Origin of the sequence: Arthrobacter globiformis NBRC 12137, from assembly GCF_000238915.1 — a bacterium.
Taxonomy (GTDB): Bacteria; Actinomycetota; Actinomycetes; order Actinomycetales; family Micrococcaceae; genus Arthrobacter; species Arthrobacter globiformis.
In genome coordinates this window covers 1-114333 of the sequence record NZ_BAEG01000047.1, presented here as the reverse complement: position 1 = coordinate 114333, position 114333 = coordinate 1, and the positions used below count along the sequence as shown (strand labels likewise).

The following is a 114333-nucleotide window of genomic DNA, read 5'->3' as shown; positions in this document are numbered from 1 at the left end:
GAGGGCTCCGGCGGCGGCGGCAAGGACGGAGTGGTCTTCCGTGAAAACCAGCAGCGTCTTGCCGCCGCGTTCGACGTACAGCACCAGCGCGCCGTCGACCAGCACCACCAGCGCACCGGCCTTCCGCCCCGGGCGGTGCCCGCTGCCGGCTTCGACATTGCCGGCGGGCCACGGCAGGGCTGCGCCGTAGGGGTTGGCCGGATCTGTTGCCGCCAGGGCCAGCGCCACGGGTTCCGGCTTGGCCAGCTGGGCGTCCTCGGTGTACGTGCGCAGCCGGTCGACGGTAGCGGGCACGGCGAACTGCGCAGCACCGAGATGCTCGATGAAGTACCCCCGCCGGCACCGTCCGGCTTCCTCCAGACGGGCCAGGACCTTGTACATGAGCCCGAAGCCGCCCAGGATGTTCTCTGCCATGACGGATCCGCGGGTGACCACCCCGTATCTGTCGAGCAGAAGCTCCGCCGTGGCGCGGGCATGGATGGTGGGATCGAGCTCGGGCGTGGGCAGCGCGGACCAGCGCCCGGCCGCGAGGGGCGGGGTGGGGACAGCGCCGCTGACGGACCCGTAACGTCCGCCGGACAGTCCCGGCGAGCCGAGCAGGCCCGTGCCGTGCGAGCGTCCCAGCCGGCTGAGGCGCGGCGCCCTGGCGCGCGGCGCGCGAGCGACCTGCCGGTGGGCCGTGTGCCCGCCGGCGATCAGGGACCGGACCGGGGCGAACGTGTCACCGGTGACCCGGCCTGCCCAGGCCAGATCCCAGATGGCGGACACGACGTCCTGGTCGCCCAGCACCGCGTCCATGCCGCCGGCAATGTCCGTCAGCTGCCGGAAAAAGTAACCCCCGCCGTTGGCCTGCAGGTGGTCCAGCAGCCGACGCTGGGCGTCACCCGGTTCAAAGTCAGGGGCCGGGTTCAGCGTCAGTTCCACCGAATCTGCCAGGTGCAGGCTGATCCAGCCGTCGTTGCCCGGAAGCGCACCGGCACCTGACCAAAGAACCTCCCCGGCGGCCATCAGTTCATCCAGCATGGCGGGCTGGTAATTGGACACCCGGCTGGCGAGCACCAGCGGTTCCCAGGCCGACGCCGGTATGGGCACGCCGGAGAGCTGGTCCACGGCGGTGATGATGCCGTCGAGTCCGCGCAGCGCCGGCTGTCCCCGTCCCGCGCCCGGCGTGCGGACATGTTGCCAGGCCGGCAGGAACCGGCCGTAGGCGGTAATGTCCACGGGTTCCACCTCTGCCCGCAGCGCGGCGAGCGAGCGACGGCGGAGCTTGCGGAGGACTTCGGCGTCGCACCATTCGCTGCCGGCCAGGGCCACGGCGGCCGAGGCGGCGGCCGACGCAGCCGCCGCTTCGGCGACGGGGTCAAGTCCGGAACCGGGGTCAGACAGCGCGGCTGCCGGGCTTTCGCCGGCAGCGGAGCCGGCGTCAGCGGGCTCGGCGTGGGGCCGGAATTCGCCTTCCACCACGCGGCCGTCCGCCGCGAGCCGCTTCAGGGCAGTTCCGACGACGGCCGCACCCAGTCCCAGCCTGGCTGCGGCTTCGGTGGCGGTGAACGGGCCATGGGTGCGGGCATAGCGCGAGACGAGGTCGCCCAGCGGGTCCGCCACCGGCTCGATGAAGGCGAGGGGAACGCCCATGGGCAGCGGGACGCCGATGGCGTCGCGCAGCCTGGCGGCGTCTTCCACCGCGGCGAAGCGTTCGACGCCGGAGAGTGTCACCTTGATGGCCCGGTTCGCCCGCTGCAGGGCGGCGAGGTGGGCGGCAGCTTCGGCCGTCGTTGCCTGGGACGGCGGGGTCTCGACGGGCTCAACCGGCGGGGTATCCGCTGGCGGGGCAAGCCTGGCGGCGACTTCCCCGGGGTCCAGTGGCCCGAGCAGCCGGAGGAGATCGGCCACACCCTCCATGCCCCGGACTTTCCGGTCGGGGGCAAGGCGCTGAAGCTCGCGTTCGGTGGCGTCGATGACCCTGGCGTCCAGAAGCTCGCGCAGTTCCACGCGGCCCAGGAGTTCGTTGAGCAGCGTGGAGTCCAGGGCCAGCGCGGCCGCCCGGCGTTCGGCGAGCGGGGAATCGCCCTCATAGAGGAACTGCGCCACATAGCCGAAAAGCAGGGACTTGGCGAACGGGGACGGCTGCTGGGTGGTGGTCTGGACAATCCGGAGTTCGCGCCGCTCAACCGAGGCGGCGATATCCTTCAGGGCCGGCAGATCGTACACATCCTGGAGGCACTCGCGGACGGTTTCCAGCACGATCGGAAATGCCGGGTACTTCCGCGCGACGTCCAGCAGCTGGGCGGACCGCTGCCGCTGCTGCCACAGCGGCTGCCGCTTGCCGGGGGTCTGCCGGGGCAGCAGCAGGGCACGCGCCGCGCACTCGCGGAAGCGGGAGGCGAACAGGGCACTGCCACCCACCTCGGCGGTGACAATCTGTTCCAGTTCCTCGGGGTCGAACAGGAAGAGCTCGGCTCCGGGAGGTTCGTCCTCCATCATCGGCACGCGGAGCACGATGCCGTCGTCGGCGGCCATGGCCGATCCGTCCAGGCCGTAGCGCTGGTTCAGCCGCTGGCCCACGGCGAGGGCCCACGGCGCATGGACCGGCATGCCGAACGGGCTGTGCAGGATGACCCGCCAGTCGCCGAGTTCGTCGTGGAAGCGTTCCACTACGAGCGTCGTGTCGCTGGGGACCACCTCTGTGGCCAGCTTCTGTTCGGACAGGTACTGCAGCAGATTGTTTGCGGCGAAGTCGTCAAGGCCGCTGGCCTTGCAGCGCTCGGTGGCAGGGCCGACGTCGGACGCCGACAGTTCACGGACGAACGCGCCGAGGGCGCGGCCCAGGTCAACGGGGCGTCCCAGCGAATCGCCCTTCCAGAACGGCAGCTTGCCGGGCTGGCCGAAGGCGGGGGACACCAGGACGCGGTCATGGGTGATGTCTTCGATCTTCCAGCTGGTGGCGCCCAGCGCGAAGATGTCTCCGACGCGGGATTCGTAGACCATCTCCTCGTCCAGCTCGCCGACCCGCCGGCCTCCCTTGGCCGGGGCCGTGCCGGACCCCTTGCCGTCACCCGCTGCGGCCGGGGAAGCCGATCCCTCGGTCTCCGTGCCGATGATGTAGACGCCGAACAGCCCGCGGTCCGGGATGGTGCCGCCGGACGTGACGGCCAGCCGCTGGGAGCCGGGCCTGCCCTCGATGGTCCCGGCGTTGCGGTCCCAGACGATCCGGGGCCGGAGTTCGGCGAATTCATCCGAGGGGTAGCGCCCGGCCAACAGGTCCAGTGTGGCCTCGTAGGCGGACCGGGGAAGTGTGGCGAACGGGGCTGAGCGGCGGACGGTGGAGAACCATTCCTCCACGTCGATGCTGCCGAGCGCGGTGGCCGCGACGGTCTGCTGGGCCAGGATGTCCAGTGGGTTGGCCGGGACGCTGAGCCGTTCGATCTTGCCCTCCAGCATGCGCTCAACGGTGATGGCGGTGTGCACCAGGTCGGCCCGGTGCTTGGGGAACAGGTAGCCCTGGGAAATCTCGCCCACCTGGTGCCCGGCGCGGCCCACCCGCTGCAGGCCGCTGGCAACGGAGGGCGGGGACTCGACCTGCACCACGAGGTCCACGGCACCCATGTCGATGCCGAGTTCCAGCGAGGACGTGGCCACCACGCAGCGCAGCCGGCCGGACTTGAGGTCGTCCTCGATGAGGGCCCGCTGGTCCTTGGATACTGAGCCGTGGTGGGCCCGTGCCAGCAACGGTTCAGCCCCTGCGGTGCTTCCGGCCTGCGCCATCATGTGCGCAGGTGTGCCGGTGGACGTGGGCACGCCTCCGGGCGCCGGCGGAGCAGGGTCATCCCAGCCTCCGCCAACTGCCAGGAGCTGGCGTTCCGCGTGGATTTCGTTGAGCCGGGCCGTGAGGCGTTCGGCCAGCCGCCGCGAGTTGGCGAAGACGATGGTGGACTGGTTGGCCAGCACCAGGTCCACGATCTTTTCCTCCACATGGGGCCAGATGGAGGCCTGCGGCTGCAGTCCCGACGCCGGCCCGGAATCGAAAGCCCCGGCGGCGCCCTGAAGGTCTGACATGTCCTCCACAGGTACAGACACCGTGAGGTCCCAGTTCTTCCGCGAGGGAGGGGCCACAATCTCCACCGGGGCGGAGCCGGCCAGGAACTGAGCCACGAGTTCCCGCGGTTCAACAGTGGCCGAGAGCCCGATCCGTTGGGCGGGCGCGGGCAACAAAGCATCAAGGCGCTCGAGCGAGACGGCGAGATGTGCCCCGCGCTTGGTGCCGGCAACGGCGTGGACCTCGTCCACGATGACGGTGTCCACCTCGCTGAGCGTTTCCCGAGCCCTGGAGGTGAGCATCAGGAAGAGGGACTCGGGGGTGGTGATCAGGATGTCCGGCGGATTGCTGAGCAGGGCACGGCGGTCCGAGGCGGGGGTGTCGCCGGACCGGACTCCGACCGTGATCAGGGGAGCCGGCAGGTCCAGCCGCTTCGCGGTCTGGGTGATGCCGATGAGGGGAGAACGGAGGTTGCGTTCGACGTCGACGCCAAGCGCCTTGAGCGGGGAGATGTACAGTACGCGGGTTTTCCGCTTGGGCTTCCGTGCCCGGGACTGTTTGGGCTTGGCACCGGCAGGAGGCTCTTCGAGACCTGGCAGCACCTCAGCATCGGGCAAAGCAGCATCGGGTGCGGCCGACCCGGACACCAGGAGCCGGTCCAGAGCCCAAAGGAACGCGGCCAGGGTCTTGCCTGAGCCGGTGGGCGCCACCACGAGGGCGTGTGAACCGGATGAAATCGCGTTCCAGGCCCCCTGCTGGGCGGGGGTGGGCTCGGAGAAGGCACCGAGGAACCACTCCCTGGTGGGTCGGCTGAACTGGCCCATCGAGTCCCCGGTGGACGTGCCGGTGGAGGTACCGGCGGGCTCCTGCGACTGCATGCCTCCATCATGCCTCACGGCACTGACACCTATAGGAACATCAGAAGTTCTCTACCCGGCCGGCGGAAGGTCGCGCGTGGCCGGCCCTTCAAGGACCTGCCCGTCGCTGCTGAACCGGGAGCCGTGCAGCGGGCAGTCCCAGGACTTCTCGTTGTCATTCCAGTGCAGGATGCCGCCCAGATGCGTGCAGACGGCGGACAGGCTGCACGTCGTTCCGTTAACGGTGGACGTGGCCACGGGCTTCCGGTCGCGCAGGGCCACGGTTCCGGTGCCCTCGGCCGGCACGGCGCCGTCGGCCGGTGGCAGCTTTTTCAGTCTGCCCCAGTCCTTGGCCAGCGTGGCGGCCACTCCGGCATTCAGGGTCACGGCAGAGGCTGCGCCCGGAGGCGATGTCACCCGGCGGTGGATGGTGTTGGCCCACGGCAGGTGGCCTCCGAGGATGTCCGCGGCGATGCCCAGGGATGCGGCCACCGCGTTGGTCATGCCCCATTTGTTGTAGCCGGTGGCGAAGAAGATGCGTCCGCGGCCGCGCGGGAACTTGCCGAAGAACGGCATGAGGTTGGTGGCCTGATAATCCTGCGCGGACCACGTGTGGGTGACCGCGGCAACGGGGAAGTGCTGCCGCGCCCAGGACAGGACATCCTCCAGGTGCGCCTGTTCCGAGTGCGCCTTTCCTACCGGGTGCCCGTTGCCACCCACGAGGAGGAGATTCCGGCCGTCCGCAGGGTAGTCCCGGAGGGAACGCACGGGCTGTTCGACGGACAGGTACATGCCTTCGGGCGGTGTGGCATCTCCGGTCAGCTCCAGGGCTGCGGCGTAGGAGCGGTTCGGTTTGAGCTTGGCGAAGTAGAGGCCGCGGTTCAGGATCGGGCTGCCCGTGGCCAGCACCACCGAGTCGGCCTGGACCGATCCGCGGTCAACGTGGATGGTTGATGGCCCCGCGCCGGTGACGTTCCGGACCCGCACCCCAGTGACAATCCGGCCGCCGTGGCTCCGGACGTCCTCTGCGAGTGAAGTGAGCACGTCCATGGGGTTGATCTGGGCCTGACCGCGGAGGCGCACGGCTCCCCGCACGGGAAACGGCAGGCCAGCATCCCGGACGTAGTCCACTTCCAGGTCGGCGCTAAGGGCCGCGACAAGCTCCGCGCGGACCGCTTCCGTACCCTGCGTGGTGGTGGCGTAGGTGTACGCGTCGCGCAGCTGGAACGGCACACCCCGCTGTTCCAAGTACCGAAGCAGCCACGCCTGCCCCTCCCGGTTGCCGGACACATAGGCGTCCACAACCTTCTGCGGGTATTGCTGCCGGAGGGCGGAGAGCACGGTGCCCTGCAGCAGGGTTACCTTGGCGGTGGTGTTGCCGGTGGCCACTGCGCCCAGCCCGCGTGCCTCCAGGACGAGCACGTCCTGTCCCGAGCGGGCCAGCAGCAGCGCCGTGGTCAGGCCGGTCAGGCCCGCACCCACCACCACGGTGTCAAAGGACTCGCCGGGGGTGAAGGGGTCGCTGGTGAAAGTGTCGGTCCGGTCCAACCAGAGTGACGTCACGTGTCTCAACCTGCCTTTGGCCTGCGTCTTTGTCGCGAGGCGTTCCCGCGGCTGGCCCCGCCCTGCCAGCCAGGACCCCGACTAACCGTAAGTGTACTTACGAAGTTGGGGGCGGAACAGGCTTGCAGGAGGGCAGGGTGGTTGCGGCAGACTTTGCCCTAGCGGGCCTGGAACGCGCCGATGCTCAGGAGCTCAATCGAGGCATTGCTGCAGGCATCCGAGGGCCGTGCCACGAACAGCGACGCGGTGTCCTCCGGCGGGTAGACCCGGAAGCCGGCGGCTGCGGTCTTGGCGCAGTCCGGGTAGTTCCCCGCCTGGGTGTAACGGAGCACCGCCGTGCCGGACTTCCCGGGCGCCAGCAGGACGTCCTGGACGGCGACGGAGGTATCGCGCTGCGCCGGTGCCCCGATCGGCTGCCCGTTGGGCCCGGTGGTCAGCGACACACCGGCGAAGCCCTTCAGGTGGCAGGCGGATTTGCCGCTGTTGGTCAGGATCAGCTCCATATAAACGCTGCCGGCGGCACCGCCGCCTGTGGCGTCCGTGGTGGCCTTCAGTCCGGAGGCCTTGCACAGCTGGGTGCCGGCGGCGGTGGACTGGGGTGCCGCTGAAGTGGCCGTCGGGGACGCTGGTTGGGGTTGGGCGGGGGCGGCAGAGGACGACGACGGCGCGGAAGTTTCGGGGGCCGACTGGGTGCTCGGGGTGGCTGAGCCGGGTGCCGGTTCGGTAGTCCCCTGGCTGGCGGGCTGGCTTGGCCCGCAGGCGGCGAGTAGCAGCGCCAGTGCGGCAGCCGCCGTCGTACCTATTAGTCCTTTGGTGATTCGCTGTGGCCTCATGGCTCTAACATTGCGGGCGTTCCTGCCGGAGTCAACGATGGCGCGGCGGACACCCGGATTTGATGTCCGGATTGTGACATCGGCCCGCAGGCTCCATCCGTTCGGCCCAAACCGGTTTCTGCCGACGGTGATGCAACGATAAACCACTTCGGTGGCGCAGAATTGGCTAATTTCAGCGCAAATGTTGCGTTGATCTGCAGATTTCGGTGTGCCAAACTGATCTTGGTCTCGCTTGTCCAATTTTGCGTAGAAATCGAAAAGCCGGCAGGGAAAGCCGGCTAGGAAATAACGCTCATAGTCTGGCCGCGGTCCATCATCACTCCCTTGGCCAGAAGTGTCCTCCGGTAAGGGGGACACGCAGGGTTGCGGGGAGACAGCTCGGCACTCGTCCACAGCAACGCCGCTGTGGACGTACCTTAAGAGGCGCATCAGTCATTGGTTCCGGCAACGCCGCCGGAGCCAATAACGATGGGGGCTGAGGTTATGACCGGTTGGCTTGTCCGCTGGAGTCTAAAGTTTCGATTGATCGTTTTAGCCGCTGCTGCCGGTGTTTTAGGGTTCGGTTTAACGACCCTGCCGTCAATGTCAGTGGATAATCTTCCAGAATTCTCTCCACCGCACGTGGAAATTCAAACCGAGGCACTGGGCCTGTCCGCCGTTGAGGTCGAACAGCTTATTACCTCACCCATGGAGGCCGACCTCCTGAACGGAGTTGCCTGGCTCGACGAAATACGTTCGAAGTCAGTCCCGGGCCTTTCCTCCATTGAGATGGTTTTTGAGCCCGGCACCGATATTCTCCGCGCCCGGCAGCTCGTTGCCGAGCGCCTGACGCAGGCTTTCGCGCTGCCCAACGTGTCGTCTCCGCCGGTGCTGATGCAGCCGCTCTCCTCGACGAGCCGCGTCATGATGGTGCAGATGACGTCCCAGGACGTCTCGCCAATCGACATGTCGGTCCTGGCCCGCTGGGACGTCAAGCCGGCGCTGATGGGTGTCCCGGGGGTGGCAAATGTCTCCATCTACGGCCAGCGCGAACAGCAGCTGCAGGTTCAGGTGGACCCCAAACAGCTCCGGGCGAAGAACGTCACCCTCAACCAGGTGGTCGAGACCGCCGGCAACGCGGTGTGGGTGTCCCCCCTGAGTTTCCTTGAAGCTTCGACCCCGGGTACGGGCGGATTCCTCGAATCCGCCAACCAGCGCATCGGCATCCAGCATGTGCTGCCGATCCGGACGCCTGAGGATCTCGGCAAGGTCAGCGTTGAGGGCGCCTCTGACAAGACGCTGACGCTGTCCGACGTCACCACCCTGAGCGAGGACCACCAGCCCCTGATCGGCGACGCTGTCACCGGCAAGTCGCCCGGCCTGCTGCTGGTCATCGAGAAGTTCCCGGACACCAGTGTTGCGGACGTGACAAAGGGCGTTGAGGCGGTACTGGACGGTCTGCGTCCGGGCCTCTCCGGCATCACTGTGGACTCCACCGTGTTCCGGCCGGCCACGTTTGTTGAGTCCGCCGTAGGCAGCCTGGGACTTGCCCTGCTGGTCAGCCTCCTCGTGGTTACCGCGGCGATCGGCCTCGCGTTCCGGTCCTGGCGTTACGCCCTGCTGGCCTTCGTGGCCATCTCCGTGGCGGCCACGGCTGCTGCGCTAGTGCTGCAGTTCCAGGGAGCGGTCCTGAACATCATGGCGTTCTCGGGTCTGGTACTTGCCCTCGTCCTCGTCATCGGCGATGTCATCACCGACCTCCACAGCTTCAGGCGGGAATCGGCCGATGACCGGGTGTCGCGTGAAGCCCTGCTTGCCCACGGTCTGCAGCGGTCCCGCGTGCCGGTCCTGTTCGCCGGCCTCACCGCGCTGCTTGCCCTGGCACCGGCACTGTTTGTGCCGGGCGTGGAAGGGGCGTTCCTGAAGCCCCTCGTGCTCTCTTACCTGCTGGCAACTGCCGTGGCGATGCTCGTCGCCCTGACAGTCACACCGGCCCTTGCGAGCCTGCTGCTGCGGGGTCACAGGCGGGCCCGGCGCAGCCTTTCGGTAATCCGGAAGGCCCGGCTCGGCTATGAGCGCTCGGCGAGGGCGTTCACCGGAACGGTGGCCGCAGTGTTCGCCCTTGCGGCTGCGGCGATGGCAATAGCCGCACTTGCAATCGTGCCCGGCGCCACGAAGGAGCTTCCCGTTGTGGCGGCTGTTCCCGACCGGACCCTCCTTGTCGAATGGGAGTCGGCGGCAAGCACAGGGACCGAAGTGATGAACAGGGTGATGACCAGCGCCAGCGAAGAGCTCAGCGCAATCCGCGGAGTCTCCTCCGTGGGCGGCCACGTGGGACGCGCCATTACCTCCGACACCTCCTCTGACGTCAATGCCGGCGAACTCTGGGTGACCATGGAGGACGGCGCCAACATCAGCAGGGTGCGCTCTGATGTTCGCGAGATTGTTGAGGGGTACCCGGGCCTGACGGCGAAGGTAACCACCTACCCGGAGCAGCAGGTTGCTGCCGCCAGCGCAATCGACAACCGCCAGTTCAGGGTGCGCGTCTACGGCGTGGACCTGGACATCCTGCGCCAGAAGGCAGATGAAATCCGCGGGATCCTGTCGCGTACCGACGGCGTGGTTGAGCCGCAGGTGGATGTCACCGTAGACCAGCCTGTTGCGGAGATCGAGGTTGACCTCGCCAAGGCGCAGAAGCAGGGCATCAAGCCGGGCGATGTCAGGCGGGCGGCTGCCACCGTCCTGCAGGGCATCGAGGTCGGGTACCTGTTCGAGCAGCAAAAGGTGTTCCAGGTGATCGTCAAGGGCACGGAATCCACCCGCAACAGCCTGACCAGTGTTACGGAAATGATGGTCGACAAGCCTGAAGGCGGGCAGGTCAGGCTGGGTGACGTGGCCACGGTCACGCTCCGCCCGAACCAGACCGTGATCCACCATGACGACACCTCCCGGCGCATCGATGTCGTGGCCAACATCCAGGGCCGCAATCTCGGTGACGTCACCAGGGACGTCCAGGCCGCCATCAAGGGAATGCAGTTCCCGGTGGAGTACCATGCTGAGATCCCGCCGCAGTACGCCGAAAAGGAGGCCGCCGGCGCGTTCATCTGGTGGCTCGCCCTGGCGGCAGCAGCCGGCATCCTGGTCCTTCTGCTGACGGTCCTCGGCAACTGGCGGCTCGCGGGGCTGGTCTTCGTGCTGCTTCCGGTGGCACTGTCCGGCGGCATCCTTGCTGCGGACCTGGCCGGCGGTTTCGGCTCGGTCTACGTGCTGGTGGCCCTGGCGGCGGTGCTCGCCCTGGCAGTCCGGGACGTGATCATGCTGATGGGAACGTACCAGTCCCTGCAGTCCCGTGCCCCGTCGGAGTCGCCGGCGCACCTGATGCGGCAGGCGGCCGGGGAACGGCTGATGCCGACTGTTCTGACCACCGTGATCACCGGGCTGGCGCTGGTGCCCCTGGTGCTCCTGGGCGGGCCGGTCGGCGGAGGCATGCTCCTTCCGCTGGCGCTGGTTGTGTGGGGCGGGCTTATCACCTCGGCCCTGCTGACCCTATTTATTCTGCCGATCCTCTTCCTCCGCATTGGTCCACGCACCAACACGGACTGGGGGAGCTCATTGGTGAACAACAATGGACCGGTTCTGGCAGAGAGGTCGGAATTGTCATGAAAAGCAAGAGTGGTTTTGGGGGCTGGCGTTCTGTTCTCGTGCTGGCCTGCGCAGCATCAATGAGCCTCGCCGGCTGTGCGACAGTGAAAACTGCGGCGACACCCGCCGGGCAGGCAGCGTCAACCATGGAAAAGGCCGGCCCTGACCTGAACAAGCTGACGCTGACCGACAAGGCAGTGGAAAGGCTGTCAGTGACCACGGTGAAGGTGGCCAAGGGTGAAGGCAGTCCGCTGCAGGTGCCCTACGGAGCACTGGTCTACGACGCCAACGGCAAGACCTGGGTCTACACGAACCCCGAGCCGCGGACGTACATCCGGGCCGCGGTGACCGTGGACAAGATCGTCGACAACAAGGTCCAGCTCCGGTCCGGTCCGCCTGCAGGAACCGATGTAGTCACCGTTGGTGCCGCGGAACTGTTCGGCGCCGAATTCGGCACTAAGGGTCACTGACATGCGCCGGATTGTCGGGTTCAGCCTGAAATTCCGCGCCTTGGTGGTGGCCATCGCGGTGGCAATGATGGCGTTCGGCGGCGTCCAGCTCAGCACGGCCTCGGTGGACGTCTTTCCCGAATTTGCCCCGCCGAAGGTGGAGATCCAGACCATCGCCATCGGCCTCACCGCTGCCGAGGTCGAGCAGCTGGTGACCGTCCCGCTCGAAGACGCACTGAACGGCGTCGAGGGTCTGGACGAGATCCGCTCCAAGTCCGTGGAGCAGCTGTCCTCAATCGTGCTGATCTTCGCTCCGGGGGCGGACCTCCTCAAGGCCCGCCAGCTGGTTTCGGAGCGGATCGCCACCGTCACGCCGTCGCTGCCCACCTGGGCGGCCCCGCCGGTGATGCTGCAGCCGCTTTCGTCCACCAGCCGGGTCATGAAGATCGGTCTGACATCGGATCAGCGGTCGCTCATGGAAATGTCCATGATCACTTACTGGAAGATCCGGGCCCACCTGCTGCGTGTCCCCGGTGTGGCCAACATAGCCATCTGGGGTGAGCGCCTGCAGATGCTGCAGGTGCAGGCGATTCCGGAGAAACTGAAGGCCAATGATGTCAGCCTGAACCAGGTCATGGAAGTGACCGCCAACGCCCTTGACGCGGGCCTGTTGCAGTACTCACCGGGGTCCGTCATCGGTACCGGCGGCCACTTAGAGACGCCCAACCAGCGGCTCAGCATCCAGCACGTGCTGCCGATCACCACACCGAAGGATCTTGCGGAGGTCACCATCGAGGAGAAGAACGGGAAGCCGCTCCGCCTTGGTGACGTGGCCAATGTGGTGGAGGACCACCAGCCGCTCATTGGCGACGCCGTGATCAACCAGGGCGAAGGGCTGATGCTCATCGTGGAGAAACTTCCGTGGGGCAACACCCTGGAAGTCACCAGGGGTGTTGAGGCGGCGCTGGAGCAGATGGAGCCGGGACTCAGCGGCATCACCATCGACACGGAGATCTTCCGACCGGCAACGTTCATCGAGGAATCCCTGAACAACCTCAGCCGCGCGCTGATGCTGGGCTGCATCCTCGTAATCCTGGTGCTCGGCGCGTTCCTCTTCCAGTGGCGGACGGCGCTGATCAGCCTGATCGCCATCCCGCTGTCGCTGGTGACGGCGGCCTCCGTCCTCTACCTCACTGGAGCATCGGTGAACACCATGGTCCTGGCGGGGCTGGTGATTGCCGTCGGGGTGGTGGTGGATGATGCGATTATCGACATCGAGAACATCATCCGAAGACTCCGGCAGCACCGGGCGGAGGGCGGGACGCGGTCCACGGCCTCAGTGGTCCTGGAAGCCTCCCTTGAGGTCCGCGGTCCGATCATCTATGCCACGTTGATCATCATCGCTGCGGCGGTGCCGATCTTCTTCCTCCAGGGACTGACCGGGGCCTTCTTCAGGCCGCTGGCCATCTCCTACACCCTGGCGGTGCTGGCATCGATGCTCGTGGCACTGACCGTCACACCCGCGCTGGCACTGATCTTCATGCGGAAAGTTCCGCTGAAGGAACAGGAACCTCCGCTGGTGAGGGTGCTGAAACGCGGCTACCGCGCCGTCCTGAGCCGGATGGTGAGGCGGCCCGTGGCGGGGTACGCCACCTTCGGGGCCATGGCGGCCATCGGTGCTGTCACGGCACCGCTGCTTGGGCAATCGCTGCTGCCTGACTTCAAGGAACGCGACTTCCTGATGCACTGGCTGACCCAGCCGGGCACGTCGGTCACGGAGGAGTACCGCGTCAGCCAGAAGGCCTGCGAGGAACTGCTCACCATTAAGGGTGTCCGGAACTGCGGCTCCCACATCGGGCAGGCCTTCAACGCCGACGAGGTCGTGGGCGTGTACTTCGGTGAGAACTGGATCAGCATCGACCCCGCCGTGGACTATGACCAGACACTGAAGTCCATCCATGAAGTGGTGGATGGCTATCCCGGCATCGTCCGCGACGTCCAGACCTACCTGAAGGAAAGAATCCGCGAGGTTCTCACCGGTGCCAGCAACGCCGTCGTCGTCCGGCTTTACGGGGACGACCTGGCTCTCCTGCGCTCAAAGGCGGCGGAGATCCATGCGATCTTTGACGGAACCGAAGGGGCCATTGACGTCCAGACGGCCCTGCAAAAGGACATTCCGCAGATCAATATCGAGGTTGATCTGGCAAAGGCCCAGAGCTACGGGCTGAAGCCGGGCGACGTCCGCCGGGCCGCAGCAACCATGGTGGCCGGCGAGGAAGTCGGCGACGTCTACCGGGGCGGCAAGGCATACGACGTCCAGGTCTGGAGCCCGCCGGAGGTCCGTTCCGATATCACGGCCATCCGGAACCTGCCCATCGATACACCGAGCGGGCAGAAGATCCTGCTGTCCGACGTGGCCAGCGTCCAGGTCAAGCCGACCCCGAACGTCATCCAGCGCGATGCGCACTCCAGGCGGATTGATATCCAGGCCAACGTGAAGGAAGGCACCCTGGGCAACGTGGTTGCGGCCATGGAGGAAGGGCTCAAGAAGGTTGAGCTGCCTCCGGGCTTCCGGACGCAGATCCTGGGTGAGTTCCAGGAGCGCCAGGCGGCGACCAACACCCTCCTGACACTCGCCATCGGGGCGCTCGCCGTGATCTACCTGCTCCTGCAGGTGGCCTTCGGAAGCTGGCGGCTGGCGACGCTGGTGATCCTCACGCTCCCGATTGCCCTGGTGGGCGGAGTATTCGCCGCCTTCATGGGCGGAGGCGTGCTGTCACTGGGGTCCATTGTGGGCTTCCTGACGGTCATGGGAATCGCTGCCAGGAACGGCATCCTGCTCGTCAATCACTGCCAGCATCTGGAGAAATATGAGGGTGAAAAGTTCGGTCCCGAACTGGTGCTGCGGGGCGCCGGGGAACGCCTCTCGCCGATCCTCATGACCACCCTGGCCACGGGGCTTGCCCTGGTGCCGCTGGTGGTCCTGGGGAACATCCCCGGCCATGAGATTGAACATCCCATGGCCCTGGTGATCCTCGGCGGGCTGGTAACGTCCACGCTGCTCAACCTGTTCGTTGTCCCGTCGCTGTACCTGCGGTTCGCCAAGCCGAAGGCCAGCCGGAACCAGGCACCGCCGGAGCCCGTACTGGCTAACGCCTAGCCACGAATCCGCCGGTCCCTCCGCCGCCCACGCCCCGCCACCCGCGGGAACGTGGGCGGCGGTGGCGCGGGGACGGAATGCGGACCGGTGCCCGCGCGCCGGCGGCGCAGCTCCAGCGCAAGGCTCTCCTGCCCGCGGGCCATTGCCCAGCGGTGGTTGGCCGCGAAGCCGGGCTTCAGCAGCCAGCTGAGCCGCCTCAGCAGCGGCTTGGTGGCACTGACCCGCCAGTCGTAGGTGATCAGGACTTCCGGTCCGTCCTGCTCGAACGTCCAGCGCCCTGTCCCGTCCAGGTCGCCGGTTGCGCGGATCGCGAAGCCGCTGCTGGTGATCGGTTCCGTGACGGTCAGCGTCCAGCGGAGGGTGTAAGGGAGCCAGCCCTTGGTGTGGAGCCTGGCCATCCGCCCCACACCGTTCTCCGTGCCCGGATGGATGGGGTCCACGCTGAGGTACACGGAGGGCCACCAGGTGGCCAGTCCGACAGGATCGCCCAGGATTTCGGCGACGTCATCCGTGGTCCCTGCCACCCGCCAGACCGTGACGAAGGCGTAGTCCGTGCTCCTGGTGCCCTTGGCGTTCATGTGTGACTCCTGCCCGCGAAAAGATCTGCAACCATTCAAGCGCGTGCCGCCCGTCCGCCATAGACTGCTGGCGTAAGTCACCACGCCCAAATTGAGGAGTAGCGATGAACTACAGCGGAAGCCAGTACGAAAAGGCCGTGACGGCGGGGGAGCTTGACCGCAGCCACGTTGGCCAGACGGTCAGCTTTCAGCCGAACGATTTCACCGTGGTGTTCGGCAGGATCGCCGGAATCGCCCGCACCGACGCCCAGGTGTACCTGAGCCTGGAAGGGGTCGGCGGCGGGACGCACCTGAAGGACGAGTATGACCTGCCCGTGGCGCACGAGGTGTACGTGCAGCTGGACCCGCTGAGCAGCGCAGGGAAGACGATCTCGGATGCGGAGCGGGTCATCAAGGAGAAACTGGACGAGATCAAGAAGAACCTTCTCGACCGGGACCAGAAGTCCGGCTCCGAGTAACACCCCAGCTGTCGGCACAGGCAGCGAAGAACCCCGCTGCACAACCGTGCAGCGGGGTTCTTCTAGGCAACCGCTCCATATATGGGGGAACACGGAGCGTCCCTGTCAAAACTAATGGAAAGCTTGCTTAGGTCTCAAATCGGAGCCACTTTTTCCCAAGCCCGCGGCGGTACTATCCCCCTACCGTCGCCGTAACGGGTCTCCTGGATCTACGGCCTCGGTAGGTGGCCCGCTCTGCGAACCGGGGAATGAGCGGGCCGCCGCCCCGGCCCGGGAGTGCCGACGCCGGATTGGTCACTGGATGACCGGCTGGGCTGTACCTGTTCCTAGCAGCACAAGCGCGCAGGCGCCATTGATCAGGATGGGGTTCGTAGGGGTGATGTGCTGCGTCATCACGACCCGGAACGAGTGTATCTGCAATAGATTCGGACGCTGCCGCCGGGTGCCGGTCGTAGGGTAGATTCGTCCGGTGACCACTTATGGCGTCCTTGGAGTTGGCTCAATCGCGACGGCGATCGTCACTGGGCTTTGCCGCGGTGTGGCCGATCCGCCAGAAATTGTGCTTTCCCCAAGGAACGCCGAACGAGCGACAGAGCTCGCGGCGCAGTTGCCGTCGGTGCGGGTGGCCGTGGACAACCAGCAGGTCGTGGACGACAGCGACGTGGTGGTCGTCTGCCTGCTGCCCAGCCACGCTGCGGAGGTGCTGGCCGGACTGCAGTTCCGCGCCAATCACGCCGTGGTCAGTGCGATAGCCGGATTCCCTGTCGCGCAGCTGGCCGGACCAGTCGCGCCCGCGACGGACATCGCACGAAGCATCCCGCTCACCGCCGTGGCGACTCGCAGAAGCGTGACACCTGTGTACCCGGCAACGCCGGCAGCAACGGGGCTGTACGACCGGCTCGGCGGGAGCATGGAGATCGCCAGCGAGCTGGCATTTGAATCAGTGTCCGCGGCATCCGGCACGGTAGCGGCGTACTTTCGCTACCTCGGAACGATCGCCGACTGGCTGTCCAGCCGCGGCATCCCGACAGCCGCGGCGCGTCGCTACGTCGCCGACACCTTCGCTGCCCTGTCCGGCGAACTCGACTCGCCTGGCGCGGACTTCGCGGCCCTCGCCCAGTCACACACAACGCCCGGAGGGCTCAACGAGCAGTTCGCGCGCGACCTTGAAGCCGCAGGAACCTACGACGCTGTGCAGGGCGGCCTCGACGCGCTGCTTGCAAGAATCACCGAAAAATAGCAATCGCTGGTCCGGCGGACCCGAGCTAGCTGACGCGGCGATAGCGGATGTGGGTGGCCAGCGGCGAGTGAAGCACCTCGGCGGGTTCGAAGCCGAAGGATTCAACGCCGTCGAAGATGCGCTCGCCCGAACCGAGCAGGACCGGTGCGATGTCGAGGGTGAGCTCGTCGATCACGCCGGCGATCAGTGCCTGTCGGACGGTCGACGCCCCGCCGGCAATGTCCACGCCGTTATCGCCGGCGGCCCGGCACGCAGCGGAGTAGGCCGCGTCGAAGCCCTCGGTGACGAAGTGGAAGGTCGTCCCGCCGTCCATCTGGATCGGGTCATGCCCGTGATGGGTGAGCACGAACACCGGCGCGTGGTAGGGCGGTTCGGGGCCCCACCACCCGGTCCATTCCTCATCCCAGTCCCCGCGGACCGGGCCGAACATGTTCCGACCCATTACATACGCGCCCCGCGGGCGCATGAGCCATCCGTTCGCGACCTCGTCGGCATCGTTGGCCCGTGCGTCGCCGATGTGCCAGCCGTGCAGCTCCAGCCCCCGCTTGCCCAGGGGGTTCTCACGGCTCTGGTCCGGCCCGGCGACGAAGCCGTCCAGCGAGATCGACATGTGGCAGGTGGTGTCCGGCATCGCGAACCTCCGAATGATTGCGATTTGCATGCGGTCGTGCGCTGATTCTGGGACTGTAGCACGTGACGGCCTCCGTGCCGACGGGCTCCGGCGGCTGGCCACACTGCGCCTCCAAGTTCAGCGTCTGCAACCCATACAGCTTGAGCAGTTCGGCCCCTGGACTGCAGCCGCCGTAGCAAGCTTGCCTTGAACCTTCCGGCCCATCTGGCGGTATCGAATACTGTGTAAGACGGCGAAGAGTATGAACGCCCCGCCCATAAACAGCGGCCAAGGCCAGTCGGCCATGGCTACGACGCTGAGGGTCAGCCCGTACATCGCGGCCAGGGCCAGCCAGTACCTTACAGTGGCGTTCTTATTCATCAGCATCCTCGGTTGAAGTCGATCACAGATCCGGCAAGCGGTGGGTCATGAATCCCGGACTGCCGATGTGCAGGAATGAATGACATCAGGCTGCTACTGCTGCGTTACCCAAGACCTTTCCGGTCAAAGCAAAGACCCCGGTTCCCTTGTTTACAAGGGAACCGGGGTCTTTCTCATTGGCGGTGACGGTGGGATTTGAACCCACGTTGGCTTTTACACCAAACAACATTTCGAGTGTTGCACCTTCGGCCGCTCGGACACGTCACCAACCTGAATAGGGTACCGGAGCAAGGGCCGCATCCCCAAAACGGCATCCTTTTGCCGGCAAACACAGTCAGCGGCCCGGCGTTCGGAGCGGGCGCGCCGGGACGCATCTTCCCGGAAATCGGGGCCGGGCACTAGATTCATAAGCAAGATGAGTACTTCCCAGCAGCACAATGAAGCAACCGCATACTGGACCGTGGCCCCTGGCCGGGGTGAACTGCGCAGCGAGCAGCTGCGCGTCCCGGGCCCGGAGGAGGCTCTGGTGCGCTCGCTTTATTCGGGCATCAGCAAGGGCACCGAACTCGTGGTCCACCAGGCCGCCGTACCGCCCTGCATCGCCGAGAAGATGCGCGCCCCGCACCAGGAGGGCTCGTTCCCGTCGCCGGTAAAGTTCGGCTACCTGTCCGTGGGCGTGGTGGAACAGGGCCCGGATGACTGGATGGGGCAAACAGTCTTTTGCCTGCACCCGCACCAGGACCGTTATGTGGTGCCGGTGTCCGCGCTCACCCGCGTTCCCGACGGCGTTCCTCCCCGCCGCGCGGTCCTCACCGGCACCGTGGAAACGGCCGTGAACGCGCTGTGGGAGGCGGGGCCAAGGCTGGGCGACCGCGTCGCCGTGATCGGCGCCGGGCTGGTGGGCGGCATGGTGGCCACGCTGTTGCGTACGTTCCCGCTGGCGCGGCTCCAGCTCGTCGACCTGGACCCCGACCGCCACGACCTTGCCGACACGCTGGGCGTGGACTTCGCGCATCCCGACGACGCCCTGCCGGACTGCGACATCGTGTTCCACTGCTCCGCGTCCGAAGGCGGGCTGGAGCGCAGCCTGAAGCTCGTGGGGGACGAGGGCGACATCATCGAGATGTCCTGGTACGCCGACCGGAAAATCACGATCCCGCTCGGCGAGGACTTCCACGCCCGCAGACTGTCCATCCGGGCCAGCCAGGTGGGCGCCGTGGCGCGGGCCCGCCGGCACCGCCGGACCAACGCCGACCGGCTGGAACTCGCCATGTCCCTGCTGACAGATCCGGTGTTCGATGCCTTCCTCACAGGTGCCTCCGCGTTCGCCGAGCTGCCGGGCGTGGTCCAGGACCTGGCCGGCGGCCGGCTCGAGGCGCTGTGCCACGTGATTGAGTATCCCGCCACTGATGATCCACTGCCTGAAGACCACCGGACCGCCACCACCGAAACAGCGAGGTAACCATTGTTCAGCCTGACCGTTCGCCGCCACTTCATGATCGCCCACAGCCTTCCCCGGGAGGCGTTCGGGCCTGCCCAGGGCCTGCACGGGGCGACCTTCGTGGCGGAGGTGACGTTCCGCCGTCGTGCCCTCAACGAGGACGCGATCGTGCTGGACATCGGCGCCGCCGGCAGCATGATCGAGGAGGTGCTGGCCGGGCTCAACTACCGCAACCTGGACGACCACCCGGACTTCGCCGGGAAATTGAGCACCACCGAGGCGCTGGCGCAGTACATTGCCGGCGCCGTCGCGGATCGGCTGCGGGAGGACACTGACGGCCGGGAACTCGCCGGCCTGGACGTCACGCTGCGCGAAAACCCCGATGCCTGGGCGAGCTATGCGCTCGAGTTCGACCGCGACTAAGGCCGACATGCTGCCCCTGCCAGCCATCCGGCTCCTGGTTCCTGCGAACATCCGCCATAACTCCGGCGGCAACGTCTACAACGCCGCACTGGCGCAGGGCCTTGAGCAACTGGGAGTCGGGGTAACCATCCAGCCGGTCGACGGCCAGTGGCCGGTGGGCAGCAAGGAAGAACGACGGCGGCTGGCCGGCCTGCTCGGTTCGGGAACCGCTGGAGGTGGCCCGGCGGGTGTGCCGGCCAGCACCATCACGATCGTTGACGGTCTGGTGGCCTCCGGCGCCCCCGAAGCCATGGAGGCGGCCGCCGCCGGCGGGCAGGCGCCGTGGGTCCTGCTGCACATGCCCCTGGACGAGCACCCGGACCTGGAAGCCCGGGCACTCCGGGCGGCTGCCGGTGTGATCTGCACCAGCGGTTCGGCCGCCGCCGAGATTACCCGGCGGCACGGCCTGGCCGGCGTCCGCGCTGCGCTGCCCGGAACCGGGCGTGCCCGGGTGGCAGGCGGATCCGAGCCGCCGCGCCTGCTTGCCGTGGCGGCACTGCTGCCCAACAAGGACCAGCTGACGCTCCTCGGTGCGCTGGCCCGGCTCCAGGATCTGGAGTGGACGGCAGCCCTCGTCGGCTCGGCCACGGCGGACCCCGAATACGCCCGCCAGATCGCGGCGGCGGTCGACCGGCACGGGCTGGGCGGCAGGGTGCAGCTGCCCGGCGAACTGACGGGGCAGGCGCTCGAGCAGCAGTGGCACGCCGCTGATCTGAGCCTGCTGGTCTCCAAGGTGGAGGCCTTCGGCATGGCGGTCACCGAGTCTGTGGCCCGCGGGGTGCCGGTCATCGTCCGGGCCGGTACCGGCGCGGTGGAGGCGCTGGGACTGGGCGCAGAAACCGCGCCAGGGCCTCCGGAAGGTGCGCCCACCCTGCCCGGCGCCGTCGTCGAACTCGGTGACGCAGGGGATGTTGATGCCGGAGATGTTGCGTCGGGGGAGGAGGAGCCGGAGCCGCTGGCGGCCCTGTTGCGCAGCTGGCTCACGGATCCCGCGCTGCGTGCCGAATGGCGCCGGCGTGCTCTCGCCGGCCGGGAACGCCTGCCTGGCTGGGACGCCACTGCACGGCGGGTACTCGGCTACGTGGCGCCGGAGGCATCGCAGGGCGGCCATTCCTCGCAACCGCCTGCTGATGGAGAATGAGGCATGACCAGCCACGTCCCGTCAGCCCCCACCCTGGAAACTGCCATGGCCCCCACCCCGGAGCTTCTCCGTGCCTGGGCCTGGCACCGGCAGGGGCTGGACGGCACGCTCGGGGGCCGCACGTCACAGGAGGTGCTCGCCGCGGCGGGCTGGGCCAGGTCCGTGGGCGGCGCCAATCCGTACCTGACCCTCTTCGCCCGCGCCGGAATCCGCCGCGACCAGGTGGACGCGGATGTCCGCGAGCTCAGGATCCACGAACTGCCCACCGCCCGCGGCTGCACCTACGTGCTGGGCCGGGAGGACTTCGACTGGGCACTGACCCTTGGCAAGAGCGCTGAAGAGGCCTTCCGGGTGCTGGCCCGGCTCGGTGTGGACCGCGGCGAGATCACGCTGCTGGAGGAACAGATCCTGCACGTTCTCGGCGAAGCCGACAGTCCGCTCGACCCCAGGCAGCTGAAAGAGGAGCTCGGGGAATCGGTGCGGAACCTGGGCGAGGAAGGCAAGAAAAAGGGGGCCGCCACCACGCTGCCCACGGCGCTGGGGCTGCTGCAGGCCGACGGCCGGATCCGCCGCGTTCCGGTTAACGGGCGGCTGGACCAGCAGCGCTATGCCTACACTCCGTGGGGCCTTCCGCCCAGCCGGCTCGGCCCGGAAGGCGCCCGCGAGGAACTGGTCCGCCGCTACCTCGGCTGGACGGGGGGCGCCACCAGCAAGCAATCCCAGTGGTTCACCGGCTTCACCCTCACCGACACCAAGGCGGCGCTCGCCGCCGTCGGGGCCGTGGAGGTTCCCACCGCCGCCGGCGACGTGCTCTGGATGCTGCCGGCCGACGTCGAACGCCTCGCGGACTTCAGCCCGCCGGAGGGGGAACAGATCCAGTTGCTGGCAGGCACCGATTCGCTCGTGCTGCACCGCCGGAACGCCGGTGACCTGTTTGCGGACGCGGACCGGGACCGGAAGCTGCTGAACACCACCCTGGCGCTGCAGGCGGACCTGCCGGACCACCCCATCTTTGACCGCGGCACGATCATTGGACTCTGGCAATACGATCCCGGCAGGGAAAGGATCGCCGCCTGGCTCTTTGCCGGCCGGACGCCCGCCGTCGAACAGCGCATCGCCGAGATTGAGGCGTGGATCCGGGAGGATCTGGGCGACTTCCGCTCCTTCAGCCTGGACTCGCCATCGTCCCGGCAGGAGCGGATCGACGCGCTCGACGCCGCTGGCGTCTGACCAGCCGCCGTCTAACTGGCAGGCGTCTAACCAGCAGTGCGGTGGGCTGCGAAGAAGTCCCGCAGCAGCAGGCCGCATTCCTCCTCCTGCACGCCGGCGTAGACCTCCACCCAGTGGTTGAGGCGGCGCTCCCGCAGAATGTCGAACACGGAGCCCGCCGCCCCGGCCTTCTCGTCCCAGGCCCCGAACACCACGCGGTGGATCCGGGCCAGAACGATCGCCCCGGCACACATGGCGCACGGTTCCAGGGTCACCACCAGCGTGCAGTCCTCCAGCCGCCAGCCGTCGCCGCTGCCGCCGTCGAGCATGGCGCGTTCCCGCAGCCGCGCGGCGGCCTTCCGGATGGCCACCACTTCGGCGTGCGCAGTGGGGTCACCGAGGGCCTCACGCTCGTTGCGTCCGGTACCCAGGACCGTCCCGTCCGGACCGATCACGACGGCGCCAATCGGCACGTCCTCAGTGGCCAGGGCCCGCCGGGCTTCTTCGAGGGCAAGGCCCATCCATTCCAAGTGTTGCGGATCTGCCGGGGCCATGGGTCAATGATAGTTTCGAAGGATACTTAGCATCGGACAACGCGAGTGCCGGGAGTAACGATGAAGTCCCTGACGGAGAAGTACGGCCGGTGGCTGGGGCCCTACGCGGCCCTGTGGATCACCCTCATTATCGGCGGCTTCCTGGTGGTGGTCCTGACGCTCCTCAGCGCCGAGGTATACAACAGCGTTGTCGACCAGGACGGCGTTTCCGGGCTGGACAGACCCGCCCTCCAGCTGGCCAAGGAATACCGGAACCCCGGCCTCGACTCGGCCGTGACGGCCTTCACGAACATCGGCGGCGGCATTGGCATGCCCATCCTGGCGAGCCTCCTCGTTGCCTGGCTGATCTATGTCAGCCGCAGCTGGCGGCCGCTGATCCTGGTGGGAGGCGCGGCGGCAGTCTCAGTCACCGCTACCAGCGTAGGCAAGACGCTGCTCGGCCGGACCCGTCCTGACCACGTCGACGCCGTTCCGCCGTTCGAGTTCTCGCCGTCATTCCCCAGCGGGCACACGCTGAACACCACCGTGGTGATCGGCATCGTGGTGTACCTCATGTGCCTGGAGTTCCGGAAGACCTCGGCGCGGACGTGGATGATCATCGCGGGGGCAGCGTTCATCATCGCCATGGGACTGAGCCGCGTGTTCCTCGGCCACCACTGGCTGACAGACGTAATGGCAGCCTGGTTGATCGGGGCGGCCTGGGTGGGTGTGGTGATCCTGGCCCACAGGCTCTTCCATGTCATCCGACGGCGGGAGCACGCCGGACCCGCGCCCACGTTCGAGCACCCGGCCCATCTGAAGGACAGCGCAGACGAGCGGGCGGAGCGCCTCCAGGGGTCTCCTGATGCCGGCGGAGGAGCCGGAACCCGGGGCGGGGAGCCAAGCCCCGGGTGATAGTTTTGACCCATGCGCACACTCGTCGTGGACCATCCGCTGGTCGCCCACAAGCTCACCGTCCTGCGGGATAAGAACACCTCCTCGCCGGTCTTCCGCCAGCTCACCGAGGAGCTGGTCACGCTCCTCGCCTACGAGGCCACACGCGACGTCCGCACCCAGCCGGTCACCATCGAAACCCCGGTCGCCACCACGGTCGGCACAGCGTTCACCAAGCCCACGCCGCTGGTGGTTCCCATCCTGCGCGCCGGGCTGGGCATGCTCGAGGGCATGACCAAGCTGGTCCCCACCGCCGAAGTGGGCTTCCTGGGCATGGCCCGCGACGAGGAAACCCTGGACATCATCACCTACGCAGAGCGCTTGCCGGACAACCTTTCGGGCCGCCAGATCTTCGTCCTCGACCCCATGCTCGCCACCGGCGGCACGCTGCGTGAGGCCATCAAGTTCCTGTTCAAGCGCGGCGCCGCTGATGTCACCTGCATCTGCCTGCTGGCCGCTCCGGAGGGCCTGGCCAAGCTGGAGGAGGAGCTCAAAGACGCCAACGTCACTATCGTCCTTGCCTCCATCGACGAGAAGCTGAACGAGAAGGCCTACATTGTGCCGGGCCTGGGTGACGCCGGCGACCGGCTCTACGGCATCGCCGGCTAAAGCCCCTTCCGAAGCGCGGGGCGCCCCGGCTAGCCTGTGCAGCATGGACTGGAAACTTGAACTCGTCTTCGTACCCGTGTCCGACGTGGACCGCGCCAAGGACTTCTACGTCAACAAGGTCGGTTTCAACGCCGACTATGACGAACGGCCCATGGACGGCATCCGCTTCGTCCAGCTGACCCCGCCTGGGTCGGGCTGCTCGATCGCCATCGGGGAAGGCCTCAACGACGCTCCTCCGGGCACGGCGCCCAGCCTTCAGCTGGTGGTGAGCGACATCAACGCCGCCCACGACCAGCTCAAGGCGAATGGCGTGGACGTCAGCGACGTGGACATCCAGGACTGGGGCCACTTCGTCTATTTCGCCGACCCGGACGGCAACAAGTGGGCGGTGCAGTACCTCCCCAACCGGCCGAACGGCTGAGTTCCGGAGTGCACGTTTGCCGCGAGGATAGTGCAGGATGGAAGCCATGAGTCTTCCTGCCGAATCCGCCACCGTCACGCTGACAGCCAGCGCCGTCCTGTTCGACATGGACGGCACCCTGGTGGATTCCACGGCAATCGTGGAGCGAGTGTGGACAGAATTTGCCGGACGCTACGGCCTTGATATCGCGGAAATCCTGCGCACCTCGCACGGCGTGCAGGCTCTGGATACGGTCCGCCGCTTCGCTCCTGAGGGTGCCGACATCTACGCCCTGGCCGCCGAGCTGGGACAGATGGAACTGACCGAGACCGACGGCATCGTCGCGGTTCCGGGCGCGCTGCAGCTGCTCGACTCCCTGCCCGCCGATGCCGTGGCCCTGGTGACCTCGGCGTCGCGCGACCTCGCCACTGTCCGGATGGCTGCGGCGGGGGTGGAGATGCCGGCGGCGGTTGTCACCTCCGAGGACGTGTCCCGGGGTAAGCCACATCCCGAGTGCTACCTGCTCGGCGCGTCCCTGCTCGGGGCCGACCCCTCGGAGGCGGTGGTGTTCGAGGACGCTCCCGCCGGGATCGCAGCAGGCGTCGCCGCCGGCATCCGGACCGTCGCGGTGGGCCCGAACACCGGTGTCCTTCCCGACGGCGTGCTGCACATTCCTGACTACACCGCCGTTTCCGCGTCGGTGGAGACCGGTGAGGACGGGCGCCGGGCGATCTCCCTGCGGCTGTAGGCAGCCTGGACGGTCCACGGGCCAGGCGGCCCGGACCCGTCAGGACAGGTCGTACACCGTGGCGCCGCCTATGGTTTCGGCCTGGAAGTTGGCCGCCACCCACTCCGAAATGCGCGCCGCGGCGTCGGAGCCGGTTTCACCCTGCATCATGCTTCCGCCGATGAAGTAGTGGATCTTGCCGTCCGCCACGAGCTGCTGGAACTCCTCCAGCGCGGGGGCGGGATCGGTTCCGTTGAAGCCTCCGACGGCCATGACCGGCAGTTCGGCGGCAAGCTGGTAGCCGGCCGCATTGTTGGAACCCACGACGGCGGCGGCCCAGGTGTGGTTCGCCGCGCCGGTCTGCAGCGCAGTCACCAGGGCATCCGACGGCGTGCTGGCGCCCAGGAGGCCGCCCATTCCACCGCGGCCGCCGCCGAATCCGCCCGGTGCCCGGGTGCCGGAATTGGCCGTGCCCGGATTCGCTAGGGAACCCGGTCCGGCGAGGGTGCCCTGCCGGCCAAAGTTGCCCAGCCCGGCCAGGTTGCCGCGGGCTCCTGTCGTGGACGGTCCGGCGCTGACGATCGCGCCGGAATGGGCGGTTGCCGCGGTGGTCAGGGAGTAGGCCAGCGGCGCGGCGAGGGCCGCCGCGAGGGAGGCGGCCGCCGTCGTACGCCGCAGCGCCCTGCCGCGTCCGGCGCCGGGTGCGAGCGGGAGCAGCAGCAGCAAAGCCAACAGCGCGGCGGCCAGCACCGCCCAGCGGAGCCACGGGACGTAGGCGGGGGACCGGCCCAGCAGCTGGAAGGCCATGGCACCGGCGGCCGCTACCGCTGCGGCGAGCGGTACCGCCGCGGCCGGCAGGGACCGGCGCTGCCAGAGCAGGACGCCGCCCAGCCCGGCCAGGCCGGCGATTCCCGGCGCCAAAGCCACCATGTAGTACGGGTGGATGATGCCGGCCATGAAGCTGAACGTGAGCCCGGTGACCACCACCCACAGGCCCCAGGCAACAACGGAGGCCCGGACCGCGTCGGTCCGCGGGGCCCGCCTGCCGATCCACAGCAGGGCTCCGCCGAGGATCAGGACGGACGGCAGGAGCCAGGCGATCTGCCCGCCGAACTCGGTGTTGAAGAGCCGCAGCAGCCCCGGTGTTCCCCAGCCGTTCCCGCCGCCGACGCTGCCGGTTTCCTCGCCGTTGAGCCTGCCCAGGCCGTTGTACCCGAGCGTGAGTTCCAGGATGGAGTTCGTTTGCGAGCCGCCGATGTAGGGCCGGTTTTCGGCGGGGATGAGCTCGACGGCGGCCAGCCACCACGCGGCTGACACCGTCAGGGCGGCGGCGGCGCCCGCGAGGTGCAGCAGGCGCTTCCCGAAGCGGACCGGGGCAGCGAGCAGGTAAGCCGCTGCCAGTCCCGGGACCACCAGCAGGACCTGCAGCTGTTTGGTCAGGAACCCGAAGCCCAGGAACACGCCTGCCAGCAGAAGCCAGCGGAAGCGGGCGTCCTGGATGGAGCGCAGCACTGCGTAGGCGGCCGCCGTCATGAGCAGCACCAGCAGCGCGTCGGGGTTGTTGAAGCGGAACATCAGGGTGGCCACCGGCGTCAGGGCCATCACCGCGCCGGCCAGCAGGCCGCCGAGGTGGGCCAGCCGGTCACCGCCGGTGGCGGGCCTGGCGGCGCGCCGCACGGACAAATAGAGCAGCCATGCCGTACCCACGCCCATCAGAGCCTGGGGCACCAGGATGCTCCACGAATTCAGTCCAAACAGGCGAACCGTTAGGCCGGTGATCCAGAGGGCGGCCGGAGGCTTGTCCACGGTGATGGCGTTGGCGGAGTCGGATGAACCGAAGAACCACGCCGTCCAGTCCTGCGACCCGGCCTGGGCCGCCGCCGAGTAGAAGGCATTGGCCCAGCCGGAGGCGCCCAGGTTCCACAGGTAGAGGACGGATGTGCCGAGCAGGAGTCCGGCAAGTTCCAGCCGGGGCCGCAGCCCCGCCCGGGATGGCCGCCTCGGTAGCTGCTGCAGAATCCGTGGCCGCCGCGGGTTCCCTGGCTTCCCGGCTTGTGATTGCTGCGCCGGGCCAGGGCGGTTCGGGTTTCCGGCCGTTGAACGGGGAATGGTGTTGGTCATGATTGCCTAGGTGGTCAGCTTGTAGACGGTGGAGTTGCCCACGGTCTGGGCCTCGAAGTTGGCGGCAACCCAGGTGGCCACCTCGGAGTTTCCGCCGCGTCCGCCGCCTCCGCCCATCCCGCCGCCGGAGATGAAGTAGCCGATCTCGCCGTTGGCCACCATCTCCTGGAACTGCGCGAGCGTGGGGTAGGGGTCACCGCCGTTCCAGCCGCCGAGGGCAATCACGCTGGTGTCCGTGGCGAGTTCCAGGCTGGCTGCCTGGCTGGCCCCGGAAACGATCCCGGACCACTTCGCAGTGCTGGCCTTGAGCAGCGCGGTGAGTTGGGAGTTCGCCGTGCTGGCGCCGTCGGGACCCATTGCACCGCCGGAAACAGTCCCGCCGTCGATTGAGCCGTTGGGCGCCAGACCGGAGCCATCCGGGGCCAGGCCAGCGCCATCCGCCAGCCCCGAGCCGGAGGTGCCCGGCCCGGAGGTGCCCGGGCCGGCAAAGCCGGTGCGTCCGCCCTGGCCGCCGGGTCCGCCCATTGCGGAGGCCGTGGGGCCCGACGTCGGAATCGACCCGGAGTGGGGCTGGGCTGCCGTAGCGAAGGTCCAGGCCGTGCTGCCCAGCCCGCCGGCCAGCAGCGAAACCGCCACGACGGTAGCCGTTGCCATCCTGCGGAAGCGGGCGGGAACAACCCGGAGTGAGTCGAGCCGGAGCAGCAGTGCGGCGGCGGCGAGCACGCCGAGGATGACCGCCGCCACCCTGATCCAGGGCAGCCACGCGGCGTCGCGCCCCAGGAGCACCGCGGACCAGACCGATCCGGCCAGGACTGTGGCGGCCAGCGTAATCCGCGCAGGCCAGTAGGCGCGGCCCCGCCACAGCTCCACGGCCCCGATGCCCACCAGCGCGGCTATTGCCGGGGCCAGCGCAACAGCGTAGTACGGGTGGACAGTGCCGCTCATGAAGCTCAGGATCCCGGCGGTGACCAGCAGCCAGGCGCCCCAGAGGACCAGAGCCGCACGGGTCCGGGACGTGCGGGCTTCGCGTCGGGTGAACCACAGGCCGGCACCCAGCACGATCAGGGCCGACGGCAGCAGCCAGGACACCTCGCCGCCGAAGCTGGCACCGAACATCCGGGTGATGCCCGCGGTTCCGCCGAAGCCGACGTTCCCGCCCATGCCGCCGCCACCGCCGGGCATGCCGCCGCCCATGCCGCCCTCGGATCCGGTGATGCGTCCGAGGCCGTTGTAGCCGAAGGTCAGTTCGAGGAAGCTGTTGGTTTCGGACCCGGCCATGTAGGGCCTGGCCGACGCGGGCGTCAGCTGGAACAAGGCGATGTAGCTGCCGGCCACCAGCACGATGCCGCCTGCCGCCGCGAGCAGGTGCAGCAGACGCCGGCCGAGGCCCGTGGGGGCAGCCCAGAGGTAGGCGAGTGCGAGGCCGGGAACGATCAGGAAGCCCTGGAGCATCTTGGTCAGGAAGGCCAGGCCGATGACTGCACCGGCGGCGGCCAGCCACCTCCAGCCGGCCTTTTCGATGGCCCGGGTGGTCAGGTAGGCGGCCAGCACCAGGCACAGGGTGAGCAGCGCGTCGGGGTTGTTGAACCGGAACATCAGCGCGGCCACCGGAGTCAGCGCCAGCACGCCGCCGGCCAGCAGTCCCGCCGCGGGTCCGGATATGCGCTTGACCGTCAGGTACAGGAGTCCGACGGCGGCCACGCCCATGAGTGCCTGCGGCACCAGCATGCTCAGCGGCGAGAAGCCGAAGACCCGGCCCACGAGGGCGGGAATCCACAGCGCCGCCGGGGGCTTGTCGACGGTGATCGCGTTACCGGCGTCGAGGGAGCCGAACAGCAGCGCCGTCCAGTCCTTGGTGCCTGCCTGGATGGCCGCTGCGTAGAAGGAGTTGGCGTATCCCGTGGCTTCGAGGTTCCACAGGTAGAGGACGGCGGTGAACGCCAGCAGCGCCGCCGCCGAGGGGCGGATCCAGCGGGGCTGGTTTCCCAGCAGCAGCCGGGACGCCCTGCCGGTCCGGCGGGTTCGCGCCGGGGTGTCTTTGGGCTTGCCGGGTGCGGCCGGCGCGGCTTTCGCCGGCTCGCGCACTTCCGTCTGGTCTGCCGTCTGGTTGGGGGGAGTGACAGTGGTGCTCATGACTCTGCCGTTTCTGTGGTCGGGACGGGTGCCTGCGGGAGGGATGCCTCGGAGGCGGCAGGATCGGCGGGAGCGTTGGCGGGGACCGGCCGCCGTCGGAAAACCCACAGACGGAACAGCAAGAATTTCACCGCGGTGGCCGCGAGGTTCGCGGCGGTGACGGTCGCCAGCTCAAGCCAGCGGTCCGGCGTCGTGCCTCCCGGCAGTGCGCCGCTGTGGACCAGGGCGAGCGCTCCGGACGTGAGGGCGAGCCCCATCCCGAAAACCAGCAGCCCCTCGAAATGGTGGCGGGCAACGCCACTGTTGCCGGCGATGCCGAACGTGAAACGGCGGTTCGCAGCGGTGTTGGCCACGGCTGTGGTGAGGAGGGCCAGCAGGTTGGCCAGCTGCGGGTCCATCAGGTTGCGGCAGAGGTAGAAGAGAACGAGATACGCCAGGGTGGATGCCACGCCGATCGTGCCGAACCGCACCAGCTGGCCGAACAGGCTGCTGCCCGGGCTTTGCTCCTGGCTGCGTGATGCGGCGGGGAGGGGGCCGCGGGCCAGGGCCGCACGGAGTTCGGCGACGGGGATGCGGCCGGTGACCATGTCTTTACTGAGCCGGGCCATGCCGCGGACGTCGGCGAGGGCCGTCTGGACGATGTCCACGCTGGAGTTGGGGTCGTCCGTCCAGTCCACCGGCACCTCGTGGACGCGCAGGCCGCACCGTTCCGCGAGGACCAGCAGTTCGGTGTCGAAGAACCAGGCGGTGTCCATGGTGTGCGGGAGGATCTGCTGGGCGATGTCTGCCCGGATGGCCTTGAAACCGCACTGCGCATCGCTGAAATGTGCGCCCAGCAGGGACTGCAGCATGAAGTTGTAGCTGCGGGAGATGAATTCGCGCTTCGGCCCGCGGACCACCCGGGAGTTGCGGGTCAGCCGGGTGCCGATGGCCAGGTCCGAGTGGCCGGAGATGAGAGGCGCCAGGAGCGGGCCCAGCGCGGCCAGGTCGGTGGAGAGGTCCACGTCCATGTAGGCCAGGACAGGTGACGGCGAGGCCAGCCAGACCTTGCGCAGAGCGTTGCCGCGGCCCTTCTCCTCGAGGTGCACCACGGTGACCTCACGGAGTTCCCGCGCCACCCGCTCGGCGGCCTTGAGCGTGCCGTCGGTGCTCGCGTTGTCGGCAACGGTGATGCGGAACGAGTGCGGGAACATACCGCGCAGGTAAGCGTGCAGCCGGCGCAGGCACTCCTCCAGGTCGCGTTCCTCGTTGTAGACCGGGATGGTCACGTCCAGCACCGGTACCGCGGTGGCGATGTCGATGGGGGACCGCCGCGTGTGCCTGGTGAGGGTCTGCGCCGGGGCGTGTCCGGCCGCGCCGGTTCCGTGGAGCGCGTGCGGCGGCGTATGCAGAGGTGGGTGCGGCTGGGTTCCTGAGGCCTGGTCAGTGATGGTCATGCATCAACAGTGGCGGCCGCTGTTATGAGGGTTTTAGGGCGAAGCTGTGCACGGGCTGTGGATGTGGCCTCGGCGTTCACCGGCCGTCATCATCAGCGGTGGTTGCCGCATTTCTGCGCCCCCTGCGTGGTTGTCGCCGGTGCGGTGGACATTGAGGCCTGCATTTCTGCACCACTCTGCCTGCGCGAGGAAGAGCAGGGACGCAGAAGGGCCCCGGATCCTGGCGGATCCGGGGGCCCTTGGCACACCTAGGCGGTCACCCTAAAGCGGTGCAGAAATGCTCGCCGTCAGCCGGCGTGGCTGCGGCAACCGGTCAGTACCAGTTGTGGGCGAGGTGGAAGTTCAGAGCACCGCACGGGGAGCCGTAGCGCTCCTTGATGTAGTCCAGGCCCCAGTTGATCTGGGTGCGGTAGTTGGTGCGGTAGTCCGCCCCGGCGGTCGCCATCTTTTCGGCAGGCAGCGACTGGACGATGCCGTAGGCGCCGCTGCTGGCGTTGGTGGCCGTGGTGCGCCATTCCGATTCCTTGGTCCAGAGCCGCTTCAGGCACTGCATCTGGTCGGCGGACCAGCCGAAGGAGCCCAGCTTGCTGGCCGCGTAGGCCTGGGCGCCGGCGGGATCATTCAGGGCAACAGGTGCTGCAGCCTTGGCCCTGGCAGCGGCGGCAGCCTTGGCAGCGGCGGCCTTGGCCGCAGCAGCCTTAGCGGCCGCGGCGTTGGCCTTGGCAACCGCGGCGGCGTTGGCAGCGGCGGCATTCCTAGCAGCAGCCGCCTTGGCGGCGGCGGCCTTTGCCGCAGCCGCTTTCGCAGCGGCGGTCTTCGCAGCGGCGGTCTTGGCAGCGGCGGCGGCCTTGGTTGCGGCGGCATCCTGGGACGAGGACTGCGGAGCGATGGACGCCGCGGACGGGGCCGGGAGGGCGGAGATCAGCGACCTGTCGAAGCTCAGCGTCTGCCCGCTGTCAGCGGTGGCCACGGACGATACGGCGGCGGAAGGGGCAGCCTGGTCGGCCGCCTGGCCTGCGGCGCCGACGCCAACGAGCACAGCGGCCGCAGTGGTCAGGACGGCTGCCCGGCGTCCGAAGGAAGGAAGGCCTGCGGCGAAACGGCCAAGTGCAGTCTTGGGCTGGGCAGGATCGGCCCGATGACGTGAAATTTTGCTGCCGGACTGCTTGGAGGCGCGTTCAGGGCGCGCCTGAGTCTTAAATTCAGACATGGTTGATTGCCTCTCAACACCTGCGGAGTTAGCTGTCGGGTTCGGATGAGGTCATCCGGCCGCACGGAAAATTCACGTGTCGGCTTCACCCCAAGGGCTGATGCGGAAAGCCCGGGACTCTGGTTCCCCCGCCTCTGCCTGATCTAGCGGAATCCGGGAAGCGGCAGAGCTGGGCGTCAATCCGGACATGCGGCTCTAGTGGCGGCCGCACTCCATCGACGGTACAGGAGGCTTTTGATTAAGTCACATTTAGGTAACGGACATCACGACGCCGGCGCGGCGCCTTGCATGGGCAGTCGGACGGCAAACTCCGTCCGGCCCGGCCGGGACGTGACTTCCACCGTGCCGCCGTGCGCCTCCACGATGGACTGCACGATGGACAGGCCCAGGCCGCTCGTTCCCTCTGCCGAGGCGACCCCCGGTTCTCCCTGTGTATCCGCGGTACGGAGGGCCGTTCCCGCGGTTGCGCCACCGGCCGCAGAACCCTTTGCCGCAGCGGATGCCGGCGCCAGGGGCGGCTGCGCCGGAGTCGCCCGTGACGCGTCTGCGCGGGCGAAGCGAGCGAACACCTTGTCCACGAATTCGGGCGGGATGCCGGCGCCGTCGTCCGTGACCGTAATCACAGCGCTGCCGTCGGCCGACCGCATTACGCCGGTGGTCACCGTGGTGCCGGGCGGGGTGTGCTTGCGGGCATTGGAGAGCAGGTTCACGAGAACCTGGTGCAGCTGCGAGGCATCGCCCCGGACCGACACGGGTTCCTCGGGAAGGTCGAGGTGCCACGCCCGGTCCGGCGCCATGACTTTTTCGTCGCTGACGGTCTCGATGACGAGCTGGGTGAGGTCAACCTCGCTGAGCTTGAGCGGCTGGCCTTCGTCGAGCCGTGCCAGCAGCAGGAGGTCCTCCACCAGGGCGGTCATGCGTTCCGACTGGCTCTGCACGCGTGCAAGGGACCGCTGGCCGTCCGGGGTGAACTTTTCGGTCATGCGCATCAGCTCGGTGTAGCCGCGGATGGCGGTGAGCGGCGTCCGGAGCTCGTGGGAGGCGTCCGCCACGAACTGCCGCACCTTCATTTCGCTTTCCTGCCGCGCTTCGAGCGCGTTGGAGACGTTGTCCAGCATCTGGTTCAGGGCGTGCCCCACGCTGCCCACTTCGGTTCCCGGATGGGCGTTCGACGGCGGGACGCGGACCGCGAGTGCCACCTCACCGGCGTCCAGCGGCAGGCGCGACACCTGGGTGGCCACCTCGGAGAGCTGCTCCAGCGGTTTCATGGTGCGGCGGATGAGCACCGTCCCGGCCAGGCCGATCAGCACGAGTCCGCCCAGCGAGACAATCGTGATGGTCCAGACGAGCGAGGTCAGGGTGCTCTGCTTGTCCGCCAGGGGGAGCCCTGTCACCATGACGTCGCCATAGGGTGTCTGGGCGGCAACCAGCCGGTAGGCGCCGGTGGACAGGGTGCGGTCGACGGGGACGCCGTCGCGGCGCAGATCCAGGAGAACCTGGTTATCTGCCGCGGAGAGTGCCTTGCGGGTGGCATCGGAGGCCAGGAATCCCGCGGTGACCTGGCCGGCCTGGATCCTGCCCGCAAGAGTGCCCACACGCTGGCCCCGGCCTTCGAGGGGATCCGGTTTGTAGCCCGAGGCGCCGGGCGGCGGACGGCCAAAGTCCCGGGCCCTGTCAGCGGCCCCGGTGAGCTGCTCGTCGAGCTGGCGTGTCAGAAATGAGTCCATGCTGGCGTAGCTGAACAGGCCGATCGCAGCGCAGATGGCCACGAGCAGCGCCATGGCCACCAGGACCAGACGGGTGCGGAGATGCCAGGTGCCCGGCTTCAGCCAGCTTCGGCGCTGGGTACGGACTGCACCGGAAAGGTTTGCCACGGCCTACTCTGCCGGCTTGATGACGTAGCCCGCGCCGCGGACCGTGTGGATCATTGGCGGATGCACGGCATCCACCTTCTTGCGCAGGTAGGAGATGTACAGCTCGACGATGTTGGCCTGGCCGCCAAAGTCGTAGTTCCACACCCGGTCCAGGATCTGGGCCTTGCTGACCACGCGCTTGGGGTTCTCCATGAGATAGCGGAGCAGCTCGAACTGGGTGGCGGTCAGCTGCAGCTCGTCGCCGGCGCGCGTGACTTCGCGCGTGTCGAGGTTCAGGACCAGGTCGCCCACCACAAGTTCAGCGGAATCCATGGCGGCCACTCCGGAGCGCTGGACCAGCCGGTGCAGGCGCAGCAGGACCTCCTCCATGCTGAACGGCTTGGTGACATAGTCGTCGCCGCCCGCGGCGAGGCCCACGATGCGGTCCTGCACCGCGTCCTTGGCGGTGAGGAACAGGGCCGGGACTTCCGGTGCGAAGGCGCGGATCCTGCCCAGGAGTTCGACGCCGTCGAACCCGGGAAGCATCACGTCAAGCACCAGCACGTCCGGGCGGAACTCCTTGGCGAGTTTCACGGCCTCGGGGCCGTCGGCGGCGACGGCGACCGACCAGCCGGCCATGCGCAGGCCCATGCTCATGAGCTCCGAGAGGCTCGGCTCGTCGTCAACCACAAGCGCGCGGATGGGGGAGCCGTCTGGATGGGTCAGCTGGGGAAGGTTGTTGGTCATGGAGTGCGAAGTGGCCATGTGACAACTCTCCGTTCTGGTGTTTAGCCGCTGCTTTGGCAACCCTGTGCGCCGGCTGTGAATCCCAGCCTAGCGAGCTGAAAGGCCCGATGAAGGCATTTTTCAGGTCACAGCCATGGCTCTTGAGCCGCACAGGCCAAACACAGGAAGGCTTTCCAGTCTGGAACGGACACTTCCGCACCCCTAAGGAGATCGCAATGAGCGGACAGCAGCACGCACCTGTTCCAGAAACCACACCCCTGCCTCCGGCGCCCCTGCCGGATGCTCAGGCGTACCAAACGGGACCCGCGGCCGAACCGGTGATGTCCCTGGGCACGTTTTCCTCCCGGAGCGCCGCTTCACATGCCGCACCGGAGGCCGCCACACCTAATACCGCCGTGCCGAACCCTGCCGCCACGGGCGGCGACCCCGACTTCCAGGCCGCGAACCCGCCGGCAGCCACCCCTCCGTATGCGGGCTGGGGTGCCGGCGGAGCCCAGGCTCCAGCCGAGGGCGCCGACGGCGCTGCTGCCGCCGGTTGGGGCGCGGGCTGGGGAGTGCCGCCGCCGGCCGGAAAAGCCGGAGGTCCAGCAGCCGGCGGCAAGCCCTGGACCATGAAGCGCGGACTGGTAGTAGCCGGTGCGGCAACGGTTCTGGCGGCAGGCGCCGGGGCCACCGTGTACGGCCTGGGCAGCAACGCTGCCGCTGCCGGCGGAACTGCCGCCGGGGCCCAGGGCGGGTTGGCGCAGGGTGGCCTGAGTCAGGGCGGAACGCAGGGTGGCCTGCCACAGGACGGCGGGTCAATGGGCGGCCCGGGAGGCATGCAGGCCCCGGGCAGCGGAACCGTGCCCGGCCAAGGAGGCGACTTCGCGCCCAATGGCCTCGGCGGCATGGGTAGCGGCGTCTCGGCGGCGGTCCACTCGGAATACGTCATCGAGGAGAACGGGCAGTACGTCACCAAGGTGGCGCAGCTCGGCACCGTTTCCGCCGTTTCCTCCGGTTCGGTCACGGTGAAGAGTTCCGACGGCTTCACGCGCACCTACACACTCAGCGGCGACACGGTGGTGAGCAACCTGCTGCAGAGGAGGCAGCAGGCGGCAACCGGCGACCTGACAGTGGCTGACATCGTTTCCGGAGCCACTGTCAGGATTGTGGCCGGCAAGGATGGCTCGGCATTCGCAGCCGAGAACGTGCAGGTAAGCGGGACCACCACACAGTCAGGCGGGAGCACGCAGTCAGGAACCAGCGGCTCGAGCCAGTCCAGCTGACTAATCCGGAACGGCGCAGCGCCCGTCGAACCGGGCGCTGCCGCCGCCCGTCCCGGCGGATTTGACCCCAGCCGCTACCTGCGCTTGAGCAAAAAACTTTCGCCTCGCCTGCGTCATAGCTGGACAATCGACGTATCGCGGCTGCCGGTTTCCGGCAATTCAGATGTCATTGAATATTCAGCGCGTATTCATGGAAAAATCGAAGAAGATTCTGTAGGAGCAGCTTTCCGACCGTCCGTTCAGGAAAATAAAACGAAAAATCAGCCGCCCGCAAAACTGTGATTTACCACACAAAAGAGCTTTTTGTCTCAGCATGCGGACGCTTTCGTTCATTGTTACTTGCAAGTTTTCATTGTTACGTGCACACATTTCAAATGTGAACAAGAACTCAACAGCACCTGCAGCCGCAGAATATTGGTCCAGCACACCCGTTGCTGCCGACATGCGCTGTTGTCGAATGCACGCCTAACTTTCACCACCCCACGAAGTTTTTAGGCATTCGCCCCCAGCCCAGCGTAGGGCGCCCCTCCCCAGAATCATTGCGGGGACCCAAGCATTCGAGCCGCGATGACGGCCATTCACATTGAGGTAAGCATTCATGTCAGTTGCATCCGGATACGTCCACATCTCAGTCCGTAACGCCAACAAAGCAGGTCAGGCACAGGGATTGCGCCAGGGATTCGGCGCCCGCCCCGCGTTCGCCCCGGCTGGCCCGGCCAACACCGTTCCCGCGGCACCGGGTTACGCACCGCAGGGCTACAACCCGAACTCGTACGGCCAGCTGCGCGCCGTGCAGGCTGACGAAGCCGCGCCGCTGACCGCGCCCACACCTCTTGTGGCCCCGGCTGCCACCGCCCCGGTCCGCCCCGTGCCGAACGAAAACGTCGCCCGCGGGTTCGTCCTGTACATGGGCATCGACGAGGAAACCGCGGCTGCCGCCGGCACCTCGATCGCCAAGCTTGCCCAGGAGATCCGGGCCTACGCGCAGTCTCTGGTTACCGGTGCCGAGAGCTACGCCGCCGTCGCTGTGGCGCCGGCCAGCGCGCCCGGTTCCGCGCTCGACGTGGTCCGTTCCACCTTTGGTGACCCCACCGTCAATGCCCGGCAGCGCACCGAGACTGCCCGCGTGCAGCCGGCCCAGGATCCCCGTCCCTCCGGTGTTCTGATCGACCTCGCCCGCCGCGAGGTGCACCTCGACGGCGAATCCCTGAACCTGACGTTCAAGGAATTCGAACTGCTCAACTACCTCGTGGAGAACGGCACCCGCACCGTGGGCCGTGACGAACTGCTCGAGGGCCTGTGGCGCAACGCCGAAGAAGTGCCGAACGAGCGCACCATCGACGTCCACATCCGCCGCCTCCGCTCCAAGCTCGGCCGCCTCGCCAACACCGTGCGCACGGTCCGCGGCCAGGGCTACCGCTTCTACGAGCACCCGGAGGTCGTTGTCTGGGCCGCTCCGGAATACTCGATCTAGTCCTTCAGCGACGCGCCAAAGCGGCTTTCTGCCGTGCCTTAGACACCTCCTTCGTTCCTCAGTCGGCGATGCGGCACTACGCAGAAAACCGCTTTTCCGCGTTCGGGGCCAGCGGGCACTGGCCTCCGCGGCTGATAGTAGGGTGAGTCCATGAGTGCGCACCATAAGAAGCGGCTGGTCCTGATGCGCCACGCCAAGGCCGACTGGCCGGGCGGGGTGGCGGACCACGAGCGTCCACTGGAGGAACGCGGCCACCGCGAGGCTCCGCTTGCCGGCAAATGGCTGCTCAAGCACAACATCGTCCCGGATTTCATCCTGTGCTCGAGTTCCCTGCGGACACGGCAGACATGCACGTGGGTGTGCAGTGAACTGGGTGAGAAGGCCCCGACGCCGAAACTTGAGGACGGCCTCTACGGCGCCTCTGCGCTGCGCATGCTTGCGGTCATCAACCACGTGCCGGACACCGTGACCACCCTGATGGTGATCTCCCACATGCCCGGCGTACAGGATCTGGCCATGCACCTGGCGTCGCGGGATTCCAACCACGACGCCTACATGGATGCTGCCACACGCTTTCCCACGAGCGGCCTGACGGTGCTGGAGACAGAGAAGCCCTGGGCCGAACTGGACGGCCAGGACGCCAGGCTCACGCACTTCAAAGTCCCGCGCGCGCACTAGCGCGGACGAGTAGGCTTGTCCCCAGCGTCGTCTAATTTGGGGAAGGGCCGCCATGCTGAATTCCGTATCCGCCCGGTGGCGGGCCGGTGCCCGGCGGTTCGCTGCGGCCGTCGTCGTTCTGCTGATGCTGTCCGGCGGGGCGCAGCAGGCAACCGCGGCTCCTTCCGGTGAGCCGCTGTCCACGCAGGTGGTTTCAAACCCCAGCCATGCGTGGGTCCTTGTGAACAAGTCGCGCCCGCTGAATCCGCGCCAGTTCGCGCCGTCGGACCTCGTCAGCACGAACGGCACCGGCCACCTGCTGCGGCGACAGGTCGCAGGTGCCCTGGGCCAGCTGTTCGCCGGGGCGCGCGCCGCCGGATATTCCCTGGAGGTCATCAGCGGCTACCGGTCCTACGCATCCCAGAGTGCCCTGTACAGCTCCTACGTGCAGATTTACGGGCAGGCCTATGCCGACCAGATTTCGGCCAGACCTGGCTACAGCGAGCACCAGACGGGCCTGGCGGCTGACATCGGCAACGCGGGCGGCGGCTGTGGCCTCACCGCCTGCTTCGGGACCACACCGGGCGGGCGCTGGGTGGCGGCGAACGCCCACCGCTACGGCTTCATCGTGCGCTACCCGCAGGGATACTCCGGCATCACCGGCTACACGTATGAACCGTGGCACCTAAGATTCGTCGGCGTTCCGCTGGCCACCGATATGAAGAGGCGGGCCATCCCCACCATGGAACAGTACTTTTCCGCCCGCCCCACGATCAGGAGCGGGGCCGACGTGCTTGCCGCCGATTCCAGCGGCGTGCTCTGGTCCTATCCGGCCAACGGCCGCGGCGGCTTCGGCACGCGCGTCCGGATCGGACCGGGCTGGTCAGGCCTGAAGGCGGGCTTCGTCGCTGACTGGAATGCCGACGGCGTCAACGACATCGTGGCCCAGTGGAAGACGGGGACGCTCTCTGTGTACCGCGGCAAGCTCTCCGGCGGATTCCTCAGCCCCCTCCGTGTGGGCAGCGCCGGATGGCAGTCCATGAACATCACCGCGGGCAAATGGCACAGCGGCCAGCGCTATCCGGGCGTGGTGGGCACCGCGGCAGACGGTGCCATGTACTTCTACCCGAACGCCACGGGCGGTGCGCTCAGCACGCGGCTGCGGCTCGGGCAGGGATTCCAGGGCATGAAACTGACCATGGCCGACTTCGACAATGACCGCCGCCAGGACTTGCTGGTCACCAGGGCGACCGGCGAACTCCTGCTGTACAGGTCCGACGGCGCCGGAAGGTTCGCTGCCGAAACCCGCCGCCGGGTGGGGACCGGGTGGAATGCGCTGGTCCAGTCCCACTCGTCGTTCGGGTTCCAAGGGCCGGGGACGCGCGGACTCACCGCGAAAACCACCGATGGGCGCCTCGTGTACTACGGCCTGGGCAACAGCCAGTTCACCGGGCTCCGGGCCGTTGGGCCAGGGTGGCAGTCGTTCAACATCCTCCGGTAGCCGGTCTTTGGTCCGGTGGCCGGCCCTAGCGTTGCCTGACCGCGCGTTTTTGCTGCGGCGGCTTTGGCTGGGCCGGCCGCTGGGCCTGCTGTTGCCGAACCGGGGCCTGCGCTGGTTGCCGGGCGCCCGCCGGGAGTCTCGTTGCAGGACGCGACGGCGCTCCGGCCGCCCTGGCCGGACTGACGCCCCGGGGCCTGGCCGCGGCCGCGGGCCTCGTGGGGCTCTCCCGCCGGAGCCGCCGCCGGGACGGCCAGACCGCCGCGCAGAACAGGACCAGCAGCGTCAGGCATCCCGAGGCTGCCGCCAGGTAGAAGTAGATGTCCGAATCCCGTGTGGTCACAGCCTGGCCCAGGGCTGCCGGACTTTGGTTGAACGCCAGCCCCCACATGCGCAGGAAGGCGATGCTGCAGCCGATAAACAGGCTGGTCCCGGCGCCGCCCGCCAACAGGGCAAGGTAGCGGTGCCGGGCAAAGGCCTCCGCCACGGACGCCACATACCCCACGGCCAGGGCGCCCAGGAAGGCCACCAGCGCGGCCTCCTCCAGCGTGACGGCCGTCAGCACCAGCAGGCCCGCCGCTGCGGCAAACGCACCAATCGCTGTCTTTCCGCTGTTACCCATGTGGCGCATGGGACTAATCATCCCTGACGGTTGGGTCCCTTCAGCACGTAGCCGCGCATGATTGTCATGATGGCTGCAACGCTTTGGTCACGGCTCCGTTCGGGGTTGTACGTCTGGCGGTCCAGCCCCACCACAAAGCAGGCGCCAAACACGGCAGCTTCCAGGCTTCCCCGGGAAATCGTGGCGTCCACCGGGTACTGCGCGGCGACATCTTCGATTGCCGTGCCAATCACCTGCAGCAGCCGGGCCCGGAGCTCGGCGAAGGTGTCCTGCCATTCACTCGGGGTGCGCCACTGTTCGCCCACCCACAGCCTGGCGAAGGACGGATACTCGGCCATAAAGTCCATGGCCTGGCCGATCATCGCCTCCATGCCGGCCAGCGGATCCGCCGTCCCGCCCTGCACGCTGAGCAGCCTGGCCTCGAGGATGTCCACGCCGTGCCGCAGCAGCTGGGCAATCAGGTCGGACTTGCTGCCGAAGTTGTAGTAGACGGTCCCCTTGGACACGCCGGCCGCGGCGGCGATCTCGTCCACCGTCACGCCCGACGCGCCGCGTTCCCCGATCAGGTCCATGGATGCCTCGAACAGTTTTTGCTTCGTGGCGTTGGTCCGGCCGGGGCGGAGCTTCCTCGGTGCAGCGGGTTCCTGGTCCGCCTCCAGCGTGCTCATACGGCGATCTCCGGTTTCAGGGTCTTGAGGGTCCAGAACTTGTTCTTTCGGACGGCCAGCGTCGAAAGGGCTATCCCCAGCAAAGTGTAGCCAAACAGGCCCGCCACGGTAGCCGGGAGCAGGGACAGGTCCGCGCCGTAGACCAGGTGCCGCATGCCGTCCACCACGTAGCCCATGGGCAGGACCCGGTGGACGGTGTGCAGCGGCTCCGGCGTGGTCTGCCACGGGAAAGTGCCGCCGGAGGAGACCAGCTGCAGCACGAGCAGGATGAGCACCACGAGCTTACCCGGCGAACCGAGCAGCGCCACAATGCCCTGGATGATGGCGCTGAACGCCATGGCGGCTGCCAGCAGGAACAGCCACATCAGCCACGGGTGGGCAGGATGCAGTCCCAGGCCGACGTTGACCACCACCGTGAGCAGGCTTGCCTGCACGGCAGATACCGCCAGAAACGGGAGCCAGCCCCCGACGGCGATCTTCCACGCCGGCGCATTGGAGGCCAGGGCGCGCTGGGTGATGGGCCGCATGGCCTGGACCAGCATGAAGATGCCGATCCATAGGGCAAGTGTCATGAAGAAGGGAGCGAGTCCTGCACCGTAGGAGCCGGCCTTTGCCTGCGAGACGTTGCTGACGGCCACGGGATCGGACATCACAGCCGAGAGGCTGCTCTTTTGCGAGGCGTCGGGGTGGGGGACCTTGCCGGCTCCCTGGGACAGCCCGTCAGCCAGTTTCCCGGCCCCGGCCGCGGCGGTGCCCGCTCCGCTCTCCAGCTGCGCCGCACCGTCGTCGAGCTTTTGGGCACCTGCCGACAGGGCAGCGGAACCGTCCACCGCTGACTGCTCGCCGGAAGCGAGCGTCGAGGCTCCGGCCGCCAGCCGGTCTGCCCCGGCGGACGCGGTGGCGATGCCGCCGGTCAGGGCCGGTGTGCCGGCGGCCAGGCGGGCCGCGCCGGCACTGACCGCAGCCGATCCGTCCGCAAGCTGCTGGATCTGCGCGGCGTCCGCCTGGATCTTCCCCCTGGCATCGCTGACCGGGCCGGAGGAGGCCGATGAATCAACCTCCGCGAGCACCTTGTCCGCCTGTTCCTGGGTCAGGACACCGGCGGCCACCAGCTTGTTGTTGGACTCCTGCAGCCGGCCGCGGAGACCGTCTTCAGCGGCCTCGAGCTGCCCGACGGCGTCCTGCACTTTGCTGTTTAGCGCCGCGTTTCCTGCCGCAACCTGCGCGGCACCGTCTGCGAGGCGCTGCGAGTCCGCCGGAAGTCCCGCCGTCTTGTCCCGCAGTTCCGCCAGCCCTCCGCTCAGCTGTCCGGCGCCGGCCGAAAGCTCGTTTGCCCCGTCACGGAGCCTGACCTGGCCGTTGTGAAGGTCGGCGGCCCCGGTTTCCAGTTTCCCGGTTCCCTCATGCAGGGTGGCCGCGCCGTCGTGCAGGCGGGTGACGCCGCCGGCCAGCTGGGCGGCACCGTCGGCCGCCTTGACCATCTGGGAGTGGATGGTGCCGAACCCGGTGAGGAGTTGGTTGGCCGTTTCCGCGCCGACCTCCTTGGCCACCGACGCATGCACGGCCGTGGCCAGCTTGTCCACGATGGTGCTCAGCAGGTAGTTGTTGGCGTCGTTTGTGGTGACGTTGAGCATGGCCTGGGTCGCCGAATCGAAGCTGCCGGGCGAGGCGAGGTTGGCGGAGAAGTCCTTGGGGATCTTGAGCGCGAATGCGTACTTGCCGTCGCTGACGCCCCGGTCCGCCTCGGCGGCGGTCGGGACCGTCTGCCAGTTGAATACGTGCCCGTCGAGGAGGCTGTCCGCCACCTTCTGCCCGGCCTCCAGCCGGGTTCCGTTGCCGGTGGCCGCCCCGGCGTCCTCCACCACGAGTGCGGCGTCGATCCGGTCGAGGTTGCCGTACGGATTCCAGTTGGCATACAGGTACACCGCCCCGTAGAGCAGCGGCACCAGGGTGAGCGCCATGATGGTCAGCTTGGGCAGCAACCCGCCGGTCATGCGCTTGAGTTCGGAGCGCGCCAGCCGCAGGACGGTCATTTGGCCACCTCACCCGTCAGGCCGGAGTTCTCGTCCACATATTCGGACGTCGGGGGCGTTTCGTGGCCATCATCTGTACAAAAACTCCCCGGCGAGGAGCGGCGGTCCGCGTTGCCGATTGCCGCGGACGGTCCGGTCCAGCCGTCCGGGAGGGCAGTAACGGTTGCGACGACGGCGAGAGGGCGGCCGCCGTCGTACGCCAGTTCCCTGAGCCGCGGCAGCCAGCCGGCAGGGTCGGCGCCGTGCCGGTCAGGGGAGTCCACAACGAGGAGGTCCGTGCCAGGGTTGGCGAGGGCCAGCGCCGTGAGGAGCTCGGTGCGGCGGGCCGGCGGCAGCTGCTCCGTCCACAGGTCGGCGACATCCTCGAAGCGGTTGACCTTCAGCCACGGCTTGCTGAGCAGGGCCCCACGGTAACGGCGGGGGACCAGGGCCAGATCCTCGGTGACGAGATCCGCGACACTCAGGTGCTGTTCGGTTTCGTTGACGCCGGGGGAGTCCACCAGGGCGGCGGCGCGCCGCAGCGGCCTGATCCCGGCCGAGCCGTCCCAGCTCACAGTGCCGCCGTCGGGCCTCATCCGGCCGCTGAGGACGAGCGCGAGGGCCGTCCTCTGGTCCTGGCGGTCGCCGGTCACCAGCAGCAGTTCGCCGCGGGCCACCTGCAAGGAAGTCGGCGGCAGGAGGTCGATCCGCCGCCCTTTCACGCTGGGCTGTCGTGCGCAGAGCAAAGGGAGCCTTTCGCAGAAGTTGTCTGCTTCAAGGCTAACTGAACTGACTGGTCAGTTCAAATAACTGTCAGAGACCATACTTCTCCAGCAGCCGCAGCCAGACCTCACTGATGGTTGGATAGGAGGGCACTGCGTGCCAGAGCCGGTCCAGCGGAACCTCCCCGACGACGGCGATCGTCGCGGCATGCAGGAGTTCGGCGACGTCCGGGCCGGCGAACGTTGCGCCGAGGAGCACCTTGCGGTCCTCATCCACCACGAGCTGCGCCCATCCCTCATAGTTTTTGGCGTGCAGGGAGGAACCCGCCACGGCAATGGGCAGCTCCACCGACGACGCGTTGTAGCCATCCTTGCGGGCCTGCTCCAGCGACCTGCCGACGTTGGCCAGCTCGGGATCGGTGAACACCACGTTGGGAATGGCATGCTCATCGGCCGTCTGGGCATACCGGCTCCACGGCTCGGGTTCCCCGCGAAGCTCGCCCTTGGCCCGGGCTGCAATGGCTGCGCCGGTGGCCCGGGCCTCGTACTTGCCCTGGTGGGTGAGCAGGGCCTTGCCTGCCGCGTCGCCCACCGCGTACAGCCAGGGACCGTCGCCGTTGCCCGCTGCTTCGGCCACCAGGCCGGTCGGGTCCGTGCGGATGGCCAGGGGCTTGCCGTCGCTGGCGGACAGCCCCACGCTCTCCAGTCCGAGCCCGTCCAACGCGGGCCGCCGGCCGGTGGACACCAGCAGCTTGTCCACAGTGACGGTGTCGCCGCCGTCGAGCGAGAGCGTCAGGGAGCCATCGGAATTCCTGTGGACGCTGCGGGTCTTGGTGTCGACCCGCAGTTCCACTCCGTCGGCACGCAGGCCGGCAGCCACCAGCTCCGCGGCCTCGGCCGGGAAGTTCCGCAGCAGCCCGCTGCGGGCCACCAGCGTGACCGCGGACCCGAGGCGGGCAAACGCCTGGGCAAGCTCCGTGCCGGCGACGCCGCCGCCCAGCACGCCAAGGCGCTTGGGGACCTCCTTTGCCGAGGTCGCCTCCCGTGTGCCCCAGTACTCGACCTCGGACAGCCCGTCAACGGGTGGCTGGCTGGGCGTGGAGCCATTGGCAAGTACGACGGCGTGACGCGCCGTGAGTGCGTAGTCGTCACCGTCCAGCCCGGCTACTTTCACGGCCCGCTCGCCCGTGATCCGTGCCCGGCCGCGGATCAGTTCGATGCCCGCACCCTCCACCCATTCCACCTGGTTGGTGTCCTGCCAGTGGGAGGTGAAGGAGTCGCGCCCCTTGAGGACCGCGGCTGCGTCGAGCGTTCCGGTCACGGCTTCGCTGGCGCCGGGAACTGCCTGGGCACCGTGAAGCGCGGTGCCCGGGCGGAGCAACGCCTTGGACGGCATGCAGGCCCAGTAGGAGCACTCGCCGCCCACCAGTTCGGCTTCGACCAGGACCGCTGTCAGGCCTCCCTGCACCACGCGGTCCGCGGCATTTTCGCCTACGGCGCCGGCGCCGATCACAATGACATCGAATTCCCGTTCAACAAGACGTGGCATGGCATCAGACTACGCCCACGCCTGACGCGGATTTTGGCAGGCACACCCGTAACAATGGACCGCCCGTTCCGGGGACGTGGGACATCCGATACGGTGAGGAAAAGTACGGCCACTGCAAAGGAGCCCTCCATGCAGCCCTCCAACATGGTTCCGCCGGCCCGTTTCAGCGCCCAGGCCCGTCTGCGCGCCCTGCAGTCGGACATCATGGAACTGATCCTGGACCGCGATCTGGAGCCCGGAGATGCCCTTCCCACCGAAAATGAGCTGTGCCTGGCTCTCGGCGTGGGCCGGAACACCCTGCGGGAGTCGCTGAAGGTCCTGCAGGCGCTGGGGGTCATCGAGATCCGCCACGGATTCGGCATGTTCGTCGCGCCCAGCAATTTCGAGTCCCTCGCCGACGGCCTGATATTCCGCGGACGGCTGTCCCTGCGGCACCACGGCCTGGAAGCGCGCCAGCTGGTGGACGTCCGCCAGGCGCTGGAGGCGGGTCTCATCGGCAGTGCGATGGATGAGATGACGGCCGAACAGCTGTCCGCCATCGAGGAAACCGTGGTCCGCATGGAGCAGAGCGCGGCGGCAGAGGAGGCCTTCGTGGAAGCCGATGCCGAATTCCACCGCCGGCTCTTTGAACCCCTGAACAATGAACTGCTGCTCAACCTGCTTGGCGTCTTCTGGAAGGTCTACCGCAAGATCTACACCGAGGTTGGCCCCGGAGTGGAGGACCTTCCCGCGCTCGCTGCAGTGCACCGGAACATTTACTCGGCCGTCGCCGCCGGGGACAAGGCATGGGCAGCCCGCGAGCTGACTCACCACTTCGACGGATTCCGCAGGCGGATCCTTGAGGCCGTCGGCGAATAGGTAGCCGGTTCCGGCGTGCGTTTTCATCGGGTTTGGGGCCGCGGCCCCGGCAGGCAGGCTTGAGACTTAATGCAGCTCGGCCGGCGGGCTTAACGCAGAAGGTCCGCACCGGTTTCCCGGTGCGGACCTTCTCTTTGTGCGCCCAAAGGGATTCGAACCCCTGACCTTCTGTTCCGTAGACAGACGCTCTATCCAGCTGAGCTATGGGCGCATCTTCCGGTTCCTGCCGAACTCTTCGCTCGCCCCGAACCTCGAATAACTTTACGCGAGGACGGCCGCAGTTCCAAATCGAGGACCATGTAATTTACACAACTAGACCGGTCTACGTGACCTTCGTCACTAATTTCAAGTTTCCTAAATCGAAATTCCTTGATTTTCCGCGGAAGTTGCCTGCGGACGGGCAGGACATCCGATGTCTGACAGCGGATTGGTCCAGATCATCAGAAATAGCATTTAGCACACACCACTGAACCCGACGAAGGGAACTGCAATGGCCCACCTGACGCGACTGCCCCTGCTTGAAGAGGCACCCACCACCCACCCCGGTCTGCTGGCGTGGGTTGAAGAGGTCGCTGGGCTAACCCAGCCGGACCGGATTCACTGGGTCGACGGCTCCGAGGAAGAAAACACCCGCCTCACTGACGAACTCGTCGCGGCCGGCACCCTGAAGCGGTTGAACCAGGACCTGTTCCCCAACTCCTTCGCAGCCTTCTCGGATCCCGCCGACGTGGCCCGCGTTGAAGAGCAGACCTTCATCTGCTCCGAAAAGGAGCACGACGCCGGCTTCACCAACAACTGGATGGCCCCGGCGGAGATGAAGGAGAAGCTGCGCGGGCTGTTCTCCGGCTCCATGCGCGGCCGCACCATGTACGTCATCCCGTTCGTCATGGGCCACCTCGATGCCGAGGATCCGAAGTTCGGCGTCGAGATCACCGACTCCGCCTACGTTGTTGCCTCCATGCGCATCATGGCCCGCATCGGCACCGACGTGCTGAACCGGATCACCGAGACCAACGCCTTCTTCGTTCCGGCCCTGCACTCCCTGGGTGCTCCGCTGGAGGCCGGCCAGGCCGACGTCCCGTGGCCCTGCAACCCGGACAAGTGGATCGTGCACTTCCCCGAAGAGCGCTCCATCTGGTCCTTCGGTTCGGGCTACGGCGGAAACGCCCTGCTGGGCAAGAAGTGCTACGCCCTGCGCATCGCGTCGGTCATGGCCCACGACGAGGGCTGGCTTGCCGAGCACATGCTCATCCTCAAGCTCACCTCGCCGGAACAGAAGACGTACTACGTCTCAGCAGCGTTCCCGTCCGCCTGCGGCAAGACGAACCTGGCCCTCCTGGACCCCACGATCGAGGGCTGGAAGGTCGAGACGCTCGGCGACGACATCACCTGGATGCGGTTCGGCAAGGAAGGCGAGCTGCGTGCCGTCAACCCCGAGGCCGGCCTCTTCGGTGTGGCTCCCGGCACGGGCTGGGGCACCAACCCCAACGCCATGCGTGCCATCGCCAAGGGCAACAGCATCTTCACCAACGTTGCACTGACCGACGACGGCGGTGTCTGGTGGGAGGGTATGACCGAGGAAACCCCGGCGCACCTCACGGACTGGCAGGGCAACTCCTGGACGCCTGAGTCCGGCAAGCCGGCAGCCCACCCGAACTCGCGCTTCTGCACCCCCATCGACCAGATCGACATGCTGGCCGAGGAGTACCACAGCCCGGACGGTGTGGAACTGTCCGCGATCCTGTTCGGCGGCCGCCGCAAGACCACCATCCCGCTGGTCACCGAGGCCCGCGACTGGACCAACGGCATCTTCATGGGCTCCACCCTGTCGTCCGAGACCACCGCTGCTGCGGCCGGTGCCGTCGGCGTGGTCCGCCGCGACCCCATGGCCATGCTCCCGTTCATCGGCTACGACGCGGGTGATTACCTGAACCACTGGGTCAACCTCTCCGCCAAGGCCAACCCGGAGCGCCTGCCCAAGATCTTCCTGGTCAACTGGTTCCGCCGCACGGCCCAGGGCGGTTTCGCCTGGCCGGGCTTCGGGGACAACGCGCGCGTCCTGAAGTGGGCCATCGAGCGTCTCGAAGGCAAGGCCGACGCCGTGGAGACCCCCATCGGCTTCGTCCCCACCGGCGACGCCATCGACCTCACCGGACTCGACATGACCCCCGCCGAGGTGGAGGAAGCAGTCCACGTCGACCCCGACGAGTGGAAGACCGAGCTCGCCTCGATCGAGGAGTGGTTCGCCAACTTCGGTGATTCGCTGCCCGCTGCGCTCCAGCAGGAGCTCGACGGCCTCAAGGCCCGCCTGGCCTAGTCCCCACTGCCTCCCCCATCTCGCAAGCTCGGGTGGGGACCCCTCGGCAGCGTGGGCCCAAAAGTACGACGGCGGCCCCGCACCTTTTTCATCCAAAGGTGCGGGGCCGCCGTCGTCCGTTAAGGAGAGGCGCGAACGGACATTTAAGCCCCGGGGCTTAAATGTCCGTTCGCGCTCATCCAGGGCAGCGGCCGCGGCTAGGCGGCCAGCCAGATGTCCGGGCCGAAGACCTCGTAGTGGATCCGTGTTGCCGGGATACCGGCTTCGATAGCCTCGTTGCGGATCTTTTTCATGAACGGGAGGGGGCCGCACAGGTACAGGGAGGCGTCGGCGGGCAGGTCAACCTCGCGAAGGGACATGAAGCCTGCCTTCGTGCCGGCCTGGGGTTCCTCGAGCCAGACTTCAAGGTCCGCTCCGTCCAGGCGTGCCACATCGGCGGTCATCTGCCCGCGGAGGGCCCAGCTCTCCATGCTGCTTTCGGCGTGCAGCACCAGAACCTGGCGTTCGGAACCGGCTTCCGCGAGGGAACGCAGGATCGATGCGGTGGGAGTGCAGCCGATGCCGGCAGAAGCAAGGACCACCGGTCCGTTGCCGCCCTTCAGGGTGATCTCGCCGTAGGGGTTGGAAATCTCCAGGGTGTCTCCTACGGCCACGCTGCGGTGCAGCACCGGGGACACCTCGCCGCCGTCGTCCAGCTTGGCGGTGAAGGTGCGGCTCGTCCCGGCCTCATCGGACAGGGAGTACTGCCGGACTTGGCGAATGCCGTCGGGCAGCTGGACCTTCACGCTGATGTACTGGCCAGGCAGCGCGGGGGTGACCGGGGTGTCATCGGCCGGCGCCAGGGTGAACGTCATGGCGCCTGTTCCTGCGGGCGTCTTTTCGACGACAGTCCACGGCATCCACATCCTGGTGTTTGACTGTGCCGCGTACAGGTCCTTTTCGAGCTTGATCAGGGCATCGGCCATGAGCCAGTAGACCTCGGTCCAGGCCTCGGCGATTTCCGGCGTGATGACCTCGGCCAGGTCATCGGCGATGGCCGCGAACAGGTGCTCGTAGACCACCTGGTACTGCGGTTCGGTGATGCCCAGGGAGGCGTGCTTGTGGGCGATCCGGGAGAGAACGGCTTCGGGCAGGGTGCCGGGGTTGTTCACCAGGTGGGAGGCGAAGGCGGCGATGCTGCCGGCCAGGGCCTGCTGCTGGTTGCCGGAGCGCTGGTTGGAGCGGCTGAACAGCCCGTCCAGGAGTTCCGGGTGCGCGGCAAAGAGCCGGTCATAGAACTTGGGGGTGATCTCGCCGATTCGTGAACCGACCAGGGGAAGGGTGGCTTCGATGACAGGACGGGCTTTGTCCGAGAGCATTGACACTCCTGAGCTAGTGGTCCGGGGTCTTTGGCCGGACCGGAACTTCAGATACTGGCATTTGAAATGCGGGTTTCTGATGACTCATTTCTACACCCTGTAGAAGGAGATTGCCAAATGGAGCGGAGAGCCGGTGGGGACGGCGCCTGCAGGGGCGCGACGGCCGGGTCGGTCAGGCGCCGGGGCGCAGCCCGATCGCCTCGAAAACGGGCGTCATCTGGCGTGAGGTCGGCAATTCGGCCACCACGACGTCGTCGAGCTCGCGGTAAAAAGCCTCGCGCGCCCTCGCGAGGGCGCCGCGGAGCCGGCATTCATTGATGAGGGGGCAGCTGCCCGCCGGGCCGATGCATTCGGCCGCGTCCTCGCGGGTGTCCAGCTCCCGCAGAACCTGGCCCACGGTGACACGGCGGCCGGCGGCGCTGAGCCGCGAACCACCGTTGCGGCCGCGCTCAACGTCAATTAGGCCCAGCATGCGCAGCTTCGCCACGGCCTTGCTGACATGGTTGTAGGGGGTTCCGACGGCGTCGGCGACGTTCTGCGTGGTGAGCAGTCCGCCCTCGGGTGCGGCAGCGAGCACCATGAGGGCGCGCAGGCTGACGTCCGCGAAGGCGTTGATTTTCATGCTTCTAGCCTAATGGCCTGTGCAAATCACGGTCCGTCCGGTGCGGATCGCGTGGTCTGTGCGCACCGCGTGACCGGGTGAAAGCGCTGCTGCGGACCGGTCTAGTCAGGCCAAATAACAGGCTCGTTGGAATCAGCGGCAAGGTCGCCGAACTCCCACTCAGTGCCCTCGCTGTTCGGGGAGTACGGCAGGACGGCTGCGAAAACCGCGCCGTCCCGGTGTTCGGTGGCCACGTGGATGGCGTCCGAGTCCTCCTCGACCAGGGTGATGTCGCAGACGATTGCGGCGGCCCGGAATTCGTCCCGGTGCTGGCGCAGAAGCTCGGTGACATCGCGGATCATCCCGTCCGCGTCGAACTCGCCGTCCCCGTCGGCATCCGGGTCCGCCGGCGAGACCGCCACCAGGCGGACGTCGCCGGCGTTCTCCATCACGAGGGCGAACGGCAGGAACCCGCCGCTCCGCTCAAGCTGCTCCTGGGCTGCCGCCATGCCGGTGCCCAGAAGGTTTTCCAGGTCCGTGGCCGTGGACTCCGGCACGGATGCGCGCCACGATGACGGGTCCGGGGACAGGTCGGGTGATTCCACGGTGCTGTCCTAGCTGCGGACCAGGGCCAGCACGCGGTCGCGCACGCGCTCCATCGTGGCCCGGTCCGTGGCTTCGGCGTTCAGCCGCAGGTACGGTTCGGTGTTGGAGGGGCGAAGGTTGAACCAGAAGCTGCCGTCGGCGGCGGTGAAGGTGCTGCCGTCCAGGTGGTCCACAGCCACGTCCTCGGTCTCGAAATCGGCCCGGACGCGCTCCACGGCGCCGGCCTTGTCCTCGATTTCGGAGTTAATTTCGCCGGAGGACACATACGGTTCGTACTCCCGGCCGAGCTCCGAAAGCGGGCCGTCCTGCTCGCCGAGGGCGGCCAGCACGTGCATGGCAGCCAGCATCCCGGTGTCCGCGTTCCAGAAGTCACGGAAATAGAAGTGGGCGGAATGCTCCCCGCCGAAGATGGCGCCTTCCTCTGCCATGACGGCCTTGATGAAGGAGTGGCCCACCCGGGTGCGCACGGCCCGGCCGCCGTCCTCGGCGACGAGTTCGGGCACCGCACGGGAGGTCAGGAGGTTGTGGATGATGGTGGGCTTTGCCTCGCCCTGGGCCTTCGCACGGGCGATTTCGCGGCGGGCCACCATGCCCGTGATGGCCGACGGCGAGACCGGCTCGCCCTTTTCATCGATGACGAAGCAACGGTCGGCGTCGCCATCGAAAGCCAGGCCGATGTCCGCGCCGTGTTCGACGACGGCGGCCTGCAGGTCGCGCAGGTTTTCCGGCTCCAGGGGGTTGGCCGGGTGGTTCGGGAAAGAGCCGTCCAGTTCGAAGTAGAGCGGAACGATGTCGAAGGGCAGCTTCGGAAGCAGCGTGTCGCCCAGGACGGCCGGCGTGGTCAGTCCGGCCATACCGTTACCGGCGTCCACCACGATCTTGAGGGGGCGCGAGCCGGAGAGGTCAACGAGGGTGCGGAGGTACTCGGCGTAGTCCTTCAGCACATCGCGGACGCCGATCTGGCCGCGAGTTTCGGCAGCGGGGATGGAGCCCGTGTTCAGGTACTGCTCGGCCAGCGCCTGGATTTCCTTGAGGCCGGTCTCGGAGGAGATCGGGACGGCGCCGGCCTTGGCCATCTTGATGCCGTTGTACTCGGCAGGGTTGTGGCTCGCGGTGAACGTGGCGCCAGCGGCGTTCAGGGCTCCGCACGCGTAGTACAGCTCGTCTGTGGAGATCAGATCCAGCAGTTGGACATTGGCTCCGCGGGTGGCGGCACCGCTGGCGAATGCTTTGCTGAATTCGGGGGAGGACGGGCGCATGTCACCGCCGACCAGGACTGTCTGCCCCTCAAGGCCAAGCACGTCAACGAACGCTGCGCCTACGGCCTCGACGATTTCAGCGGTGATGGATTCGCCCACGATGCCGCGGACGTCATACGCCTTGAACGAGGCCGAAAGGTCAAAAGTACGGGTCTGGTCGCTAGTCACGGCACTTATCTTACGGGCACGCGCGCGGCGGCCAGTGAAGTGGAAGTCACAGAAGCGCGCGCCGGCGTTTTCCACATGGTGGGTGCCCGGGGTTTGGTGTGTCAGAGGCGGCTGGGATACTGAATCAATGGCAAATAACCAGCACGCTCCAGTCCTTGCTTCTGCCCCCGGCCGCTCCGGCACCGGCGCCGGAAGGGATGAGGGAGCGGTCACTGGGACCCGGGGCCAGGCTCTGTCGGTGCTGCGCGAGCTGGTGGGCAGGCCGGATGCCGACTTCCACGACGGCCAGTTCGAGGCCATTGAGGCGCTGGTCGACGGCGGCCGCCGGACGCTCGTGGTGCAGCGGACAGGCTGGGGAAAATCCGCCGTTTATTTCGTGGCGTCCCTGCTGCTCCGCCGGCGCGGGGCAGGACCCACGCTCATCGTTTCGCCGCTGCTGGCCCTGATGCGGGACCAGGTGGCGGCGGCAGCCCGGGCAGGTGTACGGGCCGTGGCCATCAACTCCGCCAACCAGCTGGAATGGGACACGGTGCGGGAGCAGCTAGCCGCTGACCAGGTGGACGTCCTGCTGGTTTCCCCCGAACGGCTCACCAACCCCTCGTTCCGCGAAAACCAGCTGCCGGAACTCATCCGGCGCACGGGGCTGGTGGTCATCGACGAGGCCCACTGCATCTCCGACTGGGGCCACGATTTCCGGCCCGACTACCGGCGCATTGCCGACCTCATCACGCAGCTGCCGGACACCGTGCCTGTACTGGCCACCACAGCCACGGCCAACTCCCGCGTGGTCCACGACATCGAGGAACAGCTTGGCGAGGGCGTGCTGACCATCCGCGGCGCGCTGGGCAGGGAGTCGCTGCGGCTCGGGGTCCTGGCGCTGCCGAACTCGCGTGAGCGTCTCGGCTGGCTTCTCACGCACCTCGCGGATCTGCAGGGCAGCGGGATCATCTACACCCTGACGGTCTCCGCCGCCGAAGACACCGCCAGGCTGCTCGCGGAGGCAGGCCACGAGGTACTGGCCTATACCGGCCGCACCGACCCGGCGGACCGGGAGAGGGCAGAGCAGCTCCTCAAGGACAACCAGGTCAAGGCGCTTGTGGCCACCTCTGCGCTGGGGATGGGCTTCGACAAGCCGGACCTCGGTTTCGTGGTGCACCTGGGCGCCCCGTCGTCCCCGGTTGCCTACTACCAGCAGGTGGGCAGGGCCGGCCGTGGCGCCGCCAATGCAGACGTCCTGCTCCTGCCCGGGTCCGAGGACCGCGAAATCTGGCAGTACTTTGCCACCGCGTCCATGCCCTCCGAGGAGAAGGCCGCGGCTGTGCTGACCGCGCTGGCGGAGGCGGGCTCGGCCGTGTCCACCGTGGCGTTGGAAGCCCGGGTGGACCTTCGCCGGACGCCCCTGGAACTCCTGCTGAAGGTGCTCGCCGTGGACGGCGCAGTGGAACGGGTAGGCGGCGGCTGGCGCTCCACCGGAATGCCGTGGACGTACGACGCCGAACGGTACCGCCGCATCGCGGAGGCCCGGGTGGACGAGCAAGACTCCATGGTGATCTACCAGGACACTGCCGGGTGCCGGATGGAGTACATCACTTCCGTCCTGGACGACGAGACCGCCGCCGCCTGCGGCCGGTGTGACAACTGCGCCGGCCGATGGTTCCCCGCGGAGATCGCGTCAACAGCCACGGAGGCTGCCGGCCAGACACTCAGCCGCGCAGGCATCGTGCTGGAGCCCAGGCTTCAGTGGCCCAGTGGAATGGACCGCCTCGGGGTGCCGGTGAAGGGCAAGATCAAACCCGACGAAAACACGGCTGACGGAAGGGTCCTGGCCAGGCTGACGGACTTGGGCTGGGGCGGGGCGCTGCGCGAACTTTTCGCGGCCGGGGCTCCGGACCGCGCTGTCGATCCCGGCATGCTGCAGGCCTGTGTCCAGGTGCTGCGTGAATGGGGCGCCGGTGACTCGCGGATTCCCGGCTGGAGCGGCGCAGGCAGGCCGGCAGCGATCGTCAGCATGCCCTCGCGCAGCAGGCCCGAACTCGTGGACTCGCTGGCCCGGGGCATCTCCCAGATCGGCCGTATCCCGTACATCGGCCAGCTGCAGCTCGACCATGGCGGGCCCGCCGGCGGACGCGGCGGCAACAGCGCCTACCGGCTGGCCGGGGTGTGGGACCGTCTCGTGGTGGGGGAGTCATTGGCGGCAGAGCTCGCCGGGCTGGGCGGCGGCAGCGTGATGCTTATCGACGACCTCGTGGACAGCCGGTGGACGGTTACCGTCGCGGGACGGGCGCTTAGACGTGCCGGTGCGGGCGCGGTGCTTCCGCTGGCGCTGGCCCAGGCCGGCTGACCTCGGCCCCCGCATGCCGGTGCAGCGTAAGGCTGTCGACGGTGCTGAGGAGCATCAGCACCGCAATCGACAGGAATGCGCCGCGGTAGGCGGCCACGCCACTGCCGTCAGGTCCGGCTGACAGGATGCCGCCAAGCCCGGACGAGAGCAGGGGCTCCGACTCGAAGAGGCGCAGCAGCAGGGCGCCCACTGCGATTCCAGCCCCGGTGGCCAGCTGAACGATCGTGGCCGAGACGGCGTTGGCGGACGTCAGCTGCCCGGGCCGAATGTCGGCGTACTGGACCGACGCGTACGCGGAGAAGCCAACGGAACGGAAGGCCCCGCTGCACACGAGCAGCGCGAATACCAGAGGTTCCGGCGTGGCCGGGGTCAGCGTCGCGCAGAGGGCAAAGGTGGTAGCCGACGCCAGGGACGCGAACACGAGCACGGGCTTGAATCCGAAGCGCCTGATGAGCGGCGTCGTCGCGGGTTTGATGCCGATGTTGCCGATGAACACGGCGGCCACCATGATGCCCGCGTGCAGGGGGCTCCATCCGAAGCCGTTCTGGAACATCAGCGGCAACAGGAACGGCACGGCACTGATGGTCAGCCGGTAAATGAAGCCGCCCGAGTTGGTGGCCCGGAAAGTGCGGGTGCCGAACACTGTCAGATCAAACAACGGGTGGGCGGCGCGGCGCATCCAGAAGACCGCGGCCGCCAGCGAGAGAACCCCGGCCAGAATACTCGGCCAGGTCCAAGAACCGCCGGGGTGGCCGCTGGCCAGTTCAAGTCCCGCCACCAGCGCTCCCACGCCGGCCGTGGTGAGGGCAAGTCCAAGCCAGTCCAGCCGGCGGTTTCGGTCGCCGGCGACGGCGGGGACCAGGCGCAGGGCGGCGAGGAAGGCGGCGGCGCCGAGCGGCAGGTTGATCAGGAAGATCCAATGCCAGGACAGGTAAGTGGTCAGGGCGCCGCCCACGAGTGGCGCCAGGACCGGAGCCAGCAGCCCGGGCCAGACGAGGTAGGCCGTGGCGCGCAGCAGATCCGACTTTGGCGTCCCGCGAAGCACCAGCAGCGTACCGACCGGCACCATCATCGCCCCGCCCAGGCCTTGCAGGACGCGGCTGACGGTCAGCGCCGTGAGGTCCTGGCTTGCGGCGCACAGCAGCGACGCCGCGGTAAAGACAGCGATAGCCAGGCAAAAAATCCGCCGGGCCCCGAGCCGCTCCGCCAGCCAGCCGCTCAGCGGGATGCCCATGGCCACAGTCATCAGGTAGGCGGTCATGGTGATGTTCACGCTGGCTGACGGCACCCCAAAGTCCCCGGCGATGCTCGGAATCGCGGTCGTCAGGACCGTCCCGTCGAGGAACTCCATGAAGAACGTGGCCGCCACAAGCAGGGCCAGCCGGGGGCTCCAGGCCTCGTTGGCAGAAAGCTTGTTCATGCAATCATCCTGCCACCGGAAAGCGCTCCATCGCCTTGGCCGTCCGGCACGCGGACTGCTGCCGCGGTTAACGGACTGCCGCCGCCGAGATGCAGGAGCCCGGGAACGCAAAAGGCCTCGGTCCGAGGACCGGGGCCAAACGCGGAGACGGGGGTGTGTGATCCCAGGACATAGGCGACACCTGTCTCGGGACATGCACGACAGCTGATACGCGACACGTGTCCTGGGACATTGGCGACGCTTTCCGGCGTGTCTCGGGACATCGGCGACACCCTGGCTGTCGACCATGGGCCATGTCGAAGAACAAGGTCATCGTCCTGGCCGTACTTGAGGGCGGAATGTCCAAATCAGAGGCTGCCCGCCGCTATGGAGTTGGCCGGCAATGGGTCCACGAACTCCTAGCCAGGTACGCGGCCGAGGGCGACGCGGGCCTCGAGCCCCGCTCCCGCAGACCGCGCACCAACCCGCAAGCCACGGGCCACGTGGTGCGGGAACGCATCCTTGCCCTGCGCACGGAGCTGACTACAAAGGGGCTCGACGCCGGGGCCGAGACCATCGCCGCCCACCTCGAACGCGAGGGCCTCGCACCGCCAGCCAGGTCTACGATCCACCGGATCCTGCGCGCCGCAGGGACCGTGGTCCCGGAACCGCATAAGCGGCCCCGGTCCTCGCAGCGCCGCTTCACCGCCGCCCAGCCCAATGAGATGTGGCAATCCGACTTCACCTACTGGACCCTGGCCGACGGCACCAGCGTGGAGATCCTGGACTTCATCGACGACCACTCCCGCTATCTGCTCCACCTCACCGCCCATCCCAAAGTCACCGGATCTGTCGTGGTTGAAGCCTTCCTGGGCACCGCTCAAGACCATGGCCTGCCCGCCTCCACCCTCACCGACAACGGCTTGGTCTACACCACGCGTCTCGCCGGCGGACGCGGCGGCCGCAACGCCTTCGAAACCCTGATCGCATCCTTGGGCATCACCCAGAAAAACGGCCGGCCCAGCCACCCCCAAACCCAGGGCAAGATCGAACGTTTCCACCAGACCCTCAAAAATGGCTCAAGAACCAGCCTGAGGCCCACACGATCCCGGACCTGAACGAGCTCCTGGCCAAGTTCCGCCACGTCTACAACCACGAACGGCCGCACCGCGCCCTCAAACGCCGCACGCCCTCCGAGGCCTACGCAGCGACCCCCAAGGCCGCCCCAGCCATCGCCGCCCAAGGGGAACACTGGCGGATCCGCACCGACCGTGTCGACGCCGACGGCAAGGTCACCCTTCGCCACGCCGGACGCCTCCGGCACCTCGGCATCGGCCGCGCCCATAAGCACAAACGCATCATCCTGCTCGCCCGGGACACCGACGTCACCGCCGTCGAGCACGGCACCGGCGAGATCCTCGCGGAGTTCACCATCGACCCCGCACGCGGCTACCAGCCGAAAAAACAAAACACCCCCGGTCCGTAGACCGGGGGTGTAGTCGATGTCTCGGGACATCTGTAGCCGATGTCCCGAGACTTCACAAACGCGGAGACGGGGGGATTTGAACCCCCGGTCGAGTTTAACCCCGACCCTTCATTAGCAGTGAAGTCCATTCGGCCGCTCTGGCACGTCTCCAATTGCTATTACTAGCCCACCAAGGATACGCAGAACCGGCCATCCAGTGCAAAACGGCCCCCGCCGCCGGCGAAAAACGCGCCGGCCCGGCCAAAACCCCGGTGTTTTTGCACAGATAATGCGGGCTCAAGCGGCGGCCCTATCTCGCGATGTCTGTACAAAATCTCCAGCAGGCGCGTCAGGCCGTGCCTTCGGCCAGCGCCTTCCACAGGAAGTGCTGGCTGCGGCCCTGGAGCGCGGCCGCCTGCCGGTTGTCCGAGGCACCGGCGTGTCCGCCTTCCAGCGCTTCGTGGAACCAGATGTTGGGGATGCCCATGGCCAGCATCCGCGCGGCCATCTTCCGGGCCTGCACGGGACCCACGCGGTCGTCGGACGTTGCGGTCCAGATGAACGTCTCCGGGTACTCCACGCCGTCCTTCAGCTGGTGGTACGGCGAAAACGTCTTGATGAATTCCCAGTGCTCGGGCAGGTCGGGGTCGCCGTACTCGGCAATCCACGAGTGTCCTGCCGACAGCTTCGTGTACCGGCGCATGTCCAGCAGCGGCACCCCGCAGGACACTGCACCGAACAGTTCGGGGTACCGCGTCAGCATGTTGCCCACGAGCAGGCCGCCATTGGAGCCGCCGACGCAGCCGAGCCGTTCCCTGCTGGTGACACCCCGCGAGATCAGGTCCCTGGCCACCGCCGCAAAGTCCTCGTAGGCGCGGTGCCGGTTCTCCTGCAGCGCCGCCCGGTGCCAGGACGGGCCGTATTCCCCGCCGCCGCGGATGTTGGCCACGACGTACACGCCGCCGCGGCTGTGCCCCTCCGCAAAGCCGTCGCCCGGAACCGCGGCAGTGCGCCGTTCCAGCCACGCCCGCCCGATGGTGCCGCTGTACGCCGGCGTGCGCGAGACTTCGAAGCCGCCGTAGCCGGAGAGCTGCGTGGGGTTCTGCCCGTCAAGGACCAGGCCCCGCGCGGCCACCTGGAAGTAGGGCACCCTCGTGCCGTCCGCCGAGACGGCGAAGTGCTGTTGCACCTCGTAGTCCGCTTCGTTGAAGAACGACGGCGACGCCTTCACCTCCGCATGGCGGCTCACCACGCCTGCCGCTGCAGTTCCGTCTGAAGCCCCGCCGTCGGCGGTTCCCCGGGCCAGTGCGCTCCGGGTCAGTGTGCCGCGGGTCAGCGTGCTCGGCGTCGTGAAGCCGGTGGCAACGAGCCAGAAGTCGTCCCCGGCCCCGCGTTCCGCCTCGTCCTCGTCGTCCACGGCGAAGGCATTGACGTCGTGCAGCGGCGGGCAGGCGTCCAGCAGCGAGGAGTGCCATGAGTCGGCAGGATCCAGCACGCGGATTTCCGAGGACACGTCCTTCAGCAGGTTCAGCAGCAGGAAGTTCCGAGTCCAGCTCCAGGACTGCAGGGAGGTGTGCGCGTCCGGGGCGAAGAGAACCGTCAGTTCGCGCTCGCCCGCCAGGTACGCCCGGAAATCAGCCGCCAGCAGAGAGCCCGCCGCATAGGTGGTGCCGTTCACGGTCCAGTCGCGCTGCGGCCTGAACAGCAGCCATTCCCGGTGCACGCCCGTGTTCACGTCGGTGGGCACGTCCACCGGCACCCAGTCATCGTCCTGGAGCACGGACGTGCGGCGGTTGAAGAAGTCGATCCAGTCCACGGCGAACGTCCGCTCAAAACCCGGGGTTGAGTCGTGGGCCACGATGGCCATCATGTGTTCCTCGGGGATCTCGAAGATGCGCGGCGCATCGGCCAGGACCTGGCCGCGGCGGAGCCGCACTGCGGTGCGGGCGTAGGACGACGCAGTGCGGGGGAGATCCCCCGCGGTGCTGGCGACCAGCAGCGTGTCCGCGTCGAGCCACGAGACGTTCCCCTTCGCCGTCGGGAGGTCAAAGCCGCCGGCGGCGGGATCAACGAAAGCCCGGGTTTCGACGTCGAACTCGCGGTAACGGTTGGCGTCGCCGCCGTCGGGGGAGAGAGCAACCATCGCGCGCCGGTACGGCTGCCCGGGTTCGGGCCGGAGCAGGTTTGCGCCGTGAAAGACCCATTCCACGCCGTCGGCGGACGCCAAGGCGTCCACATCGAGCAGCACCTCCCACTCCGGGGCGTCGCTGCGGTAGCTCTCCCAGCTGGTCCGGCGCCACAGGCCCTTGGGGTTCTGCCGGTCCTTCCAGAAGTTGTAGTACCACTCGCCGTGCTTGCTCACCATGGCGATTTTGTCCGTCGAGTCCAGCACTTCGAGGATCTCGCCCTCGAGCCGGGCGTAGTCGGCGTCTTCCAGCAGGTCCTCCGTGCGGGCATTCTGCTCGCGTACCCAGGCCAGCTGTTCCTCGCCGTAGATGTCCTCCAGCCAGATGTTCTCGTCGGTGGGCGCGGGCGCGGTCTCCGTGGGGGCGGCGCCGGACGCGGGGGCAGAATCAGCTGCGGTGGTGGTCATGCGCCCATCCAAACAACATCCCCACTCAGCTAGCAAGTCACATGCCGATACTCTGGAAGGCGTGGTTATTTCGCAGAGCATCCGGACGGCGCTGATTGGCGCCGGTCCCAGGGGTACCAGCGTGCTGGAGCGGCTGCTCGCCAACTGGTCCGCCGCCCGTCCCGCCGGAGCCCGCCTGCACATCGACGTCATCGATCCGTTTCCTGCTGGTCCGGGGCACGTCTGGCAGCCCGGACAGTCGCGTCTCTACCTGATGAACACGCAGTCGTTCTACCCCACGCTCATTCCCGAGGACACGGGACTGGCCGCGCCGGTGGCCGGGACCACCTTCGACCGCTGGCGGACAGCCCAGCAGCACAGCCCCCTGGCCGGGCTCTCCGACGACGAACGGGCAGAGCTCGCCGTGCTGGGATCCGGCGACTTCCCCAGCCGTGCCATCTACGGCCGCTACCTGCGGTCCACTTTCGAGGAGCTGCTCGCAGCGCTGCCAGACGGCGTCACCGTGGAAATGCACCAGGCGACGGCCACCGCCGCGCGCCGGCAGCCGGACGGAAGGTTCGAGGTCGAACTGGACGCGGTCGTATTGGACGCGGTCGAACGGGACAACGGCGAACTGGACGGCGGCGTGAGCCTCACCGTCGATTCCGTCGTCCTCGCGCTGGGCCACCTGGCCTCCCGCCTCAGCCCCGAACAGCGCGAACTCCAGGCAGCCGCCGCGCAGTTCGGCCTGCGCTACCTGCCGCCGGCCGTCCCTGCCGACGTCGACTGGAGTGTGATTCCCGCGCAGGAGCCGGTGCTGGTTCGCGGGATGGGCCTGAACTTCTTCGACGTGATGGGCCAGCTCACGGAGGGCAGGGGAGGTAAATTCGTAGAGGCAGGAGACGCCCTCGAGTACCTGCCTTCAGGCCAGGAGCCTTTCATCCTGGCGGCGTCCCGGCGCGGAACGCCGTACCGGTCCAAAGCCACCCTCGCGGGCTACTACCCGGCGTCGGTCACACTCCGCTACTTCACCGGCAAGGCGCTGCGGAGGTTCTCGGCCGCCGGGATCGTTCCGGCATTCGACTACGACCTTTGGCCGCTCCTGCACCGGGACGCGCTCTGGGCCTATTACACGACCCTCGTGCGCTCGCAGCCGGACACGGTTCAGGACCATGCCGCGTTCCTCAAGGAACTGGACGAGGCCCTGCACCCGCATGCCCATGGCACCGGCCGGTGGGAAGAGGACTTCAACGCCGTCGTCGGCCGCCATGTCCATCCGGACAGCAGGCTGAACCTGCGCGGTCTTGCTGCCCCGCTGGCCGGGCGGACCTTCGCCTCGCGTGCCGAGCTGGACGCCGCCGTCGTCGACTACCTCGACGACGATGCCCGCCGCTCAGCGCTTGGCGAGAACGACCCCGTCAAGATGGCCATCGGGGCGCTGCACCACGGCCGTGCCGTGCTGAAGTCGGTAGTGGCCGACGGCGGGATCACCGATGAGTCATGGGTCGCCGGCCTGCGGGGCTGGTTTGAATCGCTGGTGGAGGGTCTCGCCAGCGGTCCGCCGGCGCTGCGCGCCGAGCAGCTGGCGGCACTGGCACGGGCCGGAATTGTCAGCTTCGTTGGCCCGGACCCCAAGTTCGGCGTGGCCCGCGGGAAGCGCGCCTTCACCGCCGCCTCGCCGTGGGTACACGGCGGTGCCGCGGAAGCACACACACTGGTGGAGGCACTGGCGCCGGCCAACCGGGTGGCCCTCAACGAGTCCCCGCTGCTGGAGCAGCTCCTCGCCGACGGGCTCGTGCGGCCACGGACCATGATGACGGTGGAAGGCACCCCGGTGCAGTCCTCCGGCCTCGATGTCCGCCCGCACCCGTACCGGCCGGTTGCATCGAACGGCGAGGTCACGGACGGGATGTACGTGCTGGGGCTTCAGCTCTCGGCCGTCCAGTGGGGAACCGCCATTGCCGCCGAAGCGGCCCAGCAGGCCGGTCCGGTGTACCCCAGCGGGCAGCGCACCCTCCGCGACGCCGACGAGATCGCCCGCGCCATCCTCGGCCTGCCCCCAAACGCTTCCTCAAGTCCTGTCGCTTGAGCCCAAACGCTTCCTCAAGTCCTGTCGCTTGAGCGGGAACGCTTCCGCGATTTCCCGGCAGAATGCCGACCCCGGGCGGCACACAAAGGATGCCGGCCGGTCGCTTCCTGCGAAGCCGCCGGCCGGCATCCATTCGGGGAACGTCGCCTACTGGGCGCCCTGGCCCGTGTCGGCCAAAAGCTTGAACCTGGCCCCGGTGGGGTCTGTCAGCGTGGCCATCCGGCCGTAGGGTGTGTCGTCCGGTCCGTCAAGGACCGTCGCGCCCAACCTGACGGCCTTGTCAATGGAGGCGTCGGCGTCCTCTACGGCGAAATAGACCACCCAGTTGGAGGGGACTTCAGCGGGAAGGTCGGCCGACGCATCATAGATCCCGGCCTTTGCCTCCCTGCCGGCGCCCAGGGTTGTGTAGCGGAACTCCGGGGTGTCGCTCATGACGTCGGTGTCCCAGCCGAACACGTCCTGATAGAACTTCACCGCAGCGGCATAGTCCTTGGTGTGAAGCTCGTGCCAGGCCGGGGCGCCCGGTTCGCCCACAAGTTCGTAACCCCGCATCTCCCGCGGCTGCCACACACCAATCGCGGCACCGGAGGCGTCACCGAAGAGCGCCATGTGGCCCTGTTCCGGGACGTCCATGGGTTCCACGTACACCTGGCCGCCGTTTTGGGGAACCGCCGCGGCTGTGGCGGCGGCGTCGTCCGACCACAGGTAGGTGGACCACATGTCCGGCATACCCGCCTGGTCCTCCTGCTTCTGCATGATGCCGGCGACGGTCTTGCCGTTCTTTGTGGCGGTGATGTAGCCGCCGTACTTTTCCTGGTCTCCGGTCTGGAAGTCCCAGCCGAACAGTTCGCCATAGAACTGTTTCGCCTCGTTGGCGTCGGTGGTCATAAGGTCGACCCAGCACGGGGCGCCGGGAGTGGGTTCGGGCGTAGGCATAGTCTGCTCCTGGTGTGGTTTGCGGGACATCCCCGCAGGTCATGGAGGTGCTACGGACAGAACCGACACTATGCCGGGGGTGTGACACTTTCAATGGGTGTGCCGTCTGCAGGCGGGAGCTCAGGGCCGGTCCGAGTATGACGTGGCCGGCTCCTGGTCGTCGTCGGCCTCGATCCACTCAATGAAGTCCTTCAGCGACATGCACCAGTAGTAGTCCGAGTACCGCAGGCTCTGCTTCTCAGCCTTGCTCATGACCTCGACCCCCACATGCAACGGTGGATGCGGAAGCTCTGTCCTGCGGTTGCGGGATAGAGCTGTGCTGATACAAGTGAACGCCTTCCGGCAACGGCGCGCATGAGTGGCGCGTACTCGTATTCTGCAGGGCAGGTACTCGGATTACCTGATTTTCGGACCGCGGTCCGCACCCCTACCTGCCCGTACAAAAGGGCCACTACTTGCCCACGCAAAAGGCCGGCCGAACCAAACTTTCGATTGGCCCGGCCGGCCTTCAAAATGGCCGTCAGCGCGGTGCTTTTCGCACGCCGCCGGCCCTGCGCGGAAGGTAAGAGATTCGAACTCTTGGTACGGGGTTACCGCACACTGGTTTTCAAGACCAGCTCCTTCGGCCGCTCGGACAACCTTCCCTAACTAGTAGTGTTTCATAGGCAGTTGGCTGCAACAAAAACCACCGCGTGGCAGTTGTCGCCGGTGCACAGTATTTTTGGGGCAGGAATCAGCTAGAAATCGGGAGTTCGCCATGAAAGCCGTCTTTATCTCGGAGCCCGGCGGGCCGGAAGTGCTGGAAATCCGTGAGGTGCCGGCTCCCGAGCCGGGCCAGGGTGAGGTCCTCATCGACGTTGTGGCGGCGGGTCTGAACCGCGCCGACGTCCAGCAGCGGAGGGGCTACTACCCGCCCCCGCCGGGTGCCTCGGAGATTCCCGGGCTGGAGGTTTCCGGCAGGATCGCGGGCTTCGGCCCCGGCGTGACCAAGCCGTTTTCCATCGGGGACAAAGTCGTGGCGCTGCTGTCCGGCGGCGGCTATGCGCAGCAGGTCGCGGTGCCCTCGGAACAGGTGCTGAGGATTCCCGACGGCGTCGACCTGGTCACCGCTGCCGCCCTGCCTGAGGTGGCGGCCACCGTGTACTCGAATTTGGTCATGACCGCGCAGTTGCAGCCGGGGGAGACCGTCCTGATCCACGGCGCCACGGGAGGCATCGGCACCATGGCCATCCAGTTGGCCAAGGCGTTGGGCGCTACCGTGGCAGCCACCGCGGGCACCGACGAAAAAGTCAGCACGGCCAAGGCATTCCTTGGTGCCGACATCGCCATCAACTATGCGGAGGAAGACTTCGCCGAAAGCCTCCGCGCGCAGAACGGGGGCAAGGGTGCAGATGTCATCCTGGACGTGGTCGGCGCCAAGTACCTGCAGAAGAACGTCGACGCCCTGGCGGATTACGGCCGGCTCGTCGTCATCGGGCTGCAGGGAGGCGCCAAGGGGGAGCTGGACCTCGGACAGCTGCTGCGCAAACGTGCGGCCGTCGTGGCAACAGCGCTCCGGCCCCGGCCGGCTGCGGAGAAGGGCGTCATCATGACGGCGGTCAGGGACTCCGTGTGGCCCCTCATTGCTGACGGGCGGATCCACCCGCTGGTGGCCAAGACCTTTCCACTGGACCAGGCCAGGGCGGCCCACAAGTACTTCGACTCCGGCGAACACGTGGGCAAGGTCCTGCTGGTGATGTAACCGCGCACCTGGCGGTAGATACTCAGTATTGCGATCCGCCAGGGATCGTACTAGGCTCTGGACATACGCGGTATGCACGCGTCTTGGGGGCGCGTGCATACCGCCGACTTCCAGCCAAGGAGCCCGATGTCCATCCGCCACAGCCTCCTCGCCCTCCTGCAGGACCAGCCGCGTTACGGCTACCAGCTCAGGGTCGAATTCGAAGACCGCACAGGCTCCACCTGGCCGCTGAACATCGGGCAGGTCTACACCACCCTCGACCGGCTGGAACGTGACGGCCTTGTCAGCAACGACGGCGGCGACGGCGAAGGCCACGTCGTCTACAGCATCACCGATGCGGGCCGGGCAGAGGTCCAGGGCTGGTTTGCGACACCGGTGGAGCGCAGCAATCCGCCGCGGAACGAGCTCGCCATCAAGCTGGCGCTCGCCGTCACCCTGCCCGGGGTGGACGTGGCAGCCATCATCCAGGCCCAGCGCGCCGCTTCCATGCGCGCCCTGCAGGACTACACGAAGTCCCGGCGGGACACCGCGGCCAACCAGCGGGCGGCGGACACGGCCTGGCTGCTGGTGCTGGATTCGCTGATCTTCCAGACGGAGGCCGAGATCCGCTGGCTTGACCTGTGCGAGGCCAGGATGGTGCAGCTTGCACAGGCCTCCGGGACGCGCAGCCAAGCACGTAAACCGTCCAACGGGGTCACTGCGGAAGAGGCTGCCCCGCGCACAGCGGAGAACCGCCGGTGAGCGTGCAGGGGCCGCAACAGGTCCTTGAGCTCGCCAAGGTCAGCAGGACGTTCGGGCAGGGAGCGACGGCCGTTGCCGCCCTGCGGGACGTGGACCTCACCATCAACGCCGGGGAATTCGTTGCGGTGATGGGGCCATCCGGCTCCGGAAAATCATCCCTCCTGGCGCTGGCCGGCGGACTGGACCGGCCGACGTCGGGCGGCGTCTTTGTGGAGTCAACGCCCTTGGCGGGGCTGGGACTGAACGCGCTGGCACGGCTCCGCCGCCGTGCCGTGGGCTACGTCTTCCAGGACTTCAACCTGGTCCCGACGCTGTCGGCCGTGGAAAATGTCGCACTGCCGCTCGAACTCGACGGCGTGCCGGCCAGGAAAGCGCACCGGCAGGCACTGGATGCACTGCGGCAGGTGGGGATCCCCGGGCTCGCGGACCGGTTCATGGATGAAATGTCCGGCGGGCAGCAGCAGCGTGTGGCCATAGCACGCGCCATCGTGGGGAGCCGCCGGCTGATCCTTGCCGACGAACCCACCGGTGCGCTGGATTCCACCACCGGCCACGGCGTGATGGAAGTGCTCCGCTCCCGGGCCGACGACGGCGCCGCGGTCATGCTGGTCACGCACGAGGCCCGCCATGCCGCGTGGGCGGACCGCGTGGTGTTCATCCGCGACGGCCGGATTGTGGATGAGGCAACGGCCATGCACGATCCCGCGGTTCTCCTGGCGCCGGCCGGCTGAGATGGCCCTTGACGTTGCGCCCGTGCCCCACGGCCGGTGGCACAGTTTCCGTCTTGCCCTTCGGATGGCGCGCCGGGACATCAGCCGGCACCGCGGCCGCTCCCTGCTGATCATTCTGCTGATCCTGCTGCCCGTGGCCGGCATGACCGGTGCCGCGGCCCTAGCGCAAAGCATGCAGGAAACGCCTGCGGAACGGGTGCAGTACCAGCTGGGCAGCACCCAGGCGCGGCTCCGCAGCATGCCCGCCTCCAACGCCGAGACGGTGCAGGATCCCGTGCTGGAGACGGCAACCATGACGCGGAACTTCACCGTCGACCCCGACTTCACACCGCGAAATCCGAGGGATGCCATCCCCGCCGGCTACGAAGTTCTCACCGAAACGCAGCTCACACTCATGGTCCGGGCCCGCGCGTCCCGTGGCGGCGCGTCGGATGTCCCGGTGATGGCCAAAGCTGTTGACGCCCTGAACCCCGCCTTCACCGGCAAATACACCCTTCTGGAGGGCAGGCCGGCAGCCGCCCGTGATGAAATCCTCGTCTCGCCCGGAGCGCTGGAACGCTTCAGGATCCGCCTCGGGGACAGGATGACGACGGCGGACGGCTCCTTCGCCGTCGTCGGCACCCTCCGGGATGCCACCTACTCGGACGGCAACCCCATTCTGTTCCTCCAGCCAGGCCAGGCGGCAATCGACAGGCCGGCTGCCCAGGGGAATCCGCTGGGCGAAACGATGTATTACCTCATGGGTCCAAAACCCGTCACGTGGGACCAGATCCGTGACCTGAACAAGTCCGGCGTCGCTGTGCTGTCACGCGCCGTGGCCCTGAACCCGCCGGTCACGTCGGGCGCTGCCGCCAACGCCAGGGCCATGCCCGCCGCCGGCTACATTGGCGGCGTGCTGCTCGGGGCACTTGCCCTGCTCGAAGTGGGCCTCCTGGCCGGCGCAGCGTTTGCCGTGGGCGCCAAACGGCAGGTCCGCGAGCTGGCACTGCTGGCCGCAAGCGGTGCGGAGGCACCCACCGTCCGGGCAGTGGTGACTGCCGCCGGGCTGTGGCTTGGGACTATCGCGGTGGTTGCCGGCGCCATGCTGGGGGCCGGCGGGGCTGCCGCGGTAGTGGGCGTCGCCAGGCATCTGGGCTCCGTCCGATTTCCCGGCTTCCATCTGGACCTCCTGCCGACTGTTGCGGCCATGGCCATGGGCCTGCTGGCATGCTTCCTGGCCGCTGTGGTTCCTGCGCGGCAGGTTGCACGGCAGGCGGTGCTCGGCGCATTGAAGTCGGGCCGCTCCCTCGCTGCTTCGGGGCCCTGGCCGGTGCGGGTGGGAGCTTTTCTGCTGGTTGTGGCCGTCATCTGCCTGGCGGCCGGCCGGACGCTGGGGCTGACCGGTGACCTGGACGCCGTGGCTGCCCGCACCCCGCTGCTCGCGGCTCTGCTCACTGGTGGCGCAATCCTGGCAGTGGCGGCTCTGGTGCTGCTAACCGGGACATTCGTGAAAATCCTGACTGCACGCACCGCCTGGCTGCCGCTTCCACTGCGGATGGCCGCCCGGGACTCTGCCAGGAACCGGAGCCGCACGGTGCCTGCCGTGGCGGCGGTCCTCGCCGCCGCAACGCTTGCCAGTGCCGCGATGGTCCTCTCCGCCAGCCAAATGGCGGAGGCGAAGCGCACCCACATGTGGGCTGCACAGGAGAACCAAGTCTCGCTGCCGCTGGAAACCGCACCAATCCAAGCACCGGGGACGGCCTCCGCCTCGCCGATTGACCCGGCCGCCGTAGCCGCGGCGCTGCATCGGGAGCTTGAAACCGTGCAGTGGACGCAGGTCCTGAAGGGCCCGGTGCTGAGCAAGTGCAACATGCAGGCGTCCGCCGGTGGATCCCTTCCCGCCACTAACGACGGAGTGGACTGCCGGCAATACAAGCTCGCCGTGCCCGCCGGCCAGGAATGCCCCGCCACGCCGCAGGGCCGCGTCCTGGACGGGCAGGACTGGCGGTGCAACGGATCAATGTTCCCCGCCGGCGCCGCGGGCCAGCTTCCGCCAGTGGTGGTTGGCGGCGCCGACGAGCTCCGGGCACTGCTGGGCCGGGAGCCCAGCCCCGCCGCGGTGGAGGCACTGAACACCGGCGGAATGGTGGTCAGCAACCCGGTCTTCGAAAAGGACGGGAAAACCACGCTCCAGTCCTATGACGTTCGCCAGCCCGTTCCCGGCCCCGGGCCCGCCGTTTCCTACAAGCCCCAGAGCAACACCGTGCTGCCCGCCGTCGTCGAGGCGCCGGAGGTGCCGGTCCCGTTCTACGGAGTCATCGCACCGGGCACCGCGTCCAGGGCGGGCATGCACGTCGGCAATTCCGTCCTGCTCGCCCAGCTGTCCGCCTACCCGGAAGCCGCTGAGCAGGACCGCGCATCGGCGGCACTCGCGCAGGTCTACCGGATCCAGGCCCTTGGCTTCTACGTTGAGCCGGGCGCGGACCGAACGGGGTCTGAGCTGCTGTGGCTGATCGTTGGCACCAGCGCACTCATCACACTCAGCGCCGCCGGCATCACCACGGGACTTGCGCTCGCCGATGCCCGGGCAGACCACATGACGCTGGCCGGCGTCGGGGCGCCGCCGCGGCTGCGGAAGGCACTGGCCGCTGCGCAGTCCCTCATGACCGCGTCCCTTGGCACCTCGCTGGGAGTGGCCGCCGGGGTGGTGCCCGCAGTCCTCCTCATTGGGGCCACCCGCATGTTTGCAGAGCCCGTCGTTCCCTGGATGCCGCTGCTGGCGCTGCTCGTTGGCGTGCCGCTGACCGGCAGTGCACTGGCCTGGGTCTTTGCCCGTGCCCGCCTGCCGGTGTCCCGGCGAAGTCTCGGCTCCTGACAGCTAGGTTGGCCCTGACTGCCGGCCCGGGGCGGACGGCGGACGGCCCGGGGCCGACGGTGGACAACCCGGCAGGCCGTCCGCTCACCGCGGTATCGCGACCGCTCGTCGATTCCTCGGCCAGCACCCCGCAAATGACCGCGATTGAAGCCCTACCCGTTGGTAGGGTGCCCGTGGCACAGTCCGTGCCACCTGGGAATCTCAAGGAGGAGACATGGGCACCATGCCTGAGGACGGGACCCGAACCGCGGCCGAGGACCTGAATCCCGACGTCGACGGATCGCTGCCGCCGGCGTCCGTTGATGACGCGGTCCGCGACGCCGAGGAGCGCAGATGGACCCCTGCGAAGATCGCCATCTGGGTTGCCATCGCACTCCTGGGCGGCGTGGCCTGGTTCATGCTGGCGGTCGTCAGAGGCGAAACGGTGAACGCCATCTGGTTCGTGTTTGCCTCGGTGTGCACCTACCTGATCGGCTACCGCTTCTACTCGAAGGTCATTGAGCGGTATCTGCTCAAGCCTGATGACCGCCGCGCAACGCCGGCCGAATACAAGGCCGACGGCAAGGACTACGTCCGTACGGACCGCAACGTCCTCTTCGGACACCACTTCGCCGCCATCGCCGGAGCAGGCCCGCTTGTGGGACCCGTTATCGCCGCCCAGATGGGGTATCTCCCCGGCACCATCTGGATCATCATCGGCGTCGTCCTCGCCGGCGCCGTCCAGGATTACCTGGTCATGTTCTTCTCCATGCGCCGCGGCGGCCGTTCCCTCGGCCAAATGGCACGCGAGGAGCTCGGCGTCATCGGCGGTACCGCCGCCCTCGTGGCCACCCTGCTGATCATGGTGATCATCGTCGCGATCCTGGCGCTCGTCGTCGTCAATGCCCTGGGGGAGAGCCCCTGGGGCGTCTTCTCGGTGGGCATGACCATTCCGATCGCGCTTTTCATGGGCGTGTACCTGCGGTACCTGCGTCCGGGCAAGGTCATGGAGGTTTCAATCATCGGCTTCGTGCTGCTCATGGCGGCCATCATCGGCGGCGGCGCAGTGGCAGGCACGGAATGGGGTGCTGCGTTCTTCCACCTGGACAAGGTCACCATCGCGTGGGGCCTCATCGTCTATGGCTTCATCGCGGCCATCCTGCCCGTGTGGCTCCTGCTCGCACCGCGAGACTACCTCTCGACGTTCATGAAGATCGGCGTGATCGCGATGCTCGCCGTGGCCATCATCGTGGTGCGCCCCGAGATTACCGTTCCCGCCTTCAGCGAGTTCGCCGGCCGCGAGAACGGCCCGGTCTTCTCCGGGGCACTGTTCCCGTTCCTGTTCGTCACCATCGCCTGCGGCGCGCTGTCCGGCTTCCACGCCCTGATCTCCTCCGGCACCACGCCCAAGCTCATCGAGAAGGAGCGGCAAACCCGCTTCATCGGCTACGGCGGAATGCTGATGGAATCCTTCGTCGCCATCATGGCGCTCGTGGCGGCCATTTCGATCGACCGCGGGATCTACTTCGCCATGAACGCCCCCGCGGCACTGACCGGAGGAACGGTGGAGACGGCGGCGCAGTGGGTCAACGGACTAGGCCTGGCCGGCGTCAACATCACCCCCGATGTCCTGGCCCAGACCGCCTCCAACGTGGGCGAGGAAAGCATCGTCTCGCGCTCCGGCGGTGCACCGACCCTGGCCGTGGGCCTTGCCCACATCATGCAGCAGTTCATCGGCGGCACCGGCATGATGGCGTTCTGGTACCACTTCGCCATCATGTTCGAGGCTCTGTTCATCCTCACCGCTGTCGACGCCGGAACCCGCGTTGCGCGGTTCATGCTGCAGGATTCGATCGGGAACTTTGCCCCGAGGTTCAAGGAAGCGTCATGGCGGCCCGGCGCCTGGCTCTGCACGGCGATCATGGTCGGCGCCTGGGGCGCGGTGCTGCTGATGGGTGTCACCGACCCGCTGGGCGGCATCAACACCCTGTTCCCGCTGTTCGGCATCGCCAACCAGCTGCTGGCCGCGATCGCGCTGGCGGTGTGCATGGCCATCGCGGCCAAGCGCGGCTCTTTCCGGTACCTGTGGATTGTTGCCGTCCCGCTGGCCTTCACGGCGGTCGTCACCATCACTGCAAGCATCCACAAGATCTTCTCCTCCGTCCCGGCGGTGGGGTACTTCGCCAACAACGCCGCCTTCAGCAAGGCCCTGGCCGACGGGAAGACCTCCTTTGGCACGGCAAAGACCACTGCGGCCATGGAAGCGGTGGTCCGCAACACCATGATCCAGGGCTGGCTGTCCGTCGTCTTTGTCGTCCTGAGCATCATCGTCATCATCACCGCAGTGGCGGCCACCGTGAAGGCCTTCCGGAACACGACGGCAGGGATCCCGAACCTCAATAACGAGGACCGGCCGCATCCCTCTCGGGTGTACGCACCCGCCGGGCTGATCCCCACTCCCGCCGAACGCGAGCTCATGGCGGAATGGAACAAGGTGCCGGCAAATATGCGTGCTGAGCGGGCAGGCCATCACTGATGAGTGCCGGTGCGGGATTCGGTGGCCTGCTGCACCCGGTAGCGCAGGCCCTCCGCGGATTGGCGAAGTACCTGCAGGGAGTCATGGGGGCTGACGCTTACCGCAAGTACCTGGAGCACCATGCGGCGGCAGGCCACGGCACACCGCCCATGGACGAGCGGGCGTTCTGGCGCGACCGGACCGACCGCCAGGACACCAACCCGCAAGGCAGGTGCTGCTGACCATGGGTGCCCTGCCGGCCGGATTCGCCGTCCGCAGGATCGGGCCGGCGGATGCCGGCGCGCTCGTCGCACTGGCGGCCACGGACAACCTCTTTGACGAGGATCCGGGCACCGCGCCGTCGGGGGTCTTAGATCCCGACGGCGCCCGGGACTTCCTCGCGGACCCCTCGGTTCTCTTCTGGCTGGCGGAGGCCGGGGGACAGACCGTGGGTTTCCTGCACTGCTGCATCCAGCGGCGCCGGACGCCCGGCCCCTGGGCGGAGCTTCTGCTGATGGAGATGGGCACCCATGCCCAGTGGCGCCGTCGGGGCATGGGCCGGGCGCTTGTCGCGGAGATGGAAGCCTGGATGAGGAGCAACGGCGTGGCTGAAGTGTGGGTCCCGGCCAACACCTATGCGGTCGGTTTTTACCGCAAGTGCGGTTTCGCTACGGACGAAGGCGAAATCCTGGTCAAGGAGCTTCATTGACTGGACTCCGCGTTCCGGGCCCGTGAGAGTATGAACGCATGAGCGATCCCGAAGACACTCAACCCGCCCAGGCGGCCGGTCCGCAGGCCGCCGTCCAGCCCGGCGAACCCGGCATTCAGCCCGCTGCGCAGCAGGCCGCGGGGCCTTCCGTGGCGTCCTCCGCGCCGCAGGATGACGAGGAGCCCGTGGAGGGCACCACCCTTGATGCGGGAGCTGCCGACCGCGCTGCCGACGCCGGCCAGCCCAAACATGCCAGCCTGCAGGACCTCGTGGACGAGCCTGCCAAGGTGATGCGGATCGGCACCATGATCCGGCAACTGCTCGAAGAGGTGAAGTCGGCGCCCTTGGACGACGCCGCACGGGGCCGCCTGGCGGAGATCCACGAGCGCTCCATCAAGGAGCTTGAGGACGGCCTGGCGCCGGAACTGGTGCAGGAGCTGGAACGGATCAGCCTGCCCTTCCCGGAGGATGGCACCCCCTCGGACGCCGAACTGCGGATCGCCCAGGCCCAGCTGGTGGGCTGGCTGGAAGGCCTGTTCCATGGCATCCAGACGGCGATCGCAGCCCAGCACGCGGCCCGGGAACACACGATGGCCCAGATGCAGCTCCGGCAGCTTCCGCCGGGGACCGTCATCGCCCCCGGCGTCGTCATTGGTGAAAACGGCGAGCCGCAGCGTGCCAAGGCATCCCAGCCCGGCACCGACCCGCTGCACCCGGGCCGGAAGGAAGACCCCGACCACGGCCCCGGCCAGTACTTGTAGGCCTCTTTGGGATTTTTCACGGCCGCCCGGCAAGGGCGGAAAGACGACGCGGAACTTGGCAAGGGCTTGTGGCGCCGTGCCCACGATCGGTTCCACCGCGGCCTTGACCGGTACCATCAGGTGCTCGAGGGCGTGGAGGACGAGCAGCTCTATGGAGAACTGGTCGAAATAGCCAACCAGCTGGCAGGCCTCTCCGGCCGTGTCCGGGAGATCTGTGTTGAGGCGCAACGGCGGTCACCCAGCGACGGCCTGGATATTCCGCACGCCCTGTCCGGAGTTCACCGTTCGCTGTCCAAAGCGGGCAATTCGCTGGCCGCCACCGCCGAGGCGGCCGCGATGCTCCGGCTCGCCGTGGGTCCTGTGCCCGTCGGGGCGGCCTCGGTCTGGCGCCGGGCGGAAACTGTCTTTGAGCAGGTGGCCGACGCCGAACGGCTCCTTTCGGAGTCGTGACCGGCCTGTATTTTCCCCTGCCCCGAAATATTCCCCGTGCCGGGCCGTTACGCGGCTAGCTTAGCTTCGTCATATTCCATGCGCTCCAAGTTTGATTGTTGGCAGGATGGACAAATGACTTCTTCACCAACACTGACATTCAATGACGGCAACACCATTCCCCAGCTGGGCTACGGGGTGTGGCAGGTTGAAGACGACGTCGCCGAGAAGGTTGTCTTCCAGGCATTCCAGGCCGGGTTCCGCCACATCGACACCGCCAAGATCTACGGCAACGAATCCGGCGTCGGCCGCGCGATCGCGAGCTCCGGGCTGTCGGCCGAGGAAATTTTCATCACCACCAAGCTGTGGAACTCCGACCAGGGCTACGAATCAACGCTTGCCGCGTTCGAGGAGTCACTGGAGCGCCTGGGCCTCGAAACCCTGGACCTCTACCTCATCCACTGGCTTCAGCCCAAGCAGGACAAGTACGTGGACACGTGGAAGGCGCTGATCGAACTTCAGAAGCGCGGCAGGGTCAAGTCCATCGGTGTCTCAAACTTCACCATCGAAGGCCTGCAGCGGATCATCGACGAGACCGGCGTGGTTCCCGCCATCAACCAGGTGGAACTGCACCCGTACTTCAGCCAGCCGGAACTGCGCGAATTCAATGCCTCCCAGGGCATCCTGACCCAGGCCTGGTCTCCGCTGGGCCAGGGCGGCGAGCTCCTCGAGGACCCGATTATTGCCGGCATCGCACAGAAGCACGACGCCACTCCGGCGCAGGTGGTCATCGCCTGGCACCTCGCCATCGGAAACGTCGTCATCCCCAAGTCCGTCACGGAGTCCAGATTCCGCGAGAACTTCGACGCCCTGAACGTCACTCTGGACGCCGAGGACGTTGAAGCCATCAATGGCCTGGACCGCACCGCGGAAGGAACTGGCAGGATCGGCCCCGACCCGGCTGTCTCTGACTTCGCCTAATTCCCAGGTGGCCGCTGAGAGGCCCCGCCGTGTTCGCTCAAGCGGACGGGGCGGGGCCTCTCAGCGTTGACCGGGCTGGGCTGTTCGGGCCGGGTTGACCGGGCCTGGCTGTTCGGGCCTGGCTGGGCAGGCTTTGCGGCTTAGGCGGCGAGCTGTTCCTGCTGGACGGCGACGGCGTCGACGATGGCCCAGCTGTCCTCGTCCGTGATGCTGCGGCTGGCGAAACGCTCAGCTGCCGCCACAGTGTCGAAGACCTCCGTGCGGATCCGGCCGCAGTCGGCGTCGAAGTAGGTTACGTGGAACTCCTGATTAATTTCCATGGCTCCATCGTGCAACCGGGGTCTGACATTTTTGGCAGTTCAGTCCGGCGTGTTGCGGAGCCGGAGCACACGTTCCTTCGCCAGCACGGCCGACCGCTCGCTTTTCTCCGCTGCCCGGGCGTACTGCTTCGCCTCGGCGGCAGCCGTCTCGCGGTCCTTGCGCGCGGCATCGAGCGAGAGCTCCAGGGCCCGGAGCCGCTGCCGTGCCTCGTTGACGTCCGCAGTGAGCTGGACGAAGGCTGCCGCGGCTTCCTCCTGGGCCCGGGCGCGGCGCGCGGCCTCATCTGCGGCCTCAGCGGCCGCTTCCTCGGCCTCTGCCAGCGCCGCCTGGGCCTTCTCCAACAGTGACGGTGTGACCGGGCGGGGAGCGGTGCGGACCGCATGGAGGCGCGGCTTCTCGGGCTCTACGGCGTCGGCATCGCTGTCCGTCCGGGCCCCGGCCTTCCGAATCTGGGTCCGTGTGCGCTGAGCGGGCGGAGCCGTTGCGGCGGTTGGTTCCCTCCGGCGACCTTTCGGTACTTCACCAGAGGGGCGCTGCGTTCCACTGGGCCGCGGGAGCGGCGGCGGCAGCTTGCCGAGAGCGGACGGAACCGCCACGGCGTCACTGACATCAACCTGGTCCACGCCGTCGGCTGACAGTCCGCGGAGTAAGAGCCCGCTTTCGATGGCGGCGCCAGCCGCCAGATCCGCAGTTGCGGCCCGCAGTGTCGCTTCCACTTCGGTGGCAACTGCGCCGCTGATCTTCCGGCCCTGCTTTTCAGCGGCGAGCCGTGCTTCACCCACAGCGGTGCCGAGGAGCTTCCGCCGTTCCTTGGCGAGTTCCCTCAAGGCTGCGGCATCGAGTGACGCCTGAGCCTCCTGCATCGTCTGTCCGAGGGTCCTGAGCCGCTGAACGGCGTCGGGGTTGTGATGCGCCAGCATGTTGATGGTCCAGGCGGCCACCGAAGGCTTCGGCAGGGTCCGGATCGCCTGGGCAAGGGTCTTGTTGGATGCGGCGGCATCCTTGGCTGCGGCAGTGCGGGCGGCGACGAACTCGTCGAAGGGAAGCGCGTACAGGGCCTGGGCGGTGCGCTCCAGTTCCTCCTCCATGAGAGCCATCATATGTTTCGGCGCGCAGGTTTGAGCATGCCCCAGCACAGGCGGCGTTCCGGCCCGACGCATTCCTCCGGGCGCGGTTCCGCTCTAGTGGGCGGCTAGTCTGCCACCATGGCTGCTCTGCCACCTGTCCCGCAGGTGCTGGTACATCCTGAGGGCAGCTCGGTAGAGGCCAGCAGCCATTGCATGGATGAGTAGAACGACCACCTGCACGCCGCCGGCCCCGAGCAGAAGCAGGCCAAAAACAGCGAGTGCCGGCAGGAACATAAGAAAAACGGCTACGGCAACGGCAATATAGCCGAGGGCATAGTTGACGATTGTCGCCTGGTCCACGTGAATCCCACCACAACCAGCTCAATGACTCCGGATGCTGCGGAACTCTCTGCAGCTGAGGTGATGTGGTCCCCGGCTGCTCCTGCAGCCGGGGACCACTTAGCGGGATGAGGATCCGCACGCTGATGTTGCTGCACGTGCGCATCATGCGCTGTGGCGTTCTCGATAAGCTCACCGCCCAATAAGCAGCTTTGCGTTTACCGGTATCCCGTCCCGGTCCATGAGGCGTTGACTTGCTGCCGGGGACCCCTCCTTGACCTCAGTTCCGATGCTGGTGATACCGATTTTTATAGCACCGCCCCGCAGGCCTGACAAGAGAATTTTCGGGGCACGGGCACCGGGTGCTTGCCAGCTACTAAGCCTGCTGATTAACTCATCTCTATAGCTGGTGCCACACCCGCGGTACCTGTCTGGTGGAAAGGAAAGTGCGTCATGGGAATTCTTGGATTTCTCCTGCTCGGTCTGATTGCGGGGGCCATTGCAAAAGCCATTCTTCCCGGGAGGCAGGGCGGCGGTTGGATTGTCACCCTCGTCTTGGGTGTCGTCGGGGCTATCCTCGGCGGCTGGATCGGTTCGCTGATCTTCGGTGGTGGCTTGGGTGATTTCTTCGACCTGAGGACCTGGCTGTTGTCCATCCTCGGCGCCGTTATTGTGTTGCTGATCTACGGCGCCGTAACACGCAGAAGCCGGGTCTGACCTGACTTCGTGACACAGGGATCCGCAGTGGGGGCCGGCCCAGACATGGGCCGGCCCCCACTGGTTCCCGCATTTTCGCGGCCAGGCGGGAACAGCGGGAGCGACGATCGATCGTGGGAACAGCATCGATCGCAAGAACACCCGGGGCAAAGAGCTCGCGGCCGGTGAGGAGGTGCTCATGACGTACGCTTCGGGGGACTGGACGATACGCCGTCAGGTCATGGACGTCATCGTCGATGTTCTTTCCGCGGTTGCCACGGGGCCCGACGTGCGCACTAGCCTGTTGCGCCACCTCGAGGAAAACCCGGGAAATCCGGAAAGGGCCCTGCTGGCCCACCTGTCGGACCGGAGCATCGCCGACGACGTCGCGTAGCGGCGCCCGGTTGATTCGCGCGGTTGAAAGCAGACGGAAAGCCGGCTGGCCGCCGTCGTCGTGCATGTACTCGCCAGAGGAAAACCAAATTCTCAGGACCAGAAATCGGCGGCCTTGGCGGTGTCCTCCGGGAATTCGTATACCTCGCTGACTTTGCCGTCTTTTAATGCGAAGACGATGACAGTGCGCTGGTCGATGGCAGCGCCGTTGCGTTGCGCGTGCACCCTCTGGAATCCAATGGTGTGCTTTTCCCCGCCAATCAGATCATCCAAATCGACTTTGATGGTGCCGTCGGATCGTGTGAACAGTTCGCCGAAGTATGCAAGGATGGCGTCCAGGCCCTGCTTGTCACCGGACAGCCCGCCGCTGCCTCCCAGATGCCAGACTGCGTCCTCCGCGAACAGGCCGCGAAGAGTGTCCATGTCACCTGCACCAAACGCTTCGTAACCCCGCCGTACCAAATCAACATCTTCCCGGGTTCCCATTTCGCACCTCACCGTCGTCGTTGTCGGGTCCCAGCGAGGAAAGGTTAAGCCTGCGCGAGGATCGTGTCGATGGTCAGTTCATTGCTGGCGTCCAGTCTCGGGCGTCAGTGGCCTCGGGGAATGTGAAATTCCCGCATTTATCCATTCACGAAGTGAAATTCGCAGTAAATTTTCTCCATCACGCGGGGGATCCGGGAGTTTGGCCCCTAGGATGAGCTGGTCTCATAACTCAGAACCCATGGGGGGAAATCCATGAGCTATCAGCAATATCCGCAGCAGCAGGCTTACCAGGCAGCAGCCGGCGAGCCGCCGCTTTGGGCACCGTATTACGGGGCGCCCTTTCCTGTGGCAGTCCGCCGGTTTTTCAAGAAGTACGCCACGTTCTCGGGTAGGGCCAGCCGGAGTGAGTACTGGTGGTGGGTGCTCGTCGCGGCCGTGGTCGGCATCATCATCAACATCATCACGGCCGTAGGGGGTTCGGCTGGAGCAACTGTGGCCGCCAACGGTACTGCGGTGCCCGGTCCGGGCGCCACGGTTGGCCTCGTCGTGGCCATCATCTGGGGACTGGCGACCATTGTTCCTTCCTTGGCATTGACTGTGCGGCGCCTTCACGATGTAAACGTGAGCGGCTGGCTTGTGCTGCTGGGGCTTGTGCCGTTCCTTGGGGCCATTGCACTGCTGGTCCTGACCATCCTGCCGTCAAAGCCCGAAGGGCAGCGGTTCGACGTGCCGGCGGCCTAAGGCCAGGGCATTTACCCTAAGGAGCCCGCCGACGACGGATCATCCGGCCGTCCCGGCGGGCTCCTTTTTGCCCTGGTAGGGCGCTGGTAAGGGCGGCAGTCTGGTGCACTGGCAATTGACGCCGGCTTGTGAAAGCCCTATGTTATCGATTGTCGTTATTAACGAGTTTCGATAACTGGGGGACGGATGAAAATTTTCAAGAGCGCCGCTGAGGCGTCGGGCCGGAAGCAGATTGTGTCCAGAACCGATGCGCTATTCCTGATGGTTGCCTCGGCGGCGGCGGCAGTCGCGACGACGGCCCTGACGGTGTCGGGCATCGTTGCCTCCTCTGCGGGGCAGGTTACGCTCACGCTTCCTGTGGCAACGCCGCGCCAGACGGCGTCCGGATTGTCGCTGGGGGCTACCGGGGAATACACGGCCCTGGATGCGACCATCCCGGTCCTTCCTTCCGGCCCGGCGGCGCTGCTGGGCTGGGCGGAGGCACTGAATCAGACAGGTATCCTGGCCGTTCTGGCGCTGATCTTCCTGCTGGCCTACCGGCTTCGTAGCGAGATTCTCTTCACCCCTGGCTCTGCGTGGCTTGTTGGTGCCGGGGGAACCGTCCTCGCTGTGACCGGGACCGTGGGGCAGATACTCGATTCTCTTGCGCGGAGCTGGCTGGCAGACCTGATCGGAGCGGACGGGCACGCGCCGGGGGAGTCCTACATCTTCTCCCTGGACTTCAACGTCGGTCCGCTGGTGCTGGGCATCGCCTTAATTCTCGTGGCCGGGGTCTTTCAGCTGGGGCGGCGGCTGCAGAAGGACACCGAGGGCCTGGTCTGATGCCGGCGGACGAAACAACAGGAATCCATTGCCGGCTCGACGAGCTGCTGGCAGACCGCGGGATGACCCTGACCGAACTGAGCAAGCGCGTCGGTGTCAGCCTGGTGAACCTGTCGGTGCTGAAAAACGACAGGGCCAAAGCGATCAGGTTCTCCACCCTGACAGCCATCTGTGACGCCTTGGACTGCCAGGTCGGGGACCTTCTGGTCACCTCGGGCGGCACCGCTGGCCTTCCCTGATCCCTGTTACCCGCGGGGTCTGGACACCGGAAGCCACCGGACCTACCGTTCAGATGGTGGTTGCTGTGGGAGACGACGGCGACTGCCGAGGGCCCGTAATCGGGCCACCCGTAATGACAGGAGGAAGCAGATGGAAACTGTTGAAGAGACCGTTGATGTCGCAGTTCCGGTCCATACGGCCTATAACCAGTGGACACAGTTCGAATCATTTCCGCAGTTCATGTCCGGCGTGGAATCCGTAACCCAGCTGAGCCACACCACGAATCACTGGGTGACGAAGGTCGGCGGCGTGAAGCGGGAATTTGATACGGAGATCGTTGACCAGGAGCCGGATGACCGGATCGCCTGGCGCAGCACTGACGGCAAGTCCCATGCCGGCATCATCAGGTTCACGCCGCTGGACGCCACCCACACCAAGGTGAAGGTCCACTTCGAGTGGGCGCCGGAAACCGTTACCGAGAAGGCGGGCGCGGCCCTGCAAATCGACAAGATGCAGGTGAAGTCAGACATGCGGAAGTTCAAGGACTTCATCGAATCACGCGGCACCGAAACCGGTGGCTGGCGCGGCGAAGTCGAGGACACTGGCCCCACCGGGCAGTTCTAGACAGGCTCCGCCATGGACCTGTTGCATGAACAGGTCCATGGCTCGTGCCGTTACGCACATGGTTCCCCAGCGCAGGGATCCCCTGAGGTGGGGATCCTTGTGCACGCACTGGGGACTCGTGCGCGCACGCGCCGGTGGCCCGCCACCGTAGCTGTGACAGCCTTGGCGGCGGCATTTCCTGTGCTGTCTGGCTGCACCGCGCCGGAGCCACAGGAATCTGCTGGGCCACTGCCGATAACGGTGGAGGTGAACCAGTCGCGCGACCAGTACGGAAAACAGTCCATCCAGCTCCTGCTCACCAACGTGTCCGGCAGGCCCCTGACGGTGGCTGCCGCGCAGCTCGCGTCGCCCCTGTTCCGCGGGCAGATCCTGTGGGAGCCAACCGGCGGCGGCCTCGAACTGCCTCCCGGCCAGCCCAAGAGTCTTCCAGCCAGGCTTCCGGCCCCGGTTTGCGGACCGGAGCAATCAGCCACGGAGGAATCAACCACGGAGCCAACAACCACCCAGCAGCCTGTCGTCACCGTGAGATATTCGCAGGCCGGCCAGGCCGGCGTGCGGGAGGTGGCGCCCGTCGCCGTCGACCCTTTCGGGGTCCTGGAGCGGAACAACATGGAGCTGTGCCTTGCGGCAGGGGCGGCCGCGGTGGCGGACATCGTCCTGGACCGCAGACTTGAGGTTGCGCCGGACTCCCGCACCGGCGTCGTCCGCCTGCTCATCACCCCGAAGGAAGCGGGCGGCGCAGGCCCGGGCGGAGGATCGATGACCATCGCGAGCATCGCGGGGACCACCCTGGTTGCCGAATCGGCGGAAAGCCCTTGGCCGCGGAACATCCGCATCGTGCAGGGCGCCCCACGCATTGAACTGCGTCTGCGCATCCGCCCTGCCCGGTGCGATCCGCATGCCGTCGCCGAGGACAAGGTGGGTACCCTGCTGCCCCTGAATGTGAGTGTGGGAGGACGTGAGGGACAGTTGATGATCGCGGCAGGAACGGCACTGCGTGGACAGATTTACGACTTTGTGACCTCAGCCTGTGCCCAGCCGCTGAACTAAGCGCTGAAGGAACTATTGGTCCGGGCGATGGCGGCTCGCGAGAGCTTCCTGCAGTTCCGGCAGGTGGAGGTCGATGTCCCGGGCCACGCCGGCAGCGGCGGCCAGGTCAGCGACCACCAGGGCCTTCTCCAGTTGGGTACACAGGTGGCTCATCTGCAGGGCGCCAGCCATTGACGATGACGTGCGCAGGCTGAGGGCAGCGTCCAGGGCCATCTCCCGGTGCCCGACGCCGACACTCCGGATGATGCGGTCAACGCGCTGTGGAAGGAGGGCTGTGTAGTTGTCCGCAAAGGCCTCAGCCGCCGCCGTCGAACAACCTTCCGCCAAGTTTCGGAGGTGCTGCCCGTCCAGGGCCGGTGGGGGCGCCTCAGCCTGAGGCCGGTGTTTTTGCGCCATCCGCTGCTCCCTTACGGATGGGCCCCCTCCGCCGCGGTTCTGGGGCCAGACGACGGAGGGGACGTGTGTGGGTTATGTGTTGGCACGGGAGGGGTGGGTGCCGGTGAAGAGCACGAAGGCGTAGGCCCTGCCCGTGGCGGAGTTCAGGTTGCGGCCCATAGTGGCGAACGTCCGTTTCTTGAAGGCGCCCGGCGTGCGGACTCTGGAGGACCGGTCATCCGTGCCGGTACCGAACACTCTGCCTTCCGTGCCTCAAGGAACTATCGAGTGCCGATCAATACTTGCTCAAGAAAATTCTGTTCCGCTGCCGCCTGTGCAAGACCGGCTGGAGGCGCGGGCGCTGATGAGGGGTACGCCAGGATCCGTTCCCGAGGACGGCACTCCGGGACACCGTGGAGGTCGGCGCCGAAGGGCGCCTAAAGATGTGCCCCGGGCCTATCGGCGCCTACGGGCGAAACCAGCAAAAAACCCCGTACCGCCGCCGAACGAGCGACAATACGGGGTTCTTCCCGAGCTTCCTATCAGAATCGAACTGATGACCTTTTCATTACGAGTGAAACGCTCTACCGACTGAGCTAAGGAAGCACCGCACCAATCAGCCGGAAAACCGGCCGGTTCATGCAAGAGACAACTGTAATAGAGTCCCCGCGTCCGGGTCAAAATGAGCGTCCCGCAGGCTGAGATTGACGTTGGCAGGACGTTCATTCCGCCGTCGGATCCGGTTCAGGCCCACAACAGCAACGGCCGCCATGCTGGACCCGAAAGTGGCGCAGCATGCCTGCGCGCCAGCGGCAAAGGAGCTCGACCATGACACCAGACAGTGCAATCTCAACCCGTCGCGAGCTGCGCACTGCCCCCGCGGCGGGCGCGGACGCGGCAGACCATGACCAGCCCGTCCTGCTGGCGGTGCTGGCCATGGTGGGAACAACCGTGTACGACGGCGGCCTCATGGACCGCGCGATGTCCCGCACGCTGGCGGATCAGGGAGTTCAGGCCGGCTCGGCGCGCTTCGAACGCATGCTGCGCTACGCGAGGGAGCGTTCCGGCATCTCGCGGATGACGGTTTTCGCCGAACTGTTCGACGACCCCCAGGCAGCGGCCAGCGCCAACAAGAAGTTTGAGCTGAACTGCGACGAACTCATCGCCGACGGCGGAGTGCGGGCCGTCCCCGGGGCGGAGGACACCATCGGCTGGCTGCGGGACGCCGGCATCAAGGTCTGCCTGGCCACCGGTTTCGGGCGCCACACGCAGAACATGGTGCTCGAATCCCTGGGCTGGATGGGCCTGGCGGACCTTAGCCTGTGCCCCGCGGACGCCGGCCGGGGCAGGCCGTTCCCGGACATGGTGCTGACCGCGGTCCTGGCCCTCGACATCGACGACGTCCGGAAAGTTGCCGTAGTGGGGGACTCCGCCGCGGACATCCATTCGGGGCTGCGCGCCGGGGCCTCGGTGGCTGCCGGGGTGCTGACCGGGTCGAACTCGGAGGCGGCGCTTCGCAGCGCAGGTGCCACCGACGTCTTGCCTTCCATCAAGGACTTTCCCGCCCTCCTGGAGCGGCGAGCCTACCGGCTCTGAAGACCTCGACGGCGGCCGCCACAGCCGCAGGGATCAGCAGACGGTGTTGTCCGCCGGCTCCTTGCCGTCAACCAGGTACTTGTCCACGGCATCGCTGATGCAGGTGTTGGACCGGCCGTAGGCGGTATGGCCCTCGCCCTTGAAGGTCAGCAGGGACGCGTTGCCCAGCTGCTTGCGCAGTTCGCTGGCCCCTTCCATCGGCGTTGCCGGGTCACCGGTGGTGCCGACGACGACGATCGGGGCGGAGCCGCTGTACTTCACCGGGGCCGGGGTGCGGATGTTCTTGTATGGCCAGTCGGCGCAGTTCGCACCGCCGTAGGCGAAGAAGTAGCCCAGGGTGGGGGAAGCCTCGAGGAGGCGCTGCTCTTCGGCGCGCATGGCCACCGGATCGCTGCTCATGGGGTAGTCCAGGCAGTTGATGGCACTAAAGGCCAAAGCCGTGTTGGAGGTGTACTTGCCGTTGGGGGAGCGGTCTGCGCCCAGGTCCGCCAGGCGGAGCATGGGGCTGACATCGCCCTTCATAGCGGCGTCCAATGCCTGGGTCAGGGCCGGCCAGCTTTCGTTGCCGTACATCGGCACAATGAGGCCGCTGACGAAGAGGTTGCCGCCCACCAGGCGGCCGTCCTTGGCGGTGCGGGGGGTCTGGACCACGGAAGTGATGAGGTCGCGGATCTGCTGCAGGCCGTCGTCGACCGTGCCGCTCAGGGGACAGCCTTCCTCGCCGAGGCAGTGTTCAACGTAGGCGTGCAGCGCCTTTTCGAACGCCCGGGCCTGGCCCAACGTCAGGTCCTCGGCGCTGAGCGAGGGGTCCATGGCGCCGTCGAGGACCATGCGCCCCACATTGTCAGGGAACAGGGAAGCGTACGTGGAGCCGAGGAAAGTCCCGTACGAAAAGCCCATGTAGTTCAGCTTGGAATCGTTGAGCACGGCGCGCAGGACGTCCAGATCCTTGGCCGCGCTGACGGTATCGATGTGCCCGAGCACGGGCCCGGTCTGTTCCGCGCACTTGGCCGCGGTGGCCTTGTTGTCGGCGAGAAGCGTGGCCAGCCCGGCATCGGTTTCCGGCGTGTAGATCTTCGCCCGGGCCTCGTCCCGTTCCTTGTCGGTGAGGCAGGTGACGGGCGCGGAACGCTTGACGCCGCGCGGATCGAAGCCCACGAGGTCGTAGTTGGCGCGCACAGTCTCGGAGAAGTGGCTGTTGCCGGCGTCCCTGACGAAGTCGTAGCCGGACGCGCCCGGACCGCCGGGGTTGACCAGCAGGCTGCCCTTTTTGTCCCCGGTGCTGGCGATTTTCACCGCAGCCAGTTCAATGGTGTCGCCGTCAGGCTTCGCATAATCGAGGGGCACCTTGACCTTGGCACACTGCAGCTTGTCCTCGCAGGGCTCCCAAATGATCCTCTGCGAGTAATAGGCCTTCAGCCCCTCGGGGGCGGCCGCTGCTATGGAAGGGTCGGCCTGTCCCGTGGAGCCGTTCTGCGGGGACCCGTCCTTGGACGGGCCCAGAGCACTGCACGATGCCAGCAGTACGGCCAGCGCCATGGCGCCGGCCGCCCGCATCCCGGCCGCGAGGGTCCGGGGTCGCGAGGACAGGGGCGGTGCAGACATCATGCGGTTTCTCCTTGTGGGCGGTGCCAGTTTGGTCAGGCAAATGGGGGTGCGTGGCTACTGGATCAGGCTTGCGGCCATTGACTCTACGGCCAACAGCGGCGCGACGTTGGTGGTGGTGATTCGCTTGCGGGCGTTGTTAATGGCGTCCATCCGGGCGAGGGTCACGTCCGGCCCGGACCTTTGGGCAAACTCTTCCAGCTCGCTCCTCAGCTCAACGTTCACCAGTTCCACGGCGTTCCCCAGCTGGATGATCAGGACATCCCGGTAGAACGACAGGAGGTCGGTCAGTGTCCGGTCGAGGGAATCGGTGATGGAGCGCTTGGCGCGCCGCTTTTGGTCGTCCTCCAACTGCTTCACCTGGCTGCGCATGGCGGGCGGCAGGGTGCCGGTCTCGGGGGCGCCGAGGGTGGCCAGCAATGCGGCCTTTTCGGCAGCGTCCCGTTCCTCGTTGGAGCTCGTGGCTTCTTCGGTGGCGATCTTGACGAGTTTGTCAGCCATCATCACGGCGGCCGTGATGCCCCGCAGCCCCAGCGGGAACCGGACGGTCTCCAACCGCCGCTCCCGGGCCTCGGCATCGCGGGCCAGCCGCCGGGCGATGCCCACGTGGCTCTGCGCTGCCCGGGCGGCACGCTCGGCAAGGGCCGGATCCACGCCGTCGCGGTTCACCAGCAGGGCCGCGACGTCGGCGGCCGGCGGGAGCCGCAGCGCAACCGCACGGCACCTCGACCGGATAGTCACCAGGACGTCCGCGGGGGACGGAGCACACAGCATCCAGATGGTGCGTGGCGTGGGCTCCTCGATGGCCTTGAGCAGCACATTGGTGGTGCGCTCTGCCATGCGGTCGGCGTCCTCCACCACGATGATCCGCCAGCGCGCCGACGACGGCCGGTTGCCGGCCGTGGCCACGAGTTCGCGTGCCTCTTCAATGGTGATGGTCACCTTTTCGGTGCGGACAAAGGAGACATCGGCGTGGGTTTCACCCAGGATGGTCAGGCACGCCGGGCAGGTGCCGCAGCCGCGCACGGTGACGTCGTCCTGGTCGCAGTTCAGTGCGGCGGCGAAAGCTTTCGCGGCATTTGAACGTCCCGACCCCGGAGGCCCGGTGAACAGCCAGGCGTGAGTGAGCCCCTCACCCATGGATGCCTGCCGCAGCTGGGCGACGACGGCTGGCTGCCCCTGCAGGTCATCCCAGACCGTCATGGCCGCCTGCCGGTTGCTGAAAGGAGCTGCTCGACGCGCGCCAGGATCAGTCCGGCGATCTCCTCGACGGGCTGTCCTGCCTCGAGGACCAGGTAACTCTCCGGCCTCGCCGCGGCGAGGTCCAAAAACGCCTGCCGGATCCGGGCATGAAACTCGTCTGCTTCCGACTCCAGCCGGTCCTCGGCAGCATCCCCGGCGGTGCGGCGGCTGCGGCCCTCGGCCGGGTGGACATCCAGGAGCACCGTCAGGTCCGGCTGCAGCCCGGAGGTGGCCCATTCGTTAACGCCCCGGACGGCGTCCGTGCCGAGGCCGCGGCCTGCACCCTGGTACGCCACCGAGGAGTCGATGTAGCGGTCCGTCAGCACCACCTCGCCGCGGGCCAGGGCGGGCCTGATGACCTGGCTGGCATGCGCGGCCCGGGAGGCGGCGAAGATCAGGGCCTCGGTGTGGGCGTCAATGTGGCCATGGCCGTGATCCAGCACCAGGGAACGGAGCTTCTCGCCGATGGGCGTTCCTCCGGGTTCCCGGGTGCGCAGCACGGTGAGGCCGCGCGATTCCAGCGAGCCGGCCAGCCGGGCCGCCTGCGTCGACTTGCCGGCACCGTCACCGCCCTCGAAGGCGATGAAAAGTCCGGGACTCTGCATATTCACTTATCCAGCCTACCGATTTCCACCGACGAAAACGCCCGGCGCCCGCTTCCGCAGCTCGCTGGAAGGGGGCGCTTTCCGTGCGGGCAGGCACCCAACGTACGCTTTGACCATGAGTCTTTCCGATCAGCATGCCGCATCCCTGTCCGCCGAAACGGTGGTTGTGGCCGCCGGCCGTCCGCCCCGTGAACACGACGCGCCGGTCAACCCGCCCATCGTCCTCTCCTCCACGTATTTCGGCACTGGCGCGCTCGACGACGGCGACCGGGGCTACGGCCGCTACTCCAATCCCACGTGGGACCCGTTCGAAGAGGCCCTCGGCCAGCTCGAGGGTGCCGCGCTGCCGGGCCTGCTGTACTCCTCCGGCCTGGCGGCAGTCAGCTCCGCGCTCTCCCTCATCCCCAACGGGGGCGTCCTGGTGATGCCATCCCACAGCTATTCGGGATCGCTGGTCATGGCTGCCGAGCTGGCGGAAAAGGGCCTCCTGGAGCTCCGCACCGTGGATATCGCGGACACGGAAGCGGTCCGGGCACAGATCGCGCCGCGGAACGGCAAAGCGGCGGACATGCTGTGGCTGGAAAGCCCCACCAACCCGATGCTCGGCATCGCGGACATCCGGGCCCTGACACAGGCCGCCCATGACGCCGGCGCCGTCGTCGTCACGGACAACACCTTCTCCACCCCCTTGGTGCAGCAGCCGCTCAGTCTGGGATCCGACGTCGTCCTTCACTCGGTGACCAAGTACCTGGCCGGCCACTCGGACGTGGTACTGGGCGCCCTGGTGACCTCTGATGCGAAACTGCGCGAAACCCTCCTCCACCACCGCATCATCCATGGCGGAATCGCCGGCCCCTTCGAAGCGTGGCTGGCGCTGCGCGGACTGCGGACCCTGGCCCTGCGGATTGAGCGTTCGCAGGCCTCGGCCGCGGTGCTCGCCGAGCGGCTCAGCGCGCACCCGGCACTGGAGAGCGTGCGGTACCCGGGGCTCGTGTCGGACCCGGGCCACGATCTGGCCAAGTCTCAGATGACTGGATTCGGTTCCATTCTTTGCGTCCAAGTGGCCGCTGCCGGCGGGCTCAGCGCTCCCGAAACCGCGGACAAACTGGTCCGTGCCCTGAACCTGTGGCTGCCGGCCACGTCCCTTGGCGGGGTTGAGTCGCTCATCGAGCGGCGGCGCCGGCACGCCGCGGAACCGGTCAGCGTTCCGGAGAACCTGGTCCGGCTCAGCGTGGGCATCGAACACGTCGAGGACCTTTGGGCCGATTTGAAGCAGGCGCTGGACGCGCTGGACCGATAGGCTGGGCTGGTGGACGGACGACTACTGATTTTCTACGTTGAGAGCACGGTCTACTACATCCTGGGGCTGATAGCACTGGCACTCGAGGTGTGGGCCTTCTTTGACTGCGTCCGCCACCGGGCCAACGCCTTCGAGGCTGTGGGCAAGCGCACCAAGACGTTCTGGCTGGCATTGACCGGCGGCAGCCTGGCCGTCGGAGCGCTGTCCGTGCTCGGCGGCGGAGCGGGCGGCCTGCTCGGCCCGCTTGGCCTGTTCGGCCTCGGCGCCGTGGTGGCAGCCTCCGTCTACTTGGCCGACGTCCGGCCGGCCGTGAAGGACGCCGGACGCGGCGGCAGCCGGAACATGGGCCCGTACGGACCCTGGTGACCGGCGTGGCTCCTGGCGTTACCCAGGCGCCACAGCTTCCCAGCCGACCGTAAGTTCCCCCAGCCGCCAACGCGACGGACCATCCTGCACCGGCCACCCGCCGTCGAGCAGTGCCCGGCACATGGCCGTCCACCGTTGCCGGTTACCGAAGGGCGCCAGCGGCGCCGACTCGAGCCAGGCCCGGTCCATCGCCTGCAGCAGCGTGTGGATACGTTCGCCGGGGACATTGCGGTGGATGAGGGCCTTCGGCAGGCGTTCCGCGATCTCGGACGGCAGGACAAAACTCCCGAACCGCACCGACATGGTGAGGCTGAGCGGACGCTTGGCATCAAGGGCAATCCACGCGGAGCGCCGGCCAATCTCGTCGCACGTCCCGTCGATGAACAGGCCATCCGGAGCCAGCCTGCCCTGCACCAGTTCCCAGATGCCGCGGACGTCCGCTTCCTCATACTGCCGCAGCACGTTGAACGCGCGCACAAACACCGGGTTCCCGGGCACCGGAAGTTCGAATCCTCCGTTGTGGAAACTCAGGCCCGGGCGCTCCAGTGACTTCGCCGCACGCACCCGCTCCGGTTCGATTTCGATCCCGCAGACGCGCACATCCGGCCGTACCGCCCGGAGCCGTTCAAAGAGCTCGACGGCGGTGGCCGGCGAAGCGCCGTAGCCCAGGTCCACCACAAGCGGGTCAGCGGACCTCCGGAGCCGCCAGGCCTGCGGCCCCGCCAGCCAGCGGTCCAGCCGGCGCATACGGTTCGGGTTGGTGGTGCCGCGGGTCACGTTCCCCACCGGCTTGCCCCGGCTGCTCCGGTTGGTCACCACCCGTTCTGCTTTCTGCACCACGGCCCCAGCCTATCTGGCGGGCCCTTCCCGGGGATGCGTCCGGGGGATGCGGGCGGCCCCTGCCGCGTGATGTAACTCTCGGCACCCGCGGGCTGCGCTCGGCTAGGATGAAAATCATGACTTACAAGCTGATTCTGCTGCGCCACGGCCACAGCGAATGGAACGCCAAGAACCTGTTCACCGGCTGGGTGGACGTTGACCTGAACGACCAGGGCCGCGAGGAAGCAGCACGCGGCGGGGAGCTGCTGGTTGAGAACAACATTCTCCCGGACATCCTTTACACCTCGCTCCTGAAGCGGGCCATCAACACGGCCAACATCTCCCTGGACAAGGCCGACCGCGGCTGGATCCCCGTCAAGCGCGACTGGCGACTCAACGAGCGCCACTACGGCGCACTGCAGGGCAAGGACAAGGCCCAGACCCTTGCGGAATTCGGTGAGGACCAGTTCATGCTGTGGCGCCGTTCCTACGACACCCCGCCGCCGCCCCTGGACGACAGCAGCGAGTTCTCCCAGTCCCGCGATCCGCGCTACGCGGACCTCGGCGATGAACTGCCCCGCACCGAGTGCCTCAAGGACGTCCTCATCCGCCTGCTCCCGTACTGGGAATCGGACATCAAGGAAGACCTGAAGGCCGGCAAGACCGTCCTGGTCACCGCCCACGGCAACTCCCTGCGCGCACTGGTCAAGCACCTGGACGGCATCAGCGACGACGCCATCGCCAGCCTGAACATCCCCACGGGCATCCCGCTGGTTTACGACCTGGACGAGAACTTCCAGCCCATCACGCCGGGCGGAACGTACCTCGACCCCGAGGCAGCGGAGCAGGCCATCCTGGCCGTGGCCAACCAGGGCAAGAAGTAGCCCCCTGCCCTTCGCTGGTTGAGCCTGTCGCAGCCACAAACGGACGACGCCGGCCGGTCACCTTGGTGACCGGCCGGCGTCGTCCGTTTAGTTCGGTGGAGGTGCTGCCCAGCCGTGCTCGACAGGTCAGCCGTGCTCGATGCTGTTCGGGTGCCACGCGCCCGTCACGAGGTAGGTGACCTTCTGCGCCACGGACACGCCGTGATCCGCGAACCGCTCGAAGTAGCGGCTGGCCAGGGCCACGTCCACGGTGGTGGCCGGGGATTCCTGCCAGTCCGGGCGTGCGATCGCCTTGAACACGCTGAGGTGAAGGTCGTTCACCGTGGAGTTGGCCTTGAGAATGTCGCGGGCAACCTCGAGGTCGCGGGTCTCCAGCAGCTGCGTGAGCTTGTTGGCGATCTCGATGTCCTGCTCGGCGAAACTCTTGAACGTTCCGGTCAGCGCCTCCGGGATCACGGTGGAGGGAAACCGCAGCCGGGCGAGCTGGGCGATGTGGCGGGCAAGGTCACCCATGCGCTCCAGGGAAGCGCTCATCCGCAGCGACCCGACGATCATGCGCAGGTCGCTGGCCACGGGGCCCTGCAGCGCGAGGATGTCGATCGCGCGCTCGTCGAGGCTGTTCTGCAGGAAGTCGATCCTGGCGTCCGCGGCGATGACATCCTGTGCCAGATCGACGTCGGCACTCTCGAACGACGTCGTTGCCTTGCCGATCGCTTCGCTGACCAGCTTTGAAATCTCGATGAGGTCCTCGCCCACATGGGCCAGCTCCTCCTGAAAAACCTTGCGCACGTAGGCGTCCTTTCCTTGGAAATTCCGCCCCGCCGCGGCGGTCAGAATTTCGTGTCACCGTTCCGGCAGTCCAACCGCACACTCTTCCAGCGTTCGGTGAACTGTTACACACCTCAAGATGAACGTTAGCTGAATCCGTACTGTGTGGGCTGTTTAGCGGATATCGGGGCATCCCGGAAGCATAAGCTGGAGGCGTGGATCCAATGCTCTTAGGTGTCATCGCCGGCCTGGTGGGCCTGTCGTTCGGCGTCTTTGGCGTGCTCGCCTTCCGCGCCAGCGAGAAGCAGCGCGAGCTTGTGGACATTGAGTACGACGAACCGGCGCTGCCACAGGGCTCCGCGGAAGTCCTCGCCGTCGTCGGGCAGGCATTTGTGGTGGTGGACGCGATCGACGGCGTCGTCCGCGCCAGCCCGGCTGCCTATGCCTACGGCCTGGTACGCGGCCATACCGTTGTGCACCGCCAACTGCTGGACATGACGGCGAACGTCCGGCGCGACGGCGTCATTCTGGAGAGGCAGCTGGAACTGCCCAGGGGGCCGCTCGGCCAGGGAACCATCATCGTGCAGGTCCGGGCCGCGATGCTGGGCGAGGAATACATCCTCCTGCTGGCTGATGACCGCACCGAGATCACCCGGACCGAGGAGATCCGCAACGACTTTGTGGCCAACGTGTCCCACGAACTGAAGACCCCGGTGGGCGCCATCTCGCTGCTGGCTGAAGCGCTGGAGTCGTCGGCGGACGACGAGGATGCCGTCCGCCGCTTCGCGAAACGCATGCACAAGGAGTCGGCCCGCCTCGCCGCGCTGGTGCAGGACATCATTGAGCTGTCCCGGCTGCAGGGCGCGAACGTGGCGCAGCAGGGCCACCCCGTGGATATCAACGACGTGATCTCCGAGGCGGTGGACCGCTCGCAGCTACCCGCCGAGAGCAAGAACATCCAGATCGTCATTGGCGGCCGGGCGGAGGCCAAGGTCTACGGTGACCAGGACCTGCTGGTCACGGCGCTGCGCAACCTCATCGACAACGCGATCCGGTACTCACCGGAAAACACCCGGGTGGGCATCGGCGTGCGGTCCAAGGAAGGCCTGGTTTCCGTCTCCGTGACAGACCAGGGCGAAGGCCTGTCACCCGAGGACCAGGAACGGGTTTTCGAGCGCTTCTACCGGGTGGATGCGGCCCGGTCCCGCCACACCGGCGGAACCGGTCTGGGCCTGAGCATCGTCAAGCACGTTGTTTCCAACCACGGCGGGGAAGTCACGCTGTGGTCGCAGCCCGGCCAGGGCTCCACATTCACCCTCCGGCTGCCGGAGATGGAAGGGCAGGAAGGGGAAGCCGCACCGGAGCCGCGTCCCCGCGCCGGGGACGCCGGCGCCGCCCAGGAAACCAAAGCGCCGGCGCCCGCCTCACCGCAGAACCAGCCTGACCGGCCGCAACAGGCCAGGGAACCACACGACGCCGCCGGCGTCCACGAACGAGGAGCTAACGCTTGAGCAGGATTCTTATTGTCGAGGACGAGGAGTCGTTCAGCGATCCCCTTTCCTATCTTCTGGGCAAGGAAGGGTTCGAAGTGGAGGTCGTGGACAACGGCCTGGACGCCATCACGGAATTCGACCGCAACGGGGCAGACCTGGTGCTGCTCGACCTGCAGCTGCCGGGACAGTCCGGCACGGAGGTTTGCCGGCAGCTTCGGCAGCGCTCCACAGTCCCCGTCATCATGCTGACCGCGAAGGACACCGAGATCGACAAGGTCGTCGGGCTTGAACTGGGCGCAGACGACTACGTCACCAAGCCCTACTCCTCCCGTGAGCTGGTGGCCCGTGTCCGCGCGGTGCTGCGCCGCCAGGGCGAGCCCGAGGAGCTGATCTCATCCACCGTGCATGCCGGTCCGGTGCGGATGGACATCGAGCGGCACGTGGTGAGTGTCGACGGCGAGCAGGTGTCGCTGCCGCTGAAGGAGTTTGAACTGCTGGAGATGCTGCTGCGCAACTCCGGACGAGTACTGACCCGCGGCCAGCTGATTGACCGGGTGTGGGGCTCCGACTATGTAGGCGACACGAAAACGCTCGATGTCCACGTGAAGCGCCTGCGCAGCAAGATCGAGCCCGACCCGTCGCTGCCGCGCTACCTCGTCACGGTGCGGGGACTGGGCTACAAATTCGAGCCGTAGAAGCTGGCCGACGGCCGGGGAACGGCCAGGGCGAGGCGGCGGCAACAAACGAAGAAGGAGGGGTTCCCTGCCGGGAGCCCCTCCTTCTTGTATCGCTGCCCTGTTGGCTGCGCTCTTAGTGGCCTTCGGCGGGCGCGGCCGTGGCGGACTCGCTCGGCGTTGCGGTTTCGCCCGGGGTCGCGGTCTCGCTCGGAGTGGCGGACTCGCTGGGCGCCCCGCCCGGCAGGTAGGCGGCGTATTCCTTCAGCGTGCCGTCCACCACGGGAATCTTCACGGTCTTGTTGACGTTGGTGCCGTCCTCGGTCACCTGGACGTCCACGAGGGATCCGGGCTTGCCGCCGGACGTGCTCAGGACCGCTGCGTCCGCGGACTCGTTCAGCAGGGTGTAGGCGTTCTGCTTGACCGCAACTTCAGTCTGTGCGCCTTCTGCCCCCTTGAGGGTGACCTTGACGTCCTTCGACGAGGAGTTGTAGACGGCACCGATGACGCGGCCCGGCTGGTTCTCGCCACCGGAAACGATCAGCATGTTGCGCAGCTGGACCGGCCCGACGTCGGCACGGGTTCCGTCGGAGGCGGCGTACTGGTGAGAGGTCTGCTGGGCGTTGACGTAGCCGCAGCCCGTCAGGGCCAGCAGGCCGACGCTCAGGGCGGCTGCCGCCATTGCCATTTTGCCGCTCTGGCCCCGGTTCATCGCAGTGAAACGCACGTCACGCACTCCTCGAAAAGTCTTTGAAACAGTTTTCAGGCATAGCCTATCGGCAAAGAGGGTCAAACAAGGATTCGGCCCCTCCACATGACTGGCCCCTCCGTCGCCGATTATGGGGGTCCCCGGGCCGCTAGCGGAGACCCACAACTACCCGCGCGTAACGCTTGTGGGCCTGCATGCGATGCACTATTGTTCGCGTTCGTCAAGGGGTCTGAGCGGCCGATTTCGGCTATTTTCCGCGGATTTACGGGGTTCCCGGGCCGTTTCCATGCCAGTCATATGCCTTAATCGTGATAAACTGATCTGCGGGAAAGGGGAAAGTCCACATGGTTTTTGAGGTCGGCGAGACAGTAGTTTACCCTCACCACGGTGCAGCAAAAATTGAAGAGATCAAGATGCGCACTGTCAAGGGCGAAGAGAAGATGTATCTCAAGCTCAAGGTGGCTCAGGGTGATCTGACCATTGAAGTTCCAGCAGAGAACGTTGACCTTGTTGGGGTTCGCGACGTAGTGGGCAAAGACGGTTTGGAGCACGTGTTTGACGTGCTTCGCGCCGAGTTCACTGAGGAGCCCACCAACTGGTCGCGTCGTTACAAGGCAAATCTGGAGAAGCTTGCTTCCGGTGACGTCATCAAGGTAGCAGAGGTCGTTCGCGACCTGTGGCGCCGGGATCACGACCGGGGCCTTTCCGCAGGCGAGAAGCGTATGCTGGCCAAGGCCCGGCAGATTCTGATTTCAGAATTGGCTCTGGCTGAAAAGACCGACGAAGAGAAGGCTGCAAGCGTTCTCGACGAGGTCTTGGCTTCCTAACAAGAATTGAACCCCGGTGGCACCGTGCCGCCGGGGTTTCTTTTTGCCCAAAATCGGCCTGCCCAAAACCCCCCATCCAGGTAGCAGCTCGCGGCGGTCTCAGCGCTGGGAACGCCCGCAGCTGCTACTGAGTTGGGAGATGGAGGGGGAGCGCGGCAGGGACGTAGGCTAGAGCGCATGAACACTGCACCCAAGCGCCCTGTGACCGCCGTGATCCTCGTCGCCGCCGGTTCCGGGCAGAGGCTGGGGTATGGCATGCCGAAGGCCGCCGTGCCGCTGGGGGGTGAACCGATCCTCATGCATGCCCTGCGCGGGATCGTCGCGGCAGGCATTGCCAGCCAGGTGTGCATTGCGCTCCCGGCAGGGGAACAGGAGCTTCGGCGGCTTTGTGAGGACTTCCGGTTGGAGCTGGTGGACGGCGGCCCGCTCCTGACCATGGTCGACGGCGGGGCCTCCAGGGCGGATTCGGTCCGTTCCGCCCTGGCCGCCGTGGAGGACGGCACCGAAGCGGTCCTGGTGCATGACGCCGCCCGTGCCCTGACGCCGGAGCCGGTCTTCCACCGGGTGGTCCAGGCGCTGGCAGCCGGTGCCGACGCAGTGATTCCGGTCATCCCTGTGGTGGACACGGTCAAAACCGTCGCCGCCACCGAAGGGCCCGCTGCGGACATCGCCCCTGAACTCGTCACGGGAACCGCCCCGCGGGAGGAGCTCCGGGCGGTCCAGACCCCACAGGGGTTCAAGCTCTCCGTTCTGCGGCAGGCGCACGAGGCAGCCTCGGGCTTCGATGAGCGCCAGGCTGCCGCGGTTACCGACGACGCCATGCTGGTGGAGCTTCTCGGGGTGCCGGTGCATGCCGTCCGCGGGGCCAGCCAGTCACTGAAAATCACCACGCCGCTGGACCTCATCATCGCCGAAGGCCTGCTGGAGGGACCCCTGGGCGCCCGCTGGGTGGAGGGCTGATCAACCACATGACGAAAGACGCCATGACAGACAACGCTTCGCGGACCCCAATGCTCCTGCCACGGACAGGCATCGGCATCGACGTACACGCCTTTGCCCCGGACAGCGATCCGCAGCCGCTCTGGCTGGGCGGGCTTTTCTGGGAGGGGGAGCGGGGCCTCGCCGGCCATTCCGACGGCGATCCCGTGGCACATGCCGCAGCCGATGCATTGTTCTCCGCCTGCGGGATCGGCGACCTGGGCACCCACTTCGGCACGGACCGTCCCGAATTCGCCGGCGCTTCCGGAGTCACGCTCCTGGCCGAAGCTGCCCGGATCGTCCGGGCGGCAGGCTTCGAAATAGGCAACGTCGCTGTGCAGTTCGTGGGCAACCGTCCGAAGTTCGGCCCCCGCAGGGAGGAGTCCCAGCGCGTCCTCACCGAGGCCGCAGGCGCTCCGGTCAGCGTCACCGCCACCACCAGCGACGGCCTGGGCTTTACCGGCCGCGGCGAAGGCATTTCCGCTGTGGCTACGGCCCTGGTCTACCCGGCGGCGTAGCTGCCCCGACGGAACCGGCCCGCCGGGCGGCTGCCCGCCCCCACGGCCAAATCGCCTAGGCTGGAATAAGCCCAAGTACCGCAATCCCAGGAGACCCGCCGTGAAAAAGTTGCTTCCCGCCGTCGTGATCGCTGGGGTGCTTCTGGCCGGCTGTGCCGGCAGCCCCCGCATGAGCGTCGAGGAGAGCTGCAAGTTCCTGCAGGGCGACACGTTCAAGCCCACGGGCAACCAGCAGCAGCAGGCCGACCAGATCGCCAAGCACTACCAGGAGGTCGCCGACAAGGTGGCCCAGGACGTGGCCGACCCCATCCAGAAGATGGCCGACATCATGAAGCAGGTGGCTGGCACGTCGCTGGGCAACAAGAGTGCGGAGCAGACGGCGGAACTCGCCAGGCAGAACAACAGGATCGGCGAGGTCTGCAAGTAAGCGGGGACATTGGCATCGGCTAATCTGGAGCGGTGACTCTGCGCTTTTACGACACTGCATCCGCCGAAGTCCGTGACTTCGTTCCCCTGGTACCGGGCAAGGTAAGCCTGTACTACTGCGGTGCGACGGTGCAGGGCATGCCGCACGTGGGGCATATCCGCTCCGCCATCGCCTTCGACCAGCTCACCCGCTGGCTTGAGTACCGCGGCTTCCGTGTCACGGTGGTCCGCAACGTCACCGACATCGACGACAAGATCCTCGCCAAGTCCGAGGCCTCCTTCCACCCCGATTTCGAGCAGGAGCCCGGCTCCGTGCCAGAGGAGGAATGGTGGGCGCTGGCCTATCGCTATGAGCAGGAGTTCCTCAAGGCCTACGACACCCTCGGCGTGTCCCGGCCCACCTACGAGCCGCGGGCAACGGGCCACATCCCGGAGATGCACGCCCTCATCCAGCTGCTGATCGACCGCGGCCACGCGTACCCTGCCCTCGATGCTTCGGGGGACGTCTACTTCGACGTGCGCTCCTGGAACAAATACGGCGCACTGACGCGCCAGAAGATCGATGACATGCAGGGAGCCGCCGACGCCGATCCGCGCGGCAAGAAGGACCCTCGCGACTTTGCCCTCTGGAAGGGACACAAAGAGGGGGAGCCGACGACGGCGAGCTGGGTTTCGCCGTGGGGCGCCGGCCGCCCGGGCTGGCACCTCGAATGCTCGGCGATGGTCACCAAATACCTCGGCACCGAATTCGACATCCACGGCGGCGGCCTCGATCTGCGCTTCCCGCACCACGAAAACGAGATGGCGCAATCCCAGGCTGCGGGCCACGGCTTCGCGAACTTCTGGATGCACAACGGCATGGTGACGTACCAGGGCGAGAAAATGTCGAAGTCCGTCGGCAACACGGTCAGCCCGGCGGAGATGCTGGAGCTCGCGCCGCCGCGGGTCGTCCGCTACTACCTGGGCCAGGCACAGTACCGCTCGGTGCTGGACTACCAGCCGACGTCGCTGCAGGAGGCCGCTGCCGCCGTCGAGCGCATCGACGGCTTCGTGGCCCGCGCCGTCCGGGCGCTGTCCTCCGACGGTGCCCTGCTGTTTGGCAGCCACGGCACGGTTCCGGAGGCGTTTGCCGCTGCGATGGATGACGACCTCAACGTGCCGCAGGCCCTCGCGGTGCTGCACGACACGGTCCGGGCCGGAAACTCGGCACTGACCGATGGTGACCTCACGGCTACGCGGCAGGCGCTGGACAGCGTGACCGACATGCTCAGGGTCCTGGGCATCAGCGCCGCCGCGCAGCCCGCCGTCGACGACCAGGCCACCAGTGCCCTCGGCACGTTGATTGAAGCGCAGCTCGCCGCCCGCGCCGAAGCCCGCTCGAGGAAAGACTGGGCTGCCTCCGACGCTATCCGGGACACCCTCGCTGCGGCCGGCGTCCTGGTCGAAGACAACGCCGACGGCGCCACGTGGAGCCTGCAGCGCAGCTAGCCCCGGCGGCTCAGCGCCCGCCCGGTCAACGATTTGAGGCCAGTCAGTAGACTGGAGTCCAGACTTACTCAATACAACCAAGGGTGGAATTCATGGCCAACAAAGGTCGCCCGGGCGCAGTCCGCAAGCTCAAGAAGGGGCCCACCACCGGAACCGGTGGCCACGGCCGCAAGGCTCTCGAAGGCAAGGGGCCAACCCCCAAAGCCGAGGACCGCCCCTACCACAAGGCGCACAAGAACAAGCAGCTCGCTGAGCGCTCGGCCGCCAAGCGGCCCGGCGGTGCCGGCGCCACCCGCAGTGCCGGTGCCCGGTCTGGTCCGAAGGGGCGTGCCACCGAAGAAGTGGTCACCGGCCGCAACTCCGTCGTCGAAGCACTCCGGGCCGGCATTCCGGCCAAGGCACTGCACGTTGCCATCCGCATCGAGATGGACGACCGCGTCAAGGAATCCCTGAAGATCGCCGCTGAACGCGGCATCCCGCTGCTGGAAACCGGCAAGCCCGAGCTGGACCGGATGACCGACGACGCCGTGCACCAGGGGCTCGTGCTCCAGATTCCCCCGTACGAGTACCAGGACGCCTACGAGCTGGCCGAACAGACGGTTGAAGGCTGGAAGAAGGGGCACATCGCGAATGCGCCGCTCTTCGTTGCCCTCGACGGCATCACCGACCCCCGCAACCTTGGCGCGATCATCCGCTCGGTCTCGGCATTCAGCGGCCACGGCGTCATCGTCCCCGAACGCCGCTCCGTCGGCGTCACGGCGGCGGCGTGGAAGACCAGCGCCGGCGCGGCCGTGCGTGTTCCGGTGGCCCGTGCCTCCAACCTGAACAACGCCATCAAGCAGTTCAAGGACATGGGCGTCTTCGTGCTGGGGCTCGACGGCGACGGCGACGTCTCGCTGCCGGACCTGACCGTCGCCACCGAACCCGTCTGCATCGTGGTCGGTTCTGAAGGCAAGGGCCTCAGCCGCCTCGTCCGGGAGAACTGCGACCAGATCGTCTCCATCCCGATCGACTCCGCCATGGAATCCCTGAACGCTTCCATGGCCGTCGGCATCTCGCTCTACGAGGTCTCGCGCCAGCGCTCCGCCAAATAAGCCCACCCTGTCGAGGGCCGCTTCCTCACCTTTCGCAGGTAAACCGGGGACGCTTCCTCACCTTTCGCAGCGAAACGGCCAACGCTTCCGCACCCAGGTGCGGAAGCGTTTGCGTTTTAAGAGCAGGACCTGAGGAAGCGTTCGGTTTTAAGCGACAAGAGGTGAGGAAGCGTTTTGCCGCTCCTAGAATTCCCGGCGGTTGGCCAGGACTGGGAGCTTGGTGCGGGCTTCCTTGACCCGGTCGGGGTCCAGATCGGCGAACAGAAGGCCGGGGGCGCCGTCGAGCTCCTGGAGCACCTCACCGAAGGGCGAGATGACCGCGCTGTGTCCGACGCCCGTGGGCGCTGCGCCGCGGGGTTCGGTGCCCTGGGTGGCAGGATCGCCCTGGCCGCAGGCGAGGACGTAGGTGGTGGTGTCCACGGCACGGGCACGGGCCAGGAGTTTCCACTGGTCCACCTTGCCGGGGCCGGAACCCCAGGAGGCGCAAACGATGTTGGCGACCGCTCCGCGATCGGCGTTGGCCGTGAACAGGGCCGGGAAACGGATGTCGTAGCAGGTGGCCAAGCCAAAGGTGAGGCCGCCGACGTCAAACGTTACGGGGCCGGTCCCGGCATCCACGGTGTCGGACTCCAGGAATCCGAAGGCGTCGAACAGGTGCACCTTGTCATAGCTGGCGTCCACGCCCGGCCCTGCCACCAGCAGCGTGTTGCGGACTTTCGCCTGCCCGTCGGAGCTCGATGAACCCGGGGTGAACATTCCGGCAATAATTACAATCCCCAACTCGCCGGCAATCGAGCGGACACGGCCGGCCCACGGGCCGTCCAGGGGCTCGGCGATGTCCAGCAGCGAATTGCCGAATGCGCGCATGGTGGCCTCCGGGAAAACGACGATCTCGGCGCCGCCGTCCTTGGCACGGCGGGCGTATTCTTCGACCACGGTGAGGTTCCCGGCCACATCCCTTCCGGTGATGATCTGGGCCAATGCAATCTTCACGAAAACCTCCAGTCGGTGCGTTGTGAGAGCGTTCAGCGGTGCCGCCACAGCCCGCCCGCGTAACATGCGGGAGGAGATTAGCCATTTGGCTGTGACAGCTAAGCTTTAATTGATGGTAATGCCCCTTTTAGACACAGCCTTGACGGTGGACGACTCCCAGGCCTTTCCCCTCGGGGTCAGCGACGCGCGCCAAGGTCCGGGGGGCGCACCCGGCAGCCGCGTACGAGTCGCCGTCTACGCGCCCGGTGTCGCGACGCTTGAGGTGGCCTACCAGGCGCCCGGCCAAAGCTGGCGGCTCCAGACCCTGTCCAAACTCGCGAACGGCGTCCACCAAGGAGTGGTGGACGGTTTTCCCGTGGGATCCCGGTACGGCTTCCTCGCAGCCCCCAAAGACCAAGCCGCCGCCACGGGCGACGAGGTACTGCCGCTCGCGGTTCCCACGGTTGATTTTGACGACGACGGCAGCCGGCAACCGCTGTTGCTGGACCCTTACGGCCGGGCCGTCGATGAACGCGACGGATTCCTGACCAGCGTCAGGATGTCCTCCGACTTCGACTGGGGCTCGGACGGGAAGCCGAATATCCCGTGGCGCAACACCATCGTCTACGAGGCACACGTCCGCGGACAGAGCATGCTTCATCCGGACATCCCGCAGGCGCTGCGCGGCACGTACGCCGGCATGGCCCATCCCGCGATGATCGAACACCTCACAGGCCTTGGCATCACCGCCCTGCAGTTGCTGCCGGTGCATTTCCATCTGGACGAGCCCCACCTCCAGAACCTCGGCCTCACCAACTACTGGGGCTACAACACGGCGGCGTTCTTCGCCCCGCACCCCGCGTACGCCACCAAGGCCGCCCAGGAAGCCGGGCCGCAGGCCGTCCAGGACGAATTCAAGGGAATGGTCAAGCTGCTGCATGCAGCCGGCATCGAGGTCATCCTCGACGTCGTCTACAACCACACGGCCGAAGGCGGGCCGGACGGGACCACCCTAAGCTTTCGGGGGCTGGGCGAGCAGAAGTACTACCGCACCGACGGCAACGGAAAATACATCGACACTACGGGCTGCGGCAACACGCTCAACTTCGGCGAGCCCCGCGTCGTCCAGCTGGTGCTGGACTCGCTGCGGTACTGGGTGGACGAGTTCCACATCGACGGCTTCCGCTTCGACCTTGCCGTTACGCTCTGCCGGAACGCAGCCAACGAGTTCGATCCCCGCCACCCCTTCCTCGCGGCGGTCGCCGCCGATCCGGAGCTGTCCCGCGTCAAGCTGATCGCGGAACCGTGGGACGTGGGCTACGGCGGCTGGCAGACCGGTCGGTTCCCCGTCGGCTGGGTCGATTGGAACGATCACTACCGCGACGCCGTCCGCTCCTTCTGGCTGGCCGACCGCGCCGCTCTCGACAACGGCGGCCGGGGCGGATCCGTAGCCCGGCTCGCCGACGCCCTGTCCGGGTCGGCAAGCCTGTTCGAACCGTCGGGCCGTTCCAGGCTGGCCTCGCTGAACTACATCACCTCCCACGACGGCTTCACGATGACAGACCTCGTGTCCTACGACCGCAAACACAACGAGGCGAACGGGGAACAGAACCGGGACGGGCACGGCGACAACCGCAGCTACAACCACGGCTTCGAAGGGCGCACCGAGGATGAGGGCATTCTGACGCGCCGCGCCCAGAGCAAACGCAACCTCATGGCTTCGCTCATGATTTCCCTCGGTGTACCCATGATCACGGCGGGGGACGAACTGGGCCGCACCCAGCAGGGCAACAACAACGCGTACTGCCAGGACAACCCGCTCACCTGGGTCGACTGGACCAGCACGCCGGAGTCCCACGCCATGCTCCGCAGCACCAAGCGCGTCATCCGGCTTCGCAACGAGTTCCTGGCCGCCCAGCCGCACGACTATCCGGTCCGCGACGCCCGCTCCTACCTGTACTGGTACGACCGGGCCGGGCAGCCCATGTCCATGGAACGGTGGAACGACAACGGGAACCGGGTGGTTCAGCTGCTCCTCGGCTCCGACGACGGGCACGTGGCCGGGCTCATCGTGGTCAACGGCGGCTCCGAGGACATTGAGGTCACCCTTCCGCAGGTCACCAACGACGACGGCACCGGCAAGAGGCTGTTCGATCTGCGCCTCACCACGTCCGAGCTGCACGACCGGCGCCAGGGCGCCCTCGTGGCGTCCGGTGAGCCTGACGAGGTGCAGGCCCACACCATCAACATCTACCGCACATAGGCTACGGGGAATCAGGCATGCGCGGGCGTTGGACTGTCGGAACGCTGCTGCTGGGGCTTGCCGTGGCTGCCCTTGTGGTCTTCAATCTTTTCATCCCACCGGGCGGCACGCCGCCCGCAGCGGGACCGCAGGGAACGACGACGTCGGCACCCGCCAATGCGTCGTCGGCACCCGCCGCTGCGCCGTCGTCGTCGGACGGCAAGGCCACCGGAGTGCCGAACGCGTCCGGACTGCCCGCTATCCGGGAGTCCCAACTGCCGGCCGAAGGCCGGCGGACCCTTGCCCTGATCCGGAAGGGCGGCCCTTACCCGTACAGCCGCGACGGCGTGACGTTCGGCAACTTCGAACGCATCCTGCCCCGCAAGGCCAGCGGGTACTACAAGGAGTACACGGTTCCTACCCCGGGCGAGTCGGACCGCGGAGCCCGCAGGATCGTGGCAGGACAGGCCGGCGACAAGTACTACACCCCGGACCACTACGAATCGTTCAAGTTCATAGCAGAAGGCAAATAGCACCATGAAGATCTACTCCGGCGACACCTGGACCCTCGAGGAACTCCGCGACCAGGTCGTGGACACCGGCCGCCGCAGCCTGCTCGTCCCGGCCGCCGACTCCAAGAAGGCTGTGCTCGCCGCTTTCGGCGAGGCCCTGGACTTTCCGGAGCACTTCGGCGTGAACCTGGACGCGCTCAACGACTCACTGCACGACTTCGCGGACGCGATTTCCGATGACGGCGCGGAGCCCCTGACCGTGATCTGGGAGGTTCCCGCAGCCTTCCGCGGCGACCGCTCCTTCGGCATCATCTGCGAGATCCTCCAGGACGCTGAGGCCTACGCCGGCAAGGACCTCGCAGTCATCGCAGTGCTGCTGTAGCCCACCTGGGCCCACGCCGTCAGGGGTAACTGGCCGAGGCTACGGAGACGGTGGGGACTACGCGTTGACGATCAGCCCCAGCTCGGCCTTGGACGCAAGGGCGTCGTGTTTGGGGAGTACCCTCACGGTGTAGCCGAAGGATCCGGAGCGGTCGATCACAATGGACCCGGCGAAGAGATAGCGGCCGTTGCCGAGCTCCTCCTTGGCCTCCAGTTCCACCATCGTCACATTGGCCAGTTCGTCGCTGTCGGCTGCCTGCCCGTACGCCACCTCCACGGCCACGTCCTGCGGAGACAGGTTGTGCAGTCCCACGTAGGCGTGGACCTGGAGGGTGTCGCCGATCTGCGGGTCCTCGGAGACGCCGAGCGAGTCCACGTGCTCCACGTGCAGCTGCGGCCAGGCCGCGCGGACCTTGGCGACCCATGCCGCCAGTGCCTTGGCCTGGGCATAGGAGCCTGCGACCGCCTCGCGTCCCGAAACCGCGGCGGGACGGTACAGCACGTTGACGTAGTCCTGCAGCATCCGCTCGGCCGAGACCGCCGGGCCGAGATGCGACAGCGTGTGCTTGATCATGGAGACCCAGTGCGTGGGGATCTTTTCGTGGCCGGACTCGGACGGCCCGGCGGCGCCAGCCGCCTCGGACACGGTGTTGCCGTAGAAGCGGGGCGCCACCTGGGTCTCGAGCAGCTCGTACAGCGCCGCGGCCTCGATGTCGTCCCGCTCGTCGGCGGAAGCGCCGTTGTTGGCGGTCGGGATCGCCCAGCCGTTTTCGCCGTCGTACATCTCATCCCACCAGCCGTCCAGGACGGACAGGTTAAGGGACCCGTTGATCGCGGCCTTCATGCCTGAGGTGCCGCAGGCTTCGAGTGGCCGCAGCGGGTTGTTCAGCCAGACGTCGCAGCCGGGGAACAGCGTGCGGGCCATGGCGATGTCGTAGTTCGGCAGGAACACGATGCGGTGCCGGACCGCGGGATCGTCGGTGAAGCGGACCAGGTCCTGGATCATCTTCTTGCCGGCGTCGTCCGCCGGGTGCGACTTGCCCGCGATGACCAGTTGGATGGGGTGTTCCTTGTGGAGCAACAGGGCCTTCAGGCGCTCCGGGTCCCGCAGCATGAGGGTCAGCCGCTTGTAGGTGGGCACGCGCCGGGCGAAGCCGATGGTCAGGACATCCGGGTCCAGCACGGAATCGGTCCAGGCCAGCTCGGCATCGGCCGCACCGCGCTTCTTCCACGCTGCCCGCAACCGTCGCCGCACGTCCTCCACGAGCGAGACGCGCATCTCACGCCGGAGCGCCCAGACTTCGGCGTCGGAGACGTTGTAGGCGAGGTCCCACCGGCCCATCACCTCGGCTTCGGGCCCAAACCGCTCCCGGGCGAGCTTCGAGATGCGGGGATCCACCCAGGTGGGGACGTGCACGCCGTTGGTCACGGAGGTGATGGGCACTTCCGAGTGGTCGAATCCCGGCCACAGTGCAGAGAACATGCCGCGCGAGACTTCGCCGTGGAGCTTGGCAACGCCGTTGGCCCGCTGTGCCAGGCGCAGGCCCATCACGGCCATGTTGAACACGAAGGGGTTGCCCTCGTGGAAGTTCTCCCGGCCCAGGTCAAGGATGCGCGAGGTGGGAACGTCCGGCGCCAGCCCGGCCTCGAAGAAGTGCTGGATCTGCGCTGCCTCGAAACGGTCGATGCCGGCCGGAACCGGCGTGTGGGTGGTGAACACGGTGGACGAGCGTCCGGCAGCGAGGGCCTCGTCGAAGGTGAGCGACTGTTCGCCGGCCATCAGCTCCTGGATCCGTTCGATGCCGAGGAACCCGGCATGGCCCTCATTCGTGTGGAACACCTCGGGTGCGGGCGTGCCGGTGAGCTTCTGGTAGGCGCGCAGCGCCTTGACCCCGCCCATGCCGAGCAGCAGTTCCTGCTGCAGCCGGTGGTCCCCGCCGCCGCCGTACAGGCGGTCCGTGATGCTGCGGGCGGCGTCGTCGTTTCCGGGGACGTTGGAGTCCAGGAGCAGGAGGGGGACGCGTCCGACGTCGGCACGCCAGATGTGTGCCGCAAGGTGCCGCCCATTGGGCAGCGGCAGGGAAATTTCCAGCGGCTTGCCGTTGCCGTCCGCGGCCGGTTCGCGCAGCAGCGTGAGGGGCAGGCCGTCGGGATCGATGACCGGGTAGGTCTCCTGCTGCCAGGCGTCCCGGGAGAGTGACTGCTTGAAGTAGCCGGCCTGGTAGAGCAGGCCGACGCCGATCAGTGGCACGCCGAGGTCGGAGGCGGCCTTCAGGTGGTCGCCGGCGAGGATGCCGAGGCCGCCCGAATACTGCGGCAGGACTTCGGTGATGCCGAATTCGGGGGAGAAGTAGGCGATGGAGGCGGGGGCGTCGCTGCCCAGGCCCTGGTACCAGCGGGGTTCGGTGAGGTACCGGTCCAGGTCCGCGGCTGCCGCCTGGACCCTGGCCACCACGTCCTTGTCCGTCGCGAGCCGGTGCATGTCTTCACGGCCCACCAGGCCCAGGAAGCTGACCGGATCATTGCCGCACTGGGCCCAGACACGCGGGTTCAGGCTTTCGAACAGTTCCCGGGTGGGCCGGTGCCAGGACCAGCGGAGGTTGGTCGCCAACCGGGCCAGCGGCCGGATCGGCTCGGGAAGAACGGTACGGACTGTAAATCTGCGGATTGCCTTCACCTGCGCCACACTAACCGACTAGGTGAACGGCAGGAACCGCTTTTGATTACTTTCCGGTAAATGACGAATCGCTTCATTAATTAAGTTCGCAGGCTTAGCAATCCGCCCCGTTTCTCGCTAACGTCGAGCCTGTGACGACAAACACGCGAACCAGCGCCCCAGCAAAGCAAAAGCCGAAAGTTTCGATCACGGAAGGCCTTCGATTCGGCCGTTTTCCGATCACGGACGTTCAGCCTGTTGTCGAAGGGGGGAAGTTCCCGGCCAAGGCGCTGCCCGGCGAAGGAATCGTGGTCAGCGCCAGGTCCTTCCGGGAGGGCCACGACCAGTTGGGCGTCAGTGCTGTCCTTCTGGACCCGAAGGGCAACGAGCGCCAGCGGACCCGGCTCCAGCCGCCGTCGGGCGACCGCGGCAAGGGAACCGACCTCTGGGAAGGGCTGCTCACCCCTGAATCCACCGGAAACTGGTCCTTCGTCATCGAGGCCTGGCACGACCGCTACGGCACCTGGCACCACAACGCCGAGGTCAAGGTGGACGCGGGCATCGACGTCGAACTGATGCTTGCGGAGGGGGCTGCGCTGCTGTCCCAGGCCGCCGAGGAACCGGCCCGGAACGATGCGGACCGCCATACGCTGCGCTCCGCAGCCACCATCCTCGCGGACACCTCCCTGTCGCCCGAGGACCGCCTGGCTGCCGGCTTCAGCCGGGACGTCGCCGGCGTGGTTGAGCGCGAGCCCATCCGTGAGCTCGTCACCGTCTCCGAACCGTTCCCCCTGCTCGTCGAGCGCGACCGCGCAGGCCGCGGCTCCTGGTACGAGTTCTTCCCGCGCTCCGAGGGCGCGGTGCGCGATCCCGGCACGGGCGCCTGGACATCCGGCAACTTCCGGACCGCCGCCAACCGGCTGGATGCCGTGGCCGGCATGGGCTTTGACGTCATCTACATGCCGCCGATCCATCCGATTGGCATCCAGCACCGCAAGGGCCCCAACAACACCCTGATCGCCGGCCCGAACGATCCCGGTTCGCCGTGGGCCATTGGCGCCAAGGAAGGCGGGCACGACGCCATCCACCCCGATCTCGGAACTTTCGAGGACTTCGACGCCTTTGTGGCGCGGGCGAATGAACTCAACCTCGAAGTGGCACTCGACCTGGCCCTCCAGGCCGCTCCGGACCACCCCTGGGTCACCGAGCACCCGGAATGGTTCACCACCCGCGTGGACGGCAGCATCGCGTACGCCGAGAACCCGCCGAAGAAGTACCAGGACATCTACCCGCTCAACTTCGACAACGACCCCGAAGGCCTGTCCAAGGAAATCCTGCGGATCGTCCAGCTGTGGGTCAGCCACGGCGTCAAGATCTTCCGGGTCGACAACCCGCACACCAAGCCGGTGTGGTTCTGGGAGTGGCTCATCGCCAAGGTCAACAAGAAGGACCCCGACGTCGTCTTCCTGGCCGAGGCCTTCACCCGCCCCGCCATGATGCACGCGCTCGGCAGGGCCGGCTTCCAGCAGTCCTACACCTACTTCACGTGGCGCAACACGAAGAAAGAGCTGGAGGAGTACTTCCACCACGTCAGCCACGAGTCGGCTGCCTTCTTCCGGCCCAACTTCTTCGTCAACACCCCGGACATCCTCACCGAGTACCTGCAGTACGGCGGGCCGGCGGCGTTCAAGATCCGGGCGGCCCTGGCGGCAACCGCGAGCCCGCTGTGGGGCGTGTACGCCGGCTACGAACTGTACGAGCACGTTGCCCGGCCCGGTGCCGAGGAGTACATCGACAACGAGAAGTTCGAGTACAAGGCCCGGGACTGGGACGCTGCCGCCGCCTCCGGCCGGACCCTCGCGCCATACCTGACCCGGCTCAATGAAATCCGCAGGGCGCACCCGGCTCTGGGGGACCTGCAGAACCTCACCCTGCACCAGTGCACGGACGACGCCACGGTGGTCTACTCGAAGCACAAGACGCTCCCGGACGGCACGCGCGACACCATCATCGTGGTGGTCAACGTGGACCCGCACAGTGCGAGGGAAGGCATGGTGTCGCTGGACCTGTCAGCGCTGGGGCTGGACCCGGCCGATCTCACGCCGAACGGCGGGTTCTGGGTGGATGACCTGATCTCAGGCGAGTCTTGGGAATGGGGGGAGTACAACTACGTGAGGCTGGATGCACATGTTGAACCTGCACACATCCTGAGCATCCGGAGGTAGCCGCCAGTGAGTTTCAGTCCGCAGAGTCCCTTCCAGCACTTCACCCCCAAGAGCACGTTCGAGCTCAATGCTCCGGGTTTGCAGCATGATCCGCTGTGGTACCGGAAAGCGGTGTTCTATGAAGTGCTGGTCAGGGGCTTTGCGGACGCCAACGGCGACGGCTCGGGCGACTTCCACGGGCTGATCGACAAGCTGGACTACCTGCAATGGCTGGGCGTGGACTGCCTATGGCTGCCGCCGTTTTTCCAGTCACCCCTCCGGGACGGCGGGTATGACATCTCGGACTACAACTCCGTCCTGGACGAGTTCGGCACCATCAGCGACTTCAAACGGCTCGTCGCGGAGGCCCATGCCCGCGGTGTCCGGGTCATCATCGACCTCCCGCTGAACCACACGTCAGACCAGCACCCCTGGTTCCAGGAGTCCAGGAAGGACCCCGACGGCCCCTTCGGCGACTTCTACGTGTGGAGCGACACGGACGAGAAATACCAGGACGCGCGCATCATCTTCGTGGACACGGAGGAATCCAACTGGACCTTTGACCCGATCCGGCGGCAGTTCTTCTGGCACCGGTTCTTCAGCCACCAGCCTGACCTGAACTTCGAGAACCCGAAGGTCATCGACGCCGTATTCGACGTCGTGCGGTTCTGGCTGGACCAGGGGATCGACGGGTTCCGGGCGGACGCCATCCCGTACCTGTACGAGGAGGAGGGGACCAACTGCGAAAACCTCCCGGCAACGCACGAGTTCCTGCGCAAGCTGCGGAAGATGGTGGACGAGAGCTATCCCGGCAGGGTCATCATCGCCGAGGCCAACCAGCCGCCCAACGAGGTGGTGGAGTACTTCGGCACAGAGGAGGAGCCGGAGTGCCATATGGCCTTCCATTTCCCGATCATGCCCCGGCTCTACTACGCGCTGCGTGACCAGAAGGCCGCGCCCATCATCGAGACCATGCACGACACCCCGGACATCCCGGAAGGTGCACAGTGGGGAACGTTCCTTCGCAACCACGACGAGCTGACGCTAGAAATGGTCACCGCCGATGAGCGGGCCGCCATGCTCGGCTGGTACGCGCCGGACCCGCGCATGCGGGCCAACATCGGGATCCGGCGCCGGCTGGCGCCGTTGCTGGACAACTCCAGGGCGGAAATCGAGCTCATCAATGCCCTGCTGCTGTCCCTGCCGGGCAGCCCGTTCCTGTACTACGGGGACGAGATCGGGATGGGTGACAACATCTGGCTCGAGGACCGTGACGCCGTCCGCACGCCCATGCAGTGGAACCCCGACCGCAACGCCGGGTTCTCCAACGCCGATCCCGGCAAGCTGTACCTCCCTGTGATCCAGTCGCTGGTCTACAACTACGCCATGGCAAACGTGGAGGCCGAGGCCGCACATTCCGGATCGCTGCTTCGCTGGACCCGGCAGATTCTCAGCGTGCGGAAGAACCACCCGGCGTTCGGCCTCGGGGCGTTCAGGCACGTGGAGGCCGACCACGAGGTGGTGCTGGCCTACCTCCGCGAACTGCCGGAAGGCAATGCAGCGGGCGAACCGGCCGAATCCATCCTGTGCGTCTTCAACCTTTCCCAGCATCCGGTGTCCTCCACCCTGAGGCTTCCGGACTTTTCCGGCCGGGGCCTGCGGGACGTCTTCGGAGGCCAGCCATTCCCCGGCATCAGCGACGACGGACAGCTGACGCTGACGCTGGGCAGCCACGACTTCTTCTGGCTGCGCCTGCGGTCCACGGTTTCAAACCCAGCTTCACCCTTTACCCAAGCGATGCCGATACTGTCGATTGAGGGATGAGATGACCCAAACCACACTGACACCCACACTCGAACAACTGCTCCGCGACTGGCTGCCGGCCCAGAGGTGGTTCCCGGTGAAGTCCCCGGACTTCACCCTGGCGCCGGTGGGCGGCCTGGTCCTGGAGGACCCCACCCGCCGCGCCGGCCTGGAGGTGTTCCTCGCGTCCGTTGCGTCCAAAACGGCCGACGGCGTCTCCCGCACCGACGTTGTCCAGATCCCGCTCAGCTACCGCAGCCAGCCGCTGCCGGGCGCCGAACGGGCCCTGATCGGTGAAAGCGACGATGCCGAAATGGGGCACCGGTGGGTCTACGACGCCGTCCACGACCCCGCCTTCATTGCAGCGTGGCTGGACCTGATCCGAACGGAGGACGCCGCCGGCACCGCCAGTGGCCACCTTTCCGGTGCCGGCCAGCCCCTGCCGCAGGCCTCCGGGACGGTCCGTGTCCTGTCCGGCGAACAGTCCAACACGTCGGTGATAGTGGACGACGGCGACTCCGCGGCAATCGTGAAGTTCTTCCGTGTGCTTTCGGCCGGGCGAAATCCGGAGGTGGAGGTTGGCGCCGCGCTGTCCGCGGCCCGCACCTCGGAGGTCCCTGCCACGCTGGGCTGGGTCACCGGCGAGTGGTACCCGCAGGGGCAGCTGCCCCAGGGTAAGCCCGCATCGGGGGGCCCTGCCCGGGGCGAACTGGCAGTGGCCCACGAATTCCTGGCCGGCGGCCGGGACGCGTGGCGGCTCGCCGTTGACGCGGCGGCCGGGGGAGTGGACTTCACGGCCGAGGCGCATGCCCTTGGCCATGCGACGGCCACAGTCCACCGCAGGCTCGCCGAGACACTGGGTGTTTCGGCCGAAGCGGTTCCGGGCGGGGATATTGCCCCCGGAGTAGCCCAGCGGGTGCGTCAGACGTGGGCGGAGGCGGGACCCGCCGTCGGACCTTACGAAGAAGCGCTGGAAAGCCTGCTCAGCCGGCTCGAAGGCACCCCCGCCGGCGCGCTTCAGCGCATCCACGGCGATCTGCACCTCGGCCAGATCCTGCAGGTACCCGGCGCCGGAGGCGGCCATGACCGGTGGGCCATCCTCGACTTCGAGGGGGAGCCGCTCCGGCCAATCTCCGAGCGCAACTTCCCCGACGTCCCGCTCCGGGACGTGACAGGCATGCTTCGCTCCTTTGACTACGCGGCCGGTGCCGCCGAACGCGAACAGCCGGACGTCCGCGTCCCGGAATCCTGGGTGGACGACTGCACGGAGGCCTTCCTGGCAGGCTACGCGGAAGTAACTCCCGGAACGGTGGACCGTAATTCGCCGCTCTTTGTGGCATTGTGGCTGGACAAGGCGCTCTACGAAGTCGTGTACGAGCTGCGCAACCGGCCGGGCTGGCTGGCCATCCCGGTGAATGCGGCAAGACGGCTCCTCAGCACTAAAAGCTCCGGCGAACCGGCCGGGGCAGCAGCGGAAGGTAATAAGATGACAGGCTCTGCACACACCGACAGTCCCCACGCACCGTTGCACGTGGACGCGCACACGCTTTCACGCGTCGCGGCCGGTGAACACCACGCCCCGCACTCGGTGCTTGGTGCCCATTTGGACAACTACGGTCACGTGACCATCCGCACCGTGAAGCACCTCGCGGAGGCCGTCAACGTGGTGACCCAAGCCGGAACCGTGCCCATGACCCATGAGGCCGAAGGCGTCTGGGTGGCGGTACTGGAGCCGTTGCAGCACGGCCACGTGCCGGACTACCGCCTTGAGGTCACGTACGAGGGCGCCGAGCCGGTAACCGTGGACGATCCGTACCGCTACCTTCCCACCGTGGGCGAAGTGGACCTGCACCTGATCGGTGAAGGACGCCACGAGAAGCTCTGGACGGTGCTGGGCGCCCACGTGCAGCACTACAAGTCCTCGCTGGGCGACATTGACGGCGTGTCCTTCGCCGTGTGGGCCCCGAACGCCGAAGCGGTCCGGGTCAAGGGCGACTTCAACGCCTGGGACGGGCGGGAAAACTCGCTGCGGTCCCTCGGCTCCTCGGGCGTCTGGGAACTGTTCATCCCGGGTGTCCCCGCCGGCGCCTGCTACAAGTACGAAATCAAGACCAAGGGCGGCTACTGGGTGGAGAAAGCCGACCCGCTGGCCTTCGGCACCGAGGTGCCCCCGCTCACCGCTTCGCGGGTTGTCGAGTCCCACTACCAGTTCCAGGACGCGGACTGGATGAAGGAACGCGCCGCCCGGGATCCGCACAACTCGCCCATGAGCGTTTACGAGGTCCACCTCGGATCCTGGCGCCTGGGGCTTAGCTACCGCGAGCTGGCCAAGGAGCTCGTCGATTACGTGAAGTGGCTCGGCTTCAGCCACGTCGAGTTCATGCCCGTGGCCGAGCACCCTTTCGGCGGCTCCTGGGGCTACCAGGTCACCTCCTACTACGCACCCACGTCCCGCTTCGGGCATCCCGATGAGTTCCGCTTCCTGGTGGACTCCCTCCACCAGGCGGGCATCGGGGTAATCCTGGACTGGGTTCCGGCGCACTTCCCGAAGGACAACTGGGCCCTGGCACAGTTTGACGGCCAGCCGCTCTACGAACACGCTGACCCGAACCTGGGCGAGCACCCGGACTGGGGCACCCTCATCTTCGACTTCGGCCGCACCGAAGTCCGGAACTTCCTCGTGGCCAACGCGCTGTACTGGCTCGATGAGTTCCACATCGACGGCCTCCGCGTGGATGCCGTCGCGTCCATGCTGTACCTGGACTACTCGCGGGAGCACGGCCAATGGCAGCCCAACCGCTTCGGCGGCCGCGAAAACCTGGAGGCCATCTCCTTCCTCCAGGAGGCCAACGCCACGGTATACAAGACGCACCCCGGCGCTGTCATGATCGCGGAAGAATCCACGGCGTTCCCCGGCGTCACCGCGCCCACCAGCCAGGGGGGTCTCGGCTTCGGCCTCAAATGGAACATGGGCTGGATGCACGACTCGCTCAAGTACGCCTCCGAAGACCCGGTCAACCGCAAATGGCACCACGGCACGGTCACGTTCTCCATGGTGTACGCCTTTACCGAAAACTTCCTGCTGCCCATCAGCCACGATGAGGTTGTCCACGGCAAGGGCTCGATGCTCCGCAAGATGCCCGGCGACCGCTGGCAGCAGCTGGCCAACCTCCGCGCCTTCCTCGGCTACCAGTGGGCGCACCCGGGCAAGCAGCTGATCTTCATGGGCACCGAATTCGGCCAGGAAGCCGAGTGGTCCGAACAGCACGGCCTCGACTGGTGGCTCGCGGACATTCCGGCGCACCGGGGCATCCAGATGCTGCTCAAGGACCTCAACGGGCTCTACCGGTCGACGCCGGCCCTGTACGCCCGCGACAACGAACCCGGCGGATTCCAATGGATCAACGGCGCCGACGCCGACCGCAACGTCCTGACCTTTGTCCGCTGGGACACTGAGGGCAACCCGCTGGTCTGCGCCGTCAACTTCTCCGGCGGACCGCACAAGGACTACGCCCTTGGCGTGCCGTCCACGGGAGCATGGACGGAGGTGCTGAACACCGACTCCGCGGAATACGGCGGATCGGGCGTCCTCAACGGCGGCACACTGACCGCGGAGGACGAAGGAATCGACGGCCAGCCGGCAACCCTTACGGTTACCCTGCCGCCGCTGGGCGCCGCGTACTTCCGGCCCGCCGGTGCCAACGTAATCACCACGGCGGCTGCGGCCAGGGCTAAAGCCACTGAAGCTGAATCCATCTTTGCCGGGCCCACGGCTGCTGAGACCGGGCGTGTTGAATCGCGAGCTGCTGAGGCCCGTGATGCTGAACCCGGGGTTGTTGAACCGAGGAGTGCTGAACCGAAGGGTGAGACGGGGAAGTCTGCTTTGCCCGGCGGGCCGCTCGTCTGAGTCCCGTCTGAGTCACGGAGGACCGCAGATGTGAGTCCTGGCGGACCGTTGGTCGGTGCCGCCACCAGACGGTTGTTTCACTAGGGCGGTTGCTCACTAGGAGGAGGGCCCGGAATCCCTTGGGATGCCGGGCCCTCCTTGGCGTTGCGTAAGCCCAGTTGGCATTCCGCCGAGGTAGTGGTAGAGTTTATTTCCGCGCCGCTCCACAGAGCGAGTCGATCGAGGTGATCCGGAAGCCACAGGCTGGGCCGGACAGAAACCGCCGATTTGACTCGGATGAAGCGAGCGGGTAAGTTTGAAAAGTTGCTCCGGAGCGATCCTGAACGTTGGTTTGGGTGGTGCCGGGTGTGTCTGTTGTTTGAGAACTCAATAGTGTGCCAAGTTTGTTGATACCGATTTTTTATGAATTGGTTGATTGTGCCGGGCTGCCCACCCCCGTGGTGTGGCCTGGTGTTTTTAGCTGGTTTCAAATTTTGTGCAGCCTTCGTTCCT

General features: G+C 67.1%; 96 protein-coding genes, 5 tRNA genes, 1 pseudogene and 1 riboswitch (1 of these 103 only partly in view). Of the genes and pseudogenes, 57 read left to right on the top strand and 45 right to left on the bottom strand.

Annotation, left to right across the window (positions count from 1 at the left end):
- The 3 genes from ARGLB_RS08910 to ARGLB_RS22740 all read right to left on the bottom strand — a co-directional run.
- Positions 1 to 4914, bottom strand: partial view of an ATP-dependent helicase gene (locus ARGLB_RS08910; protein ID WP_003801321.1) — the 5' portion only. The gene continues 144 nt to the left of window position 1, outside the view; 4914 of the gene's 5058 nt are visible here — the first part of the coding sequence; the start codon lies at positions 4912 to 4914; the stop codon falls past the left edge of the window.
- A 51-nt stretch (positions 4915 to 4965) separates the two neighbouring features.
- Positions 4966 to 6456, bottom strand: a complete 1491-nt coding sequence (locus tag ARGLB_RS08905; RefSeq protein ID WP_003801319.1) for an FAD-dependent oxidoreductase — start codon at positions 6454 to 6456, stop codon at positions 4966 to 4968.
- Positions 6457 to 6614: 158 nt separating this feature from the next.
- The gene (locus ARGLB_RS22740; RefSeq protein ID WP_003801317.1) at positions 6615 to 7289 is read right to left on the bottom strand and encodes a DUF4232 domain-containing protein; all 675 of its coding nucleotides are present in this window, start codon (positions 7287 to 7289) and stop codon (positions 6615 to 6617) included.
- A 468-nt stretch (positions 7290 to 7757) separates the two neighbouring features.
- Here ARGLB_RS22740 and ARGLB_RS08890 point away from each other — a divergent pair, with 468 nt between their 5' ends.
- The 3 genes from ARGLB_RS08890 to ARGLB_RS08880 all read left to right on the top strand — a co-directional run bounded on the left by ARGLB_RS08890 (position 7758) and on the right by ARGLB_RS08880 (position 14519).
- A complete protein-coding gene (locus tag ARGLB_RS08890; protein WP_139023303.1) occupies positions 7758 to 10931 on the top strand; it encodes an efflux RND transporter permease subunit in 3174 nt (1057 codons plus the stop codon).
- Positions 10932 to 11056: 125 nt separating this feature from the next.
- On the top strand, positions 11057 to 11380 hold the full coding sequence (locus tag ARGLB_RS08885) for an efflux RND transporter periplasmic adaptor subunit (protein WP_003801312.1): 324 nt from the start codon (positions 11057 to 11059) through the stop codon (positions 11378 to 11380).
- A 1-nt stretch (position 11381) separates the two neighbouring features.
- The gene (locus ARGLB_RS08880; protein WP_003801311.1) at positions 11382 to 14519 is read left to right on the top strand and encodes an efflux RND transporter permease subunit; all 3138 of its coding nucleotides are present in this window, start codon (positions 11382 to 11384) and stop codon (positions 14517 to 14519) included.
- Here ARGLB_RS08880 and ARGLB_RS08875 read toward each other — a convergent pair.
- The gene (locus tag ARGLB_RS08875) at positions 14516 to 15097 is read right to left on the bottom strand and encodes an SRPBCC family protein (protein WP_003801309.1); all 582 of its coding nucleotides are present in this window, start codon (positions 15095 to 15097) and stop codon (positions 14516 to 14518) included. The two genes, ARGLB_RS08880 and ARGLB_RS08875, sit on opposite strands and share 4 nt — an antisense overlap.
- A 104-nt stretch (positions 15098 to 15201) precedes the next feature.
- Here ARGLB_RS08875 and ARGLB_RS08870 point away from each other — a divergent pair, with 104 nt between their 5' ends.
- Together ARGLB_RS08870 and ARGLB_RS08865 are read left to right on the top strand one after the other, a co-directional pair.
- Entirely contained in the window at positions 15202 to 15555 is a 354-nt protein-coding gene (locus tag ARGLB_RS08870; protein ID WP_003801307.1) for a hypothetical protein, read from the top strand.
- A gap of 469 nt (positions 15556 to 16024) precedes the next feature.
- A complete protein-coding gene (locus ARGLB_RS08865; protein WP_043418511.1) occupies positions 16025 to 16795 on the top strand; it encodes an NAD(P)-binding domain-containing protein in 771 nt (256 codons plus the stop codon).
- 25 nt (positions 16796 to 16820) lie between these two features.
- On the opposite strand, the gene ARGLB_RS08860 is transcribed toward ARGLB_RS08865, so the two are convergent.
- Complete coding sequence (locus tag ARGLB_RS08860) at positions 16821 to 17426, bottom strand: dihydrofolate reductase family protein (protein WP_003801301.1); 606 nt, start codon at positions 17424 to 17426, stop codon at positions 16821 to 16823.
- A gap of 537 nt (positions 17427 to 17963) precedes the next feature.
- Positions 17964 to 18053, bottom strand: a tRNA-Ser gene (locus tag ARGLB_RS08850).
- A gap of 148 nt (positions 18054 to 18201) precedes the next feature.
- Here ARGLB_RS08850 and ARGLB_RS08845 point away from each other — a divergent pair.
- From ARGLB_RS08845 to ARGLB_RS08830, 4 genes are read left to right on the top strand one after another with little or no spacing between them, the layout of a single operon-like run.
- Positions 18202 to 19248 (top strand): zinc-dependent alcohol dehydrogenase, encoded by a 1047-nt coding sequence (locus ARGLB_RS08845; RefSeq protein WP_043418508.1) that lies wholly within the window; start codon positions 18202 to 18204, stop codon positions 19246 to 19248.
- Between the two features lie 3 nt (positions 19249 to 19251).
- The gene (locus ARGLB_RS08840) at positions 19252 to 19650 is read left to right on the top strand and encodes a 6-pyruvoyl trahydropterin synthase family protein (protein ID WP_003801297.1); all 399 of its coding nucleotides are present in this window, start codon (positions 19252 to 19254) and stop codon (positions 19648 to 19650) included.
- A gap of 7 nt (positions 19651 to 19657) precedes the next feature.
- Positions 19658 to 20830, top strand: a complete 1173-nt coding sequence (locus ARGLB_RS08835; RefSeq protein WP_003801295.1) for a glycosyltransferase family 4 protein — start codon at positions 19658 to 19660, stop codon at positions 20828 to 20830.
- Positions 20831 to 20833: 3 nt separating this feature from the next.
- The gene (locus ARGLB_RS08830; RefSeq protein ID WP_003801294.1) at positions 20834 to 22060 is read left to right on the top strand and encodes a DNA glycosylase AlkZ-like family protein; all 1227 of its coding nucleotides are present in this window, start codon (positions 20834 to 20836) and stop codon (positions 22058 to 22060) included.
- Between the two features lie 26 nt (positions 22061 to 22086).
- On the opposite strand, the gene ARGLB_RS08825 is transcribed toward ARGLB_RS08830, so the two are convergent.
- Positions 22087 to 22593 carry a nucleoside deaminase gene (locus ARGLB_RS08825; protein ID WP_003801292.1) on the bottom strand — a complete coding sequence of 169 codons (507 nt, stop codon included), beginning with the start codon at positions 22591 to 22593 and terminating at the stop codon, positions 22087 to 22089.
- Between the two features lie 60 nt (positions 22594 to 22653).
- On the opposite strand from ARGLB_RS08825, the gene ARGLB_RS08820 reads away from it, so the two are divergent.
- Genes ARGLB_RS08820 through ARGLB_RS08805 form a run of 4 tightly spaced genes read left to right on the top strand, consistent with a single transcriptional unit; the run spans position 22654 to position 25283 of the window.
- Entirely contained in the window at positions 22654 to 23487 is an 834-nt protein-coding gene (locus tag ARGLB_RS08820; RefSeq protein ID WP_003801289.1) for a phosphatase PAP2 family protein, read from the top strand.
- Between the two features lie 12 nt (positions 23488 to 23499).
- The gene (gene upp, locus ARGLB_RS08815) at positions 23500 to 24135 is read left to right on the top strand and encodes a uracil phosphoribosyltransferase (RefSeq protein ID WP_003801288.1); all 636 of its coding nucleotides are present in this window, start codon (positions 23500 to 23502) and stop codon (positions 24133 to 24135) included.
- 43 nt (positions 24136 to 24178) lie between these two features.
- Positions 24179 to 24556: a VOC family protein gene (locus tag ARGLB_RS08810; RefSeq protein WP_043418505.1), complete on the top strand. Its 378-nt coding sequence runs from the start codon at positions 24179 to 24181 to the stop codon at positions 24554 to 24556.
- Positions 24557 to 24602: 46 nt separating this feature from the next.
- A complete protein-coding gene (locus ARGLB_RS08805) occupies positions 24603 to 25283 on the top strand; it encodes an HAD-IA family hydrolase (RefSeq protein ID WP_043418550.1) in 681 nt (226 codons plus the stop codon).
- A gap of 39 nt (positions 25284 to 25322) precedes the next feature.
- Here the strand turns inward: ARGLB_RS08805 and ARGLB_RS08800 are convergent, their stop codons facing one another.
- The 6 genes from ARGLB_RS08800 to ARGLB_RS08775 form a co-directional block, all read right to left on the bottom strand.
- Positions 25323 to 27383: an ArnT family glycosyltransferase gene (locus ARGLB_RS08800; RefSeq protein WP_003801284.1), complete on the bottom strand. Its 2061-nt coding sequence runs from the start codon at positions 27381 to 27383 to the stop codon at positions 25323 to 25325.
- 6 nt (positions 27384 to 27389) lie between these two features.
- On the bottom strand, positions 27390 to 29516 hold the full coding sequence (locus ARGLB_RS08795) for an ArnT family glycosyltransferase (RefSeq protein ID WP_003801282.1): 2127 nt from the start codon (positions 29514 to 29516) through the stop codon (positions 27390 to 27392).
- Entirely contained in the window at positions 29513 to 30952 is a 1440-nt protein-coding gene (locus ARGLB_RS08790; protein ID WP_003801281.1) for a bifunctional glycosyltransferase family 2/GtrA family protein, read from the bottom strand. Before ARGLB_RS08790 ends, ARGLB_RS08795 begins: the two co-directional genes overlap by 4 nt.
- Before the next feature lie 313 nt (positions 30953 to 31265).
- The gene (locus ARGLB_RS08785) at positions 31266 to 32162 is read right to left on the bottom strand and encodes an aggregation-promoting factor C-terminal-like domain-containing protein (RefSeq protein WP_003801279.1); all 897 of its coding nucleotides are present in this window, start codon (positions 32160 to 32162) and stop codon (positions 31266 to 31268) included.
- 5 nt (positions 32163 to 32167) lie between these two features.
- A riboswitch (cyclic di-AMP (ydaO/yuaA leader) is annotated at positions 32168 to 32331 on the bottom strand.
- 94 nt (positions 32332 to 32425) lie between these two features.
- Positions 32426 to 34036, bottom strand: a complete 1611-nt coding sequence (locus ARGLB_RS08780) for a sensor histidine kinase (RefSeq protein WP_003801277.1) — start codon at positions 34034 to 34036, stop codon at positions 32426 to 32428.
- A gap of 3 nt (positions 34037 to 34039) precedes the next feature.
- Positions 34040 to 34780: a response regulator transcription factor gene (locus tag ARGLB_RS08775; RefSeq protein ID WP_003801275.1), complete on the bottom strand. Its 741-nt coding sequence runs from the start codon at positions 34778 to 34780 to the stop codon at positions 34040 to 34042.
- 197 nt (positions 34781 to 34977) lie between these two features.
- On the opposite strand from ARGLB_RS08775, the gene ARGLB_RS08770 reads away from it, so the two are divergent.
- The gene (locus ARGLB_RS08770; RefSeq protein WP_003801274.1) at positions 34978 to 36027 is read left to right on the top strand and encodes a hypothetical protein; all 1050 of its coding nucleotides are present in this window, start codon (positions 34978 to 34980) and stop codon (positions 36025 to 36027) included.
- 177 nt (positions 36028 to 36204) lie between these two features.
- Here the strand turns inward: ARGLB_RS08770 and ARGLB_RS23230 are convergent, their stop codons facing one another.
- Positions 36205 to 36471, bottom strand: coding sequence for a hypothetical protein (locus ARGLB_RS23230; protein WP_139023302.1), 267 nt, complete (start codon positions 36469 to 36471; stop codon positions 36205 to 36207).
- Between the two features lie 154 nt (positions 36472 to 36625).
- On the opposite strand from ARGLB_RS23230, the gene ARGLB_RS08765 reads away from it, so the two are divergent.
- The 3 genes from ARGLB_RS08765 to ARGLB_RS08755 all read left to right on the top strand — a co-directional run bounded on the left by ARGLB_RS08765 (position 36626) and on the right by ARGLB_RS08755 (position 39659).
- The gene (locus ARGLB_RS08765; RefSeq protein WP_003801270.1) at positions 36626 to 37501 is read left to right on the top strand and encodes a winged helix-turn-helix domain-containing protein; all 876 of its coding nucleotides are present in this window, start codon (positions 36626 to 36628) and stop codon (positions 37499 to 37501) included.
- 150 nt (positions 37502 to 37651) lie between these two features.
- Positions 37652 to 38179, top strand: coding sequence for a SixA phosphatase family protein (locus tag ARGLB_RS08760; protein ID WP_003801267.1), 528 nt, complete (start codon positions 37652 to 37654; stop codon positions 38177 to 38179).
- 52 nt (positions 38180 to 38231) lie between these two features.
- Positions 38232 to 39659 carry a D-alanyl-D-alanine carboxypeptidase family protein gene (locus ARGLB_RS08755; RefSeq protein WP_003801265.1) on the top strand — a complete coding sequence of 476 codons (1428 nt, stop codon included), beginning with the start codon at positions 38232 to 38234 and terminating at the stop codon, positions 39657 to 39659.
- 25 nt (positions 39660 to 39684) lie between these two features.
- On the opposite strand, the gene ARGLB_RS08750 is transcribed toward ARGLB_RS08755, so the two are convergent.
- From ARGLB_RS08750 to ARGLB_RS08730, 5 genes are all read right to left on the bottom strand, one after another.
- Positions 39685 to 40278, bottom strand: a complete 594-nt coding sequence (locus ARGLB_RS08750; RefSeq protein WP_139023301.1) for a hypothetical protein — start codon at positions 40276 to 40278, stop codon at positions 39685 to 39687.
- 17 nt (positions 40279 to 40295) lie between these two features.
- Entirely contained in the window at positions 40296 to 40946 is a 651-nt protein-coding gene (locus tag ARGLB_RS08745; protein ID WP_003801261.1) for a TetR/AcrR family transcriptional regulator, read from the bottom strand.
- Complete coding sequence (locus ARGLB_RS08740; RefSeq protein WP_003801259.1) at positions 40943 to 42979, bottom strand: YhgE/Pip family protein; 2037 nt, start codon at positions 42977 to 42979, stop codon at positions 40943 to 40945. The genes ARGLB_RS08745 and ARGLB_RS08740 overlap by 4 nt, the downstream gene beginning before the upstream one ends.
- Entirely contained in the window at positions 42976 to 43704 is a 729-nt protein-coding gene (locus ARGLB_RS08735) for a hypothetical protein (RefSeq protein WP_003801257.1), read from the bottom strand. Before ARGLB_RS08735 ends, ARGLB_RS08740 begins: the two co-directional genes overlap by 4 nt.
- A gap of 67 nt (positions 43705 to 43771) precedes the next feature.
- On the bottom strand, positions 43772 to 45229 hold the full coding sequence (locus ARGLB_RS08730; RefSeq protein WP_043418502.1) for a dihydrolipoyl dehydrogenase family protein: 1458 nt from the start codon (positions 45227 to 45229) through the stop codon (positions 43772 to 43774).
- A 129-nt stretch (positions 45230 to 45358) separates the two neighbouring features.
- Between ARGLB_RS08730 and ARGLB_RS08725 the strand changes: the two genes are divergently transcribed.
- A complete protein-coding gene (locus ARGLB_RS08725) occupies positions 45359 to 46087 on the top strand; it encodes a FadR/GntR family transcriptional regulator (protein ID WP_003801253.1) in 729 nt (242 codons plus the stop codon).
- A gap of 137 nt (positions 46088 to 46224) precedes the next feature.
- Here the strand turns inward: ARGLB_RS08725 and ARGLB_RS08720 are convergent.
- Positions 46225 to 46298 (bottom strand) — tRNA-Arg (locus tag ARGLB_RS08720).
- Positions 46299 to 46577: 279 nt separating this feature from the next.
- On the opposite strand from ARGLB_RS08720, the gene ARGLB_RS08715 reads away from it, so the two are divergent.
- Positions 46578 to 48404: a phosphoenolpyruvate carboxykinase (GTP) gene (locus ARGLB_RS08715; RefSeq protein WP_003801252.1), complete on the top strand. Its 1827-nt coding sequence runs from the start codon at positions 46578 to 46580 to the stop codon at positions 48402 to 48404.
- A gap of 197 nt (positions 48405 to 48601) precedes the next feature.
- Here ARGLB_RS08715 and ARGLB_RS08710 read toward each other — a convergent pair whose 3' ends face one another.
- From ARGLB_RS08710 to ARGLB_RS08695, 4 genes are all read right to left on the bottom strand, one after another.
- Positions 48602 to 49762 carry a globin domain-containing protein gene (locus ARGLB_RS08710; RefSeq protein WP_003801250.1) on the bottom strand — a complete coding sequence of 387 codons (1161 nt, stop codon included), beginning with the start codon at positions 49760 to 49762 and terminating at the stop codon, positions 48602 to 48604.
- Positions 49763 to 49934: 172 nt separating this feature from the next.
- Positions 49935 to 50384 (bottom strand): RrF2 family transcriptional regulator, encoded by a 450-nt coding sequence (locus ARGLB_RS08705; RefSeq protein WP_003801248.1) that lies wholly within the window; start codon positions 50382 to 50384, stop codon positions 49935 to 49937.
- 101 nt (positions 50385 to 50485) lie between these two features.
- A complete protein-coding gene (locus tag ARGLB_RS08700; protein WP_003801246.1) occupies positions 50486 to 50968 on the bottom strand; it encodes a hypothetical protein in 483 nt (160 codons plus the stop codon).
- Positions 50969 to 50977: 9 nt separating this feature from the next.
- On the bottom strand, positions 50978 to 52396 hold the full coding sequence (locus ARGLB_RS08695) for a phosphomannomutase/phosphoglucomutase (RefSeq protein WP_003801245.1): 1419 nt from the start codon (positions 52394 to 52396) through the stop codon (positions 50978 to 50980).
- A gap of 127 nt (positions 52397 to 52523) precedes the next feature.
- Between ARGLB_RS08695 and ARGLB_RS08690 the strand changes: the two genes are divergently transcribed.
- Positions 52524 to 54737, top strand: coding sequence for a RecQ family ATP-dependent DNA helicase (locus ARGLB_RS08690; RefSeq protein ID WP_043418497.1), 2214 nt, complete (start codon positions 52524 to 52526; stop codon positions 54735 to 54737).
- Here the strand turns inward: ARGLB_RS08690 and ARGLB_RS08685 are convergent.
- Complete coding sequence (locus tag ARGLB_RS08685) at positions 54682 to 56157, bottom strand: MFS transporter (RefSeq protein ID WP_003801240.1); 1476 nt, start codon at positions 56155 to 56157, stop codon at positions 54682 to 54684. The genes ARGLB_RS08690 and ARGLB_RS08685 overlap by 56 nt on opposite strands.
- Before the next feature lie 293 nt (positions 56158 to 56450).
- Between ARGLB_RS08685 and ARGLB_RS08680 the strand changes: the two are divergent.
- Positions 56451 to 57622, top strand: a pseudogene (locus tag ARGLB_RS08680) (IS481 family transposase).
- A 61-nt stretch (positions 57623 to 57683) separates the two neighbouring features.
- Here the strand turns inward: ARGLB_RS08680 and ARGLB_RS08675 are convergent.
- Both ARGLB_RS08675 and ARGLB_RS08670 read right to left on the bottom strand, forming a co-directional pair.
- Positions 57684 to 57772: transfer RNA gene (locus tag ARGLB_RS08675), tRNA-Ser, on the bottom strand.
- Between the two features lie 178 nt (positions 57773 to 57950).
- Complete coding sequence (locus ARGLB_RS08670; RefSeq protein ID WP_003801237.1) at positions 57951 to 60194, bottom strand: prolyl oligopeptidase family serine peptidase; 2244 nt, start codon at positions 60192 to 60194, stop codon at positions 57951 to 57953.
- A gap of 61 nt (positions 60195 to 60255) precedes the next feature.
- Between ARGLB_RS08670 and ARGLB_RS08665 the strand changes: the two genes are divergently transcribed.
- Positions 60256 to 62262, top strand: a complete 2007-nt coding sequence (locus tag ARGLB_RS08665; protein WP_003801235.1) for an FAD/NAD(P)-binding protein — start codon at positions 60256 to 60258, stop codon at positions 62260 to 62262.
- 147 nt (positions 62263 to 62409) lie between these two features.
- Here the strand turns inward: ARGLB_RS08665 and ARGLB_RS08660 are convergent, their stop codons facing one another.
- The 3 genes from ARGLB_RS08660 to ARGLB_RS08655 all read right to left on the bottom strand — a co-directional run bounded on the left by ARGLB_RS08660 (position 62410) and on the right by ARGLB_RS08655 (position 63842).
- Positions 62410 to 63198 (bottom strand): VOC family protein, encoded by a 789-nt coding sequence (locus tag ARGLB_RS08660; protein ID WP_003801234.1) that lies wholly within the window; start codon positions 63196 to 63198, stop codon positions 62410 to 62412.
- Positions 63199 to 63318: 120 nt separating this feature from the next.
- Complete coding sequence (locus tag ARGLB_RS24285) at positions 63319 to 63450, bottom strand: hypothetical protein (protein WP_280959902.1); 132 nt, start codon at positions 63448 to 63450, stop codon at positions 63319 to 63321.
- Between the two features lie 304 nt (positions 63451 to 63754).
- A tRNA-Ser gene (locus ARGLB_RS08655) sits at positions 63755 to 63842 on the bottom strand.
- A 113-nt stretch (positions 63843 to 63955) separates the two neighbouring features.
- Here ARGLB_RS08655 and ARGLB_RS08650 point away from each other — a divergent pair.
- The 10 genes from ARGLB_RS08650 to ARGLB_RS08605 all read left to right on the top strand — a co-directional run bounded on the left by ARGLB_RS08650 (position 63956) and on the right by ARGLB_RS08605 (position 74639).
- Positions 63956 to 64939 carry an NAD(P)H-quinone oxidoreductase gene (locus ARGLB_RS08650; RefSeq protein ID WP_003801230.1) on the top strand — a complete coding sequence of 328 codons (984 nt, stop codon included), beginning with the start codon at positions 63956 to 63958 and terminating at the stop codon, positions 64937 to 64939.
- 126 nt (positions 64940 to 65065) lie between these two features.
- A complete protein-coding gene (locus ARGLB_RS08645) occupies positions 65066 to 65680 on the top strand; it encodes a PadR family transcriptional regulator (protein ID WP_003801228.1) in 615 nt (204 codons plus the stop codon).
- Positions 65677 to 66411, top strand: a complete 735-nt coding sequence (locus tag ARGLB_RS08640; protein ID WP_003801227.1) for an ABC transporter ATP-binding protein — start codon at positions 65677 to 65679, stop codon at positions 66409 to 66411. Before ARGLB_RS08645 ends, ARGLB_RS08640 begins: the two co-directional genes overlap by 4 nt.
- A gap of 22 nt (positions 66412 to 66433) precedes the next feature.
- Entirely contained in the window at positions 66434 to 69265 is a 2832-nt protein-coding gene (locus ARGLB_RS08635) for an FtsX-like permease family protein (protein WP_245531504.1), read from the top strand.
- 214 nt (positions 69266 to 69479) lie between these two features.
- Positions 69480 to 71780, top strand: coding sequence for a carbon starvation CstA family protein (locus tag ARGLB_RS08630; protein ID WP_003801222.1), 2301 nt, complete (start codon positions 69480 to 69482; stop codon positions 71778 to 71780).
- Complete coding sequence (locus tag ARGLB_RS08625) at positions 71780 to 72001, top strand: YbdD/YjiX family protein (RefSeq protein WP_003801220.1); 222 nt, start codon at positions 71780 to 71782, stop codon at positions 71999 to 72001. The genes ARGLB_RS08630 and ARGLB_RS08625 overlap by 1 nt, the downstream gene beginning before the upstream one ends.
- A 2-nt stretch (positions 72002 to 72003) precedes the next feature.
- Entirely contained in the window at positions 72004 to 72468 is a 465-nt protein-coding gene (locus tag ARGLB_RS08620; protein ID WP_003801218.1) for a GNAT family N-acetyltransferase, read from the top strand.
- Positions 72469 to 72506: 38 nt separating this feature from the next.
- Positions 72507 to 73229: a bacterial proteasome activator family protein gene (locus ARGLB_RS08615; RefSeq protein ID WP_003801216.1), complete on the top strand. Its 723-nt coding sequence runs from the start codon at positions 72507 to 72509 to the stop codon at positions 73227 to 73229.
- A 6-nt stretch (positions 73230 to 73235) separates the two neighbouring features.
- A complete protein-coding gene (locus ARGLB_RS08610) occupies positions 73236 to 73679 on the top strand; it encodes a hypothetical protein (RefSeq protein ID WP_003801214.1) in 444 nt (147 codons plus the stop codon).
- A 114-nt stretch (positions 73680 to 73793) separates the two neighbouring features.
- Positions 73794 to 74639, top strand: coding sequence for an aldo/keto reductase (locus tag ARGLB_RS08605; RefSeq protein ID WP_003801212.1), 846 nt, complete (start codon positions 73794 to 73796; stop codon positions 74637 to 74639).
- A 140-nt stretch (positions 74640 to 74779) separates the two neighbouring features.
- Here the strand turns inward: ARGLB_RS08605 and ARGLB_RS08600 are convergent, their stop codons facing one another.
- The 3 genes from ARGLB_RS08600 to ARGLB_RS08590 all read right to left on the bottom strand — a co-directional run bounded on the left by ARGLB_RS08600 (position 74780) and on the right by ARGLB_RS08590 (position 76387).
- Positions 74780 to 74959: a hypothetical protein gene (locus ARGLB_RS08600; RefSeq protein WP_003801210.1), complete on the bottom strand. Its 180-nt coding sequence runs from the start codon at positions 74957 to 74959 to the stop codon at positions 74780 to 74782.
- A 39-nt stretch (positions 74960 to 74998) separates the two neighbouring features.
- Positions 74999 to 76048, bottom strand: a complete 1050-nt coding sequence (locus ARGLB_RS08595; RefSeq protein ID WP_003801209.1) for a hypothetical protein — start codon at positions 76046 to 76048, stop codon at positions 74999 to 75001.
- Between the two features lie 93 nt (positions 76049 to 76141).
- Entirely contained in the window at positions 76142 to 76387 is a 246-nt protein-coding gene (locus ARGLB_RS08590; RefSeq protein WP_003801207.1) for a hypothetical protein, read from the bottom strand.
- A 432-nt stretch (positions 76388 to 76819) separates the two neighbouring features.
- Here ARGLB_RS08590 and ARGLB_RS08585 point away from each other — a divergent pair, with 432 nt between their 5' ends.
- Together ARGLB_RS08585 and ARGLB_RS08580 are read left to right on the top strand one after the other, a co-directional pair.
- Entirely contained in the window at positions 76820 to 77083 is a 264-nt protein-coding gene (locus ARGLB_RS08585; RefSeq protein ID WP_003801204.1) for a GlsB/YeaQ/YmgE family stress response membrane protein, read from the top strand.
- A gap of 178 nt (positions 77084 to 77261) precedes the next feature.
- Positions 77262 to 77456 carry a hypothetical protein gene (locus tag ARGLB_RS08580; RefSeq protein ID WP_003801202.1) on the top strand — a complete coding sequence of 65 codons (195 nt, stop codon included), beginning with the start codon at positions 77262 to 77264 and terminating at the stop codon, positions 77454 to 77456.
- Positions 77457 to 77548: 92 nt separating this feature from the next.
- On the opposite strand, the gene ARGLB_RS08575 is transcribed toward ARGLB_RS08580, so the two are convergent.
- The gene (locus ARGLB_RS08575; protein WP_043418487.1) at positions 77549 to 77941 is read right to left on the bottom strand and encodes a nuclear transport factor 2 family protein; all 393 of its coding nucleotides are present in this window, start codon (positions 77939 to 77941) and stop codon (positions 77549 to 77551) included.
- A 252-nt stretch (positions 77942 to 78193) separates the two neighbouring features.
- On the opposite strand from ARGLB_RS08575, the gene ARGLB_RS08570 reads away from it, so the two are divergent.
- The 5 genes from ARGLB_RS08570 to ARGLB_RS08550 all read left to right on the top strand — a co-directional run bounded on the left by ARGLB_RS08570 (position 78194) and on the right by ARGLB_RS08550 (position 81397).
- On the top strand, positions 78194 to 78682 hold the full coding sequence (locus ARGLB_RS08570) for a DUF805 domain-containing protein (protein WP_003801198.1): 489 nt from the start codon (positions 78194 to 78196) through the stop codon (positions 78680 to 78682).
- Positions 78683 to 78868: 186 nt separating this feature from the next.
- A complete protein-coding gene (locus ARGLB_RS08565; RefSeq protein ID WP_003801196.1) occupies positions 78869 to 79504 on the top strand; it encodes a hypothetical protein in 636 nt (211 codons plus the stop codon).
- Positions 79504 to 79743 (top strand): helix-turn-helix domain-containing protein, encoded by a 240-nt coding sequence (locus tag ARGLB_RS08560; protein ID WP_003801193.1) that lies wholly within the window; start codon positions 79504 to 79506, stop codon positions 79741 to 79743. Before ARGLB_RS08565 ends, ARGLB_RS08560 begins: the two co-directional genes overlap by 1 nt.
- 130 nt (positions 79744 to 79873) lie before the next feature.
- Complete coding sequence (locus ARGLB_RS08555) at positions 79874 to 80347, top strand: SRPBCC family protein (RefSeq protein WP_003801192.1); 474 nt, start codon at positions 79874 to 79876, stop codon at positions 80345 to 80347.
- A gap of 246 nt (positions 80348 to 80593) precedes the next feature.
- Positions 80594 to 81397: a hypothetical protein gene (locus ARGLB_RS08550; protein WP_245531502.1), complete on the top strand. Its 804-nt coding sequence runs from the start codon at positions 80594 to 80596 to the stop codon at positions 81395 to 81397.
- 12 nt (positions 81398 to 81409) lie between these two features.
- On the opposite strand, the gene ARGLB_RS22385 is transcribed toward ARGLB_RS08550, so the two are convergent.
- The 3 genes from ARGLB_RS22385 to ARGLB_RS08540 form a co-directional block, all read right to left on the bottom strand.
- A complete protein-coding gene (locus ARGLB_RS22385; protein ID WP_003801189.1) occupies positions 81410 to 81793 on the bottom strand; it encodes a hypothetical protein in 384 nt (127 codons plus the stop codon).
- A gap of 72 nt (positions 81794 to 81865) precedes the next feature.
- Positions 81866 to 82030: a hypothetical protein gene (locus tag ARGLB_RS23575; RefSeq protein WP_003801187.1), complete on the bottom strand. Its 165-nt coding sequence runs from the start codon at positions 82028 to 82030 to the stop codon at positions 81866 to 81868.
- A gap of 275 nt (positions 82031 to 82305) precedes the next feature.
- Positions 82306 to 82378: transfer RNA gene (locus ARGLB_RS08540), tRNA-Thr, on the bottom strand.
- Positions 82379 to 82600: 222 nt separating this feature from the next.
- On the opposite strand from ARGLB_RS08540, the gene ARGLB_RS08535 reads away from it, so the two are divergent.
- The gene (locus ARGLB_RS08535; RefSeq protein WP_003801185.1) at positions 82601 to 83368 is read left to right on the top strand and encodes an HAD family hydrolase; all 768 of its coding nucleotides are present in this window, start codon (positions 82601 to 82603) and stop codon (positions 83366 to 83368) included.
- 33 nt (positions 83369 to 83401) lie between these two features.
- On the opposite strand, the gene ARGLB_RS08530 is transcribed toward ARGLB_RS08535, so the two are convergent.
- The 3 genes from ARGLB_RS08530 to tmk are packed head-to-tail and all read right to left on the bottom strand — an operon-like array spanning position 83402 to position 86820.
- Positions 83402 to 84973 (bottom strand): alpha/beta hydrolase, encoded by a 1572-nt coding sequence (locus ARGLB_RS08530; protein ID WP_043418536.1) that lies wholly within the window; start codon positions 84971 to 84973, stop codon positions 83402 to 83404.
- Between the two features lie 57 nt (positions 84974 to 85030).
- Positions 85031 to 86176 carry a DNA polymerase III subunit delta' gene (locus tag ARGLB_RS08525; protein ID WP_003801181.1) on the bottom strand — a complete coding sequence of 382 codons (1146 nt, stop codon included), beginning with the start codon at positions 86174 to 86176 and terminating at the stop codon, positions 85031 to 85033.
- The gene (gene tmk, locus ARGLB_RS08520; RefSeq protein ID WP_003801179.1) at positions 86173 to 86820 is read right to left on the bottom strand and encodes a dTMP kinase; all 648 of its coding nucleotides are present in this window, start codon (positions 86818 to 86820) and stop codon (positions 86173 to 86175) included. The genes ARGLB_RS08525 and tmk overlap by 4 nt, the downstream gene beginning before the upstream one ends.
- Before the next feature lie 115 nt (positions 86821 to 86935).
- On the opposite strand from tmk, the gene ARGLB_RS08515 reads away from it, so the two are divergent.
- Both ARGLB_RS08515 and ARGLB_RS08510 read left to right on the top strand, forming a co-directional pair.
- Entirely contained in the window at positions 86936 to 88120 is a 1185-nt protein-coding gene (locus ARGLB_RS08515; protein WP_003801178.1) for a trans-sulfuration enzyme family protein, read from the top strand.
- A gap of 9 nt (positions 88121 to 88129) precedes the next feature.
- Positions 88130 to 88486, top strand: a complete 357-nt coding sequence (locus tag ARGLB_RS08510) for a DUF2516 family protein (protein ID WP_003801177.1) — start codon at positions 88130 to 88132, stop codon at positions 88484 to 88486.
- Between the two features lie 18 nt (positions 88487 to 88504).
- Here the strand turns inward: ARGLB_RS08510 and ARGLB_RS08505 are convergent, their stop codons facing one another.
- Positions 88505 to 89326, bottom strand: a complete 822-nt coding sequence (locus ARGLB_RS08505) for a class I SAM-dependent methyltransferase (protein WP_003801174.1) — start codon at positions 89324 to 89326, stop codon at positions 88505 to 88507.
- Positions 89327 to 89442: 116 nt separating this feature from the next.
- Between ARGLB_RS08505 and ARGLB_RS08500 the strand changes: the two genes are divergently transcribed.
- Positions 89443 to 90189, top strand: coding sequence for a phosphoglyceromutase (locus ARGLB_RS08500; RefSeq protein WP_003801172.1), 747 nt, complete (start codon positions 89443 to 89445; stop codon positions 90187 to 90189).
- Between the two features lie 126 nt (positions 90190 to 90315).
- Here the strand turns inward: ARGLB_RS08500 and phoU are convergent, their stop codons facing one another.
- Positions 90316 to 90978 (bottom strand): phosphate signaling complex protein PhoU, encoded by a 663-nt coding sequence (gene phoU, locus ARGLB_RS08495; RefSeq protein WP_003801171.1) that lies wholly within the window; start codon positions 90976 to 90978, stop codon positions 90316 to 90318.
- 203 nt (positions 90979 to 91181) lie between these two features.
- On the opposite strand from phoU, the gene ARGLB_RS08490 reads away from it, so the two are divergent.
- Both ARGLB_RS08490 and ARGLB_RS08485 read left to right on the top strand, forming a co-directional pair.
- Positions 91182 to 92468 (top strand): sensor histidine kinase, encoded by a 1287-nt coding sequence (locus ARGLB_RS08490; protein ID WP_003801169.1) that lies wholly within the window; start codon positions 91182 to 91184, stop codon positions 92466 to 92468.
- Positions 92465 to 93145, top strand: a complete 681-nt coding sequence (locus ARGLB_RS08485) for a winged helix-turn-helix domain-containing protein (RefSeq protein ID WP_003801167.1) — start codon at positions 92465 to 92467, stop codon at positions 93143 to 93145. The genes ARGLB_RS08490 and ARGLB_RS08485 overlap by 4 nt, the downstream gene beginning before the upstream one ends.
- A 115-nt stretch (positions 93146 to 93260) precedes the next feature.
- Here the strand turns inward: ARGLB_RS08485 and ARGLB_RS08480 are convergent, their stop codons facing one another.
- Entirely contained in the window at positions 93261 to 93851 is a 591-nt protein-coding gene (locus ARGLB_RS08480) for a hypothetical protein (RefSeq protein WP_003801166.1), read from the bottom strand.
- A gap of 326 nt (positions 93852 to 94177) precedes the next feature.
- Between ARGLB_RS08480 and ARGLB_RS08475 the strand changes: the two genes are divergently transcribed.
- The 6 genes from ARGLB_RS08475 to rlmB all read left to right on the top strand — a co-directional run bounded on the left by ARGLB_RS08475 (position 94178) and on the right by rlmB (position 99164).
- Positions 94178 to 94660 (top strand): CarD family transcriptional regulator, encoded by a 483-nt coding sequence (locus tag ARGLB_RS08475; protein ID WP_003801164.1) that lies wholly within the window; start codon positions 94178 to 94180, stop codon positions 94658 to 94660.
- 177 nt (positions 94661 to 94837) lie between these two features.
- A complete protein-coding gene (gene ispD / locus ARGLB_RS08470; protein ID WP_003801162.1) occupies positions 94838 to 95620 on the top strand; it encodes a 2-C-methyl-D-erythritol 4-phosphate cytidylyltransferase in 783 nt (260 codons plus the stop codon).
- A 50-nt stretch (positions 95621 to 95670) separates the two neighbouring features.
- Positions 95671 to 96156 carry a 2-C-methyl-D-erythritol 2,4-cyclodiphosphate synthase gene (ispF, locus tag ARGLB_RS08465; protein WP_353713403.1) on the top strand — a complete coding sequence of 162 codons (486 nt, stop codon included), beginning with the start codon at positions 95671 to 95673 and terminating at the stop codon, positions 96154 to 96156.
- Between the two features lie 100 nt (positions 96157 to 96256).
- Positions 96257 to 96583 (top strand): hypothetical protein, encoded by a 327-nt coding sequence (locus ARGLB_RS08460; RefSeq protein ID WP_003801159.1) that lies wholly within the window; start codon positions 96257 to 96259, stop codon positions 96581 to 96583.
- Between the two features lie 32 nt (positions 96584 to 96615).
- A complete protein-coding gene (gene cysS, locus ARGLB_RS08455; protein WP_003801157.1) occupies positions 96616 to 98070 on the top strand; it encodes a cysteine--tRNA ligase in 1455 nt (484 codons plus the stop codon).
- Positions 98071 to 98162: 92 nt separating this feature from the next.
- A complete protein-coding gene (gene rlmB / locus ARGLB_RS08450; protein WP_003801155.1) occupies positions 98163 to 99164 on the top strand; it encodes a 23S rRNA (guanosine(2251)-2'-O)-methyltransferase RlmB in 1002 nt (333 codons plus the stop codon).
- A 183-nt stretch (positions 99165 to 99347) separates the two neighbouring features.
- Here the strand turns inward: rlmB and ARGLB_RS08445 are convergent, their stop codons facing one another.
- Entirely contained in the window at positions 99348 to 100157 is an 810-nt protein-coding gene (locus ARGLB_RS08445) for a carbon-nitrogen hydrolase family protein (protein ID WP_003801153.1), read from the bottom strand.
- Between the two features lie 112 nt (positions 100158 to 100269).
- Between ARGLB_RS08445 and glgX the strand changes: the two genes are divergently transcribed.
- From glgX to ARGLB_RS08430, 3 genes are read left to right on the top strand one after another with little or no spacing between them, the layout of a single operon-like run.
- Positions 100270 to 102399, top strand: a complete 2130-nt coding sequence (gene glgX / locus ARGLB_RS08440) for a glycogen debranching protein GlgX (protein WP_043418531.1) — start codon at positions 100270 to 100272, stop codon at positions 102397 to 102399.
- A 17-nt stretch (positions 102400 to 102416) separates the two neighbouring features.
- On the top strand, positions 102417 to 102911 hold the full coding sequence (locus ARGLB_RS08435) for a guanyl-specific ribonuclease (RefSeq protein ID WP_003801150.1): 495 nt from the start codon (positions 102417 to 102419) through the stop codon (positions 102909 to 102911).
- Between the two features lie 4 nt (positions 102912 to 102915).
- Positions 102916 to 103272 (top strand): barstar family protein, encoded by a 357-nt coding sequence (locus ARGLB_RS08430; RefSeq protein ID WP_003801149.1) that lies wholly within the window; start codon positions 102916 to 102918, stop codon positions 103270 to 103272.
- A gap of 57 nt (positions 103273 to 103329) precedes the next feature.
- Here the strand turns inward: ARGLB_RS08430 and glgP are convergent, their stop codons facing one another.
- Positions 103330 to 105948, bottom strand: a complete 2619-nt coding sequence (gene glgP, locus ARGLB_RS08425; RefSeq protein ID WP_175304978.1) for an alpha-glucan family phosphorylase — start codon at positions 105946 to 105948, stop codon at positions 103330 to 103332.
- A gap of 131 nt (positions 105949 to 106079) precedes the next feature.
- Here glgP and ARGLB_RS08420 point away from each other — a divergent pair, with 131 nt between their 5' ends.
- Genes ARGLB_RS08420 through ARGLB_RS08410 form a run of 3 tightly spaced genes read left to right on the top strand, consistent with a single transcriptional unit; the run spans position 106080 to position 113841 of the window.
- Positions 106080 to 108152, top strand: a complete 2073-nt coding sequence (locus ARGLB_RS08420; RefSeq protein WP_050934315.1) for an alpha-1,4-glucan--maltose-1-phosphate maltosyltransferase — start codon at positions 106080 to 106082, stop codon at positions 108150 to 108152.
- 6 nt (positions 108153 to 108158) lie between these two features.
- Positions 108159 to 109955 carry a maltose alpha-D-glucosyltransferase gene (gene treS / locus ARGLB_RS08415; RefSeq protein WP_003801137.1) on the top strand — a complete coding sequence of 599 codons (1797 nt, stop codon included), beginning with the start codon at positions 108159 to 108161 and terminating at the stop codon, positions 109953 to 109955.
- 1 nt (position 109956) lies between these two features.
- Entirely contained in the window at positions 109957 to 113841 is a 3885-nt protein-coding gene (locus ARGLB_RS08410) for a 1,4-alpha-glucan branching enzyme (RefSeq protein ID WP_003801135.1), read from the top strand.
- Positions 113842 to 114333 lie beyond the last annotated feature (492 nt).

What these genes read in the sequence shown, in the direction of transcription:
- ARGLB_RS08670 (WP_003801237.1), bottom strand. Translation starts at nt 60,194, where the DNA reads ATGACCACCACCGCAGCTGATTCTGCCCCCGCGTCCGGCGCCGCCCCC.
- ARGLB_RS08845 (WP_043418508.1), top strand. Translation starts at nt 18,202, where the DNA reads ATGAGTACTTCCCAGCAGCACAATGAAGCAACCGCATACTGGACCGTG.
- ARGLB_RS08585 (WP_003801204.1), top strand. Translation starts at nt 76,820, where the DNA reads ATGGGAATTCTTGGATTTCTCCTGCTCGGTCTGATTGCGGGGGCCATT.
- ARGLB_RS08430 (WP_003801149.1), top strand. Translation starts at nt 102,916, where the DNA reads ATGAAGATCTACTCCGGCGACACCTGGACCCTCGAGGAACTCCGCGAC.
- ARGLB_RS08835 (WP_003801295.1), top strand. Translation starts at nt 19,658, where the DNA reads ATGCTGCCCCTGCCAGCCATCCGGCTCCTGGTTCCTGCGAACATCCGC.
- ARGLB_RS08575 (WP_043418487.1), bottom strand. Translation starts at nt 77,941, where the DNA reads ATGGGAACCCGGGAAGATGTTGATTTGGTACGGCGGGGTTACGAAGCG.
- ARGLB_RS08490 (WP_003801169.1), top strand. Translation starts at nt 91,182, where the DNA reads ATGCTCTTAGGTGTCATCGCCGGCCTGGTGGGCCTGTCGTTCGGCGTC.
- ARGLB_RS08630 (WP_003801222.1), top strand. Translation starts at nt 69,480, where the DNA reads ATGGGCACCATGCCTGAGGACGGGACCCGAACCGCGGCCGAGGACCTG.
- ARGLB_RS08500 (WP_003801172.1), top strand. Translation starts at nt 89,443, where the DNA reads ATGACTTACAAGCTGATTCTGCTGCGCCACGGCCACAGCGAATGGAAC.
- ARGLB_RS08525 (WP_003801181.1), bottom strand. Translation starts at nt 86,176, where the DNA reads ATGACGGTCTGGGATGACCTGCAGGGGCAGCCAGCCGTCGTCGCCCAG.
- ARGLB_RS08710 (WP_003801250.1), bottom strand. Translation starts at nt 49,762, where the DNA reads ATGCTCTCGGACAAAGCCCGTCCTGTCATCGAAGCCACCCTTCCCCTG.
- ARGLB_RS08805 (WP_043418550.1), top strand. Translation starts at nt 24,603, where the DNA reads ATGAGTCTTCCTGCCGAATCCGCCACCGTCACGCTGACAGCCAGCGCC.
- ARGLB_RS08885 (WP_003801312.1), top strand. Translation starts at nt 11,057, where the DNA reads ATGGAAAAGGCCGGCCCTGACCTGAACAAGCTGACGCTGACCGACAAG.
- ARGLB_RS08475 (WP_003801164.1), top strand. Translation starts at nt 94,178, where the DNA reads ATGGTTTTTGAGGTCGGCGAGACAGTAGTTTACCCTCACCACGGTGCA.
- ARGLB_RS08880 (WP_003801311.1), top strand. Translation starts at nt 11,382, where the DNA reads ATGCGCCGGATTGTCGGGTTCAGCCTGAAATTCCGCGCCTTGGTGGTG.
- ARGLB_RS08650 (WP_003801230.1), top strand. Translation starts at nt 63,956, where the DNA reads ATGAAAGCCGTCTTTATCTCGGAGCCCGGCGGGCCGGAAGTGCTGGAA.
- ARGLB_RS08530 (WP_043418536.1), bottom strand. Translation starts at nt 84,973, where the DNA reads ATGTCTGCACCGCCCCTGTCCTCGCGACCCCGGACCCTCGCGGCCGGG.
- ARGLB_RS08595 (WP_003801209.1), bottom strand. Translation starts at nt 76,048, where the DNA reads ATGGAGGAGGAACTGGAGCGCACCGCCCAGGCCCTGTACGCGCTTCCC.
- ARGLB_RS08800 (WP_003801284.1), bottom strand. Translation starts at nt 27,383, where the DNA reads ATGACCAACACCATTCCCCGTTCAACGGCCGGAAACCCGAACCGCCCT.
- ARGLB_RS08625 (WP_003801220.1), top strand. Translation starts at nt 71,780, where the DNA reads ATGAGTGCCGGTGCGGGATTCGGTGGCCTGCTGCACCCGGTAGCGCAG.
- ARGLB_RS08860 (WP_003801301.1), bottom strand. Translation starts at nt 17,426, where the DNA reads ATGCCGGACACCACCTGCCACATGTCGATCTCGCTGGACGGCTTCGTC.
- ARGLB_RS08875 (WP_003801309.1), bottom strand. Translation starts at nt 15,097, where the DNA reads ATGAACGCCAAGGGCACCAGGAGCACGGACTACGCCTTCGTCACGGTC.
- ARGLB_RS08740 (WP_003801259.1), bottom strand. Translation starts at nt 42,979, where the DNA reads ATGACCGTCCTGCGGCTGGCGCGCTCCGAACTCAAGCGCATGACCGGC.
- ARGLB_RS22385 (WP_003801189.1), bottom strand. Translation starts at nt 81,793, where the DNA reads ATGGCGCAAAAACACCGGCCTCAGGCTGAGGCGCCCCCACCGGCCCTG.
- ARGLB_RS08515 (WP_003801178.1), top strand. Translation starts at nt 86,936, where the DNA reads ATGAGTCTTTCCGATCAGCATGCCGCATCCCTGTCCGCCGAAACGGTG.
- ARGLB_RS08770 (WP_003801274.1), top strand. Translation starts at nt 34,978, where the DNA reads ATGAGCGGACAGCAGCACGCACCTGTTCCAGAAACCACACCCCTGCCT.
- ARGLB_RS08810 (WP_043418505.1), top strand. Translation starts at nt 24,179, where the DNA reads ATGGACTGGAAACTTGAACTCGTCTTCGTACCCGTGTCCGACGTGGAC.
- ARGLB_RS23230 (WP_139023302.1), bottom strand. Translation starts at nt 36,471, where the DNA reads ATGTCGGCAGCAACGGGTGTGCTGGACCAATATTCTGCGGCTGCAGGT.
- ARGLB_RS08785 (WP_003801279.1), bottom strand. Translation starts at nt 32,162, where the DNA reads ATGTCTGAATTTAAGACTCAGGCGCGCCCTGAACGCGCCTCCAAGCAG.
- ARGLB_RS08410 (WP_003801135.1), top strand. Translation starts at nt 109,957, where the DNA reads ATGACCCAAACCACACTGACACCCACACTCGAACAACTGCTCCGCGAC.
- ARGLB_RS08535 (WP_003801185.1), top strand. Translation starts at nt 82,601, where the DNA reads ATGACACCAGACAGTGCAATCTCAACCCGTCGCGAGCTGCGCACTGCC.
- ARGLB_RS24285 (WP_280959902.1), bottom strand. Translation starts at nt 63,450, where the DNA reads ATGAGCAAGGCTGAGAAGCAGAGCCTGCGGTACTCGGACTACTACTGG.
- ARGLB_RS08615 (WP_003801216.1), top strand. Translation starts at nt 72,507, where the DNA reads ATGAGCGATCCCGAAGACACTCAACCCGCCCAGGCGGCCGGTCCGCAG.
- ARGLB_RS08435 (WP_003801150.1), top strand. Translation starts at nt 102,417, where the DNA reads ATGCGCGGGCGTTGGACTGTCGGAACGCTGCTGCTGGGGCTTGCCGTG.
- glgX (WP_043418531.1), top strand. Translation starts at nt 100,270, where the DNA reads ATGGTAATGCCCCTTTTAGACACAGCCTTGACGGTGGACGACTCCCAG.
- ARGLB_RS08760 (WP_003801267.1), top strand. Translation starts at nt 37,652, where the DNA reads ATGAGTGCGCACCATAAGAAGCGGCTGGTCCTGATGCGCCACGCCAAG.
- ispD (WP_003801162.1), top strand. Translation starts at nt 94,838, where the DNA reads ATGAACACTGCACCCAAGCGCCCTGTGACCGCCGTGATCCTCGTCGCC.
- rlmB (WP_003801155.1), top strand. Translation starts at nt 98,163, where the DNA reads ATGGCCAACAAAGGTCGCCCGGGCGCAGTCCGCAAGCTCAAGAAGGGG.
- ARGLB_RS08820 (WP_003801289.1), top strand. Translation starts at nt 22,654, where the DNA reads ATGAAGTCCCTGACGGAGAAGTACGGCCGGTGGCTGGGGCCCTACGCG.
- ARGLB_RS08890 (WP_139023303.1), top strand. Translation starts at nt 7,758, where the DNA reads ATGGGGGCTGAGGTTATGACCGGTTGGCTTGTCCGCTGGAGTCTAAAG.
- ARGLB_RS08645 (WP_003801228.1), top strand. Translation starts at nt 65,066, where the DNA reads ATGTCCATCCGCCACAGCCTCCTCGCCCTCCTGCAGGACCAGCCGCGT.
- ARGLB_RS08870 (WP_003801307.1), top strand. Translation starts at nt 15,202, where the DNA reads ATGAACTACAGCGGAAGCCAGTACGAAAAGGCCGTGACGGCGGGGGAG.
- ARGLB_RS22740 (WP_003801317.1), bottom strand. Translation starts at nt 7,289, where the DNA reads ATGAGGCCACAGCGAATCACCAAAGGACTAATAGGTACGACGGCGGCT.
- tmk (WP_003801179.1), bottom strand. Translation starts at nt 86,820, where the DNA reads ATGCAGAGTCCCGGACTTTTCATCGCCTTCGAGGGCGGTGACGGTGCC.
- ARGLB_RS08775 (WP_003801275.1), bottom strand. Translation starts at nt 34,780, where the DNA reads ATGGCCACTTCGCACTCCATGACCAACAACCTTCCCCAGCTGACCCAT.
- ARGLB_RS08600 (WP_003801210.1), bottom strand. Translation starts at nt 74,959, where the DNA reads ATGGAAATTAATCAGGAGTTCCACGTAACCTACTTCGACGCCGACTGC.
- ARGLB_RS08565 (WP_003801196.1), top strand. Translation starts at nt 78,869, where the DNA reads ATGAAAATTTTCAAGAGCGCCGCTGAGGCGTCGGGCCGGAAGCAGATT.
- ARGLB_RS08795 (WP_003801282.1), bottom strand. Translation starts at nt 29,516, where the DNA reads ATGAGCACCACTGTCACTCCCCCCAACCAGACGGCAGACCAGACGGAA.
- ARGLB_RS08765 (WP_003801270.1), top strand. Translation starts at nt 36,626, where the DNA reads ATGTCAGTTGCATCCGGATACGTCCACATCTCAGTCCGTAACGCCAAC.
- ARGLB_RS08830 (WP_003801294.1), top strand. Translation starts at nt 20,834, where the DNA reads ATGACCAGCCACGTCCCGTCAGCCCCCACCCTGGAAACTGCCATGGCC.
- ARGLB_RS08560 (WP_003801193.1), top strand. Translation starts at nt 79,504, where the DNA reads ATGCCGGCGGACGAAACAACAGGAATCCATTGCCGGCTCGACGAGCTG.
- upp (WP_003801288.1), top strand. Translation starts at nt 23,500, where the DNA reads ATGCGCACACTCGTCGTGGACCATCCGCTGGTCGCCCACAAGCTCACC.
- ARGLB_RS08660 (WP_003801234.1), bottom strand. Translation starts at nt 63,198, where the DNA reads ATGCCTACGCCCGAACCCACTCCCGGCGCCCCGTGCTGGGTCGACCTT.
- ARGLB_RS08790 (WP_003801281.1), bottom strand. Translation starts at nt 30,952, where the DNA reads ATGACCATCACTGACCAGGCCTCAGGAACCCAGCCGCACCCACCTCTG.
- ARGLB_RS08750 (WP_139023301.1), bottom strand. Translation starts at nt 40,278, where the DNA reads ATGGGTAACAGCGGAAAGACAGCGATTGGTGCGTTTGCCGCAGCGGCG.
- ARGLB_RS08685 (WP_003801240.1), bottom strand. Translation starts at nt 56,157, where the DNA reads ATGAACAAGCTTTCTGCCAACGAGGCCTGGAGCCCCCGGCTGGCCCTG.
- ARGLB_RS08705 (WP_003801248.1), bottom strand. Translation starts at nt 50,384, where the DNA reads ATGAAAATCAACGCCTTCGCGGACGTCAGCCTGCGCGCCCTCATGGTG.
- ARGLB_RS08725 (WP_003801253.1), top strand. Translation starts at nt 45,359, where the DNA reads ATGCAGCCCTCCAACATGGTTCCGCCGGCCCGTTTCAGCGCCCAGGCC.
- ispF (WP_353713403.1), top strand. Translation starts at nt 95,671, where the DNA reads ATGCTCCTGCCACGGACAGGCATCGGCATCGACGTACACGCCTTTGCC.
- ARGLB_RS08690 (WP_043418497.1), top strand. Translation starts at nt 52,524, where the DNA reads ATGGCAAATAACCAGCACGCTCCAGTCCTTGCTTCTGCCCCCGGCCGC.
- ARGLB_RS08730 (WP_043418502.1), bottom strand. Translation starts at nt 45,229, where the DNA reads ATGCCACGTCTTGTTGAACGGGAATTCGATGTCATTGTGATCGGCGCC.
- ARGLB_RS08580 (WP_003801202.1), top strand. Translation starts at nt 77,262, where the DNA reads ATGACGTACGCTTCGGGGGACTGGACGATACGCCGTCAGGTCATGGAC.
- ARGLB_RS08570 (WP_003801198.1), top strand. Translation starts at nt 78,194, where the DNA reads ATGAGCTATCAGCAATATCCGCAGCAGCAGGCTTACCAGGCAGCAGCC.
- ARGLB_RS08825 (WP_003801292.1), bottom strand. Translation starts at nt 22,593, where the DNA reads ATGGCCCCGGCAGATCCGCAACACTTGGAATGGATGGGCCTTGCCCTC.
- ARGLB_RS08620 (WP_003801218.1), top strand. Translation starts at nt 72,004, where the DNA reads ATGGGTGCCCTGCCGGCCGGATTCGCCGTCCGCAGGATCGGGCCGGCG.
- ARGLB_RS08715 (WP_003801252.1), top strand. Translation starts at nt 46,578, where the DNA reads ATGGCCCACCTGACGCGACTGCCCCTGCTTGAAGAGGCACCCACCACC.
- ARGLB_RS08755 (WP_003801265.1), top strand. Translation starts at nt 38,232, where the DNA reads ATGCTGAATTCCGTATCCGCCCGGTGGCGGGCCGGTGCCCGGCGGTTC.
- ARGLB_RS08745 (WP_003801261.1), bottom strand. Translation starts at nt 40,946, where the DNA reads ATGAGCACGCTGGAGGCGGACCAGGAACCCGCTGCACCGAGGAAGCTC.
- ARGLB_RS08555 (WP_003801192.1), top strand. Translation starts at nt 79,874, where the DNA reads ATGGAAACTGTTGAAGAGACCGTTGATGTCGCAGTTCCGGTCCATACG.
- ARGLB_RS08605 (WP_003801212.1), top strand. Translation starts at nt 73,794, where the DNA reads ATGACTTCTTCACCAACACTGACATTCAATGACGGCAACACCATTCCC.